Origin of the sequence: Pseudomonas sp. B35(2017), from assembly GCF_002113645.1 — a bacterium.
In the GTDB taxonomy this organism is placed as follows: domain Bacteria; phylum Pseudomonadota; class Gammaproteobacteria; order Pseudomonadales; family Pseudomonadaceae; genus Aquipseudomonas; species Aquipseudomonas ekonensis.
Window position 1 is genome coordinate 1 of the sequence record NZ_NEIZ01000014.1, and the last position, 114,997, is coordinate 114,997.

Sequence of the window (114,997 nt, forward strand, 5' to 3'; positions counted from 1 at the left end):
ACCCGAAACCGACCCCACGTCCCCCTACGAATCCCCCGACTCGCGCAAGCTCAACGAAGCCGCCGAGCGCGCCCTCGACCATTACCTCAACCCGATGTTCGTCCCTGAACCCGCGCTCAAGATCAGCAAGCTCTACGCCATCGCCCCCGCCGCCGACAACGAGGAACTGCTGGCCGACGCCTGCGAGACCCTGACTTCGGCCAAGGTCATGGCCAACAACTTTGCGGGGCTGCTGGACGGCCAGCACCGGCACACGGCGCAGGGCATCGCGCAACTGATCATGCTCGGCGAACTGGCGGTGAACCGGGTGCTGGACAGCCTGGAGCTGAAGGCCGACGCGGCCCTTTGACCAGACGCAAAAACCTGTGGGAGCCAGCCTGCTGGCGATAGCAGTGGGTCAGTCGAATGTGATGCCGGCTGACACGCCGCCATCGCCAGCAGGCTGGCTCCTACAGGGCTGTGTGCGCAACACAGATGCGGTGGGCCAAGAGAGCACGTCCATTCAATTTTTCTTCATCCCGGCGGTTCATCATCCAGCCCAATGATTGATCAAGGGCTGTGCCATGAACGCTTCGCAACGGGATGAACAGGCGCAAAGCCTCGGCTTGCTGTTCCTGCGGACGGCCGGCGGGCTGTTCCTGCTGTGGGTGCACGGCTTGCCCAAGCTGCTGCACTTCAGCGAGCAGCTGCAGCTGATCGAAGACCCGTTCCGGCTCGGCCCCCACCTCACGCTGCTGCTGGCGATCTTCGCCGAAGTCGTCTGTCCGCTGCTGATCGTCGCCGGTGTCCTGGCGCGATTGGCCTGCTTGCCTATTCTGTTTGTGCTGCTGGTGGCGCTGCTGCTGGTGCACCCGCAATGGAGTGTGGCCGAGGGGCAGTTCGGCTGGCTGCTGCTGATCCTCTTTTCCACGGTGCTGATCGCCGGTCCCGGGCGGCTGGCGTTCGGTGCCCGTTTGTCCGGAGTGCTCCGTTATGCCTGAAACCCAATCCGCCAAGAAACCGGGCACCGATGAAGTGGTGACCCTGATCATCAAGCATCGGGTCAAGGCCGGTTTCGAACAGCCCTATGAGGCTTGGCTGCGCAACATCGTCAGCGTGGCGGGCCGCGAGGAAGGCCACCTGGGCGTGGACGTGATGCGCAGCCGCCAAGGGGGGCTTGCGCTGTTCACCTGCGTGCTGCGCTATTGCTCCACCGAAGCGATGCAGCGCTGGCTCGATTCGCCCCAGCGCCAGGCGCTGGTGGAGGAGGCCGCGCCGATGCTGGCCGACGGCGACCAGACCGAGGTCAACCCGGTCAACGAGTTCTGGTTCGCGCCGCTGGCCGACGCCGCTTCGCCGCCGCCGCGCTGGAAGCAGGCGGTGGTGACGCTGTTGGTGATTCTGCCGCACACCTTGCTGGTGCCGCTGATCTGGGGGCCGTTGCTCAAGCTCAACGCCTTTCTCTCCAACTACGTGGTGGCGACCTTCCTGATCACCCTGACCATCGTGCTGTCGGTGGTGTACGTGTGCATGCCCCGCGCCACGCGCCTGTTCGCGCCGTGGCTGGAAGCCGGCCGGGCTCACGGGCACCACGAATCCAACGCCAACCCGCCGCGCTGAGGCGGGCGGGTTCCGATCCGTTTCACTTATGTCGAAGGAACTGCGATGAACGCCGATCTGATTCTGTTCAATGGCCAATTTCATACCGTAGACCGGGAAAACCCACGGGCCAGCGCCGTGGCGATCAAGGACGGGCGCTTCGTCGCCGTCGGCACCGATGCCCAAGCCATGGCGCACAAAGGCGCGGGCACCCAAGTGGTGGACCTGAAGGGCCGCTGCGTGATTCCCGGCCTCAACGACTCGCACCTGCACCTGATCCGCGGCGGCCTGAACTACAACCTCGAACTGCGCTGGGAAGGCGTGCCGTCCCTGGCCGATGCGCTGCGCATGCTCAAGGAGCAGGCCGACCGCACGCCGACGCCGCAATGGGTGCGGGTGGTGGGCGGCTGGAACGAATTCCAGTTCGCCGAAAAGCGCATGCCGACCCTCGAAGAACTCAACCAGGCCGCCCCGGACACCCCGGTGTTCGTGCTGCACCTGTACGACCGTGCGCTGCTCAACCGCGCCGCGTTGCGTGTGGCCGGCTACACCCGTGACACGCCGAACCCGCCGGGCGGCGAGATCGTGCGCGACGCCAACGGCAACCCGACCGGCATGCTGGTGGCGCGGCCCAACGCGATGATCCTGTACTCGACCCTGGCCAAGGGGCCGAAGCTGCCGCTGGAGTACCAGGTCAACTCGACCCGTCAGTTCATGCGCGAGCTCAACCGCCTGGGCCTGACCAGCGCCATCGACGCCGGCGGCGGCTTCCAGAACTACCCCGACGACTATCAGGTGATCGAGCAACTGGCCAAGGACGGTCAACTGACCGTGCGCATCGCCTACAACCTGTTCACCCAGAAGCCGAAGGAAGAGCTCACCGACTTCAAGAACTGGACCGGCAGCGTCAAGCTGCACCAGGGCGATGACTTTTTGCGGCACAACGGCGCCGGCGAGATGCTGGTGTTCTCGGCGGCGGACTTCGAAGACTTCCTCGAACCGCGCCCGAACCTGCCGCAGACCATGGAGCAGGAACTGGAGCCGGTGGTGCGCCACCTGGTCGAGCAGCGCTGGCCGTTCCGGCTGCACGCCACCTACAACGAATCCATCAGCCGCATGCTGGACGTGTTCGAGAAGGTCAACCGCGACATCCCGTTCAACGGTCTGCCGTGGTTCTTCGACCATGCCGAAACTATCACCCCGCAGAACATCGAGCGGGTGAGGGCGCTGGGCGGCGGCATCGCGATCCAGGACCGCATGGCGTTCCAGGGCGAATACTTCGTCGACCGCTACGGCAAGCAGGCCGCCGAATCCACGCCGCCGATCAAGCGCATGCTGGCCGAAGGCGTTCCGGTGGGCGCCGGCACCGACGCGACGCGGGTGTCGAGCTACAACCCGTGGACCTCGCTGTACTGGATGGTCAGCGGCCGCACCGTCGGCGGGCTGGCGCTGTACGAAGAGGGCTTGCCCCGCGAGACCGCGCTGGAACTGTTCACCCACGGCAGCGCCTGGTTCTCCTCCGAGCAAGGCAAGAAGGGCCGGATCAAGGTCGGGCAACTGGCGGATCTGGCGGCCTTGAGCGCGGACTTCTTCAGCGTCGAGGAAGAGGCCATCAAGTGGATCGAATCGGTGCTGACCGTGGTCGGCGGCAAGATCGTCTACGGCGCCGGCGATTTCGACACGCTCGGTCCTGCCGGCCTGCCGGTGCTGCCGGACTGGTCGCCGGTGGCGAAGGTCCCCGGCCACTGGCGCCCGAACGCGCCGTTGCAGGCGCAGGTGCACCAGTGCAGCGGCCCGTGCGCCGTGCACACCCACAGCCATGAGAAGGCGCGGATGTCCAACGTGCCGGTCAGCGACTTCGCCGGCTTCTGGGGCGCGTTCGGCTGTTCCTGCTTCGCGTTCTGACCCTGACAACCCGGCGTCGGCCCGCAGGACCGGCGCTGCCCGCAACAACCATCCACCGAGGAGTTTCACATGAGCAACGTTCCCTACAAACGCCTGAACAAAGACGATGCCGTTGTGCTGCTGGTTGACCACCAGACCGGCCTGATCTCGCTGGTGCAGGATTTCTCGCCCAACGAGTTCAAGAACAACGTGCTGGCCCTGGGCGACATCGCCAAGTTCTTCAAGCTGCCGACCATCCTCACCACCAGCTTCGACAGCGGCCCGAACGGCCCGATCGTGCCGGAGCTCAAGGCGCAGTTCCCGGACGCGCCGTTCATCGCCCGTCCTGGCCAGATCAACGCCTGGGACAACGAAGACTTCGTCAAGGCGATCAAGGCCACCGGCCGCAAGCAACTGATCATCGCCGGCGTGGTGACCGACGTGTGCGTGGCGTTCCCGACCCTGTCGGCCATCGCTGAAGGCTTCGAAGTGTTCGTGGTGACCGACGCTTCCGGCACCTTCAACGAAACCGTGCAACAGGCCGCCTGGGCACGCATGTCGGCCGCCGGCGCGCACCTGCTGAACTGGTTCGCCGTGGCCTGCGAGCTGCAGGGCGACTGGCGCAACGACATGGAAGGCCTGGCCAACCTGCTGTCCGAGCGTCTGCCGAACTACCGCAACCTGATCAACAGCTACACCAAGTTCACCTCGAAGTAAGCGGCAACGAAAATGCCCGCCATTGGCGGGCATTTTTTTGCGTGATGAAAGGCTGTCAGTTCAGGTGGGTCTTGAGTTCCGCCGCAGCCTGGCGCACCGCCGCCTTGACTTCCGGGACCTGGCTCAGCGGGTTGAGCAGGCCGAAGTCGTGGATCATCCCGTTGTAGCGCACCGACGTCACCGGCACGCCGGCTGCATCCAGGTGACGGGCGTAGCCTTCGCCTTCGTCGCGCAGCACGTCGAATTCGGCGGTCTGCACCAGCGCGGCGGGCAGGCCCTTGAGCTGGTCGGCGCTGGCGTTGAGCGGCGAGGCATGGATCTGCGCACGCTCGGCCGGATTGGTGGTGTAGTTGTCCCAGAACCACTGCATCATGCCCTTGGTCAGGAAGTGGCCTTCGGCGAACTGGCGGTACGAGCCGTTATCGAACCCGGCATCGGTCACCGGCCACATCAGCAGTTGGAAGCGCAGGGCCGGGGTGTTCTGTTCCTTGGCCTTCAAAGCGACCACCGCCGCCATGTTGCCGCCGACGCTGTTGCCGGCCACCGCCAGGCGCTTGCCGTCCACGCCGATCTCCCGGCCGTGCTCGGCCACCCATTTCGTGGCGGCGTAGGCCTGGTTGATCGCGGTCGGGTAGTGGGCTTCCGGCGACGGCGTGTAGTCGACGTACACCGCGACGGCACCGGAGCCGACCACCAGGTCGCGGATCAGGCGCTGGTGGGTCGGGAAGTCGCCCAGCACCCAACCGCCGCCGTGGAAGAACATGAACACCGGCAAATCGCCTTTGGCCTGGGCCGGGCGCACCACCTTCAGGTTGATCGTCTGGCCGTCGGCCTTGATTGCCTTGTCGCTGACTTCAACGCCGGACAGGTCGACCTTCACCGACGCCTGGGCGCCGGTCAGCACCGCGCGGGCGTCTTTGGGGCTCAGTTGCTCCAGCGGCTTGCCGCCGCCGGCGGCGAGGGCGTCGAGGAACGCCTGGGTGTTGTGCTCGACACCGGGGCTGCCGGCGGCGAACGCGTTGCCGATGGACAGGGCGAGGAGGGAGGCGGTGAGGGTGTGCTTGAGGCTCATGGTCAATTCCTTTTTCAATCGTTGGCGTTTTCTGTTGTGGGATCGGGCTGCTGCGGCGCTGGGGTTCGACCTCAGCAACACCGTGGACACAGATTATTGAAGTGCCAGGAAGTGAAAAAGCGGCTATAAAGCGTTTGACTGTCCACCATGGAGTGACAATGAACCCCTTTGAAGACATGCGTATCTTTTGCCAGGTCATGGACTCCGGCAGCTTCACGGCGGCGGCCGATCAGTTGGGCCTGTCCAAGCAGTTCGTCAGCCGCCGGCTGATGCAGCTGGAGGAGCGCCTGGGCGTGCGCCTGCTCAACCGCTCGACCCGGCGCCTGGACGTCACGCCGCTGGGGCAAAGCTACTACGAATCGGCGCTGCGCCTGCTTGGCGAAGTGGAACAGGTCGAGCAAGGCATCGCCGGGCAGACCGCCGAACCGCGCGGCACCCTTCGCCTCAGCGCGCCGCTGTCGTTTGCCGTGGCGCATCTGGGGTGCCTGCTGCCGCAGTTCCTGCAGCGCTACCGGGAGGTCACGGTGGAGGTGGACCTGAGCGACCGACCGGTGGACCTGCTGGGCGAGGGCTACGACCTGGCGCTGCGCATCGGCGTGCTGGAGGACTCCACCCTGATCGCCCGGCGCATCGCGGCCATCGAGCGGGTGTACTGCGCCAGTCCCGCGTACCTGGCCGAACGCGGCACGCCGCTCAAGCCTGAAGACCTGCATGGCCACGATTGCCTTCCGTACGGCCATGGCCGTTCGGTGCAGTGGCGGTTCAACGCGGGGCCGGGCAAGCCGCTGCTGGTGAATGTGGCGGGGCGGATGCGGGTCAACAACGGTGAATTGCTGCGGGACGCGGCGGTGGCGGGGATGGGGATCACGTATCTGCCGACGTTCATCGTGGGCTCGGCGCTGAAGGACGGGCGGCTGGTGCCGGTGCTGGACGAGTTCCGGCCCGAGCCGCTGACGCTGTCGGCGGTGTACCCGCAGCACCGCCAGACATCGCGGCCGGTGCAGGCGCTGATCGAGTTCCTGCGCGAGCGGCTGGATCCGGCGCATTGCGTGCTGTGAGCGAGCGGTGATGCTGGATGGGCCGGCCTCATCGCTGGCAAGCCAGCTCCCACAGTGTTTGGGTTCAACCTCGTATTTGAGAGCGACTCGTAACCTGTGGGAGCTGGCTTGCCAGCGATGGCGGCGGGTCAGGCACCGGTGATGTTGGATGGGCTGGCCTCATCGCTTGCAGGCAAGCTCCCACAGGTTTTTGTGGTGGCTGCAGATTCTGCATGCACCCCACGCACTCTGTGGGAGCGGGCTTGCCCGCGATGGCGATGGTCAAGCCGGCTCAGTTGGCGCGTTTGTCGTCGCCGGGTTCGCCGCCGACGTGGACGCCACGGTCATCGCCGGGCTCTCCGGCAGCATGCAGGCCATGGTCATCGCCCACTTCACCGGCACGATGCACACCATGGTCATCGCCGACTTCGCCAGCGCGGTGCATGCCATGGTCATCACCGACTTCGCCGGCGCGGTGCACGCCGTGATCGTCGCCGGGTTCGGCGTGGGTGCCGCTGCGGCCGGAGGAGGCGGAGTCGCCCGAGTGGCCGGAGCCATGGTCGCTGCCGCTGTGGCCACTGTTGCCGCCACTGCCGCTGCCGCCATGACTGCCGCCGTTGCCGCTGCCGCCGCTTCCGCCATGGCCGCCACCGTTTCCGCCGCCATTGCCGCCACCGCCATTGCCGCCGTTTCCACCGCCACCGCCACCGCCACCATTGCCCCCGGCATAAACCGAACCAATCGGCGAGAGGTCGGCGGGCAGCAAAGCCGTGGCGCCAAACGCGAAAGCACAGACTGCTGCAACAACCAGGGTTTTCTTCATGATCGATACGCCTCCAGGGGCGGGGGTTGAGATCCCGGTCTGACTGCACTAAAGCCTCTTTGTTCGGGGCTTTCCGACGAAGTGAACTCGCTCAGGTGCCCACTTCGCTACTGCTTACACAGTGTTGACTTGAAAGGGGACGGCTCCATTCTCAGAAAATAGAGCCGTCCCCTTTTTACCCATTACTTTTTTTGGACTGTTCCGCCCGATAGCGTCCTGACTGTCCTTTTACTCCCACGCCCTTTGCTGCGAACATTTTTGCACTGACCCAGCCCTGGATAAGAAAAAGATGGATCTTGCTGTCGAGTTTCCCGAGTTCTTCCTGACCAATTGCACGCTGCGGCGGATTTATCGCAATGACGTCGAGGCGATTTTTGCCGGGCTTTCCAACCCCCAGGTAGTTGCCCACTACGGCGTGTCTTACGACAACCTCGAAGCGACGGACGAGCAGATGCGCTGGTATGACGCGCTGCTGGAAGAGCACCGGGGCATTTGGTGGGGCATTACCTTGCCGGGGCGTAACGAACTGGTGGGCGCCTGCGGTTTCAATGATTGGTCACACTCCGATCGCAGCCTGGAAATCGGCTATTGGCTGATGCCGGAACACTGGGGACGGGGGCTGATGCGAGACTGTCTGTCCACCATCCTCCGCTTTGCTCTGAGTCGCCTCGGCGTACACCGCATCCACGCAGATGTTGAGCCGGAGAACCTCGCCAGCACACGTTTGCTGGAGCGGCTCGGCTTCGTGTTGGAGGGAACCCTGCGGGATGTGGAATACAAGAACGGGCGCTTCCTCAGCCTGCACCAGTACAGCCTGCTGGCCACTGACCCGGCGGGGCGAGCTTTGCTGGAGGACGACACACCGACCCTTCGCCCCTCCCGGGGCGCTGATGCGCGGGCGCTCAGTGCTTTGGCTCAGCGCAGCAAGGCCCATTGGGGATACCCCGAAGCCTGGATGAAGGCATGGGAGGCCGCGCTGACGTTCCACCCCGGGCAAATGACCGGCCACTACGCGGTGCTGGTCGCAGTGGATGGCCGGCTACTGGGCTTTTATGGGCTTGAGAACGGCGAGGACGGCTGGCAGTTGGAACATTGCTGGGTCGACCCGCAGTCTATGGGAGGTGGTCACGGACGGCGCCTGGTGGGGCATGCTCTGGCTGTAGTGCGAGGGCTGGGTGTGAGCACTCTGGCGGTAGAGTCGGATCCGTCGGCTCGGGGCTTCTACGAGCTGCTCGGTGCACGGTATGTGCGCGATGTGCCACGTCCAGTATGTGGCGAGCCCCGGTATCTGCCGATCCTTAAGTGGGAGTTCAGTGACTAGACCTCATTGAAGAGTAACGGGTGCAGGTCGATGGGTTGCTGGCAGGCCACTCGCCGTTTGCTGCACCTTATCAAACACAACCATCGTCTCAACCTCTCTCACCGCCGCGCAGACAACTGCTGCGGCGCCAAAAACGCATCATGGAAATAATTGCGAAACGCATGCATCGCCGGGCTGAACGCCTGTTCGCGGTGCCACGCCAAGCCGACGCTCATCGGGGTGACTTTGTCGGTGATGGTCAGGGTTTCGATGCGTTTGCCTTCCAGCGACCAGGGGCGGTGCACCAGATCCGACAGGATCGCCACGCCGCTGCCGTTGGCGACCATGCTGCGCACGGCTTCCACTGAGCTGGTGCGGACGCGCACGTTGGGTTGTTGGCGGGCATTTTCCCAGTAGCGCATGGCGCTTTGTTCGGCCTCGTCGACGGTCAGCAGAATGAAGGGTTCTTTCGCCACATCGGCCAGGCTGACCGCCGAGCGTTCGCACAGGGGATGGTGGCTGGGCAACCATAACCGGCGTTCGGAATTGAAGAGTGTCTCCGAGACGATGTCCGGGTGGGTGAGGTTGGCGGTGAGCACCACGGCCATGTCAAAGCGGCCTTCGAGCAGGCCTTGTTCGATGGCTTGACGCTCCTGTTCGTGGACTTCGATGGTGACGTCGGGATGCCAGTGTTCCAGCCGTTGCAGATGGTGCGGCAGGAAGTAGCCGAACACCGTGTAGCTCGCTGCCAGGCGCAACACGCCACTGGCGCGGATGTCCGGCAGCGGGCTGTTCAAGGCGTCGTCGACGCTGCGCAGAATCACGTAGGCCCGGTTCAGAAAGTGCCGCCCGGCGTCGGTCAGGCTCATGCCTTGCGCCGAGCGCTGGAACAGCAACGTGCCGAGTAGGCCTTCCAGTTCCTTGATCGCCGTGGTCACCGCCGACTGGGAAATGTTCAGGTGAATCGCCGCCTGAGAGATCTGCCCGATCTCGGCGGTGGCGACGAAATAGCGCACTTGGCGCAAGGTCAGGGACATGGGCACTCCGGTCGACGAGGTCGCAGTTTCAGGCTATCTGTTTTTCAGAAGATGACCTATCTGTTAATAGATCTTCCCAAGGGGTGATCGAGAATCTACTTTGACCTGCATGAAGTCACAAGCGTCAGGAGTAAGCGTCATGCAAGCAGTAGATTTCAACTCGGACATGGGTGAAGGCTTTGGCCCATGGACCATCGGCGACGGTGTCGACAACGAACTGATGGGCTTTATCAGCTCGGCCAACATCGCCACCGGTTTTCATGCCGGCGACCCGGGCACCATGCGCCGCACCGTCGAACAGGCCAAGCGCCTGGGCGTGGCCATCGGCGCGCATCCGGGGTTTCGCGATCTGGTCGGTTTCGGCCGTCGGCACATCAACGCACCGGCTCAGGAACTGGTCGACGACATGCTCTACCAGTTGGGCGCCCTGCGTGAACTGGCTCGGGTTCAAGGCGTGGCGCTGCAACACATCAAACCCCACGGCGCGCTCTACATGCACCTGGCGCGGGACGAGGAGGCGGCGCGTCTGCTGGTGGAAAACCTGCAGCGCCTGGAGCCGGACTTGCTGCTGTATTGCATGCCGGATTCGGTGATCTGGCGGGTCGCCACAGAACTCGGCCAACCGGTGATCCGCGAGTTCTACGCCGACCGCGAATACGACCTCAGCGGCTCCATCGTCTTCACCCGCAACGTGCGTGCCTACGACCCGGAGCACGTCGCCGCGCGCGTGTTGCGCGCCTGTCAGCAAGGCGTGGTGCGCACGGTGGAGGGTGAAGACCTGGCCATCGAATTCGATTCCATCTGCCTGCACAGCGACACCCCGGGTGCCCTGGCGCTGGTCGAGGCCACGCGCAAGGCGCTCGACAACGCCGGGATCGAGGTGCGCGCACCACGCTGATCGCCCGCGAAAACACCTGGCACACAGACGCCAGCGTTGCCCCATCCATGGATTTTTTGCCTGCCTTTCTACAACTATTCCAAAAGGAACAGACATGGCCGAACACACTGTAATCACCCCGTTGCCCGGGACCTTCTATCGCAAAGCCACGCCGGAATCGGCGAACTACGTCGAGCCGGGCGCGCAGGTCAGCGCCGACACGGTGATCGGCCTGATCGAGGTCATGAAGCAGTTTTCCGAACTGACCGCCGGGACGGCCGGTCGCCTCAGCGCATTTCTGGTGGAAGACGGCGATCCGGTGGAACCGGGTCAAGTCATCGCAACGCTCGACGACGAGTGAGGGCGTGATCATGACCCAAGGTATTCATAAATTGTTGATCGCCAACCGTGGCGAAATTGCGGTGCGGATTATTCGCGCCGCCAGGGAGCTGGGGATTCCCACTGTGGCCGCGTGCAGTGAAGCGGACGTCGATTCCCTCGCCGCGCGCATGGCCGATGAGGTACACGTCCTCGGCCCGGCGCGCGCCGATAAAAGCTATCTGAATGTCGAAGCCTTGCTCGGTGCTTTGAAAGCCACAGGCGCCAACGCGGTACACCCCGGTTACGGCTTTCTCTCGGAGAACGCCGATTTTGCCGAAGCAGTGGTGGCGGCCGGGGCGATTTTTGTCGGGCCGAGCGCCGAAACGATCCGACGTATGGGCGATAAAGCCGAAGCCCGGCGCACCGCGCAAGCGGCGGGGGTGCCGGTGGTGCCGGGCTCACCGGGTGAGCTGTTTGACGTCGAATCGGCACTCAAGGCTGCCGAAACCGTTGGCTTCCCGCTGCTGATCAAAGCCTCGGCCGGTGGCGGCGGGCGGGGCATTCGCCTGGCGGAAAACGCTGCGCAGCTTGCCGAAGAGTTTCCCCGTTCCCAGCGCGAAGCCCAGGCTGCGTTCGGCAACGGCGCGGTGTACCTTGAGCGGTTTATCGGTCAGGCCCGGCACATTGAAGTGCAGGTGTTGGGCGACGGTCAGCACGCGGTGCATTTGTTCGAGCGTGAGTGCTCACTGCAACGTCGCCGGCAGAAAATTTTCGAGGAAGCGCCGTCGCCAGTGCTCAGCCAACAGCAACGCGAGATCCTCTGCGCGAGCGCCGTGCGCCTGACCGAGTCCTTGGCCTACAAGGGCGCCGGCACTCTGGAATACCTGTATGACGATGCGACCGGCGAGTTCTTCTTTATCGAGATGAATACGCGGATTCAGGTCGAGCACCCGGTCAGCGAGTTGATCACCGGCATCGATCTGGTCCAGGCCATGTTGCGCATTGCTGGCGGCGAACCGCTGGGTTTCAAGCAGAGTGACATTCAACTCAACGGCGCCGCGCTGCAAATGCGCTTGAACGCCGAAGATCCGCAGCGCGACTTCTTCCCGAGTCCCGGTCTGGTCGAGGAACTGATCTGGCCGCAGGGCGAAGGCATTCGTGTCGACACTCACCTGTATCAATACTACCGCGTGCCGCCTTACTATGACTCGTTGCTGGCCAAGTTGATCGTGCACGGTGCTGACCGCGCCGAAGCATTGCGTCGGGCGAGGGCAGCGGTGGAACAGACCACACTGTCCGGCATGGCCAACACCCTGACGCTGCACAGCGAATTGCTCGAGCAAGCGTGGCTGCACAGCGCCGATTTCCACACCGGCACCCTGGAAACCTGGCTGGCGGCGCGCCGCCGTGGAGGTCAAGCATGAGCACGCCAATCCGCTACAGCTTCGGTGCCGATGAGCATCTGTTTGCCGAAGTCAGCGACAGCATGTCCCTCGACGCGTTCTTCAAGGGGCTGGCCGTCACCCGCGCGGTGGAGCGTCTGGCGCTGGATGGCGTGCTTGATGTGTGCCTGGCCAACGCGTCGTTCCAGATCCGTTTCGACCCGGACCGCATCGCTCCGCACACCTTGCTGGAAGCGGTGAAAGGCGCCGAAGCCGAGGCCGTTTCCGAGCGTACGCTGCAGACACGGATCATCGAGGTTCCGGTGCTGTACAACGACCCCTGGACCCACGAAACCCTGATGCGTTTCCGCGACCGGCATCAGGACCCCAGCGCCACCGACCTTGAGTACGCCGCACGGATCAACGGTCTGGCGGACGTCGAGGCGTTCATCGCCGCCCACAGCGGCGCACCGTGGTTCGTCTCGATGGTCGGCTTCGTGGCCGGGCTGCCGTTCATGTTCCAGATGGTGGAGCGCGAGCGCCAGTTGCAGGTGCCGAAGTACCTGCGGCCACGCACCGACACACCGAAGCTGACCCTCGGCCATGGCGGATGCTTCGGCTGCATCTACTCGGTGCGCGGTGCCGGTGGTTATCAGATGTTCGGCGTCACGCCGGCACCGATCTACGACCCGCATCAGACCCTCGCGTACTTGAAGGAACACATGGTGTTTTTCCGCCCGGGGGACATCGTTCAGTTCAAGCCGATCGACCGTGACGCCTACGACCGCGCGGTCGCTGAAGTGGACGCCGGGCGCTTCGATCTGCGGATTCGTCCGGTGGAGTTTTCCCTGGACGCGTTCCTCGCCGACCCGATCGGCTATCCCAAGTCGTTGCAGGAGGTGCTGGCATGATCAAGGTACTCAAACCCGGCCTGGCGACTTCGGTGCAGGATCAGGGGCGCGAAGGCTATTACCACCTGGGCATCCCGCCTTCGGGGGCGCTCGATCAATACGCCTTGAGCGCGGCCAACCAACTGGTCGGCAACCCCGCGAGCCTGGCTGCGCTGGAGTGCACGTTGCTCGGGCCTGAGTTGGAGTTTCAGCAGGACGCGCTGGTGGCGGTCTGCGGTGCGCACATGACGGCGCGTGTCGACGGTGTGGAAATGCACCATGACACGGCGTTCGAGGTGAAGGCCGGGCAGGTGCTGCGTTTCGATTTTCCGAAGGCCGGCGCCCGGGCTTATCTGGCGGTGGCGGGCGGCATCGATGTGCCGGTGGTGCTCGGCAGTCGTTCGACCTATGCGTTGGGTGGGCTGGGTGGCTTTGCGGGACGCCGACTGGTCGCCGGCGACGAATTGCCGATCGGCACCGCCAGCGGCAAGGGCCGAGCCGGGGCCAGCCTGCCCATGGCGCTGCGCCAATCGCTGGGCGGCGAAATCACCCTGCGCGTCGTGCCGGGGCTGTATTACGAGCGCCTGAGTGACGCCGCGGCGAAGAGCTTTTTCGCCGAGCCATGGACGGTGGGCTCGGAGGCCGACCGCATCGGCTATCGCTTCAAGGGCGGCAGTGCGCTGAGCTTCCAGCCCCGCGAACAGCCGTTCGGCGCCGGCTCCGATCCGTCGAACATCGTCGACAGTTGCTACCCGATCGGTTCTATCCAGGTGCCGGCCGGGCTTGAGCCGATTGTCCTGCACCGCGACGCGGTGTCCGGTGGCGGCTACGCGATGATCGGCACGGTGATCAGCGCCGACCTCGACTTGATCGGCCAGATGCAACCCAACCAGAAGGCCCGCTTTGTCGCGGTGACCCTCGAAGAGGCGCTGGAAGCGCGACGTTCCTATAAGAAAAAACTCAGCTGCCTGAGCAAGCTGTTCCCTTCCTGATTCTGCCCGCCGCATCGCGCGGGCCCTGCCAAACGGTGAGCCAACGCCGCACTCTGGTGCGGTGACGGCTGCCCGCGCTTCAACCTTTGACTGGTTCTGGAGTTCACGCATATGGCCGCTTTATCGCAATCGAGTCAAACCGGGCAAGACCCGGCCCATCATCCCGTGCCGGCCGAAGCGCGCATGGGGCGACTGTCGCTGACCATGGCCTGGTGGGCGGTGTGCAGCGCGATGTTCTACATCGTCGTCGGCGCGTCGCTGGCGCTGTCGTTCGGTGCGCGCAATGCGCTGATCGGCATGGTGCTGTCGGTGATCAGCTACGGCTTGGTCAACAGTGTGCTCAGCCGTTTCGCGATCCGCAGCGGCTTGTCGGTGGCCTTGTTCTCGCGGCTGTTGTTCGGCAGCACCGGCGCCAGCCTGGCGACGCTGATCTTCTTTTCCACGGCGATCTACTACGCGGTGTTCGAAGGCTCGGTGATCGCCGTGGCGCTCAATCACCTGTATCCGCAACTGATCTATCCGCTGGCGGCCCTGGCCGTGGTGCTCTACAGCGTGCCGATGATCCTCGGCAGCGTGCAGCACTGGCTCGACAAGCTTAACGGCGTCTTGCTGCCCGTGTATCTCGGCGGTCTGCTGGTGGCGGTGGGGCTGTCGGTCAGCCGTTATGGCTACCAGCCGCAATGGCTGGATTTCGGCCCGGCTACCCCCGACGCGTTCGGCTGGTGGCACTGCTTCGTCGCCTACATGGGCGTCTGGATCCTGATGCTGTTCACCTTCGACTACGCGCGTTTCGGCCAACCTGAAGACGCCGACTACCACGGCCGCTGGAACTTCGGCATGCCGTTCTACGTGGTGACGTTCTTGCTCAACGGCGCGGCGGGGATCTACCTGGTCAGCAGCATTCCCCATGACGGCGCGCTGAACGAAGTCTCGGTGGTGATGGCGATCCTGCAGTTGATGGGCCTGTGGGGGCTGCTGTTCGTCTGGGCCACGCAAACCCGCATCAACACCGCCAACTACTACCTGGCCACGTTGAACATGCAGGCGTTCTTCGGCCGTTTCGGCGTGCGCGGTTCGTACCTGATGTGGGCGTTGGTGGTCGGGGTGGTCGTCTACGGGCTGATGCTGGCGGACGTGTTCGCCTACCTTCTCAAGGCGTTGGCCTATCAGGGGATTTTCGTGGTGGCTTGGGTCGGTGTGGCACTGGCGCAGATTCTCTGCGGACGCAATGATGCGGCGGCGCTGGAGCGAGTGGCGGCATTCAATCCGGTCGGGTTGAGCGCCTGGTTCGGCGCGACGGCGCTGGGGCTGGCGTTGATGTTTGCCGGTGGTGGACTGAGCAGTTTTTCCGCGCCGGCGACGGTGGTGGTGGCGTTTGCTCTGCAGGTGGGGTTGGCCCGGCGAGGCCGATTGCGGCTAGGGCTGGCGGAGTAGTGTTTTGCAGTCAGTTATCGCTTAACCGCGTGTTCCACAAACGAGAAGACGCAAGTCACTGGGCGCTGGCGCGACTTCACTTCACCGAGGGCAAAGGTGTCCAGTGGAAGTTTTTGTCCCGGTAGATTCTCTGGCATCCGGGGGAACGTAAGGGCGCCGGGTCACTCACAGATAATGTTGGTTTGCGATCGATAAAGGCAGAAGAAATGGCGCAACTGATTGATCTACTGCAATGGCCGGCCATGTTGCTCACCGTCGCAGCGGCCTGGTGCACCGGCTCGCGTCAGTCAGGATATCGGCGAATGGGCTTTTGCTTCTTCATCGGCAGCAATGTGTTGTGGGTGGTATGGGGCTGGCAGGTCGACGCATGGGCTTTGATCGTGCTGCAGTTCTGTCTATGCGCCATGAATCTGCGAGGCTGGAAAAAAAATACCCCAGGGAAGAACCCTGCCTGAGCCGGTTCAGCTCAGGCAGGCGCCGTGTCCGATGAACTACGGCGTGGGGTCGCCACCGGTGACGCCGAAGGTTTCACCTGTGATGTAGCTGGACTCCTGTGAGGCCAGCAATACGTACAAAGGTGCGCACTCGGCGGGTTGTCCTGGGCGTTTCATCGGTGTGTGTTCACCGAAATGCGGGATCTTTTCCGGAGGCTGGCCACCGCTCGGTTGCAGAACGGTCCAGATGGGCCCGGGCGCAACGGCGTTGACGCGTACGCCCTGATCGATCACTTGTTCGGACAGCGCTTTGGTGAAGGCAACGATAGCGGCCTTGATCGTCGCATAATCGAGCAGGGTCGCCGACGGATCGTAGGACTGGATCGAGGCGGTATTGATGATGGTTGCGCCCGCAGGCAAAAGAGGCAATGCCGCTTGGCACAGCCAGAACAACGCGTAGACATTGGTCTTGAACGTTGCGTCGAACTGTTCGGTACTGATTTCGTTGATGTTTTTTCTAGCGACTTGCTTGCCGGCAATATTGACCAGGATATCCAGACCGCCGAGCTGTTCGTGCGCTTGGCGAACCAGGGAGCGACAGAATGCTTCCTCCGTGATGTCGCCAGGCAGGGCAATGGCCTTGCGCCCCTCGGCTTCGATCAGGCCGACTGCCTGTCGAGCATCCGGTTCTTCGACCGGTAGATAATTGAGGGCGATATCTGCACCTTCCCGGGCAAAGGCAATCGCCACCGCACGGCCGATGCCGGAGTCGGCCCCCGTGATCAGGGCCTTGCGGCCTTTCAGCCGGCCAAAGCCTACATAGCTTTTTTCGCCATGATCCGGCTCTGGACGCATGTCGCTGTCCAGCCCTGGGGCCTCTTGGGTCTGGGCCGCAAACCCCGGTCGCGGATATTGAGTTTGTGGATGCTGCATCTCGTATTGGTTCATGGGTCACTCCAAAAAGAACAGGAAGAATTCCCGCTACGTGAACGTTGGAAGGGGTGCCCCAAAGAAAGGTTTATTTTCATTGTTTTTTGATGCGACGAACGGGCGCACAGTTGACGGATGAATCGCGAAAGGCCCCGCGTTTGCGGCGCAACAGCGATAAAACTGACGGCTTGGACGGTCAAAATGTGAAGCAAGACGATGTATTCAAAATCTTTCTGTCCTGCGGGCCCCATGACTTTTACAATCCTGCCAATTGAGTGAGCACGTCGCCCAAACGCAAAGGAATACAAGATGAAGTCGACTCCGAAACGCCCCAGCTCCCTGCCGCAACGGGAAGGCGTTACACCTAGTCATTTGTCGTTCCCGGTCGTTGGAATCGGCGCTTCGGCGGGCGCCCTCAATGCATTGAAAATCTTCTTCGAACAGATGCCTGCCGACAGCGGTGGGTAGCCACGTGGCGATTGACCTGTTTTTCCGTGATCTGGCTGATGCGCACAAGGAACATGCCTTCTGCATCGTGCTGTCCGGGTCCGGCAGCGACGGTGCCGTCGGACTGTCGCGGATCAAGGAACAGGGTGGCGTGACCCTTGTGCAGACACCGTCGGACGCCGAGTTCGACGGCATGCCGCTGGCGGCCATCGCGACATCGATGGTGGACGTCGTGCTGCCCGTCGCCGAGATACCCCAGAAGATCCTCGAACTGTGGCGCAACTCGCAAACCATAACGCTGCCCGCACCGCATGACATGCCGACAGACACCCCCCGGAAAAGAGCAGGCGGTCGCCGAGCAAACGCTGCAGGATATCCTGCTGTTGCTGCGCAACCGCACGGGGCATGACTTCAAGCACTATAAGCGCGCCACAGTGCTGCGGCGCATCGAGCGGCGCCTGCAAGTGACCGCGCAACCGGATCTGCCGACGTATTTCAGTTAACGCCTCAACTACCCGCAGCTGGCGGACGACGCGACCTCGGTGTTCGAGTCGCTGAACATGATGGAGCGAGAGGTCAGCAGCATCGATCACCGTTGGTACATCGCGCGCCTGTTGCCTTACCGGTCCAGCGAAAACCACATCGACGGCACGGTGCTCACGTTCATCGATATCACCAAGCACCGAGAGGCCGAAGAAGACCTGCGGCTGGGCCAGGAACGCATGAGGCTGGTGGCCGAGAGCACGCACGACTTCGCGATCATCATTCTCGATGAGCAGGGCCTGATCACTGACTGGAACACCGGTGCCGAGCTGATTTTCGGTTACAAGAGCACTGAGGTCATCGGCGTCTATTACGACCTGCTGTTTTCGTCGGAAGACCGCAAAGCCGGGGTTCCCGAGAATGAATTGCGTCAGGCCCGCGAGCACGGGCGATCCTACGCGGCTGGAGCAGATCATCTGGAATCTGGTGCACAATGCGCTGAAGTTCACCTCGCAGAACGCCCGTATCCAGATCATCCTGGGTGTCAACGACGGCCACGCGCGGCTGCAGATCATCGACAACGGCATCGGGCTCGCGCCGACGGACATCGAACATGTCTTCGACCTGTTCAAGCAGGCCAAGCCGAGAACGGGCACCCATCAGCGCGATGGCTTGTGCATCGGCCTTTCGCTGGTTCGCCAACTCGTGCAGGCCCATGAAGGCTCGGTCAGCGTCAAATCGGCGGGGCTGGGCCACGGTTGCGCGTTCACCGTCTTGATTCCGCTGTCGGACCAGACGATGGATGTCGATCAGAATGAACCCAAGGCCGAGCAGAAAGGGCGGCTCAAGGGGCTCAAAGTGCTGCTGGTGGACGACTCCCCGGAAGTCGTCGATGTCATGCGCATGTTGCTTGAGATGGAGGATGCGCGGGTCAACTCTTTCAGCGAACCCTTGCTGGCCCTGCGCAACGCCACGGATGAGCACTATGACGTCATTTTGTCCGACATCGGCATGCCGGTCATGGATGGGCATGAGTTGATCCAGGCGTTGCGTCAGACCAAATTGCACAAGTTCACCCCCGCGATCGCTTTGACCGGGTACGGCGTTGCGGCGCAAGTGCAGAAAGCCAAGACAGCGGGTTTCGATCGGCATTTGAGCAAGCCGGTGCAATATGAAGCGTTGGTGGAAGCCATCGAGGAACTGTGCAGCAGCATGTTGAAATGAGTGTGGCTGGCGTGTCTCTTCAGCGGCAAGGCTTGCGGGGGACGAGCGCCGATGCGCCCCTTGTCTCCTGGAGCAAGTGATCCACCACTTGCGCCAGCGCGAGCGGCGTCGGCAGCCTGTCGCTCAGCGCCTGTCGGAAGACCTTCCGTTGGCGGTCCGCACTCGTGCCGGCGGCGACCATCTCGCGCGCCTGATCGAAGAGGTCAGGCATCTGCAGGCGCTCAGCGGTCGCGCCCATGACGTGTTCGGCCTGTTCCAGCCACTGCCCGATGGAAACAGTCCGCTCGTGGCCTTCGACGAGAAACGCGCCCAGCAGGCCCGAGCGTTTTGCTCTCCAGCGGTTTTCCTCAAGCAGGATCCGTGAGGTCGGTGTGTACGAAGTGCCTGGTCGTTCCTGCTCCAGGGCGTGGGCGACCAGCAAACGATAGAGAGAGGCGAGTGTGAGGGCGTCGGCCAGGCAGGGGCACGCGTCGGTCATGCGCAACTCCAGCGTGGGGTACCTGGCGCACGGGCGTATCGCCCACCAGCACTCGCTGGGCCGTTCGATGACGCCTGTGCGCGAGAGCAAGGCGATGTGGGCATCGTAATCGTCCTGCCCGGCAAACAGCGGCGGGATGCCCATGCGCGGCCATTCATCGCACAGCGTCTGGCGGAAACTCATGTAGCCGCTGTCCGCGCCGTCCCAGAACGGTGACGAACAGCTCAAGGCCAGCAGCAGCGGCGTCCAAGGCAAGACTTCATTCATGACGCGTATCCGGTCGACGTGACCAGGCACCTCGACATGCACATGCAGCCCCGATAAAACACTACGTCGCGCAACATGGGCGTATCGGCGGAAGATCTGCCGGAAGTGTTCTTCATCGGTCGCCGTTTGCCCGCGCCAATCGGCGAGCGGGTGACTGCCGGCGCTGATGGCGCCCAATCCATACGGCAACAGGCTGCTGATCAAGGTCTCGCGGGCGCCGGCAAGGTAATCCGTCGCCTGGCCCAACGTATTGAACGTCGGCGAGGCGACCTCGATTTGTCCCTGGAACATCTCGAACGCGAAGTGTTCGCCGAGCGCGTCCCGGCATGCCTGGACTGCCTCACGGCATGGCTGGCCCACCATGGCGCGGGACGCGAGGTCAGTGATGAAATACTCCTCTTCGATGCCGAATCGCGGGCCTTCGCTCATGACCATGCTCCTCGCGGTACGCCAATCGGGTGCCTAGCGGTAATCGTCACCGGCGATCGCACGCAGGTACGCCTGATCGGCTTCGATGCGCAGGTCTCGCCATTCTTCCCAGCTCACGATTTGCCGACGGTGCATCTCATCGCACTGGCGCAACAACTCATCGTGGTAGTCATTCGGGCAGTCCATGCGCAATGCCTGGTTGTCCAGTGCGCGGTGCCAGCGGTCGAGTGCCTGAAGCTTCATCTCTTGTGTGGCGGTCAGCTGGTGGTTGAAGGCGTGCATGGCGAAGCTCTTCCACGGGGCGTTTCAACGTTGAGCACCGGCCTCGCCATGGGGTTCAGTGAATCCGACAAAGGGCTGCCGACCGTTCAGCCTTTGCTGTGTTCCGGTGAAGAAGGGCCTTTGGTGACACCTCGGGGGCCGGAGATGCCCCAGATGACCGCCCCCAAGATCGGCAGCAGCACAAGCGCCGACCACCAGACCTTGCTCAGCGTATGGCCGTCGCTTCTGAACACGCTATTGATGATCCACAGATCGAGCAGAAGGACGATCACTGCGCCGCCGATCAGAAAGTATGTGGTTTCCATGATGCACCTCCATCGGTTGTAGAGGTTTTGGGTGAGACGGCGAACGAAGGTTCAGCCGCAATGACTGCCGGACGCGATCGTTCGGTGTGCCGTTGCCGCTCATGCAAATAAAAGGAATTTTCCCTGTCGCATTTTCTCTTTTGTTTAAGACGTTCGATCTGCAGCCTTCCCAGGGGAAACAGCTCCATGACATCGATAGAGTGCCTGAGCACCGTGCCTGCCGCGCTTCACGAGAGGCCGAACCGTCCGAACCATGAGATCTACGCAAGACTGCTCACGGACGACCCCGAGGCGGGCGCCATCGCCCAAGCCTTTTTGCAGCCGCATTTGGCGGCGGCCGGCGACATGGCCGATGAGTTGCCGGCCGATCCCGAGCAACTCCTTCACTGGTCGCAGGCCCGCTGCGCCGCCGTCGCGGCGCAGTACGCGAGTTATCTGGCGTCCCGGCAGGCCGGAGAAGGGCGCCGCTACTTTCGGAACACCGCCCATGCCTTGTACTTTCTGCAGCATGTCGGGCCGACCAAGGCCGTTGATGGCGCCTGGTTGGCGGGGGTGCTGCACCATTGGCAAGACGTCCGTTTCGATCACTTGCAAGCGATCTATCTTGAGGAACTGGGCGAGGGCGTGCCCAGGCAGAACCATGTGCTGATCTATCGCCAGCTGTTGGCTGAGCACGGTTGTGACGACCTGTCCGACCTTGGCGACGAATACTATCTGCAAGGTGCGATACAGCTGGCGTTGGGGCATGGCTGCGACGCGTTGTTGCCTGAGGTCATCGGTTACAACCTGGGTTACGAGCAATTGCCGCTGCATCTGTTGATCAGCGCTTATGAGCTGCGCGAGCTCGGTATCGACCCGCATTACTTTCGCCTGCATGTGACCATCGACAACGCCAGCACCGGGCACGCCCGCCGCGCCGTGAAGGCTCTGCAGGACTTGCTGCCGGCGGGGGAGCAGCGGGCCGCCTTCTATCGGCGCATGAAATCGGGCTATCGGCTGAACGACCTCGGGCCCGGTTCCACGGCGGTGATCCAGGCATTCGACTTGAAGCGCGAGGCCCTGGCGATGCTGGAGCGCAAAGCCGTGTTCGGGCGACACATGCATTCCGATTACTGTCGGATCGAAAACCGCACCATCAACCAATGGCTGGCGACGCCGGGCCAGATGGAAGCCTTTCTCGATGCGTTGATCCGCAAAGGTTGGATCAAGCGCGGCGAGGATCCGACCCAAAGCCGCTTCTGGCGACTCATCGACGGCAGCCCGGCGGTGATGTTCGGCGTGTTCAGCGTCTACGAAAAACAGCTGTTGCATGATTGGATCGCCGACGGCTGGCAGGACGGCAACCCGCGCGCCGGAGGGGCGCGCAACCCTACCGGTGAGGACATCGGCCAGGTCAGCGACAGCGAGACCCTTACCCTGCACAAGACCCTGCAAGCGCAATCGCCGCTTGAACAGATGAACACGTTGATCCCCTGGCTGGCGCCGCAACGTCACTGGCGCCCGGCAGGGCTATTCGCCACCCGCCGATTCATGCAGCTGCGCAAAGCCTTGCGCTGAACATTCAGGAGGTTCCATGACCGCGCAACAGCGGATCGATCGCGAATTGCTTGAGCTGGGCATGCACCTGCGCCAAAGCGGTTACCGGTTCATCACACCGACGCCCTTGACCCACGAGCGGGTCATGCAACGGGCGCAAAGGCCCTTGGCGAAGGATCAGCGCGACGTCTTCGGCTGGTCGATGCCCTTCGACAAAGGGTTGTTTGCGGCCGACCGGTTTCAAGCGCTGGAGCGCGCAGGCATTTTCGAACAGCAAGGCTCGCTATGGCGCAGCACCGTGCGCTGGTCGTCGTTGAATGACCTGCTGTTCGTGCATTCGGCCTATCCGACCCGCCAGACCGATGCCGTGTTTTTCGGTCCGGATACTTATCGGTTTGCCCGGGCCATCGAGGCGCACCTGCAACGGCGGACGGCACCGGTGACGCGCGCGGTGGACATCGGCTGCGGCGCCGGCGTCGGCGCGGTATTGATCGCCCGGGCGCGGCCGCAGGCCCAGGTGGTCGCGGTGGACATCAATCCGCGCGCGTTGCGCTTGACCGCCGTCAATGCCGGGCTGGCCGGCACCGACAACATTGCGATTTACCATAGCGACCTGCTGGCCAGTGTCGAAGGTCGGTTTGACCTGATAGTCGCCAACCCCCCTTACATGAACGACCCGCAGCAACGTGCGTACCGTCACGGCGGCGGAGCCCTGGGAGAGGCGCTGTCGGTGCGTATCGTGCGTGAGGCGCTAGCGCGCCTGAGCGCGGGCGGCACGCTGCTGCTGTACACCGGCGTGGCCATGGTGCGCGGTGCGGATCCTTTTCTGGACCGGATCGAAGCGTTGTTCGACAGTGGTTTCAGCTGGGCCTATGAAGAGCTGGATCCGGACGTCTTCGGTGAAGAGCTGCTCGAGCCCGGCTATGGGCAGGTCGAGCGCATTGCCGTGACGCTGCTCACGGTCACCCGCAACTAATCGAAACTTCGCCGGCCGCGGGGCTGTCGAGACCTTTACACCTCCCGGGTTCGCCTGCACTGCAGGCGTGCCGGGGAAGCCATGCGCAAAGGGGACAGCGAGGGTGAACATGACAGTCACAGTGGGCGATTACCTGGTCGAGCGGCTCAGCCAATGGGGCGTGACACGAATTTTCGGTTATCCGGGGGACGGCATCAACGGGGTCTTCGGCGCGTTGAGCCGTGCGCGGGGCAAGATCGAATTCGTGCAGGCCCGACATGAAGAAATGGCCGCGTTCATGGCCTCGGCCCATGCCAAATTCACCGGAGAACTGGGCGTATGCATCGGCACCTCCGGCCCCGGCGCTTCGCACTTGATCACCGGCCTGTACGACGCCCGGCTCGATCACATGCCGGTGCTGGCGATTGTCGGGCAGCAAGCGCGTACGGCGCTGGGCAGCCACTATCAGCAAGAGCTGGATCTGGTGTCGATGTTCAAGGACGTCGCCGGTGCTTTTGTGCAGCAGGCCTCGGCACCTGCCCAAGTGCGGCATCTGCTGGATCGCGCGGTACGCACGGCGATCGGCGAGCGGCGCGTGGCCGCACTGATCCTGCCGAACGATTTGCAGGACATCGAATACAAGGCGCCGGCGCGGGCGCACGGCACAGCGCATTCCGGGGTCGGCTACTGCAAGCCGAGAATATTGCCCTACGACGCGGATCTGCAGAACGCGGCCCAGGTGCTGAACGCGGGCGAGAAGGTCGCGATGCTGGTGGGCGCCGGAGCGCTGGGGGCAAGCGATGAAGTGTTCGCGGTTGCCGAAAGGCTCGGCGCCGGTGTGGCCAAGGCTCTGCTGGGCAAAGCCGTGTTGCCGGACGAGTTGCCGTGGGTCACCGGCAGCATCGGCTTGCTGGGCACCGAGCCGAGCTACCGGTTGATGATGGAATGCGACACCTTGCTGATGGTCGGCTCGGGGTTTCCGTATGCCGAGTTCCTGCCGAAGGAGGGGCAGGCGCGCGGGGTGCAGATCGACGTGCAGCCCGACATGCTCGGCCTGCGCTATCCGATGGAGGTCAATCTGGTGGGCGACGCTGGCGAGACGCTCGCCGCGCTTGCGCCGTTGCTCGAACACAAAACCCAGCGCAAATGGCGCAAGAAGATCGAGGGCTGGCGCGCCGCTTGGGAGAAAACGCTCGAGAAGCGCGCCATGGCCAAGGCCGATCCGGTCAATCCGCAGCGGGTGGTGTACGAGTTGTCCCCGCGCCTGCCCGAGCAAGCCATTGTCACCAGCGATTCCGGCTCCTGCGCCAACTGGTTCGCCCGCGACCTGAAAATCCGCAGAGGCATGAAGTGTTCGCTTTCCGGCGGCCTGGCCTCCATGGGCGCGGCCGTGCCCTATGCGATCGCGGCAAAGTTCGCCTTCCCGCAACGCCCGGTGATTGCCCTGGTGGGCGACGGTGCGATGCAGATGAACAACATGGCCGAGCTGATCACGGTCGCCAAGTACTGGCGGCAATGGGAAAGCCCGCAATGGATCTGCGCCGTGTTCAACAACGAGGACTTGAACCAGGTCACTTGGGAGCAACGGGTGATGGAAGGCGATCCGAAGTTCGAGGCTTCGCAGGACATTCCCGATGTGCCGTATCACCTGTTTGCGATTTCCATCGGCCTCAAAGGCATTTTCGTCGATCGCGAAGAGGACGTGGCGGCAGCCTGGGAGCAGGCGTTGGCGTCGGACGTGCCGGTGCTGATCGAGTTCAAGACCGATCCGGACGTGCCGCCGCTGCCGCCGCACATCAAGTTGGAGCAGGCGAAGAAATTTGCCGCCACCTTGCTCAAGGGGGATGCCGACGAAGCCGGCGTCATCGTGCAAACGGCCAAGCAGGTACTGGGCGCGGTATTGCCCGGCAAAGCCAGATAGCGAGGTCGACCTCGGCCCATGGACACCCTCGGTTCCGCTCTCATGGCCGCGCGAATCCAGTTCGCGGTCACCATCGGTTTCCATATCGTGCTGGCGGCCTTCACCATTGGCCTGGCGAACTGGTTGATGGTGCTGGAGGCGTTGTGGCTCAAGAGCGGGCGCGAGACCTATCTGGACATCTACCGCTACTGGCTCAAGGTGTTTGCCTTGACCGTGGCGGTCGGCACTGCCTCCGGCCTGATTCTGGAGTATCAGTTCGGTCTCAACTGGTCGCGGCTGTCGGTCAAGGCCGGCGATGTTCTCGGGCCGTTGATGTTCTACGAAGTCCTCGCGGCGTTTTTTCTCGAGGCCGGCTTCCTCGGCATCATGCTGTTCGGCTTGAAGAAGGTCGGCCCGCGTCTGCATTTTTTCGCCACGTGCGCGGTGGCGGCGGGGTCGTTGATCAGTGCGTTCTGGATTCTCTCGGCCAACTCGTGGATGCACACCCCGGCGGGTTTTTCCCATGGCCCGGACGGTCGGTTCATTGCCCAGGACTGGTGGGCGATCATCTTCAATCCTTCGTTTCCCTATCGCCTGACGCACATGACGCTGGCCGCCTGCTTGGGCACCGCGACGCTGGTGGCGGGGTGCAGCGCCTGGCAGTTGCTCAAGGCCGCCGGCAACCCGCGGGTGCGCGTGCAGTTATCCATGGCGATGTGGGTGTTGACGGTGCTGACGCCGGTGCAAATCGTCGTCGGCGACTTGCATGGCCAGCACAGTCTGCAGGTGCAGCCGCAGAAAGTGGCGGCGATCGAAGGTTCATGGACGCGTCCCGCCGAGGGCGCCGGCGAGCCGCTGCGGCTCTTCGCCTGGCCCGACATGAGTGAACGACGCAATCGCTGGGAGCTGGCGATCCCGCGCATCGGTTCGCTGTACCTGACGCATGACCTGAGCGGAACCATCGCTGCGCTCGACGAGTTCGCGCCACAGGACATTCCGCCGGTGGCGCCGGTGTTCTTTGCGTTTCGGCTGATGGTCGGCCTCGGGCTGTTGATGCTCGGGCAGGGGCTGGCCAGTCTGCTGCTGCGCCGGAATAAGCGCTTGTACCGTTCTCGCCGCTGGCTAGGGGCTTGCGTGCTGATGGCGCCGGCAGGTTTCCTGGCCATGCTCAGCGGCTGGACGGTGACCGAAGTGGGGCGTCAGCCGTTCACCGTGTATGGGCTGCTGCGCACCGCCGACAGCCTGTCATCGGTGTCGCGGGCGCAAGTGGTCGGGTCGACCTGGCTGATCCTCGGGTTTTATCTGGTGGTGTTCGCGATCGGGCTTTGGGTGTTGCTGCGCCTGTTGCGTGATCCCCCGGACCGCGGCGAGCCCGGGCCGCAGCCGACGCTGCCCGACGAAACCGGGCACTCCTGAGGACGTGTGGCCATGGACACTGACGTGATGACACTGTTGTGCGCGGCGGCTCTGGCCTTTTCGATCTTGAACTACGTGCTGCTCGATGGCACCGACCTGGGCGTCGGCGTGCTGCTGGGGTTGACCCGCCGAAGCGACCACCGACGGACGATGGCCGTCAGCATCCTGCCGATCTGGGACGCCAATGAAACCTGGCTGGTGCTCGGTGGCGGCGGGTTGCTGGCGCTGTTTCCGCTGGCCTACGCGATCCTGCTGCCGGCTCTGTATCTGCCGTTCATCCTGATGTTCCTGGCCTTGATCCTGCGCGCGGTGGCCCTGGAGTTCCGGGATCATGCGCCGAGCGAGCGGCTCAAGCGCGCGGTGGACGGCGTGCTGCTGGTCGGGTCGCTGTCGGCGAGCGTGGGGCAGGGCGTGGTGCTCGGCGCGCTGGTGCAGGGCGTGCCGCATCAGGGCGGGCAGTACAGCGGCAATGGCTGGGAATGGCTCGGGCCGTTTCCGTTGTTTTGCGGCCTGGTGCTGGCGTGCGGCTATACGTGGCTGGGGGCGTGCTGGCTGTACTGGCGCACTGTCGATGAACTGCAGCAGCGTTGCGCGCATCAAGCGCGCGTGCTGGCGCTGGTGACGGTCGGGCTGTTGGGGGGACTGGTGGCCTGGACGACCACGTTGCACGGGCAGTATGCCCAGCGTCTCGAATCGCCGCTGATCGCGCTGCCGGCGGCGTCGGTGCTCGCCGGTCTGCTGGTGGGCTTCGCCGCGGGCTTTCGCAGCCGGTTTCAAGGCATGCCGTTGTTCGCGGCGCTGGGTGTCTTTGTCCTCGCGTTCGGATTGATGCTCGTCGCGCTGTACCCGCTGATCATCCCGCCCGGGTTGACCCTGCAAGCGGCCACGTCGAGCACCGGGAGTCAGGCGTTCATGCTGGTGGGGTTCGCCGTGCTGGTGCCGGTCACCCTGATCTACAACACCTATGGTTTCCGGGTTTTCAGCGGAAAAATCCATGGGGCCTCGCCACGTTGAGCACGTTCGTCGAGTCGTTGACTTCACGCTCAACGTGAAAAATTGTACGTAAGGATTTTATATGTACAGCTTTTTCCAGTGCCTTTTAGCTTTCCGGCAAACTTTCTGAATTTTTCCACACGAGCCCTCTCACTTGTTATGAGCGCAGGGAGAACCTCAGGAGCCAGGCAAGGGGCTCAGTAACCCTGCACGCGCCTTATGGCGGCCGAACACCGCCCTGACGTAGAAAAGGGAGGCAAGCGATGAGCGAGGAAATCCTGCGGCCGAGCACCAGCCATGCGTGGGACGATGAGATTGCGCGCAACACCGAAATGTTTCGCGACGCGGATCTTCTGGAGGAGCAAGCCTACCGGATCATCGACGCCGGAATGGATGAGCCGCAAGTGTGGAGCCGCTTCTCCGAAGCCAAGGCCAGGGCCGATGCCAAGCGCACGGAAGCTTACCGGGACTGGATGCGCATCAAGCGGGCGATGATGAACAAACCGGATCACCGCTGACGCCAGGGGGGCGCTGGCGGGGTGCTGTCCCGGACCGCCAGCGTGAGGCGATCATCGGACGGTGCAGGTCAGCGATGAAGGTCTCGCGAACCCACTGGCTTGCGCTCCGCTGATCCGGAATGCGCAGTGCCGAGTGAACTCGCTGGGGCTGAGTCCTTCGGAATCTGAAGAGGCACTTCTTCAATTCCAACGCCAGAGGATTCCACCATGCGAGCAATGACGTACCACGGCGCTCATGACGTCAGAGTCGAAACCGTACCGGATCCGATCATCGAGGCACCGGATGACATCATCCTTCGGGTGACGGCCACTGCGATCTGCGGTTCGGATCTGCACCTGTACCGGGGCAAGATCCCGACCGTCGAACACGGCGATATCTTTGGGCATGAGTTCATGGGCATCGTGGAGGACACCGGCCCCGCCGTCACCGCCGTGCAGCGTGGGGATCGGGTGGTGATCCCGTTCGTGATTGCCTGCGGCGACTGTTTTTTCTGCCGGCAAACGCTCTACGCAGCGTGCGAGACGACCAACACCGGTGCAGGTGCGGCCATGAACAAAAAACGGATTCCGCCGCCGGCAGCGTTGTTCGGTTACAGCCGGATGTACGGTGGCATTCCCGGCGGGCAGGCGGAGCTGGTGCGGGTGCCGAAGGCCAACACCGGACCGTTCAAGGTGCCGGGAACCCTGACGGACGAGAAGGTCCTGTTCCTGTCCGACATACTTCCGACCGCGTGGCAGGCCGTGATCAATGCGGATCTGGGGCAGGGGGCGAGCGTTGCGATCCACGGGGCAGGACCGGTGGGATTGCTCAGCGCGGCCTGCGCACGGATGCTGGGCGTCGAACGCATTTTCATGGTCGATCACCATCAGTACCGACTGGACTACGCGCGACGCACCTACGGCGTTATCCCGATCAACTTCGATGACGACGATGACCCGGCGGATACGATCATCAGCCAGACGCCCGGCAACCGGGGTGTGGACGCCGCAATCGATGCAGTGGGGTTCGAGGCCAAGGGCAGCGCCACCGAAACCATGCTGGCCACGCTCAAGCTCGAAGGCAGCAGCGGCAAGGCGCTGCGGCAGTGCATCGCGGCGGTGCGTCGGGGCGGCGTGGTCAGCGTGCCGGGCGTGTATGCCGGGTTTATCCATGGTTTCCTGTTCGGCGACGCCTTCGACAAGGGCCTGACCTTCAAGATGGGCCAGACCCACGTGCAGCGCTATCTCCCCGAGTTGCTGGGGCATATCGAAACGGGCCGGCTGCAGCCGGACGCGATCATCAGCCACCGGCTCTCCCTCGAGCAGGCGGCGGAGGGCTACAGGATTTTCGACAAGAAACAGGAAGACTGCCGCAAAGTCATCCTGACGCCGGGCGCCGGCGATGTGCCGCCGGCCGTCTGATCAAGCAGACCCGTGGCGAAAACCCTCGCCACGGGACAACTCAGCGGGAGAAGGTCATGAAAACAATCTGTGTCTGGGTAGGTCTTTGCTCGGTTTTGCTCTTGCAGGGCTGTTTTGAAGGTTCGAACGATGCGCCGAACAAGGACGGCGACAAAAGCAAGGCTTCCTTGCAGATCCAGAAGGACAAGGCCGCCGAACAGGATCGGTGATTGATTTCGCGGATACGCGGGCGCAACTCAAGCGTACCTGCGAAGGTCAACCGGACAGCACTCTCTTCGGGAAACCGCCATGTCGATTGCCAAAGACACTGTCGATTATCTGCGTACGCATTCGCTGATCCTGACCACCGCCGAGTCCTGTACGGCCGGCATGATCGTGATGGTGTTGTCCGAAGTGCAGGGCAGCGGCGACCTCATCGAATGCGGTTACGTCGTGTACTCGCCCCAGGCCAAGCGACGCCTGCTGCATGTCCGCGCGGCAACCATCTCCCGGTTCAATCTGACCAGCGTCGAGGTCGCCCGCGAAATGGCCGTGGGGGCCTTGCGCGACAGCACGGCGAATGTGGCGGTGGCGACCACCGGCATTTTGGGGCCGGACGACGTCGACGGCATTCCCGCCGGTACGGTGTGTTTCGCCTGGGCCTTTCAGGCGGCGGACAGACAATGGGTCTTCAGCCGCGAGATGCACTTCTCGGGCAGCCGTTGCGAGGTGCAGGCCGCGGCCACGGAGTTCGCGCTGATGGGGGTGCGGCGATTTCACCGCTGTATGGCGCAAGACGACGAGGGGGCTGCTCATGAGTGACGACGGCGACCATCCGGATCTGCGTAGCCGGCAGGCGCCGATCCGTGAGGACATGGCCTATCAACTGAAGGTTTGGCGCTTCGAGCGCTGCGGCTGGTATGTCCTGGTGCTGTTGGTGCTGCTGGGCCTGGCGGGACTGTTTTCCCGAGGGATGATCAGCTCCCGGGAGGTGCGCTCGGCGGACGGCAATGTCCGGGTGGGGTACGAGATGTTCCATCGCAACGGCTCGACCAACTCGATGAAGATCAGCATGGCGGCGGCGCCGGAAGCAACCGTAGAGCTGGAGCTGACCGGTGACCTGCTCGAGGGGTTCAGCATCGAGACCCTGCAGCCGGAACCGGTACGCAGCCGCAGTTCGGCCAACGGTCTGCACCTTTGGTTGCAGGCGGATACGCAAGGGGAGCTCAGCCTTTACCTGACCCTGCGCGGTGACGGTCTGGGCTTGTTCCGCAGCCATATCACTACGCCGGGTTCCGACGGTGTGACGCTCGTCCAATTCATTTTTCCATAGGTGCCCCATGGACTCGGTCTTGCGTGCGGCGGCGATGTATGTGGCCCTGATGGTGCTGTTCAAGATTGCCGGCAGGCGTTCGCTGGCGGAGCTGACGACATTCGATTTCGTGTTGCTGATGATCATTGGTGAGGCCACTCAGCAGGCCTTGCTGGGGGACGATTTCTCTCTGACCAATGCGATGCTGGTGATCGTGACGCTGATCGCCATCGATGTGGGCTTTTCCCTGCTGAAACAGCGCTCGGCTCGGGTGTCACGGCTGATTGACGGCGAACCGACGATCATCGTCGAGCACGGCAAACTGTTGCACCGCCGCCTGCGGCACGCGCGGCTGGTGGAAGCGGACGTCATGGAAGCGGCCCGTTCCAGTCAGGGCATCGAGAGGATCGAACAGATCAAGTTTGCGATCATCGAGCGTAACGGCAAGATCTCCGTCATTCCTCAAGAGGCCGGCACGACATGAGCACGTTTTCCTTCGCCCGTTCATCTGTTCGGCCGCACTCGGCAAGCCTCGCGGCTTCGAACCTGTACGGCCCGGATTATCCGGGGCTTCATGGGTGAGGTGGTTATGTCTACCGATTCGAGTTTCGAAGACCAAGCGCAAGGTTCTGTTCCCTCCAAACCTGAACCCGGTACGGAGGAGCCGACACTGGATCCTGAGGATCCCGACAAGTACGACCCGTTGAAGAATCCACCGGATGATCGTCCGCAGGACTGGCGGGATCCGGCTGAAAGGGTCACGCCGGAAGCGGATGAGCCGACGCCGCTTTCGGATGACAGACGATAAGCGAAACCCGGCCTCTGGCCGGGTTCTTGTGTGCGCCATTCGTCCATTGCGCTGCACTTGCGGCGCCCCGTGGCTTCTCACCTCTATGCACGGAATTCCCGCGCCGCAGCCGGAGAGGCATGATGGACATTGACGAGAACGCACCAGGCAATCAATCGCAGCAGGCCGTTACCCGCACAACGGACAACGAGACCGGGCACGATCCGGGACGGAGTGAACCGCAACCGCCGTTGCCGCCGGATGACGAAGCTCCGGTCGACGAAGACATGGCCGACGTCGATGCCGCAAACGCGGTAGCGACAGATCATCCCGAACCGGGAAGCACGGGCGCTCTCGGCGGCGCCGGCAAGCCTCACCGGAACCCCGAGCGCAGCGGCGACGTAGAGACACCCCGCGGCATGCCTGCCAGCGATCCTGAATCGGGTGCCTGAAGCCCAGGGGGAGGAGGGAACACCCTGCCGATCACCGATGAAAGGGGTGATCGGCATTTCAAGCCAATTGCACTGAGCCGTTCGCCTTTCACAACAAGGCCCTCGTCTATGCTTGACGGGTGTCAGAGATCCCGCAGTCGCCATTTCAGAACAAATAGGAATAAATGACTCGACCGAGTTTGCCTTCCACGCCATCCTCGTTGCGGTCAACAGCTTCCCCATAGGTCAGCTTGATCGAGGCGTTCCTGGAGAGCGTAAGACCGGCCGTCACCCCCAGTGATAAGGATCGCTGCGCATTGTCGTCATTCTCTCCGTCCGTGCGGGTTTCGCCGCCACGCCAGAACAGCATGTCCGCCGACATCCAGAATGGGCTGGCGAAGTTGTGGGTGATGTGAGCCTCACCACCGTACAACGGTGCTTGGGACTTGCGCCTGGCACCGTAGGGCGAATGATTGTCGCTGTAGAAAATCACGGCCGGAAGCAGTTCGAAGGTGGTCAGCGATGGATCCAGCCAGGAGTTGCCCAGCGCATAGGACATGGGTGCCCCCAACTGCCAAGCGTAGCGGTGGGTGCCCAAGTTGACGGCTTTGTTCGAGTCGTACTCACCGGTGGGCAAGAATACTTTGCCGAGAATGCCGAGGGAAAATCCCGGGCGATACTTCACGTACTCCTCGACGGACAATGCCGGCGACCCGATCAAGCCGAACGCCACCCCCAGTTGCGCATCGCCAAGACCCGAGCTGGACGTCGAAAGCGATTGCCTTGGCAACTCCACCGTCGCCTCGACCTCTCCGAACGGCAGCACACCGAAAACAGCGGTGGCATGCCCTGCAAGATCCACGACCTCGGTGTACTGCAGAACGCCGACATTGACATCGACTTCGCTGCCGCGGATGACCGACCCAGGCGCAGCCGACTGGTTACCGCGGGTGGCAATGCCGTGAACGGTCAGCATCTTCGTGCCGACAGGCGCCAATTGATAGGCACGAGCGCCGTCATCGGCGGCTTGTCCTTCACATGACATGCCCAGCAACAGGGAAAAAAAGACGCAATGTTTGTTTGGGTACAGAGACATGGAATGGTCCGGGCGACGGTTGTGCATCACTGGGCAGGTTGCGCTTCAGGAAACTTCCATTGCCCATCGAGGACTTCAGGGCGAGGCCGATACAGGCGCACGACGTAGTTCCAGCCGGCGGTGACGGGCAAGCAATTGGGCGTCGTGGCCTGGCATGCGCCGAACTGAATGGTGTAGGCGCCGTCCCTGTCGGGCTTGGCGGTGAGGTTGTTGAGCGAGTACGCGCCCAGCGCATTTTTTTCGAAGTAGCCATTGCGGTCGTAGACGCTCAATGACCAGAAACCGTCCACGGGGACATTCTTGACCGTCAGCTTGTAGGGCGTGCGGCCGTCATTGTGCTCCGGGAACACGCTGACGTATTTGGCCGCGTAATCCGGGTTGCCTCCCCAGCCCGCGGCCGTGCCCATCAGATGCGCGATCGGGTTGACCTCCTCGCGGGTGCCGAACATGTGCGGTCCGCCGCCGAACGAGGACAATGTCTCCAGGGTCTGGCGGACTTTTGTCTGTGAAGCCGCATCCCAGGCCACGGTTTCGTATCGGCCTTTGTTGGCCTGTTCGACACCAATGGCGTCTTGTAAGCGCTGAGCGGCCTTGACGTCGTCCGGCTGCCCTGCGTTGACCAGCGTGCGCACGACGATAAATACGTATCGGGTGCCAACCTTGTCCCGGTCATAGGTATGACGCCCTGGGGTATAGGTCACCTCGGTGGTGTAGTGATCCTGGGAAATCACCTGCAGTGACATGAAGCGCTTTGCGGCCTCGGGCAAGGTGATGCTGACGGGCCCTGCGTCCAGATCGAAAACCCCTGAGGTGTACAGGGTGTCGCGGTTCATCCTCACCACGGTCTGCTTTTCGATTGCGGTCGGTTGGCGTTCATGTATCAGGGCACCGAACCCGCCTTTCTCGACGGTTCTCTTAAAGTACAGATCGGTTTCTGCACGGATGAAGTTGAACGCGTCGACTCGCACGGCAGGACTGTCGTCCGCCGATACGGCCAGTGAACACAAGCAGAGCGCCATGCAGGTGAGGGCGCGGGGGGAAACAGGTTTGCGCATGGATCTTTCCTTGAGAGCGGAGGGGCGTTCTTATCGGATTGCGATGGTCGCAATTGCTCGATCCGGAGCATCGGCGCTGCCGGTGCCTGACCACCAATCCTCAACTGACAAAAAATGTACCGCCCGCAGGATTGCCTCCATCCGAGGTTCAATCCGTCGTACGGACAAAAAGTGCCGGCCTTGCCGGGAGGCAACGCCGGTCGTCTCCAGAGGGCAGAGCGATCAGCCGAGCCTGATCAGCGTCGGACCGTCCCAGCGCAGCTCCTTCATCAAGCCGCGTGGCTCGTAGGCCCTCACCATCAACCAGAAAAGATCGCCCTTCTTGACCGGCAACCAGTTGGCGCGCTTGTCCGCGCCCGGATCCTCGGCCTGGACATAAATATCCAGGCTGCCGTCGCTGCCGTATTTCAAACCGGCTGTGCGATCTCCGATGGCATAGCGGTGGATCGGGTTATCGATGACCGTGTATTTGGCGGTATAGGCGTGCAGCGACCAAAAGGCTTCGGCATCGGGTATCTGGTCGGCGGAAAAATGCAACGTGTAACGCACATCACCGTTGAGCAGGGCGCCGGAGCCATCCTTCTGCAAGACGTGGTAAGGGTTTTCGGTCACGGGCAACGCCACTGTACCGGCCAAAGCCACTGAAGCCCGATACAGGTAGTCGTTGTCATGGAAGTAGCCCAGGGTCCGTTTGGGCAGCGTCCAGCCGTTGGCGGTATGCATTCCGGCCAGCGCCCGCGATGCCTGAATCACCGTCTGGCGTCCATCCTGCTCGGCGCGCTTGAGGCCTCTCTGGACTTCGGGGGAGAGGTGCTCGAAACCATGCTGCCCCTGGGCCAATGCAAGGCTGGCAAAACAGTTGACGAGGGTGGCGTCTTCCATGGGTGGTGGGCATTCCTGCCACATGTCCTGCAGGATCTTGAAATCGGCCAGCGGGTCTTCCGTCGGCAATGGCGGGCGAGGTAGCTCGGCTTCGACCCCGGGAACGGAGTCCGTGCCGGCCAGAAAGTCTGACAGCGGCGCGACGACGAAGCGCTGTTGAAAGTCGATGACCTTCAGACGGTCTTGTTCGTTCGCAAAGAAGATGCGCATGACATTGAACGTTTGCGGGATCTTCGCACGGACAACCAGATCGATATCGACAGGCAGCATGCCGTTCCAGTCAGGGCCGACCACCGCTACACGTCCGCCCTGGGGCAGGCTGCGCCGGCTCGGAAGACCGAAGGTCGACCCGAACAGATCGCAGAACTGAACGCTCCAGTAGCGATCGTCCATGCGGGGAATGGTGACGATGTAAGGCTGCGCACGCAGGTCCAGCCATAGACTGGAATACAACGTATCCGTTTGCGGCGCACCGGCGATGTCCGGTGTCACGGGCACATTGCGGTGCAGCCATTGCCCCCAGGTCTGGCGAACCCGCATCATCGGGTCGCCATCCATCATGCGCGAATAACGCAGGCGTGCGAAATAGATCAACGGATAGCCATAGACATAGGCTTGCATGCCCAGTTTGTAGGCTGCCTCTTCGTCCAGTGCCGCCGGGCTGGTCCAGAGCGGTCCGGCCGCGAGACCGGTCGACAGGCCGGTGGCCCCCAACACAGCCAGTGCCTTGAGCATGTCGCGTCTGCAGTACATCCCCGTGTGGGTGTCGGTCCAGTCATTCAGGCCCCAATGGCCTTCGGCTCGATTCGTGTTGTCCTGGGGGGCGCTGGCTGATTTATGCTTCATTTCTTTGATTCACCTGTTATTTTTGTTCTCGCATGAGGGGGATCCCCTGAGGCCGCGCAACGACGTGGCCCTGAAGAAACTTGCAGGCAACCGGTGAGCAGAGATGAATCCTTGGCTGACAAATAATTACCCCAATCACCGCGACCGCCTTTCGCTTTCGCCTTCGACGGTCATGGCGGGGATTCGCTTGTTGGAGTCGCGGGGAACATCGATGCAGGCGCTGCAGCAGCGCTGGAATTTCCCGTTGTCGGCATTGCGCCAACCGTATCTGCGGCTGCCGGCGTTTCTTTCGCGACACTTCTGGGAGTGCGCGCGAGCGTTGGACGATGACCCTGCCATTGGCGTGGCCGCCGCAAGGCCTGCGGATCTGGGCCAGTTGCTCGGCTTGAATTATCTGATGCAGCTGGCGCCTACACGCTTGGAGGCCCTGCACATGATGCAGCGCTTCTGGCCGCTGGTGGCCAGTCACCTCCAACTTCACTTCGATCAGCAACCCGGCACGCTGCGCTTCGAGTTGCAGGCCCCTGCAAAACTGCGACCGGCGGTGGAGGAGGTCGACTACTGGTGCGCCAGGCAGATCCATCATTTGCGCAGCTGGATATGCGCGCCGAACCCGATCATTGAGATCCACCTGCGGCGTCCGCCCCCCGTCGACGCCGGCCCTTGGCAGCGCCTGGCCGACAGACCGGTGTATTTCGCCGCACCACGCGATGAAATGGTGCTGGACGTCGAGGCGCTGCAGTTCGAACGACCGGCAGGCCCGCTCAGCGTGCGCAAGGCCCTGGAAGAGTCCATGGATGACTACGCCTGCCAGACCGCCAAAGGCAGCTTGCTGGAAATGGCCAGCAGTGCCGTACTGCAGGAGCTGCGCACAGGCATCAATCTGGAAGACATGGCCGAACGGCTGCACATGACCGCTCGCACCCTGCACAGGGCATTGCTGCGCGATGGCTGGAGTTTCAGCGAGCTGATCGATATCCATCGACGCTACCTGGCCCATGACCTCTTGCTGGACAGCCCTCTGTCAATCGCCGAAGTCGCCGATCAACTGGGATACAGTGAAGTCAGCAGTTTCACCCGTGCGATTCGCCGCTGGTATGGCACCACACCCAGCGAGCTGCGTGACGGAAAGGGCGGGCAGGGTTAATTTTTTGTCGGTTGGCGCCTCACATGAATGCGCTCGCCGGTGCCAATCTTGGTGCTCGAGTATGGCAGTGAGTGTGTGATCGAGCGTCGCTGAGCAGCACCCTGTCATTGACCTTGAACACCACTCTTATTGAGCGTCCCGTCGATCAGGCGGGACGCTTTTTTTTCGACCGCCAAGCCCGTGCCCATGAGTTCCAGCCCTTCAGCCGATGTATCCCATACCACGCTGGCGACGGTGGCTCGCTGCATTGCCAGAGGACTGGAAGCCGAGTACGGCATCGACGCCAGCGCCGTGTTGCAGAGTGCCGGTTTCGCATCCGGCGCGCTGTCGACCGATGAGCAACGCATCCCTCTGCCCGATTTCAGCCAGCTGTGGGCGCTGTGCGTCAAACTCACTGCAGAGGAACAGTTCGGCCTGCGTATCGCCCGGCACATCGCGCCGGCGGATTTGTATGGCATCGATCTGGCGCTCTATGCGAGCGCAACGCTGGGTGAGGCGGTCCAGCGCTTCGCCCAGCTCCTGGTGCTGCTCACCACCGCCACCGAAGGCAGGGTGCAGCGCGATTGCAACGGTGACTGGGTGCTCAGTTATCACCTCAAAAGCGGTGGCGAACCCTCGGCGCCCGCCAGGGATTTTTTCATCTATGCGCAAATCCACCTGTTCGAGCGGCAGTGCCAAATGACGGCAAGGCGCTTCTTGCGTCGGATTGAACTGACCCGTGCGCACCCCGTCGACCCGACGCCATGGCAGGCCTTGGGCGTACCGATCCATTTTGGTCGCGGCCATGCTTCGATGGTTTTTCACGCCGACATCTGGGACAGGCCGATACTGGGGACGAACGCGAAATTGCTGGCGCAAGTCGAGCAGCCGATCCTGCGCCAACTTGCGCGACTGGGGGCACCTCTGCCGTTGAGTGCATTGCGCACTCGCTTGATTGATCGACTGGACCGGCCCTTGAGCCTGGAACAGTTCGCCGCCGATCTGGGTATCTCTCCACAGAGCCTGGAACAGTCGCTGGGACAACAGCACGTCACGTTCAGCCAGCTACTGGATCAAACACGCGAAGCGCAAACGCTGCATCTGCTGGCCATGCCGGGGTTGAGCCTGGCGCAGATTGCTTCGCGGGTCGGCTACAGCAAGGTAAGCAGCCTGATCAGGGCTTTTCGGCGCTGGAAAGCAATGACCCCTTTGGCTTACCGCAAGGCGCTGTTCAAACACTGACTTTTCGAACGGCCCGGGGCCGGCGCAGGCCCGGGCAGCTCACAGGACGCAGGCGGTCACTGATGCGCCCGTTGCCCAGCGACCAGATCCAGGCGCGGCTTGAGTGGGTCGGTCCCGACGACAGGGCCCTCATTAGTGAAATGCATCAGTCGATCGATCGCCGGATCGTGCCGGGGCCATTGCAGCCTGCCTGCACCATTGGGGTCGCCGCTTTTGCCGAATGCCGTCCAGTAGGCACTGGCAAGACGGCCCATGGCCTTGTCGTCGGCAGTGACGCCCTTGCCGACCAACGCAGCCGGCAAGTCAAAGGTGTAAGGAATCTCCAGGGCATGCAACGTACCCTTTTGTTTGCCGCGCAGGACTTCGGCGACATAGCCGAAGCGATACAACCAGACCGGTTGCCCTGACCTGGCCACTTCGTCCGCCAAGTGCCTGGCGGGTTCAATCAGCGTCTCGTCGGCCAGGACATCGCTCTTCAGTTCCTCCAGCGCTTGTTCACCGCTCGGGTCGTACAGCCGCCTGGCTTCATCGGAAGCCTCACCGAAACGCGCGAACAGTTCGTCCTTGCTCTTGGCATCGCCGATCCCCAGGTCTCGACTGTTGGCGCCGACCAGTACAGGCATCTTGGCCTGATGCCCCGCAGCCAGTGCTTGTTCCGGCGACTCGATGATCATGCGTCCATCGAGGATGGCGCCAGCGACGCCGCTGACGGGGACACCACGGGAAAGCCCGGCCATCACTTCAGACGCCGAGGTGCCTTGCACCAGTTTTTCTGCGGGCAGTTTGCGCAGCGCCGCCAGCGCTTGCGCACCGTCGCCGTGGATGCCTTGCGAGCGGGCGTAGTCCAGCGCGCGCTGCCTGGCCTGTTCAAGTGAGGTCAACGGCAGGGCCGTCATGCGGGCGGTCGGAATGCCGGGCGATTGCAGAATGGCGCGCTGAAACAGCCCGTTGGACAAAGGGGAGGTGAGATGCACCAGAACCGAACCACCCCCGGCCGACTCGCCGAAAAGCGTCACTTGCCCGGGGTCGCCGCCGAATGCGGCAATGTTGCGCTGCACCCATTGAAGCGCTGCCTGCTGATCGAGGAAGCCATAGTTGCCGTGCACTTCATCCGGCGCGTCCTTTTCTTGAGCGGGGTGCGCAAAGAACCCCAGGCGTCCCATGCGGTAATTCATGCTGACGACAATAACGCCCTGCGCGGCCAAGGCATCCGCCGGGTAGAGGGATGTCGCGCCATGAACCAGTACGCCGCCGTAGATCCATACCATCACCGGCAGTGGTTGGGTGCTGGCGGCGGCCGGTCGCCAGATGTTCAGGGTCAGGCAATCTTCCGACATGGCCACCTTGTCGACTTGCATGCACTCTGGACCGAAAGCGTCTGCGCTTCTCACGCCGTCCCACGCCTTGGGCGGTTGCGGCGCCCGCCAGCGCAATTCACCGATGGGGGGCGTGGCATAGGGAATGCCCTTGAAGCTGAGTACCTCTTGTTTGGCGACACCTTGCAGCAACCCGGTATCGACGCGCACCTGTTCAGGAAACGGTGGCTTGCCGGTTGCCGCCGTTGCCAGCAGGGGCAGCCAACTGCCCAGCAGCACCGGTGCGACCCAGAATGGAACTTTCATTTCCCTGTCTCCCTTGATTCAACCCGTTACTCAACTGCAGGTAGCGCAGTCGGCATCACGCATGCCTGGACGATAACGATCGAAATTCTGTAGGGCCTCAGACGCATACGCATGTCTTCAACTGACAAAAAGAATACTGAGAGCCGAATCGGCTGCCGTTAACCGATCTGTTTTCGGTAACTGAGCGGGGTGATACCTTTCCACCGTCGAAACGCCCGGATCAAGCTGCTTTTGGAGCTGAAACCCACACGACTGGCGACCTGGTCCAGCGTCAGGTCGGGCAAGGCCAGAAGGTTGAGCGTCTGCGTCTCTCGGGTTTGATCAAGCAGTTTTGCAAAGGTGGTCTTTTGCTGGGCCAGGGAAAGGTTCACGCATTCGAAGGGCAGCGTCAGCGCGTCGGCCAGATGTTGCGGGCTGACTTCCTGCCCGAGTATTTCGGCCAGGCCTGCCCGCAATGCGCTGAGCGGTACAGGTGCACCAAGCCGGGCAAGGTGCTGCAGAATCGGCTGTTCAACTCGAACCAGCCAGTGCGCGTTGGCACCTGGCAGGGCTTTATCCCATGCCTCACGCTTGAAGACCAACGTTGAGCAAGATTGCCCGAACAGCACCTCAACGCCCAACTTCAGCCAGGGTGTCGGGTCGGCCGGCCGGGAGCGGGGGAGTTCCAGTCTGCGCAGAAAGTCCGGGGCCTTTGAGGAGCATTGGCGTTCAAACATCTTCACGTTGTGATAGTTGAAACAATCCCGTGCTGCATCGGCCGGCACTCGCACACCGGTGAGGCGGGTTTCCATCCGCCAGTCCCCCCTGTCGTCCTGCGACAGGTGTAGTCGGGTGACAGTGGTGATCAATGGAAGGAAGAGCACGAAACGTCGCACGGCGTCGCCGAGCGTGGCGCTGGTATAGAGCGCCAGATCAATGCCGTACAGATCGGAGGGGGCAAGGCGCCTGGCAATCCGAATGCCGACGTTCGGGTCGCCGCTGAGTTCGGTTGCGCGCAGCCACAAGGGTGTGATGTCGGTCAGATCCATGCGCAGTTCGTTATCCTGCAGGATGGCCGGGTCGAGTCCCAGATCGATCAGTACGGGCAACGGATCGATGCCGTAGTCCGTCTCCAGGGTTTTGGTAATGGCGCGTGCGACCGACGCCAGGGTGGTTCTGGCACCTGGAGTCGGGGGTGGCGGGGTGGTCTCCATCACTGCGTCTACTGCCAGGGGAAAAAGGATCTCCAGCATGACGCGCCGCGCCTGTACGCGCAATCGGCAGGGGCTGCGGCCCGATTTCGGGCCGGCACCGGCTGCATGCACGGATCAGCCCCACAGCAATGTCCCGGTATGCCGAGAGCGCCATCCCACTCCGGGGAAACTATTTGTCAGCCAATGACTCATGCCTGCGCGTTGTTTGCTCGCATGGTTACAGCGGGGCATTCGCTTTTTGCGTTATTAGGACTATCGCCAGCACCTGCAAGTGACTGGCGGACGCTTGAGTGCCTCATCGCCAATAAAAAAATAACAGGTGAGTCAACACATGAAGCAAGTCTCAATCACCCGCAGAGCCCGCCGTCAAACATCGCTTCCTTATCCGCACCTGCTTGCATTGGGCGTTGCCATCGGCAGCCAGTCTGTCAATGCAACAACCTGGCAGGTCAACGATGATTGGGGGCTGACCACTAACACCACACTCAGTCTGGGCACCAGTTGGGCGCTGAAAAATGCCGACAAGTTCCAGATGACGGCCGCGGATGCCGCCACTATCGGGAAAACCGGCACCGGCGTTAACTACAACGCCGATAACGGCAAGCTCAACTTCAGCAAGGGCGACACCCTCTCGACGGTGTTCAAAGGGTTGACCGACTTCGATCTGAACGATGGTTCGCAGGGCGCCTTCGTTCGATTCAAATACTGGTATGACCATGCCCTGGAGACAGGCAACGGTGACTACGAGAAATTCAATGATTCCGGCTGGCAGGACCTCGCCCGATTCAAAGGATTCGAAGTACTGGATGCTTATGTCTGGAAGGACTTCAACATTGCCGACCATTCGTTGAACGTCAAAGTCGGCAATCAAGTGCTGAGTTGGGGCGAGGCATTGTTCATTCAGAACGGTGTCAACGCGATCAACCCCCTCGACGTCTCGGCCTTCAACCGGCCGGGGGTGGAGCTCAAGGAAGGGCAGTTGCCCGTCGAGATGATCAGCTTCAACTTTGACTTGAGCGACTCGGTCAGCCTGGAAGGGTTCTGGCAGTACAACTTCCGTCCTTCGGTATTCGATGGTTGCGGCACCTTTTTCAGTATTGCCGACAACCTGCAGGAAGGCTGCCAGAACAACTACATGATCGCCGGCGGCACCGGCACCACGGCCCAATCCCTGCAGGACTTCAATCCCGCAGCGGGTGCCGCCAACGCGCAGCGTGAACGCTATCTGCGACGCACGTCCACGGACTACCCCAGTGATACCGGCCAGTACGGCCTTGCCATGCACTACACCATCGAGTCGTTGCATGATGCCGATCTGGGGCTGTACTACATCAACTACCACAGCAGGACTCCACAGCTTCAGGGCGTCATTGCCCGCCAGGCGCCGGCGGGGGCCAACGTCAACATCAATACCGGCGACTACTCAAACGTCTACCCCGAGGACATCCGTCTCTTCGGCGCCAGCCTGAGCGGCATCATCGGCACCACTGCCACCTTCGGTGAACTGAGCTATCGGCCCAACATGCCGCTGGCCTACAACGGCGCGGATTTCGTCGGACTGCTGGCGGGTTCGAACACCACGCCGATCCTGCCGTTGACGCCTGCGCAACTGGCGGCGGCCCGAGGTTCCGAAGTCGACGGTTATGCGCGCAAACCGCTTTGGCAGTTCAGCCTTGGCGCGGTCGACACCCTTTCCAACGTCATGGGGGCCAACCGCCTTTCACTGGCGGGAGAGGTGGGGTTCAACTGGATCGATGACATGGATGGGGAGCGTTTCGGTCGCGCCGGCGGCTACGGACGTACCTTGCCCACCACCGGTGTCGCCACTTCCTGCGTCGGTGCCGGCGCTGGCGGTCTGAACGCCGCGCAAGTCGCGCAGATGAATGCCGACTACTGCAACACCGATGGCATCTATACCAACTTCTCTTGGGGGTATCGCCTGCGCGCAGGTCTTTCCTATGAGGAGTTTCTGCCGGCAACGGTCATCACCCCCGCCATCAACTGGCGACATGACGTCGAGGGCTATGGCCCCAATTTCCAGGAAGGTCAACAAGCCGTGGGTCTGACATTGACCTTCGACTACCGCAACGATTACTCGCTGGAATTTGCCTACAACGAATTCCTTGGAAACAACAAATTCTCCACCATCGATGACCGCGATTTCGCCTCGGTGAATCTCAAGGTGAGCTTCTAATGAAAAACATCACACAGAAATTGCCGCTCGTTCTGGCCTTGATGGCCGCCTGCGCCATTGTCCAAGCCAAACAGAACGACCCTGGGTTGATCGGTGCGAAACTGACACCCATGGGGTCGGAGAAAGCAGGGAATAGCGATGGCAGCATTCCGGCCTGGACGGGGGGCATCGCCGCCAACGCGGCTCCCGTCAGCGCGAACGGCGACTATGCCGATCCGTTCGCTGCGGAGAAACCGCTCTATACCGTGACCAAGGATAATGTCGGTCAATACAAGAGTGTCCTGACGCCGGGCCAGGTGGCCATGTTCACGCGGTTCCCCGACTATCGCATGCCGGTGTATCCGACCCATCGTACCGCCACGATTCCCAAGACCGATCAGGATGAAGCGAAGGCTAACCTGGGTAAGGTCGAGTTGGCCGACAGCGGGTACGGCCTGAAAAACTACAATTTCGGGATTCCCTTTGCAGAGCCCACTGAACCTTTGGAAGTGCTCTGGAACCATTTGACCCGTTATCGCGGTGGCTCTTTCGTTCGAGAGATCGCGTCGGCCACCGTTCAGGACCAAGGACAATCCACCGTTGTGACCTACAACCAGGTGGCTGCATTCCGCGACCGGATCAAGGATCTCGATCCCCAAGATAACCTGCTCTATTTCTATCGCGCGCAGACCTTGACGCCTTCGCGCTACGCAGGCGAAGTGACCCTGATTCACGAACCGATGAACCAGGTCACAGAGGCGCGTTCGGCCTGGCAGTACCTGCCGGGGCAACGCCGCGTACGCCGCGCGCCCACCGTCTCCTATGACAGCAGCGCGCGCTACAGCTTTGGCCAGATCACCAGCGACGGGACCGACGGCTTCAACGGAGCACCGGACCGGTACGACTGGAAGCTGATCGGAAAGCAGGAGTTGCTGGTGGGGTACAACGCCTACAAGTTGAACAGCAAATCCCTGAAGTACGCTGATCTGCTCAAGCCCGGGCATCTGAGTGCGGATCCGCTGCGTTATGAGAAACACCGCGTATGGGTCATCGAGGCAACACTCAAACCCGATGCGCGCCATGTCTACGGCAAACGCCGCTTCTACATCGACGAAGACTCGTGGCAGATCCTGGCTTCGGACATGTATGACACCCGCGGCGAGTTGTGGCGCCTGTTCGAAGCGCACTACGCGATGTTGTACGACGTACAGGTCCCGACCACTGTTGCCGAAACCACTTACGACCTGATTTCGGGGCGCTACGGGGTTTCCCAGATGACCAACGAGGTCAATCAGAAGGTCGCCTACGGTGCGCCGATGGTCAAAGCCGATTTCACGCCTGCGGAAATCCGGCGCCTGGGTAAATGAGTCGGCGCGAGCCCACCTGAGTGGGTTCGCCCATCTGTTGCTGGCATAGGGCGCGCGGGGCCGGTTTCCATGGATCAATTCCCGGAACTCCGAACCCGTGCTTCGATGCACGGCACCCACGACTTCGTGATCAAAGCCATGCAAGACGGTGCTGGGCCTATGTGCTCAGGGCGCTGTCGACATTCTGAAATGGAGTCTTATGCAATGAGAGCGATGTTACTCAATGGACTATTGTGGGCGGCAACTGTAGGCCTGACGGGTTGCGCAGGTTCGCAAGTGGAGCCTGGCCAATACTCGGGATTTCTGCGGGATTACAGTCATCTGCAACCTGGCGATAGCGCGTCGGGCAAGCCCGTGATGCGCTGGGTCGATGCCCAGGCAGACTTTTCGACCTACACCCGGATCTACATTGAACCCAGCCAGCTTTATCCCGCGCCCATAACCACCGCTGTCATTTCCGGCCAGACACTGCAATCGATCACTCAGTATTTCGATGAAGCCCTCAAGCGCGAGTTCGGCAAAAAACTGAAGTTGGCCAACGCTCCGGGGCCCGACACCATCGTTATGCGTCCGGCCATCACCGCCGTGTCAACACATAACGAAGGCCTGAAGCCTTATGAGTTCCTGCCGCTGTGGTTTCTCGCCGCCACCGTGAACACCGCCGCCGGGGGGCGTGATCAGACAGTGGAAATCGCTACTGAGGCTGAGTTTCTCGACGGGAACAGCCACAGACTGCTGGCACAGGTGGTACGCAAAAGTACCGCGCACGAACTCGAGAATGACAAGCAGCGGCTAACCGTCAATGACGTCAAGTCAGCCATCGATGGGTGGGCCGGCGACATGCGTCAGGGTTACGAAAAGCTCAGGAGCGCAAGCCGCTAAGCGCGTTTGCGCTCGGATGGTCATTCGCCGTCCGCATTTTCTTATGAGCAATCCAATGAAAGAACGGGAGCCCTTGATCAGGCGAACTCCCTCTGCCCATCAAGCACAAGAGGATGTTTCTGTGCCATTTCGTTTTTATTTGAGCTCGCTCGCCATCGCTTTGAGCACTTGCTCTGTGCAGGCCGCAGACCCAGATGTCACTCAACAGATCAATGCGCTGGTCTCCCAGGACGAGCCGCATCTGATCGAAGTGTTCAAACACCTGCACCAGAATCCGGAACTCGCTTTTCAGGAGAAAGAAACCTCGGCGTTGGTGGCCAATGAGTTCAAGGCACGAGGTTTTGAAGTCAAGAGCGGCATCGGCAAGACCGGTGTGGTGGGCATTTTTCGCAATGGGCCAGGGCCTGTGGTGATGTATCGGGCCGACATGGATGCACTGCCTGTGAAAGAGACAACGGGGCTGCCTTACCAAAGCACCAAAAGCGCAAATTGGCTTGGGGATCCCAACCAGCCGGTGATGCACGCCTGTGGTCATGATGCCCATACCACCTGGCTGTTGGAGGTGGCGAAAGTCATGACCCAGCTCAAGGATCATTGGTCCGGAACCCTCGTGCTGGTGGCTGAACCTGCCGAGGAGATCATCGAAGGGGCCAACGCCATGGTGCAGAACGGCCTCTACGACTTCGCCCCCAAACCCGATGTCCTGCTGGCGGCCCATGTGTTCCCGGTTTATCCCGCTGGCAGTGTCGCCGTCCGTGAGGGCAAGCGACTGGCGGGCACCGATCAGCTCGACGTTGTGTTGCCTGGGGTGGGCGGGCATGGTTCGGCGCCGCACACGGCAAAAGATCCCGTCGTAATGGGTGCCATGGCGGTGATGGGGTATCAGACCATCGTCAGTCGCATGGTCAATCAGGCCGAGCCGGCTGTGTTGACGGTGGGCGCCTTTCAGGCGGGAACCAGCAACAACATCATTCCCGACAGCGCTTCACTCAAGCTCAATTTGCGTTGGTACGACGAGCGTGTCCGCGAGCGGATGATCACGGGTATCAAGTCGGTCAACACCGGTGTGTTGGACATGAACGATATGCCCGCCGAACGCAAGCCTGTGTACACCATGAAGGGGCACTCCACGCCGTTGGTCAACGACGCGGGGGCGACCGTCACTGCCCGTGCCGCCTTGGTGCGCCAACTGGGTGCCGACAAGGTATTGAACGGCTTGCCGCCTGCAATGGGGTCGGAAGACTTTCACATGCTCGCCACACCTTTTCCCGACACCAAAATCATGTTTGTCGAGGTGGGGGGCGGGCTCCCCGATGCTTATACCAACCTGATCGAGAAAGGACTGGCGCCGGCCATGAACCACAGCCCGAAGTTCGTCGTCGAGCTACCGGCGATTGCAGCGGGTGCGCGGGCCATGAGCGCGACACTGTTGGCGTTTTTCGCCAAACCGCAATAGCCGCACGTTGTGTTGCCCGACTCTGGCTCTTTATCTGGTGAGGATCGCCAGGTTGGAGTCGGGTAAGTCTTCTACGCCATCTCAAATGCCTTTAGAGCATTTCGCAATGCAGTTGAGCGCAGGTCAGGCGCTCAGGGCTGCCGGGGACTCAACCCTCTGTGCAGCTATCGCCATTGCGGGCATGTAAATCCAGATTCAGGAATATAGAAATGAAATTAGCCAACACATCGAGAGCGATCCAATACGTGCTGGTTGCGATAGTGGCGACATTTTCAGGCCTGCTTTACACCTTCGTGACGCTCAAACAAGCCGCCCATGATGCACGCGAGGTCAGCGAGAGGCGTTATCAGTCCTACTTGCTGGCGGATGAACTTCGCCAAAGCTCCGACGATTTGACCCGCCTGGGGCGGACTTATGTAGTGACGGCCAACCCGGAGTACGAGCGCGAGTACCTGCAGATTCTCGATATTCGTAACGGGAAGGCTCCGCGTCCTGAAGCCTATCACCGCATTTACTGGGATTTCGTCGCGGCGGGCAATGCGCAGCCTCGCCCTGATGGCGAGGCGGTGGCCCTGGAAACCCTGATGAAGCGGGATGGTTTCACGGATGATGAGTTCGCCAAACTCAAGGAAGCGCAGGCCAATTCAGACAAGCTTGTTCAACTCGAAGTCCAGGCGATGAATGCGGTCAAGGGCAAGTTCGTGGATGCCCAAGGCAACTACACCGTCAACGGCGAGCCTGATCTCGCGCTCGCTCGTACCTTGGTGCACAGCCCGCAATATCATGCCTTCAAGGCACAGATCATGAAGCCGGTCGATGAATTCTTCGGCCTGATGGAAGGGCGCACATCGCGGGCGGTATCACAGGCAAACGACGCGCTGAATTTTGCGCAGAATCTGTTTGTGGCGGTTTTGCTCATGTTGATCGGTGAGATCGGCCTGATGATTTACTTGGGGCGAAAACAAATCATCGAGCAGTTGGGCGGCGCCCCGGCCGAACTGGACCGTGTGTTGACGGAAATTGCGAGCGGCAATCTGGCCGTGACGATTCACGATGCCCCGGAAAGGAGCGCCCTAGGCAGCGTGCGGGTGATGACCCGTACGTTGAGGACTCTGATCGGCGCCATTACCCAGACGAGTGAACAGTTGCGCGGTGCTGTGGCGCAAGTTGCCCAGGTGGTGGAAGAGACCGCTGCACGGGCGTCTCAACAACGGGAAATGACTGACCTGGTGGCCACTGCCGTGCATGAGATGGGGCTTACCGTTCAGGAGATCGCCCGCAATGCCAGTGGTGCGGCAGAGGCGTCGCAAGTGGCGCAAGCAGAAGCTCATCAAGCCAGCGGCATCGTCGGTGAGTCCACCGCGCACATCGAAAAAATGGCCGAGGAAATCGGAACAGCCGGTCACTCCGTCGGTGAGCTGGCCGAACACGTGTCGTCTATCGATCAAGTGCTGGCGGTGATTCGCGGCATTTCGCAACAGACCAACCTGCTGGCGCTGAACGCCGCCATCGAGGCGGCACGGGCCGGCGAGTCGGGGCGCGGATTTGCCGTCGTAGCCGACGAGGTCCGAACCCTGGCCGGCCGCACCCAGAACTCCACGGATGAAATCCAGCAAATGATCCAGGGCCTCAAGCAAGGGGCGGAAACAGCCGTCAGTTCCATGCGCGCTGGCCAGGCGGCAACGCAGACCGGCGTCGATGCCAGCCAGCGGACCAATCAATCGTTGGAGGCAATCGCGTCGCAGATCGAACGGATCAGCGACATGAACAGCCAGGTGGCGACCGCGACAGAGGAACAGTCCTCGGTTACCGAGGAAATCAATCGCAACGTTCAAGGCATTGCCGACCTGGCTCATTTCACCTCCAGTGAAACCCATCGCTGCCAGCAGGATTGCCAGACGTTGCGTCAGGTGTGTGATGAATTGACGGCGCAGGTCGGCAACTTCCGCCTGTAGGGGGCACATTCGATGTCTCAGCAGAAAGACGATGCCCCGAGTGGCCGACACAACGATGCTCCGATAGTCCTGGACCTGTCGCTGTTCGACGCCATCACTGATGCGTCGCCCAATACGGTTCTGGTCATCGATGAGCGCGGCATCATCCAGGCGGCAAGCCACTCGGTGCTGCATAACTTCAATTTCGCCCAAGTGGAGTTACTTGGGCAAAATCTCTCGGTCTTGCTGCCCGAAGCCTACAACCAGCGCCAGCCGACCTATCTTGAAAGTTTTCGCAATGCCAGCAGGCGCAGGGTCGTCGGCGGCGGGCGCGAGGTGCTGGGGCAGCGCAAAGACGGTTCCTATTTCCCCATGCAGTTCAACGTCAATGAATTCCAGCTGGGGGGACAACGCGCCTTCGTCGGCGTCTGCTACGACATCAGCGAACGCCATCGATTGACCAAGCGAATCACCCAATTGGCCACTTACGATGACCTGACCGGGTGCATCAATCGCCATCAGTTTGTGGAAATGCTGGAAAAAGCCTTGGGCAATTGCCAGCAGACCAACGGTCGATTGGGTTTGCTCTTCATTGATTTGGACGGATTCAAGAACATCAACGACAGCTACGGCCACGGAGTGGGTGATCGCCTGCTCAAACAGGTCGCCGAACGTTTGCGCCTGGCTTTGAGGGGCGGCGATATTTTGGGGCGAGTCGGTGGTGACGAGTTCGTGGCGTTCCTGTTGCTGAACGATGGCGACAAGGCCGAGCAGATCGCAGACCGCTTGATCAAAAGTCTCCAGCAGTTGTTCGACATCGATGGTGTGCCGCTGTTGGTCTCGGCCAGCATCGGGATCAGTCTGTTTCCCGAGCATGGCCGATCGGCGGACAAACTGATCAACGCGGCGGATATCGCGATGTACCGGGGCAAGTCCGACGGGGGCGGCGAAGTACGTATTTTCAGCCATGAGATGCGTGAGGAAAACGAGCGCAACTATCGACTGGTCTCTTGTTTGCGCGAAGCGCTTGAGCTTGGGCAATTCGAACTGCACTACCAATTGCAGTTCGATACGCGAACCTTCCTGCCTTCAGGCCTGGAGGCGCTTATTCGCTGGCACCATGGCGATACACTGTTTGCACCCGGCCAGTTCATAGCCATCGCGCAGAAATATCGCCTGATGCCCGCCATTACCCGTTGGGTCATTCGTCAGGCGTGTGTCGATAACGCCTGGCTGATCAAGTCGGGCATTCTGGATGTGCCGGTAGCGGTGAATGTTTGTGTGGATTCGTTCGTCGACGAGCAGTTCGTAGAGGTGATACAGCAAATGATCAAGGAGACCGGACTGCCACCCGAGAGACTGGTCCTGGAAATCACCGAAGACGTGGCCATGACGGGCGCGGAGCAGGCCATGCGCAATTCGCTGGCGTTTCGCCGCTCGGGCATTCGCCTGGCGATGGACGACTTTGGCACGGGGTATTCATCCCTTGGCCGCTTGCGTAGCCTTCAGTTCCACAAGTTGAAAATCGATCGATCCTTCGTGGCGATGCTGCCTGGCAGTACCGCCGATCAGGAGATCGTGCGCGCCATTCTCAGCATTGCCCGTGCATTGGGCATGCAGGCAATTGCCGAAGGTATCGAAACCCGCGAGCAACTGGCGTTCCTGCAGGCCGAAGGATGTCACGAAGGGCAGGGGTACTGGTTCGCCAGACCCATGCCGTTGGAGGCACTCATTACTTGGGTCGAAGGGCGGATTCAGTAACAGGAGGGTATTTCAGGGGAACCGTAGGCAAGCCGTTTGCGGGGACGTAGCGCTCAAACCGGGCTCTGGTGCTGGACAGCTGTGTGGGATGGGCCACTGAGTGGCCCTTCGTGAAATGGCTGAAAAGATGCGAAAACGATCCAGGGGGAAAGAATAGGATTCCTGAATGCCAGAAACGACAAAGCCCTGAATAATCAGGGCTTTGTCGTATAGAAGATGGCGGAGGCGATGGGATTCGAACTCATGGACCTGTTACAGTCGACGGTTTTCAAGACCGTTGCCTTAAACCACTCGGCCACACCTCCGTTTGCATTGCGGGCGCCATAATACCTGAATGAAACACACTGTCAAACTCTGTACATGGCTTGTTGCAGAGCGTCTGTTATCATCTTTGCGACTGAACGTTTCAAACCAACAGGAGTGTCGCCATGCGCGAACAGGATTACGCAGTTCACAACGGCGTGCAGGCCGAGCAGCTAGAAGTTAGCCGCGTCCTGCGCAACACCTACGGCCTTCTGGCGCTCACCCTCGCATTCAGTGGCGTGATGGCGTTCGTGGCCCAGCAGATGCGCGTCGGCTACCCGAACATCTTCGTGGTGCTGATCGGTTTCTACGGGTTGTTCTTCCTCACCAACAAGCTTCGCGATTCGGCCTGGGGCCTGGTGTCGGCGTTTGCCCTGACCGGTTTCATGGGCTTCCTGCTCGGCCCGATCCTCAACCGTTACCTGGGCATGCAGGGCGGCGCCGAAGTGGTCAGCTCCGCGTTCGCGATGACGGCCCTGGTGTTCGGCGGCCTGTCGGCCTACGTGCTGATCACCCGCAAGGACATGAGCTTCCTGGGCGGCTTCATCACCGCCGGTTTCTTCGTGCTGCTGGGTGCGACGCTGGCCAGCTTCTTCTTCCAGATCAGCGGCCTGCAACTGGCGATCAGCGCAGGTTTCGTGCTGTTCTCGTCGGTCTGCATCCTGTTCCAGACCAGTGCGATCATCCACGGTGGCGAGCGCAACTACATCATGGCCACCATCAGCCTGTATGTATCGATCTACAACCTGTTCGTCAGCCTGCTGCAACTGTTCGGCATTCTGGGCCGCGACGACTGATCGGTTATCGCGCAACCCTAAAAAAACCCGCTTCGGCGGGTTTTTTGTTGCCTGTGAAAACGCGCAGGCGTTATCAGTTGATGACGATGCTGCCGTCGGTGTGCTGCCGGTAGACCGTGTAAGGCAACAGCAGGGTGTCCAGCACCCCGGACGCCGCCGCATCGATCACTACGCCGAGCGGCGCGTTGCTGTGGTTGAAGGCATCGACGCCGTCTCCCAGTTGGGCGTTCAACTGGCAGAAATCGAATGCCACGCCGCTGTAGATCCGCGGTACGGCCCCGCAATAGGTTTTCTTGTCCTTGAGGTAGTCCACGGACGTCTGGTCGGAACGCGCCACGGTCTGCACCGTTCCGCAGCCGGTGAGCGTCAACGCCGCCAGCGCCATTGCCAAGACCTTCATGCCGCATTCCTTCGCCTGAAAAACATCAATCTACGCTGATCCCGTCGGTAAAGCACTCAGTTCATCGGCGGCAATCGACGTTTCACTGGGGTTTTCTTGACGATGGCGGTATTGGTTTCCGCCAGGGTGTTGAGCCGGTCGAGCAGGGTGTCCAGCTGCTCCATCGAGCGTACGTGCAGGCGGGCGATGAAGCAGTCCTCGCCGGTGACCTTGTCGCACTCGGTGAATTCGGGGATCGACAGGATCTGCCGCTCCACTTCCTGCAACTGCCCCGGCAGCGGCCGCACCCGGACGATGGCCTGCAACTGGTAGCCGAAGCACTTCGGGTCGATCTCCACGGTGTAGCCCTTGAGCACGCCGCGCTCTTCCAGCCGTTTCAGCCGCTCGGCGACGCTGGGGGAGGAGAGGCCGCTGATCTGCGCCAGGGCCTTGAGCGAGCGGCGCGAGTCCTCCATCAAGGCGCCGATGAGGATCTGGTCGATGTCGTCGGTCATGGTGCGGTTCCTGATTAGGCGGTGGAGGGCATCCACCCTCGATAAAAAAGGCGGATCTTGAGTTTAGCCTTCTTTTTGCGCTGGAGAGATGTCGGCGTGGCTTGGCATACTTTGGCCACAACACAGGAGATTTGAAATGGACAAGACCCTGCGCCGCGGCTCACTCGAAATGACCGCCGCCATGCTGATTTCCGGGACGATCGGCTGGTTCGTGCTGGTGTCCGGGCAACCGGTGCTGGACGTGGTGTTCTGGCGCTGCGTGTTCGGCGCCGGCACCTTGCTGCTGATCTGCGCCGCGTTCGGCTTTCTGCGGCCGGGCATCCTGACCCGCACCACCTTCCTGCTGGCGGTGCTCAGCGGACTGGCGATCGTCGGCAACTGGGTGCTGCTGTTCGCTTCCTACTCGCGGGCCTCGATCGCCATCGGCACGGCGGTGTACAACGTCCAGCCGTTCATGCTGGTGGGGCTGGCGGCGCTGTTCCTGGGCGAGAAGATCACGCTGCAGAAGCTGCTCTGGCTGGCGGTCTCGTTCATGGGCATGTTGGCCATCGTCAGTGCCCACGGCGGGCAGGGCGAAAGCGGCAACGACTATCTGACGGGCATCGCCCTGGCGCTGGGCGCGGCGTTTCTCTATGCCATCGCCGCGTTGATCATCAAGCGCCTCACCGGCACGCCGCCGCACCTGATCGCGTTGATCCAGGTCTGCACCGGCGTGTTGGCGCTGGCGCCGTTCGCGCACTTCTCCGCGCTGCCCCAGACGCCGAACGCGTGGGCCAGCCTGGTGACGCTCGGCGTCGTCCACACCGGGCTGATGTATGTGCTGCTGTACGGCGCGATCCAGAAACTGCCGACCGCGCTGACCGGCGCCCTGTCGTTCATCTACCCGATTGCGGCGATCTTCGTCGATTGGGTTGCCTTCGGCCATCGCCTGGAGACTCTGCAATGGCTGGGCGTGGCGGCGATTCTGCTGGCCGCCGCCGGCATGCAGCAGGGCTGGGGCCTGAAGTCGCGGCGCCTGGCCGCGCAGTAGTCCTCAAAGGTTCCAGCGCGGGGCGGATGTCGCCAGGCGCTGGCGCATGTCGCCGATGTTGGCCGCCAGTTGCCGGGTCAGCAGCCGGTAGCCGTCCAGCGCGCTGTAGACCGGTGCGTCGAGGCTCGCGTCCGGCAGCGCCATCGGCCGTCCCAGACGCTGGACGGCGCCGGACTTCAGCGCCCGGGCCATGCCGACCAACTGCACGCGGACATGCCGGTGTTCGGCCTTCAGCGCCGCTTGCAGATGGGCCATGGCATGCGGGTCGTTGGCGTCCGGCCGGGTGTTGCCGAGGATCTCCAGGGTGCTGATGCACAGGCGCAGGTTGCGCTGGATCGCATCCAGTTCGGTCATCGACACGTTCACTTCCTTGGACACCGACGGCATCAGCGAGCGCAGCTGCACCATCGCCGCGTTCAAGCGGTTCATCAGCTTCAGGTGTTCGTCGGCGTTGACCGGCTGGCCGCCGATGATACGTCCGTAGACCGTCGCGCAGTCGCGCAAGGCATCGGCCAGGTTGTAGCGCCACGAATACACCGCGTACAGCGGCAAGGCGAAGGAAAAGGCCAGGGCCAGGGCGATGCCGATCAGGATGTCGACCCCGCGCCACAGGCCGTCGGTGATGGGGTTGTCGCCATGGCCGGCGACGATGAAGACGGTGATGGCCGAGAGCAGGGCGGTGTAGCCGCCCTTGCCGATGGCGTGATAGGAGAAGAAGCCGCAGACCACGGCCATGGCGAAGTAGGTCAGCCACGGCAGGCCGAGCCAGGCCTGCTGCGCCACCAGCGCCAGGCCCACGCCGGCGCCGATCAGGGTGCCGGTGGCGCGTTCGGCGGCTTTCTTGCCGATGTTGCCGTGATGCTGCAGGCCGCCGATCACCACCAGCATGGTCACCGATGCCCACTCGCCGTGGGGCAGGTTGATGCCGGTGGTCAGCGCGATGGTCGCCAGCAGCCCCAGCGCCACCCGCACGGCGTGGATCAGCCGGGCATGCCGGTAGCGCCGGTAAGGGTCCAGCAGCGGCCGCAGGATCCGCCGCAGCAGCGGCGGCCAGCGGTGGGGGCTGAAGGTGCTCAGCGGCGTTCGCTCCTCAGAAGATGTAGTCGGTGGCGATGAAGTTCGAGTCCCGCCCGCGGATGATCTCGCTGATCAGATCCTTATTGTTGTCCTGGAACTTGGTCGCCACCAGGGTGCGGATCGAAAACACCCGCAATGCGTCGTGCACCGACAGCGTGCCTTCGGCGGAGTTTTTCCGGCCGTTGAACGGGTAGGTGTCCGGGCCGCGCTGGCACTGGGCGTTGAGGTTGATGCGGCCGACCTGGTTGGCGAAGGTGTCCACGAGCCGGCCGATCGCCACCGGGTTGGTGCCGAAGAGGCTCAACTGCTGGCCGAAGTCCGATTCCAGCACATAGTCGATCACCGTATCGAGGTGGCGGTACGGCACGATCGGCACCACCGGGCCGAACTGCTCTTCCTGATAGACGCGCATCTGCGGCGTCACCGGGTACAGCACCGCCGGGTAGAAGAACGACGCGCGGGCCTCGCCGCCGTTGGGGTTGACCACCGCCGCACCCTTGCTCACCGCGTCGGCCACCAGGCCGTGCAGGTAATCGACCTTGCCCGACTCCGGCACCGGCGTCAGCGCCACGCCGCTGTCCCACGGCATGCCGGGTTTGAGGCTGGCCAGTTTGGCGTTGAATTTCTCGATGAAGCGATCGACCACGTCTTCATGGACGAAGAGGATTTTCAGCGCCGTGCAGCGCTGGCCGTTGAACGACAGGGAGCCGGTGACCGCTTCGCTGACCGCGTTGTCCAGGTCCACCTCCGGCAGGACGATGCCGGGGTTCTTCGCGTCCAGGCCCAGGGCCGCGCGCAGGCGGTGCGGCTTGGGGTGCAGCTTCTTCAGGTCGCTGGCGGCCTTGTTGGTGCCGATGAAGGCGAAGATGTCGATCTTGCCGCTGGCCATCAGGGCACTGACGGTCTCGCGGCCGCTGCCGTAGATCACGTTGATCACGCCGGTCGGGAAGCTGTCGCGGAACGCCTCCAGCAGCGGACGGATCAGCAGCACGCCGAGCTTGGCAGGCTTGAACACCACGGTGTTGCCCATGATCAGCGCCGGGATCAGCGTGGTGAAGGTCTCGTTCAGCGGGTAGTTGTAGGGGCCCATGCACAACGCGACGCCCAGCGGCACGCGGCGGATCTGACCGAGGGTGTCCTGTTCCAGCTCGAAGCGGCTGGAGCGGCGGTCGAGCTCCTTCAGGGCGTTGATGGTGTCGACGATGTAGTCGCAGGTACGGTCGAATTCCTTTTCCGAATCCTTGAGGTTCTTGCCGATCTCCCACATCAGCAGCTTCACCACCGCGTCGCGCTGCTGGCGCATGCGGCCCAGGAACGCCTCGACGTGCTGGATGCGCTCGGCCACCCGCATGGTCGGCCACAGGCCCTGGCCCCGGTCATAGGCACGCACGGCGGCGTCGAGGGCGGTGAGGGCGGTGTCGGCGTCCAGCAGCGGCGTGCTGCCGAGGATCACCTGTTCGTCGCCGTTGTCGCCGTGTAGGTACACCGGGCTGCGCACGGTGGCGAGAGGGCCGTCCCAGCGGCGCAGCTCGCCGTCGACCAGGTACTCGCGCTGCTCGGTCTGGCCGTCGAGGCGGTATTTATCCGGGATGTCGCTGACAGATGGGAACAGGTTGCCAAGGATGTTTGCTGAGGTCATGTCACTACCCTGTAGATGATGTCGGCGTACGGATTGGAAAAGGCTTCAGTGGTTATACGCCTGAACGGCCCCGGAGTTAAACCCGTGCGGGTCAGGCAAAGGCGCGAAACAGAGCCGGTTGCTCGCGATGGCGGTGTGTCAGGGACTTGGCGGCTGGCTGACCTGACGCCATCGCGGGCAAGCCCGCTCCCACAAGGTTCTCTGTCGTTCACAAGTGTTGTATGCGCCGCATAGCCTGTGGGAGCGGGCTCGCCCACGATAGCGTCGGTCAGGGCGCTGCAAGGCAAATGCCGTTCGCGCAACAGCGCCATGGCCCCGGATGCCCCCTCGCTGGCCCGCAATGCCCTCAACCCCCGCGCGGCGCTGGCTTAAGGTTGACCCTGCCTTGACCACAACAACAAAGGTGCCGCCGCCATGGGCGCGGTGCCAAACGCGAGGATTGCCATGGGGGCCGCCCGATTCCTGCTTCCGCTGCTGCTGGCCGTTGCCGTGGGGGGCTGCGGCGATGACGCCAAGGCGCCTGCCGCCGCCGGCATCGCCAGCACCGCCACGCCCGCCGACCCGGCACTGGCGCAGATCTACGCCAACAGCTGCCAGCTCTGCCACGCCAACCCCGCCGCCAACGCGCCGCTGACCGGCGACCGCAAGGCCTGGGAGCCGCGCATCCGGCAGGGCGGCGACACGCTGCTCGACCACGCCATCAACGGCTACAACGGCATGCCGCCGATGGGCCAGTGCGTAGAGTGCTCGGAAGAGCAATTCCTGCAACTGATCGGCTTCATGGCCGACCAACCGATCCCACAGTAAGGGTGCCCGCATGACGATGGATCTGACACGGCGTCAGTTGTTGCAACGGGCGAGCATCGTCGGCGCGTTCAGCGCGCTGGCGGCGAACCCGGCATTGGGCCAGTTGATGCGCGCGCCACGGCTGATTCCCTGGCGCAACTGGTCCGGCGGGCAGAGCTGCCTGCCGGCGGCGCGGCTGGCGCCCAAGAACCTGGACGAGTTGAGCCAGGCCATCCGCCAGGCGCCGGGCAAGATCCGGCCGGTGGGCTCGGCGCATTCCTTCAGCGCGCTGGTGCCCACCGACGGCACGCTGCTGTCGCTGAGCTACTTCAACGGCCTGCTCGGCCACGACCCGAACACCCTGCAGGCCGAGTTCGCCGCCGGCACGCCGATGTCGCGCATGGGCCAGCCGCTCAAGGACATCGGCCAGGCCCTGCACAACATGGCCGACATCGACTACCAGACCCTGGCCGGGGCGATTTCGACCTCGACCCACGGCACCGGCAAAACCTTCCAGTCCTATTCCGCCCATGTCTGCGGGCTGCAACTGGTGGGCGCCGACGGCCAGGTGCTGGACTGCGACAGCCAGCGCCACCCCGAGGTGTTCAACGCGGCCCGCGTCTCACTCGGCGCCCTCGGCGTGGCCACGAAGATCCGTCTGCAGAACCGTCCGGCCTACCGCCTGCGCGAGCGCCAGTGGATCGCCAAGACCGAAGAGCTGCTGGAGGACATCGACAAGAACACCTCGGAAAACCAGCACTGGGAAATGCTCGTGGTCACCCATTCCGACTACGCCTTGTCCATCGCCCTCAACGAAACCAGCGACCCGGCCACGCCGCCGATCAGCCCCGAAGAGGAGGGCGGCAACGAGTTCGTGACCCTGATCGAGAAGCTCGACAAGTACGGCAGCGATTTCCCCGAGCTGCGCAGCTCGCTGCTCAACAGCCTGCGCCACCTGGCCAGTTTCGATGACCGGGTGGGCGACTCGTTCGACATCTACGCCAACGTGCGCACCGTGCGCTTCAACGAGATGGAGTACTCGATCCCGGCGGAACACGGGCCGGCCTGCCTGCGCGAGATCCTCAAGCTGATCCGCGACAAGGACCTGCGCACCTGGTTTCCCATCGAGTACCGCTACGTCAAGGCCGACGACATCCCGCTGAGCATGTTCGAGGGCCGCGACAGCTGTTCGATCTCGGTGCATCAGCATTACCAGATGGATCACCATAACTTCTTCGCCGCCGTCGAACCGATCTTCTGGAAGTACAACGGCCGGCCGCACTGGGGCAAGTTGCACACGCTCAACGCCCGCACGCTGCAGCCGCTGTACCCGCGCTGGCGCGAGTTCATCGAAGTGCGCCAGGCGTTGGATCCGCAGGGCAAGTTCCTCAATGCCCATCTGTCGTCGATTCTGGGGGTGAGCTGATGGCTGTCGACCGACGCAATTTCCTGTTGGGCACCTTGGGTGTCGGCGTGCTGCTGGCCGGCGTGGGTGCGTGGTTGCGGCCCGGTGACCGCGGCGGGCCCTACAGCGACTATTTCCGCGAGCTGAACCGCGAACTCAAGGCCCGCGGGCCGATGCGCCCGGTGATGCTGATCGACCTGGACCGGCTGGACCACAACATCGACGTGGTGGTGCGTTCGGTCAAACGGGCGGGCAAGCACCTGCGGCTGGTGGAGAAATCCCTGCCGTCGCCGGGGCTGCTGAGCTACATCGCCCAGCGTGCAGGCACCCAGCGGCTGATGTCGTTCCACCAGCCGTTCCTCAACCATGACGCGGTGACGTTCCCGCAGTCCGACATCCTGCTGGGCAAGCCGTTGCCGGTGCGTTCCGCCGAGCTGTTCTACCAGACCCACCAAGGCCCGTTCGATCCGTCGAAGCAACTGCAATGGCTGCTCGACGGCCCCGAACGTCTGCAGCAGTACCTGGCGCTGGCCAAAGGGCTGGGCACGCGGATGCAGGTCAACATCGAGCTGGATGTGGGCCTGCACCGGGGCGGGGTCGGCGACCTGGAAACGCTGGGGCAGATGCTCACGCTGATCGCCGCCAACCCGCAGCATCTGACGTTCGCCGGGTTCATGGGCTACGACCCGTTCGTGGGCATGGGCGTGCCGGGGATCCTCGGCTCGCCGCAGGAACTGTTCGCCAAGGTGATGGCGATCTATCAGCGCTGCGTGGATTTCACCCGCCAGCGCTTCCCGGCCCTGTGGCACGACGGCCTGTGCCTGAACACCGCCGGCAGCCCGAGCTACCGCATGCACGAAAACGAAACCCTGAGCACCGAGGTGTCGGTGGGCACGGCGATGCTCAAACCGACCCACTACGACCTGCCGTCGCTGGTCGAGCACGAACCCGCCGCCTACATCGCCACGCCTGTGCTGAAAAGCACCGGCGCGGTGAACATCCCGGCGCTGGACGACAAGTCGAAGCTGTTCTCCTGGTGGGACACCAACCAGCGCCAGACTTTCTTCATCTACGGCGGCAACTGGATGGCCGAGTTCGAATCGCCGCCGGGGCTGCAAAGCAACGGCGTCTACGGGCGCAGTTCCAATCAGGAGATGGTCAACGGCTCCAGCGCCGTGGGGTTGAACGTGGAGGACCAGGTCTTCCTGCGCCCGACCCAGACCGAGGCGGTGCTGCTGCAGTTCGGCGATCTGCTGGCGGTGCGCGGCGGCAAGATCGTCGACACCTGGCCGGTGTACGGCTGACATCCTTTCACCATTCCCCCTGGCAGGCGCGAGCCTGCTCGCGAAAGCGTCCTGCCGTCCGCTGGCAAGACGCTTTCGGGGCGGGCGCCACGCCCTTGCTTCCGTCCTGCGGTGCCTTGGCCGGCGCCATCGCCAGCAGGCTGGCGCCCACATTTGATGGGTGCACGTCTCTTCGGTAATGAAGCTTTTGTGACAAAAGTTCGGTAGCACATCGCCAGTCCGGTCATGCCTATGTAACGCGCTTGAGGGGCCCTTCGGGGCGGTCATCGCAAGCCGAGGCGGGACGCCGGGAGTGAGGCAATGGGGACTATGGAACGCTACTCGAAAGTGGGCATGCAGGAACTCGATCAACGCCTGTCGAAGATCGTCGAGGCCGCGCGCAAGAAGCCGGTGTCGGTGTACCGCTACGGTGCGCCGTGGGTCTGGATCGTGTCGCAGGACGACTGGCAGGGCGCCTTGAAGGAGGTCTCCAGCTACATTCCGCCGGGCCATTCGCTGGTGTTGCTGCGTCCGCAGATCGATGACCTGCTCGACGAGCACCGCGACCTCCTGCATGAACTCAATGCCGAGCCCGGCAGGGTCATTCCCGCGCAGACCGTCATGCACATCCTGCTCCTGCAACTGCTGTATTCGGTGCCCAGCGAGCAGCAGTTGTTCGAGCAGCTCAACTACAACCTGCTGTTTCGCTGGTTCGTGGGGCTTGGCCTGAACCAGAAGGTCTGGAGCTTCAACACCCTCGGCCGTGACACCGCCACGCTGCTCAACAACCCGCGTGCGGTGCAGCTCATCCAGAAAATCATCGGCGAAGTGTTCTGCGGCGCGCTGCTGCAGATGCCCGAGTTCTCGTTGAACTTCGCCCTGCTGCACACGTGGCTGGGCAAGCACGCCGGGACGCCTGCCGCCAGCAATTGACCGACGCAGCACACAAGGCGCTTTCGCGCCGTAGACCATCGCGAATTCAGGGGAATGGTGTGGAACGGATTTTCAAGTCACGGCTGGCGCTGTGGGGCTGGCTGCTGGTGACGGCCGGCGCGCAGCCTGCGATCGCCGAAGAGGGCGCCGCGCCGCAGCGCCTGGTGGACGTCAACGAATACTTCGTGCGCGGCAACACCGTGCTCGACGCGCGGGCCATCGAAGAGGCGGTGTATCCGTTCCTCGGCCCGCAAAAGGCCCTGAGCGACATCGAAGGCGCGCGGGACGCGTTGCAGAAGGCCTATCAGGACCGCGGCTACCAATCGGTGTTCGTCGAATTGCCGGAGCAGGCGGTGGCCGACGGCATCGTCTACCTGCAGGTCAGCGAGACCAAGGTCGGCCGGGTGCGGGTGGTCGGCGCCAAGCATTACTCGCTGCTGGACATCCGCGACAACGTCCCGGCGCTCAAGGAAGGCGAGGTGCCGGACTTCGCCAAGGTGCAGGGCGAACTGGCGCAACTGAACAAGACGCCGGGCCGCCAGGTCATGCCGCTGGTGCGCGAAGGCCAGCGCCCCGGCACGATGGACGTGGACCTGCAGGTCGAAGACCAGAACCCGTGGACCGCCAGCGTCGGCCTGAACAACGACTACAGCGCCGACACCGAAAAGCTCCGGGCTGTCACCAGTCTGGGTTACAACAACCTTTGGCAGCTCGGTCACAGCCTCAGCCTGACATACTTCACCGCACCCCAGGACACCGACAACGCCAAAGTCTGGTCGGCGTCGTACACCGCGCCGCTGAGCGACCGCTGGAGCGTGCAGTTCTCCGGCTACCAGTCCGACAGCAACGTCGCCACCCTCGGCGGCAGCAACGTGCTGGGCAAGGGCCATTCCTACGGGGTGTCGGCGATCTACACGCTGCCGTCCAGCGGCAGTTGGTCGAACTCGCTGTCGGCGGGCATCGACTTCAAGGACTTCGACGAACGTCTGACCCTGGCCGGCGACAGCGACAAGGTGCCGCTCAAGTACGCGCCGTTCACCTTCGCCTACAACGGCTACCGCTACACCGAAAAGAGCCAGCTGGGCCTTGGCCTGAGCCTGGTGGCGGCCACCCGCAGCATTCTCGGCTACGGCAGCTCCGACGAAGAGTTCGACTACAAACGCTACCGCGCCAAGCCGAGCTTCGCGGTGGTCAAGGGCGACACGAATTTCACCTGGACCTTCGACAACGACTGGCAGAGCGCAAGCAAGGCCGCGTTCCAGCTCGCGTCCGGGCCGCTGGTCTCCAACGAACAGTTCTCCGCCGGCGGCGCGACCTCGGTGCGCGGCTACCTGGCGGCCGAACGCACCGCCGACGACGGCTTCCTGCTCAGCCAGGAGCTGCGCACCCCGTCGCTGGCCAAGTTCGTCGGCGGCTGGATGCAGGACTGGCGCTTCTACGCCTTCGCCGAAGGCGCGCAACTGTACCTGCGCGACGAGCTGCCGGACCAGGACGCCGACTACGCACTGGCCAGCGTCGGCCTCGGCACCCGCGCCAGCCTGAGCAAATGGCTGTCCGGCAGCCTCGACTGGGGCTACCCGCTACTCGAAGGGCCGAACACCTCGAAACAGGAATCGCGCCTGCATTTCAACCTTCAGGCCACTTTCTAACAGGAGCACTTTCCATGCAGCGCCTTTTCCTATCGTTGTTGATCTGCCTGGGCTTCGTGCTCCCGGCCACGGCCCAGGCCTGGTGGCAGGACGACTGGCACTACCGCAAGCAGATCACCGTGGACACCACGCCCCAGGGCGCAGGCATTCCGCAGGCCCTGGGCCGTACCGCGCTGCTGGTGCGCCTGCACACCGGCAACTTCACCTTCGACGGCGTGAAGGAGGACGGCTCGGACCTGCGCTTCGTGGCCGCCGACGACAAGACTGTGCTCAACCACCAGATCGAAAGCTTCGATGCGCTGATGGGCATGGCGTTGGTCTGGGTCGATGTGCCGAACGTCGAAGGCGGCCAGCGCCAGGACATCTGGATGTACTACGGCAACCCGAAGGCCCCGGCCACCGGCAACGGCCAGCTGACGTTCGATCCGAACTACACCGCGCTCTATCACTTCGACGGCGCCACCGGCACGCCGGCCAAGGACACCACCGCCTACGGCAACACCGCCCAGAGCGCCACCGGCGCAAGCATCGACGGCGTGGTGGGGCGCGCCTTGCAGTTCAGCGGCCAGCCGCTGCTGTTGCCGGCCAGCCCGTCGCTGCAGCACAGCGCCGGCAGCGCGTTCACTTTCAGTGCCTGGCTGCGGCTGGATCAGGCCAACGGCGAGCAGTTGATCCTGGCCCGCCGCGAGGGCGCCGCCAGCCTGCTGGTGGGGGTCAATCAGGGTGTGCCGTTCGTGGAGATCGACGGCCAGCGCGCCGTCGCCGGCCAGGCGCTGAGCCCTGGCCAATGGCAACATCTGGCGGTGACCGCCGAGGGCGGCAAGACCGCGCTGTACGTCAACGGCCGCGAGAACGTCGCGCTGGCGCAAGCGATGCCGGCGTTCAACTCGGCCATGGCCATCGGCGCCGACCTTGCCGCCGGCCCGTACTTGCCGTTCGCGGGCGCCATCGACGAGCTGCGCCTGTCCAAGGTCGCGCGCCCGGCGGCGTTGCTGCTGGCCGACGCCACCGCCCAGGGCGCCGAGTCGAAACTGGTCGCCTACGGTGTCGATGAAGAACAGTCCGGCTTCGGCTTCGGCAGCCTGGGCTTTTTGCTCAACGCGGTGCCGGCGGACGCCTGGGTGATCATCGCGGTGCTGGTGCTGATGATGTTCCAGTCGTGGATCATCATGATCCGCAAGAACCGCACCCTGGGCCGCGTCACTGCCGCCAACGAAGATTTCCGCGTGCAGTTCGCCAAGGTCGGCACGCGCCTGGAGATGTTCGCCGACGACACTCAGCTCGCCCAGCGCCTGCAGCATTCGCCGCTGTGGCGCCTGTACCTGGTGGCCGTGAAAGAGATCCGCACCCGCCGCGAGCAGGGCGCCGACACCTCGTCGGTGTCGGCGGCCACCATCGAGGCCATCCGTTGCTCCATGGACGGCGTGCGCACCCGTGAGAACCAGGCCCTGAGCGCCAAGCTCTCGACCCTGTCCAACGCCATCGCCGGCGGCCCGTACATCGGCCTGCTCGGCACCGTGCTGGGGATCATGGTGGTGTTCCTCGGCACGGCCATGGCCGGTGACGTCAACATCAACGCCATCGCGCCGGGCATGGCCGCCGCGCTGCTCGCCACCGCCATGGGCCTGTTCGTCGCGATCCCGGCGCTGTTCGGCTACAACCGGCTGATCACCCGCAACAAGGAAGTCAGCGCCGACATGCGCGTGTTCGTCGACGAGTTCATCACCCGTCTGGCGGAGATGCACGGCGAAGGCCAGTCCAGTGAGGCGGCGCAGGTGCGCGGCCATCACGTCAACCACTCCGTACCGGCCTGAGGAGCACTGACATGGCGTCCGTAAATGCCTCCCACGACGATGACGAAGACGCAGCGGTGGACAGCATCAACATCACCCCGCTGGTGGACGTGCTGATGGTGGTGCTGGTGATGTTCATCCTCACCGCCACCGCCCAGGTGTCCGGGATCCAGATCAACCTGCCCAAGGCCAGCGCGGCGGTGTCGCTGTCCGAGGCCAAGACCAAGGCGATTTCGGTCAACGACGGCGGCCAGGTGTTCCTCGACGCCTACCCGGTGACCCTGGTGGAGCTGGAGGAGCGCCTGCGCATCGAGAAGGCGCAGAACCCGGACTTCCCGGTGATCGTGCGCGGCGACGCCACGGTGCAATACCAGAAAGTCATCGAGGTGCTGGACCTGTTGCGCCGGCTCGAACTGTCCCAGGTCGGTCTCGTCACCGGCAAACCGAGCCAGGGCTGAGCCATGACCGCACACAACCCGATCGAGCCGTTGCCGGTGAAGAAGGCCTCGCCGCTGCGCTACGTGAAGTGGGGCGCGGGGCTGATCGTCGGCGCGCTCGCGGCATATTTGCTGTGGCAGTGGGCCAACGACATGAGCGGCATCCGCCGCGAAGCGCCGAAGGTGCCGACCATCATTCCGTTGCCGCCACCGCCGCCACCGCCCCCGGAAAAGCCGCCGGAGCCGGAGCAGCCGGTGGAGGAAAAAGTCGTCGAGCCGGAGCCGACCCCCGAGCCGCAAGAGGTCAAGCCCGAGGAGGAAGCGCCGCCGTCACCGGCGGACGACCTGGCCAACCCGATGCAGATCGACGGCGACGCCCAGGCCGGCAGCGACGCCTTCAACATCGGCGCGGGCAAGGGCGGCGGCATGGCCGGGGCCGGCGGCGGGCGCCTGGGCAACGGCACGTACAGCCAGTTCCTGGCGTTCACCTTCCAGAAGCTGCTGCGCGAGAACCCCGACCTGCGCAACCTGGCGTTTTCGCTGCAAGCCGATGTGTGGCTCAGCGGCGCCGGCGAAATCACCCGGGTGGAATTGACGAAGTCCAGCGGCAAACCGGACATCGACGCCCAGGTGCTGGCGGCGCTGCGTGCCGCGCCGGCCCTGAGCGAACGGCCGCCGGCCTCCATCACATTGCCTGTGCGCCTGTCCCTGCAGGGACGGCGTCCGGGCTGACCGAATTACTCAAGATTTGCCAAAAGGAGTTGTGTGCAGATGATTTCCCACGTGAACCGGTTGTCCCTGGCGGTCGGCATGGTCGTCGCGACCCTGGTCGGTCAGGCCGCGGCAGCGCCCGCGCCCGCGCCTTCGGAGAACGCCACGATCAACCTGATCCGCTTGCTGGTCGAGCAGGGCATCCTCAAGCAGGACAAGGCCGACGCGCTGATCGCCCAGGCCCAGAACGAGGCCGCCCAGGCGAAGCAGGCCGCCGCCTCGGTCGCCGTGGCGGCAGGCCCGGTCGCCGCGCCGGGGGACGTGCGCGTGCAGTACGTGCCGGCCGCGGTGCGCGACCAGATCCGCGATCAGGTCAAGGCCGAGGTCATGGCCACCGCCAAGCAAGAGAACTGGGCCCAGCCCAACACCTTTCCGGAGTGGGTCGCGCGCATCAGTTTCGACGGCGACATCCGCCTGCGCGACGAGTCGCGCTACTACTCGGGCAGCAACAGCAACGAGATCGTCGACTTCGCCAAGCTCAACAACAACGGCCCGTACGACGTGAACCCCAACAGCAGCACCAACCTGCCGCCGTTGCTCAACACCCGCGAGGACCGCGAGAACCTGTTCCGCCTGCGCGCCCGGTTGGGCATGAAGGCCGAGATCGCGCCGCAGTGGACCGCCGGCGTACGCATCGGCACCGGTTCGGACAACAACCCGGTGTCCACCACCCAGAACCTGGGCGGCGGCTTCGCCAAGAAAGACATCTGGCTCGACCAGGGCTACCTGACCTGGAAACCGTCGGATGAGCTGACCCTGACCGGCGGACGTTTCGCCAACCCGTTCATGTCCACCGACATGCTGTATTCCAACGACCTGAACTTCGATGGCATAGCGGCGATCTTCGACCGCAAGCTCAGCCGCGACTGGGGCGTGTTCGGCACCGTCGGCGCGTTCCCGGTGGACTACACCAACGACACCACCACCAGCAACGGCTTCGACAAGGAAGAAAGCGACAACAAGTGGCTGTACGGCGCGCAGATCGGCGCCAAGTGGGCGATCAACAGCGATAACCGGCTCAAGGGCGCGTTGGCGTACTACCGCTTCGACGACATCGAAGGCCAACGCTCCAGCCCTTGCCGGCCCTGGGCCGGGGAGCCGGGCTGCGACAGCGACGGCACCCGCGCCGCGTTCATGCAGAAGGGCAACAGCGTGTTCCTGCTGCGCGACATCACGCCCAACCCGCTCAACCCGGCGGGCACGCCGCAGCCGCAGTTCGTCGGCCTGGCGTCGGAGTTCAACCTGCTGGACCTGAACCTGGTCTGGGACGCGGATCTGCCGCAGGACTTCAAGCTGCGCGGCCAAGGCAACTACATCCACAACCTGGGCTACGACGAAGGCGACATGCGCAAGCGTTCGGCCGGGCAGATCGTCAACAACCTGGGCAGCGACGGCCAGATCAAGAGCGGCGCCAACGCCTGGATGGTGCAGTTCACCCTCGGCAACGCGCTGGACCTGAAGAAGCAAGGCGACTGGAACCTGTTCGCCGGCTACAAGTACATCCAGCCGGACGCCTTGCCGGACGGCTTCAACGATTCCTCGTTCCACCTGGGCGGCACCAACGCCAAGGGCTACATCCTGGGCGGCAACTACGGGCTGGCCAAGAACGTCTACGCCACCGGCCGCTGGATGAGCACCGAGGCGGTGTACGGCGCGCCGTTCGACATCGATGTCATGCAGCTTGAGATCAACACGCGCTTCTGAGGCGCCGGGAGAGGGTAATGGACACGCGTTTTCTGTGGCTCGGTCTGGGCCTGTTGGTCGCCACCGGCGCGAGCGCCGAAGGCATGGAGGAGCGCCTGCGCACCCAACTGCGCAGCACCGCCCAGCAATTGCAGGCCCTGCAGAGCCAGCAGGCCCAGGCCAGCGCCGCGCAGTTGGCGGCGCAGAACGAGGCCAAGGCGGCGCAGGCGCAGATCAAGCAATTGACCGCCGAACTGGCCAAGGCCAAGGGCGTCGCCGAGCAGTTGGCCGGCCAGCAGCAGAGCCTGCACAGCCAGGCTCAGGCTCAGGTGGCCGCCAGCAACGAGCAGGTCGGCAAGTTCAAGAAGGCCTATGACGAGCTGCTGGCCATGGCCCGTGCCAAAGAGGCGGAACGGTCTAAGCTTCAGGCGCAATTGGCCGAACGTGACACACAAGTGCAGCAATGTTCGGTCAAGAATCAGCAGATGTACGGCGTCGCCAAGGAGATCCTCACCGCCTACGAAAACATCGATGTGGCCCAGGTGATGAAGATCCGTCAGCCCTTCGCGGGCAGCGCCCGGGTCAAGTTCGACGAACTGGCCCAGGGCTTCGGCGACGAGCTCTACAAGACCCATTTCGATGCGCCGAAAACGGCGCTCGCCCAGTGATTTGACAAGGAAGCGACCATGACTCAATTGATCAGCCACGTGACCCCGGCCTCGTTGACCGAAGTGCTGCAAGCCGCCGGTTACCGGGTCAACCGGACCGAACAGAACGGCATCGTCCAGTTGCTCAGCGCAAGCCAAGGCATCGGCTACGCGGTGCGTTTCGGCAACCCGGCGCCGGAGGCCGGCGGTTTCGTGGACTTCACCTTTAGTTGCGCGCTGCGGGTGCAGGGCGAGCTGCCGGCCGGGGTGGCCGAGCAGTGGAACGCCTCGCGCCGCTTCGCAAGGCTGTCGTTGCAGGGTGAGTTCCTGGTGATGGAAATGGACGTGGTGGTGGCGGCGGGCGTCAGCGCGGCGCACCTGCGCGGCAACCTGGAACTGTGGGACCGCCTGCTTCAGGAATTCATCGTGTACCTGCGTGATTTCAGCCAGCAGGCTGCCGCGCCGGCGGTGAACGCCGAAGCGGCCGCGCAAGAGGAAGCCGTGCTGTGAAAAAGCCTGCCATGGTGATGGGCGCCGCGACGGTGGCGCTGCTGGTGGTGGCCGTGGCGTTGGCGGTGCGGCCGGGCAGCGACCCGGTCGCCGCTCAGCAGCCGGCGCCGTCGATGCAGGCCGAGGCGGGGCCGGCGCTGGCCCGCCTGGGCAATCAGCAGGTGTCGCCGCAGGAGGTGCAGGCGCTGTTGGCCAGCCTGCCGCCGGCGTCCCGCGAACAGCTGCAAGGCAACCGCGAGGCGCTGGAGCGCTGGATCCGTTCGCGGCTGGCCGAAAAGGCCGTGCTGGAGCAGGCGGACGCTCAGGGTTGGGCGCAGCGTCCCGACGTCGCCCGGCAGACCCGCGCGGCCACCGAGCAGATCGTCTTCCGCGACTACTTGCGGTCGGTCAGCGAGGTGCCGGCGGACTACCCGAGCGCCGCCGAACTGCAGCAGGCCTACGAGGCCGGCAAGGCCGACTGGGTGACCCCGGCGCTGTACCGGGTCAGCCAGATTTTCCTCGGCGTGGGCGATCCGCAGAATCTCGACGCCGTGCGCAAGCAGGCGGCGGAGCTGAGCAAGAAGGCCCAGGCCGCGCCGGGGGAGTTCGCCGCATTGGCCGGCCAGTATTCCCAGGACCGCACCACGGCCGAGCGGGGCGGCGACAGCGGCCTGCAACCGTTGCAGCAACTGGTGCCGGAGGTGCGTGGCGCGGTGGCGCGGCTGAAGGTCGGCGCGGTGTCGGAGCCGGTGCAGAGCGCGGCGGGCTTTCACGTGATCAAACTCACCGAGCTGCAGCCGGCCCGCACCGCGACCCTGGACGAGCTGCGTGACCAACTGACCCAGGCGTTGCGTGCCCGGCGCCAGGAGCAGATCGCCCAGGCGTACCTGGACGGCATGCTCAACACCGCGACGCTGAGCATCGACGGGGCTGAACTCAACAAGGTGCTGGAGGGAAAACGGTAATTCGGATCCACCGCTGAACCTTGTGGGCACTGGCTTGTCGGCGATGGCTGCGTGTCAGTCACCAGACAAGTTGGATCGGCCGACCGCATCGCTGGCAAGCCAGCGCCCACGAAGGACGAGTGCACAGGCAAACAACAAAGATCGACAGGGAGTCATCGATGTCATTCACCGAACCCGCAGGACGACAGGGCAGCCCCGAATACCGCTGGCCGCAGGACAAGGAGGAACCCTGGCAGGCCCGGGCCGCCGCCCTCGACGGCGACGTGGCGCAATACTTCCTGGTAAGCGCCCGCTGCGGTTGCTTCATGCAGGCGGCCCGCAGCCTCAACGTGCGTTCGACCTTGCTGCGCAAGCAACTGGCGCAGTTGGAGCAGCAACTGCAATGCGCGCTGTTCAGCTTCCAGGGCAGCGCCCTGAGCCTGACCCGCGAAGGCCAGCAGTTGCAGGCGCGGCTGATCGCCCTGGCCCACGAACGCAAACTGCCGGTGGTCGAGCAGCCGCTGGTGCGCCTGGCCGTGGCCGAGTCGATCCTGCACGACATCCTGGGCCGCGACCTGATCGCGCTTTTGCGACGCAACGCCAGCGTGCGCCTGGAGATCATTTCGGTGGACAGCGAACTGGCGCTGCGGGCAGTGAGCGCCGACGTGGTGCTGTGGCTGGCCCCCGGCGACAGTCCCCATCCCGGCCCGACCTTCGCCACCGACGATCCGCAACGCCTGGCGACCCTGGACTACCTGCCGCATATCGCCAAGCGCTATTCGCGGGTGACGGCGCGCCCGGACACCCTCGACGACCTGGCCGACTTCATGCTGGTGCAGTGGCGTCACGACCGTCAGATCGACGGTTTTCGCCCCTGGAACAACCTGGTCGAACAACGCCTGGCCGGGGTGGTGCAGATGCAGTCCTATGAGCTGATGCTGGAGATGATCCGTTGCAGCGCCTGCATCGGTCTGCTGCCGATGTACATGGGCCGCTTCGACCGGGGCCTGGTGGCGTTGCCGGGGCTGTTCGACGAGCCGATGCGGTTGCAGGCGTGGCTGGCGGTGAATGCCGAGTCGCAGGCATCGGCCGAGGTGCAGGCGTTGGCCGGACTGATCCGCCACACGTTCAGCGAGCGGCAGGAATGGTTCGAATAGCCTGACGCTGGATCACATGATGGGTGGCGGATTAGAGTGAACCGCCATGCAACCGATCCAGGAGGGATCCGCCATGCCTGACGACAACGTCGCCATCCACCTCGAACGCTTCAACGAATCCCACGTCGAGGGTGTCACCGCGCTCTACAACGATCCGGCCGTGGGTCGGCAGGTGCTGCAGATGCCGTTTCAGTCCAGCGAGGTCTGGCGCCAGCGGCTGCTGGCGGACAACGAACGGGCGGTGAAGCTGGTGGCGCTGCATCAGGGTGCGGTGATCGGCAACCTGGGGCTTGAAGCGTACTCGCGGATGCGCCGCAGCCATGCCGCCAGTTTCGGCATGGCCGTCGCCTTGGCGTGGCAGGGCAAGGGCGTCGGTTCCCGGCTGCTGGCGGCGGCGCTGGACGTCGCCGACAACTGGATGAACCTGCACCGGGTCGAGCTCACCGTGTACGCCGACAACGACGCCGCCATCGGCCTGTACCGCAAGTTCGGCTTCGAGACCGAGGGGCTGTTGCGTGACTACGCCGTGCGCGACGGGCAATGGGTCGACACCCTGAGCATGGCCCGCCTGCGCCCGCGCCCCAAGGCGTGACTCAGTCGTCCAGGGCGAACGCCACCGCCGCCTGCGCATGCAGCGCGGTGGTGTCGAGCAGGGGCAGGGCGCTGTGCTCGGGCTTGATCAGCAGGCCGATTTCCGTGCAGCCGAGGATGATCGCCTGGGCGCCCCGGGCGGTCAGGGATTCGATCACCCGCTGATAGGTCTGCCGTGACGTTTCGCTGATCACGCCGACGCAAAGCTCTTCGTAGATGATCCGGTGCACCGCACGGCGTTCGGCCTCGTCCGGCACCAGCACGTTCAGGCCCTGGGCGTGCAGCCGCTGCTTGAGGAAGTCCTGCTCCATGGTGAACGCCGTGCCGAGCAGGCCGACGGTGTTGGCGCCGATCTCCAGGGCCGCATGGGCGGCGGGTTCGGCAATGTGCAGGAACGGAATGCCGACGGCGGCCTGGATCGGCTCGGCCACCTTGTGCATGGTGTTGGTGCACAGCACCACGCATTCGGCGCCGCCGGCCTCCAGCCGGCGCGCGGCATCCACCAGGATCGCCGCCGCGTCGTCCCAGCGCCCGGCGTGCTGGGCCTGCTCGACCGGACCGAAATCCACGCTGTGCATCAGCAGTTGCGCAGACCGCAGCGGCCCGAGCCGGTCACGGACCTGCTGGTTGATGAGGCGATAGTATTCGGCGCTGGATTCCCAGCTCATGCCGCCGATCAGGCCGATGGTGCGCATTGGATGTCCTCAGGCTGTGGCCTGCGCGGATGCGCCAGGCCTGAGGGGAGTTTCCGGCGGTTCGGCGGCGGATGCCAGCGCAAATCAACTGTAGCGCCCATTCAGTTGCAAAGTGTTGCGCAGCGTCATCCGCCCCGAAGCGGTTTCCCGCCGCACGCCGGGCTTACGGTGTCACAGCTTGATCGGCCGGATCGTAGGAAAACGATGAATCGACGCCTGGCGTGGAGGGCGGCGTCAGCCGGATGATCGGCACGAGGATCTTCGGGTCGGTCGAGTTGTAGAAGTCCCTTTGGTTGTACTGGGCCTCGGCCAGTCCGGCATCGCTTCCGCCGTAGATGTAGAAGAACGCCATGAGCGGGAACTTGTTCGGCGGGAAGCTCTGGGCGCACGACTTGGCAGGGTCTGCCGACAGCGGGTCGCACCAGGTCTTGATCAGGATTTCATTGTGTTCGTTGACCCCGGACACGTTGGCGAGCGCTCTGGCCCGGATGGACTGATAGAACGCCGGGCCCGCGAGTTGGTTGCGGTCATCCGATATGTCGAAGCCGCACTGGCGCTGGTTCCGGTTGCCGCCGGCGATCGACCACACGTCATACCACTGCTCCGCCGTGGTCACGCCGGCGTTGTGGCAGAGCTGGCTCTGTTGGGGATAGTCGGGGTGGGCCACGCAGACCTCCGTCGCCGAGCGGGTCCAGGTCCAGGCGTCGTAAGGGTAGGAGCACAGGTAATCCAGGTCATACTTGTCGGCCGGTGCTTCGAAAATCGGATAGACGATGAATCCGTTGCCGTGCCCCCAGGCCAGGCGTCCGAAATTGGCATCGGCCCGCAGATAGGAAAACGAGACGCCACCGTTCTTCACCGAGTTGGGGCTCGGATCCCAGACCTTGTACTGATTGTTGGGATCCTTGACCGTCACCCGCAGCGTCACCCCCGAGCAGAGGAACGCCGGCTGCGAGTCGGAGTTGAAGCAGTTGGGGAATTTCCGGCCGTAGAGCGTCTTCAACTGCGTGACGATGGCCGGGCCGTCGAGCACCTGGGTGCCGCTGGCGCTGACGTTGACGGTCGCCGGCGGCTGCGTCGCGACTTGCGAGCAACCGGCCAGCAGGACGAACAAGAAGATTCCGATGGCTTTGCGCATGACGTGCTCCTTCGCCCGGTCGGGCACTTTGGTGTTTCGTGTGGCGCGTCCCTAGATCGTCACCCGCAGATACCAGGAAAAGATGATCGGCTCGCTGGTGCCGGTACGGTGCAGGGTGTAGTTGAACAGGCCGGTCTTGCCCCGGTTGTTGCTGATCCAGGCGGGGGGGACGGCGACGTCGGTGTACTGCGGCTGGGTGATGCCGAACTCGTCGCTGTGGTGGCGGATGGTGCCCACCGTCAGAGAGATGCGCACCTTGTGGCTCCCTTCCAGAGGAGGGTAGTAGGCGCGCAGGTTTGTCTTGTTGGCGTTGAGAGTCGGTTCACCCAGCAGGTGCTTTTGCGCGGTGACGTTGATGTCTAGGTTTCTCGACGGTATGTCTGGCTGGGTGCCCGGCAACCGCACGGTATACGAGATTTTCGCGCTGTTGGCGATGCAGTCGACCACTTCCTCGCGGGGCACACGGAAGGTCAGGGTCTGGCCTGCGGTGGTGACGGTCTGGATTTCGCTGCCGAAGGTCGAGTTGCGCCCCACCCAGTACACTTTCACGGTCTGGCCCGGCGCCGATCCGGTGTAGTTCACCTCGACCGTGGCGTACTGGGCCTCGTAGAAGTCGCGCACGAAGTTCAGCACGGTTCCGTTGGCGTCCTTGGCCTCCAGCACTTTCGGCGGTCTGAGGTCCAGTGCCGGCGTGCGGATGTGCACGTCGATCTCGGTGGTCGCGGACCAGATCGCCAACGGGCCTGAGGTGTTGCCGATCTGGTCGGTGACGCGGTACTTGAGCTGGAACCTGGGGTTGTCCTGCCAGAACGCCTCGGTGAACAGGGTGATCACCACGCTGCCGGCCGCCGCTTGGGCGGCCGTCACGGTGTGGGTGGTTTCACGGCCGTCGGCGCTCAAGGTGATGACATCGCGTTCGCGCAGGTGGATGTAGCGCAGGGTGACGGCCACGCCTTGCGCCGCGCGCGCGGCATCCACGCCGTTGGCGATGACATCCGCCGGCAGGGTCATGAGCAGGTTCGGGTTGTCGCCCGTGCCCGTGACTTCGCCGCCGGGGCGCGGGGTGTGGAAGAGCGCCACCAGCGGTTGCGAGGTTTCGGGGTCGGGTTGGCTGATGCGGGTGACCCGCAGGCTCAGGCGGTTGATCCCGTCGCGCAGGAGGGCGGCCGGCAGGTTCAGGTCGAAGCGCAGGTTTTCTTCACCCGGCTGAATGGTCTTGCTGACGGCGGCGGTGGCCGATTCATTGAGCAGCAGTTCGGCGAAGTCGCGCGGTGCCATGTTCAGCCACGGATCGCACGACACACGGAGTATGCCGTTACTGATGAGCGACAGCGCAATGCCGCCGTCGGGGGCCTCAGGATGAACCACCGGAACCGTCAGGCCGGGAATGGCGGGCCGGTCGATGACCAACGGCTGATTGTTGTTGTCTGGCGTGTTCATGGTCGCGCTCCTGTCGTGCCGATATCGCGTTGACGAGTCAGCGATATCAAACACCCGCAGGCGCGGCCGGGCACCTGTCAGATCTGACAGGTGCCCTCTCAAAGTACGCAGAAAAGACCACCGTCGGTCGTTTTCCGGATCTGTGCAGAAACGGTGGGAGCCCCCCATCGCCGGCACCGGCTTCATCGCGGGCAGGCCCGCTCCCGCAGGGTCACATGTCCATGTTGACCCAGCCCGGCTTGGCCTCCTCCGGCGCCACGGCCTTCACTGTCTTGCCGGTGGCCAGCTCCACCCGCCGCGCCACTTCCGGGTCGTCGGCGAACGGCGTGAGGCTGGCGTCGTCGAGGCTTTGGGCGGTTTCGTGGCGCAGGCAGTACTCCACCGACAGCCACAGAAACAGCACCCCCAGCCCATTCAGGAACATCTCGAACATGGCCGCCTCCTTGCCTAGGCGATCTGCGCGTCGCGATGGGCCAACGCCACGTCCGCCACCCGCACGGTGCGCCACACGTTGTAGGCCATCAGCAGCATGCCGCTGAGGAAGAACACCCCGCCGGCGAAGCGCACGATGAAGCCCGGATGGCTGGCCTGCAGCGCTTCGACGAAGGAGTACGTCAGCGTGCCGTCTTCGTTGATCGCGCGCCACATCAGGCCCTGGGTGATGCCGTTGACCCACATCGAGGCGATGTAGAGCACGGTGCCGATGGTCGCCAGCCAGAAGTGCAGGTTGATCAGCGGCGTGCTGTGCATGCGTTCGCGGCCGAACACTTTGGGCACCATGTGGTAGGTGGCGCCGAAAGTGATCATCGCCACCCAGCCCAGCGCCCCGGCGTGCACGTGGCCGATGGTCCAGTCGGTGTAGTGGGAGAGGGCGTTGACGGTCTTGATCGCCATCATCGGGCCTTCGAAGGTGGACATGCCGTAGAACGCCAGCGACAGCACCAGGAACCGCAGGATCGGGTCGGTGCGCAACTGATGCCAGGCGCCGGACAGCGTCATCATGCCGTTGATCATGCCGCCCCAGCTCGGCGCCAGCAGGATCAGCGACATCGCCATGCCCAGCGACTGCGCCCAGTCGGGCAGGGCGGTGTAGTGCAGGTGGTGGGGACCTGCCCAGATGTACAGGGTGATCAGCGCCCAGAAGTGCACGATCGACAACCGGTACGAATACACCGGCCGGTTCACTTGCTTGGGCACGAAGTAGTACATCATCCCCAGGAACCCGGTGGTCAGGAAGAAGCCCACCGCGTTGTGGCCGTACCACCACTGCACCATGGCGTCGGTGGCGCCGGAGTACACCGGGTAGGACTTGAACCAGTCCACCGGGATCGACAGGTGGTTGACCACGTGCAGCATCGCGATCACCAGGATGAACGCGCCGAAGAACCAGTTGCCGACGTAGATGTGCTTGGTCTTGCGCCGCACCACGGTGGTGAAGAACACCACGCCGTAGGCCACCCAGACCACCGCCATCCAGACCGCGCCGGAGAATTCGATCTCGGCGTATTCCTTGGTGGTGGTGTAGCCCATCGGCAGGGTGATGAACATGATCACGATCACCGCCTGCCAGCCCCAGAAGGTGAACGCCGCGAGCCGATCCGAATACAGCCGCACCTGGCAGGTGCGCTGCACCGCGTAGTAGCTGGCGGCGAACTGGGCGCTGCCGGCGAAGCCGAAGATCACCAGGCTCGTGTGCAGGGGCCGCAGGCGGCCGAAGGTGGTCCACGGCAGGTCGAGGTTCATGTCGGGCCAAACCAGTTGCGAGGCGATCCATACCCCCATCGCCATGCCGACCACACCCCAGAAAACGGTTGCGATGACAAATTGGCGGACGACCTTGTAGTTGTAGGCCTGTCCGGTTGCTGCTGTGCTCATGGTCGATTCATCCACGGTTGCAAAGGCTTGCCGAACCACCCGGCCCGGCATGGGCTGCACTGTAGGAACCCTGCCGAAAACAAAACAGGCTCAGGAATCTTTCATTTGTGCGGATCAGATTTAATGGCTGCCTGCGGCCATCTGCCGCGCTCTGATACGGTTTTTATGGTTTCAGGTGAATCTGTAACGGCCTGCGCCGCATCGGCATAGTTCAGCAAAAGCAATAACTGTGGGAGCGGGTTGGGTCGCGAATGCGGTGTGTTAACTGACACACCGCATTCGCGACCCAACCCGCTCCCACAGAAAACCCTGATGAGGTAGCCGATGTATCAGTACGACGATTACGACCGGGCGCTGGTGTTCGAGCGCGTGGCGCAGTTCCGTGACCAGGTCGCCCGGTTCCTGGCCGGCGAGTTGAGCGAAGAGGAGTTCCTGCCGCTGCGCCTGCAGAACGGCCTGTATATGCAAAAGCACGCGTACATGCTGCGGGTGGCGATCCCCTACGGCACCCTGAGCGCCGGGCAGATGCGCACCCTGGCCGGCATCGCCAGCGACTACGACCGGGGCTACGGCCACTTCACCACCCGGCAGAACATGCAGTTCAACTGGATCAGGCTGGAGGAGGTGCCGGACATCCTCGAACGCCTGGCGCAGGTGAACATGCATGCGATCCAGACCTCCGGCAACTGCGTGCGCAACATCACCACCGAAGCCTTCGCCGGGGTGGCAGCGGACGAACTGATCGACCCGCGTCCGCTGGCCGAGATCCTGCGGCAGTGGTCGACGATCAACCCGGAGTTCCTGTTCCTGCCGCGCAAGTTCAAGATCGCCATCTGCTCGGCCAGGCAGGACCGCGCGGCGATCATGATGCACGACATCGGCCTGTACCTTTACCCCGGCCGGGACGGCCAGATGCTGCTGCGGGTGATCGTCGGCGGCGGGTTGGGGCGCACGCCGATCCTGGGCCTGCAGATCCGCGACGGCTTGCCGTGGCAGCACCTGCTGTCCTACGTCGAGGCGGTGCTGCGGGTCTACAACCGCCACGGCCGGCGCGACAACAAGTACAAGGCGCGGATCAAGATCCTGGTCAAGGCGCTGGGCATCGAGGCATTCGCCAAAGAGGTTGAAGCCGAATGGCAGCACCTCAAGGACGGCCCGGCGCAACTGACCGACGCCGAGTACCAGAGGGTCGCCAGTGCCTTCGTGCCGCCGGCCTACCGGTCGCTTGCCGGCACCGACCTGGACTTCGGCACGCACCTGGCCGAGAGCCCTGCGTTCGCCCGTTGGGTCGCGCGCAACGTGCAGCCGCACAAGGTGCCGGGCTACGTCAGCGTGGTGCTGTCGACCAAACCGGGCGCGGCTGCCGCGCCGGGTGACGTCACCGGCCAGCAGATGCTCGCGGTGGCCGACTGGTCCGAGCGCTTCGGCTTCGGCGAGATCCGCATCGCCCACGAGCAGAACGTCGTCTTGCCGGACGTGCCCAAATCCGAGCTTCACGCCCTGTGGCTCGAAGCGCAGGAGCGAGGGCTGGGCAGCGCCAACGTCGGCTTGCTCACCGACATCATCGCCTGCCCCGGCGGCGACTTCTGCGCGCTGGCCAACGCCAAGTCGATCCCGGTGGCCCAGGCGATCCAGGCGCGCTTCGAGGACCTCGACTACCTGCACGACCTGGGCGACATCAGCCTGAACATCTCCGGCTGCATGAACGCCTGCGGCCACCACCACATCGGCAACATCGGGATCCTGGGCGTCGACAAGAACGGCAGCGAGTGGTACCAGATCACCCTCGGCGGCGCCCAGGGCAAGCACAGCACGTTGGGCAAGGTCATTGGGCCTGCGTTCAGCGCCGCCGAAGTGCCGCAGGTGATCGAGCGGATCATCGCCACCTTCGTGCGCTACCGCGAAAGCGAGGAACTGTTCATCGATACGCTGGCGAGGATCGGCCTGGAGCCGTTCAAGGAACGGGTCTACCCCAAGGCGCTGGAGGCGACGGCATGAACAATCTGCTGCGGCTGGAAGAGGGCGGGGCGCGGATCGTGGCGGACGACCCGTGGACGCTCGTGCGTGAGCCGGCAGGCACGCGGCCGGCGGGGCTGCTGATTCTGCCGCTGGCCCACTGGCTGGAGTCGCCTTCCACCCACGCGGTGTGGCTGGGCCCGGACGACGAGGTCGAAAGCCTCGTCCCGTGGCTGGCCTCGCTGCCGCTGATCGCCCTCGACTTCCCGAGCTTTCGCGACGGCCGCGCCTACAGCCAGGCCTACCTGCTGCGCAGCCGCTTCGGCTGGGCCGGTGAACTGCGGGCCATCGGCGACGTGCTGCGCGACCAGCTCAGCCACATGCGCCAGTGCGGCTTCGACAGCTTCGCCGTGCGCGAGGACAAGTGCGCCGAAGACGCGCTCAAGGGCCTGGCCGGGATGAGCGTGCAGTACGGCCGCTCGGTGATCGAACCGCGGCCGCTGTTCCGCCGGCGGTAGCCACAGCAACCCCTGCACAGGGGAAACCCCTAGAACCGCCTTCAATCGGGGATTTTTCCTTGGGTCGGTGATGGCCTTTTGGTAGAGTCCTTGGCGCCAGCGGGTTTTCGGCTGGACGACGGAACGAAGAAGGGAGTCTGTTTGTGGCTGCGGGCAAAAAAATCCTCGGCCTCACTGCGTTGCTTTTGATGCTGACGCTGTGGGCCAGTTACTTTTATGTGTTCAACGAAAACCGCGACGGCCAACTGGGCGGCGCCGGCGACAGCCGGGCCTGGTGCGGCACGCCGCCGTCCGGCGAAGCGGCGTTGCTGGGCAAGGACCAGTTGACCCTGCGCATCACCAACAACCTGCGCGGCGAGTTCATGCTCAGCGGTTCGGTGGTGGTGTCCGAACGCACCTTCAACCGCTACGACCTGGGCCGCAACGAACTGCGCCTGCGTCTGGAGCCGCTGCAGTGGTCCTACGGCGTGACGCCGATCTTCCTCGAACAGGTGAAGGTGCAGCCCCTGAGCCGCAACCTGTCGGCGACCGACAAGAGCGCCTTCGCCGAGCTTGAGCCGCGCCCCATCGGGGTTCAGGGCCAGGTCGCCGCGTTTCCCTTCGACACTTACCGCTACGGCTACAAGCCGGTGCTGTATTACCTCAAGGGCAACGAGCGCATCGACCTGCGCTTCAAGAACATCACCACGCAGATGGAGATGTCCAACACCTTCACGCCGATCCAGAAGTACAACCGCGTCGAGTACATCAACGAGAAGAACTCGATGATCCGCGACGAAGACTACAAGGCCTACGGCCCCCACGAATGCGCCTTCAGCGTCGAGCGCAAGGGTGCGTTCAAGGTGGTGGTGCTGTTGCTCCTGCTGATCCTGTGCCTGCCGCTGATGCACGTGTTCTACCGCGACGAGCCGGGGATCGACTTCCTCGCCACGCTGGTGGGCATCGCCGTGGTGCGCACGGTGCTGGTGGGGCCGGTGAAAGATTTCGAGCTGTACAACATCGACTTCCTGTTCGGCGCGGCGATCCTGCTGGTGGGGTCGGTGTCGCTGATCAAGGCGATGAAGGCCCACAGCCGGCGGGAGATGGCGTTGCGGAGCGGGGCGACGTCGTCCTGGTGATCGGGGCCGGGGCCTGCCGTGGTTGTGCAGGCCTTGGTTCTGCCCCGCAGCGTCCTCACCGGCGCCATCGCCAGCAGGCTGGCTCCCACAGGTTCAGGGAGCCAGCGGCTAATGCAGGGCTTGCCCGCAATCATTTCAGGGCCGGGTCACCGGGGTTCAGCTGCTTCCAGCCCTGCATGACGGCCTGGGCCTTGGGCTCCTGTCCGCTGTCGAGGTAATACTGGATCAGCGACAGCCGCGCATTGCGGTTCGCCGGCTGCGCCTTGAGCACCTGTTCCAGCTGTGCGCACGCCTCGTCCACCTTGCCGCTCTCATGCAGCGCCACGCCCAGCACATAACCGTACTGGGCGTTCTGCGGCTCCAGCCTGGCGGCTTCGCGCAGCGCCGGCATCGCCTCGCCGGGCTTGCCGGCGCGGATCAGCGCCAGCCCTTGGGCGTGCTGCAGCAAGGCGCTGTCGGGATGCGCCTTGAGGCTGGCGGCGAGCTGCGTTTGTGCCTCCTGCCGTCGGCCGTTGGCCTCCAGCCACTGCACCAGCGTCACTTGCGCCGGATGGAAGTCCGGATCGCGCTTGAGCGCCGCGCGCAGCAATCCTTCGACCTCCGCGCTGCGGCCGCTGGCCTGGTACAGCAGGGCCAGGTTGAGATTGGCTTCGGCCCGTTCGGCGAGGTGCTTCTGTACGTCTTCGTATTCGCCGATCGCCGCGTCCCACCGGGCCTGCGCGGTGCCCAGGCCGCCGCGCGCGCTGCCGAGCAGTTCCCTGGCGGTGGCGATGCGCACGGCCTTCACCGGGTCGGCCAAAAGCGCTGTCAGCAGCGGTGCGCGCTCCGCCGGCGGCACGAATGCGCTGACCGCCCGCACGGCGCTTTCGCGCACTTGAGGGGCGGGGTGCTTGAGGTCCTGCGTCGCCAGTTTCAAAGCCTGTTCGCTCGGGTACAGCGGCAGTTCCGCCAGGAGGGTCGCGCGTTGGATCGCCGGCAGGTTGCTGCGCTGCAACTGTGCCTGCAACGCCTGGGCGGCGCCCGGCAAGCCGTTGCGGACCTGGTGCAGGCTCTCGTCGTAGCGCGGCGCCTGCGGGCCGTTTGAGGCGTTCCACTGCCTGAACTGTGCCGTGACCTTGTCGCCGTCCTTGCCCTGGTGACAGTTCAGGCAGGCATCCGGTGTGCCGAGGCGGGCGGCCCGCTCGGGGTTCGGCAGGCTGAAGCTGTGGTCATGGCGAAAGTCGTTGCCCATGTAGAACTTGCCCGGCATGTGGCAATCCACGCATTGCGAACCGGGCTGGCCCATGGCGTGGCGGGTGTGTTCGACGGCGTCGTAGCGCTTGGCCTGCAGCCCCTTGCCGTCCACGCCTTGAACCGGCGTCGTGCCCGCCGGGTTGTGGCATTGCAGGCACACGCCGTTGCCGGGGGCCTTGAGTGCGCCGCTGTGAGGGTTGTGGCAGTCGCTGCAGCGCACGCCCTTGTCGAACATTTTGCTCTGGGCGAACGAGCCGTGCTCGAACACCTCGTCCTTGATCTTGCCGTCCAGGGCATAGAGCTCGCGGGTGAGCACGCTGGGCAGATAATCGTCCATCAACCGTTTGCCCACGGTGTAGCCGTCGCCCAGCGGTGCGCGGCGGGCGTGGCAACGGGCGCAGGTCTCGATCTCGACGGTGGCGTCGCGGTTCTTCAGGTCCACGGCGAAGCCGGCGTGGATCAGGTCGCCTTTCTGCGCCGTCCATTGCAGGTGGTTCGACGCCGGGCCGTGGCAGGCCTGGCAACCGACGCCCAGGCTGTTCCATTGGCTGGCGAAGGTGTCGGACGCGGCATCGAAGTTGCGCCTGTAGCCGGTGGTGTGGCATTCGACGCACATGAAGTTGGCGTTCTGCGCTGGTTTGCTCCAGTGCAGCGGGTTCTTGAAGTCCACGCCCTGGCCCGGATAGAGGTGGAACCAGCGCCGCTGCTCGGTATCCCAGGCCACGCCGAGGGCCTGCAGGCGGCCGTCGCCGACGTCGATCAGGTACTGCTGCAGCGGCGCGATGCCGAAGGTGTAGGCGACCTTGAAATCGGCGTTCTTGCCGTCGGCCCCCGGCGTATTGACCCAGAAGGCATCGCCCTTGCGCAGGAAGCGGGTGGTCTCGTGCTCGCCCCGGAAACCGGCGTCGTTGAAGTCGCCCAGCACCGTCTCGGCGGTCGCCGACTGCATTGCCAATTGATGGTGGGAGCCTTGCCAGTCCTTGGCCTCGGCGCTGTGGCAACCCTGGCACTGGCGCTCGTCCACGAACGTGGCCGGTCCGGCGGGTGCCGGTTTGACGGTCGAGGCGACGGGCACAGGCCGACCCGGCGACGGGGCGGGGGTGAACAGATACCAACCGATGGCCGCCACGGTCATCAGCAGCAGGCCGATGGCGGCAGGAAACAGACGATATGAAATCAGGTTCGGTGAGGCATCAGGCTGCTGCGGCGCGGCTTTGTCTTTGGGCTTGGGCATTGCGGCTTCCGTGATCCGTGTGCAGGGGCCGTCTGGCGCGCGTTCAAGCTTGATGGAGCTTTGTCGCAGGCCGGGCTTCTGTCAAATGCCGGAGCCGAACCCGAGCGAATGTTGCCGCATGCAAGAGCAAACCGTGCGGTTTTAGCTATACCTGTAACTCCCCTCAAGCAATATTTCCGGCCTTCTGACAGGAGTTACAGACATGAAGCTTGCATTGATGATGAGCACCGTGTGCGTCGCTGCGCTTGCCGTGACGGGGTGTTCCAGCAAAGTCGTCGAGCCGGATCAGTACTCCGGCTTCCTCAAGGACTACAGCCAGCTGAAGGAGGCCAAGTCGCCTTCCGGCGCCACGGTGATGCGCTGGGTCGATCCGAAGCTGGACATCAACAAGTTCAGCAGCGTCTACGTCGAACCGACCCAGCTGTACCCCAAGCCGCAGCCGACGGCGAAGATTCCGCAGCAGACCCTCAACGGCATCACCGGCTATTACGATCAGGCGCTCAAGCGTGAGATCGGCAAGTCGTTGCCGCTGGCCAACGGCCCGGGCCCTGGCGTGATCGTGGTGCGGGCGGCGATCACCGCCGTGAGCAGCAAGACCGAAGGCCTCAAGCCCTATGAAGTGATCCCGATCGCCCTGGTGGCCGCTGCGGTCAGCACCGCCAGCGGCATCCGCGACCAGGAAACCACCCTGGCCACCGAGGCGGTGTTCCTCGACGGCGGCAACAACAAGGTGGTCGCCCAGGTGGTGCGCAAAGGCACCGGCAAGCCGCTGGAGAACGACGCCCAGGTGATGAAGGCCGACGACGTGAAAGCCGTGATCGACGGCTGGGCGGCGGACATGCACCAGTCCTACCTCAAGCTCAAGGCCAAATGACGGAACGGGCCTTCATGCGCGGCGGCTCGTTGCGCCGCGCTGTGGCCTGACGCTCGGTCTGGCTCCCGGAAGATCGCAGGAGCCAGCCTGCCGACGCCGCACGCGCGGCCTCACTGCCCGGTGAACCAGCGGAAGTAAGGGTTCCCGCCATCGCCCTGCATGACCTCTCGGATATCCCGGCCCCACGCCTCGCGGTCGCCGTCGTAGGCGTGCAGGCTCGCCCGGTAGAACTGCATCAGGCGCTGGCGGTGCGCTTGCAGGCGGGTGTCGAATCCGGCGTCGGCGTTCACCAGCGGCGGCTCGACGTGCAGATCCAGCAGCGCCGGCAGCACCCGGCTGATCTCCTTGGCGCGCACCCAGGGTGCGTATTCGATCCGGGGGCGGTCATCGGTCACCGCCGGCGCGTCGGCGGCAAAGCGTTCGAGCCCGGCGCGGTCGGTGACCCAGGTCGCCAGCAACGCCGGCGCCGAGCCGATGCCCACCTCCTGCAACGCGCTGCGCACGCTGTCCTGTTCGAGGCGCCGGGTGATGGTCGCCGCGTCCAGGGCGATCGGTTCGAGGGAACCCACCAAGAGCATTTCATGGAACTCGCTGGTCCATAGCGTGGCGTGGGGAAACACGTCGAGGAAGCTGCGCACCAGGGAACGGGTGTCGTCGATGTTCTGGGTCGGCAACGGCAGCCATTGGGCGACCAGGCCTTTGCGTTCGAGGCGACTGGCGGCCAGTCGGTAGAAGTCCCGGGAATACAGGTTCACCACTCCGGCGGCGGAGGGCGGCGGCGGTTCGAGGGTGACCAGGTCATAGGTCTGCGGGCTGCGCAGCAGTTCCTGGCGGCCGTCGCGCAGGCGCACTTCGACGCCGGGATCGGCGGCGGCATTGAAGTTGCCCTTGAACAACGGCGCCGCCTTGAGCACCGACGGCAGCAGTTCCGCGACGACCCGGTGCTCAAGCCCCGGATAGCGCAGCAGCGCGCCGGCGGTGATGCCCGTGCCGAAGCCGATCACCAGCGCCGAGCGCGGTTCGCCGTTGTGGATCAGCAACGGCAGCAACGCCTGGATCCGCATATAGCGCAGCGACGGCATGGCATCGCCGGTGTTGGACACGCCTTGAATGTACAGGCGCCGGAACGCGTTCTGGCCTTGGCCCTGGGTGACCACGGCCACCGTGCCGCCCCGGCCTTCCTCATAGAACGCCAGCGTGCCGTTGCGCGCACCGGGCAGCAGCGCCGCGAGCCTGTCGGCGGGGATCAGCAGGGCCAGCGCGACGGACACCAGCCCCAGTGCGGCCACGGCCTGGCGCCGGCCTTTCTTGACGTGGTGCCCCTTGCGCACCGCCAGCCAGCCCACAGCGGCCGCCACCACGGCCAGCAGCCCCAGCGTGCGGATCAGCCCCAGCCACGGGATCAGCGCAAAACCGCAGAGCATCGCCCCGACGATCCCGCCCAGTGTGTTGAACGCCACCACCGCGCCGACGTCCCGGCCGACGTGGCCGGGGCCGACGCTCAGGCGCAGCGCCAATGGAAACGCCGCCCCCAGCAACAGGGTCGGCACGAGCACGATGCTCACCGCGGCCACCGCAAAGCGTGCGCTCATGCCGGCCAGTTCGCTGGCGCCCAGGGTCAGCAGCCAGACTTCGGCCTGGCCTTGCGCGATCACCAGCCAGCGGCCCAGCACGGCGAACTCCAGTAGCGCCAGCAGCCCGGCGCCGGTGATTAGCAGACCGAATGCGCCCCACGGATCGCGGATGCGCTCCACCCGGCGGGCGAGCAGAGCGCTGCCCAGGAACAGGCCGCTCAGGTAGGTGGCCAGGACCACGGCGAAGGCATAGGTGCGGGTGCTCATGAACGGCACGATCGACTGCGACCAGACCACCTCATACCCCAGCGCCACGCCGCCGGCGACGCCATACAGCCACAGGGCGGTGCGATCCGGGACGACCTTGCTTGCATGGGATTTGGCCGGCGCTTCGTCCGGCACCGGGCAGCGGCGTTGCCATCCGAGTGCGCCGGCGGCGGCCAGCAGGTTGAGCATCGCCGCCGCCCACGCGCTGCCGCGCACACCGAGGGCGGCGATCAGCACGAACGCGGCGAGCAGGGTGCCGACAATCGCGCCCAGGGTGTTGGCCGCATACAACTGGCCACCGGCCTTGCCCGGATCCGCCGCCAGCGCCCGCACCAGCACCGGCAGGGTGCCGCCCATCAGCACCGCCGGCAGGCCGACCAGGGCGAACGGCAACAGCCAGGCCGCCAGGCCAATGTGCTGCTGCAGCCAGGCGAAGGCCGGGGCGCTCAGGCTAAGCGCGAAGGTGGCGGCGACGCCGGTCACGGCCACCAGCACTTCGAGCCCGGCGTACAGCGGCACGGGGGCGGGCAGGCGGTCCGCCCAGCGTCCGAAGGCCCATCCGCCCAGCGCCAGGCCGGCGAAGAAGGCGCTGATGCCGAGGGTGATGGCGAAGACCTCGATGCCGACCACCAGGGACAGCTGCTTGATCCACAGCACCTGGTACACCAGGGCGGCGGCGCCGGAGAGGCACAGCAGCAAGGCCGGGATCGACAGCGCGGGGGCGCGGGCGACGGCGAGGGTCGGGGTCTTGCTGGCGGTGCGTGTGGGCATGCGCGGGCCTTGATCGGGTTTGGAAGTCTCGGTGACTGCGCGGGCCTCATCGCGGGCAAGCCCGCTCCCACAGGGTTCTGCGGTGAACACAGAGGCTGCATTCACCCGAAACCTCTGTGGGAGCCAGCCTGCTGGCGAAGGGCGCCGACGCGGTCTCCCATGAATGGGGGCCGCCCGCCGCAACGGGCGGGCGGCAGTCCGGCGTTGTTACTTGGCGGCCTTCATTTTCTCGGCGATTTTCTTGTCCACCTCCTCACGAATCTGGTCGATGCTGAAGCTCGCCGGGCGTTGGCTCGGCGGGTACTCGACGAAGGTCTGCAGGAACGCGGCGGAACGGCGGATGGCGTCGAACAGCAGGTAGTCGTTCTTCGCCAGCCAGTCGTAGTACTGGTCCGACACGACGTCGGCGCGTTCGTACGGATCCATGCGCAGGTTGAAGATCTTCGGCACGCGCAGGCAGGTGAACGGTTCGCTCCAGACCTTGAACCCGCCGGGGGCGCGCTGTTCGCAGAACACGATCTTCCAGTTGTCGTAGCGCATGCTCACCAGTTCGCCGTCGTCGTTGAAGTAGTAGAACTCGGTGCGGGCGCTCTTGTCGGTCTTGCCGGTCAGGTAGTCGAGCTGGTTGAAACCGTCCAGGTGCACCTTGAAGTTCTTCCCGCCGACGTCGGCGCCTTTAAGCAAGCGTTCCTTGATGTCGGTGTCGCCGACGGCGGCCAGCAGGGTGGGGAACCAGTCCAGGCCGGAGACCATCTGCGTCGACACTTCGCCGGCCTTGACCTTGCCCGGCCAGCGGATCATCGCCGGCACCCGGTAGGCGCCTTCCCAGTTGGAGTTCTTCTCGTTGCGGAACGGGGTGGTCGCCGCGTCCGGCCACGACCATTGGTTGGGCCCGTTGTCGGTGGTGTAGACCACGATCGTGTTATCGGCGATCTTCAGGTCGTCCAGGGTCTTGAGCAGCTTGCCCACGTCGCCGTCATGTTCGAGCATGCCGTCGGCGTACTCGTTGCCGGGCATGCCGCTTTGCCCCTGCATGGACTCGCGCACATGGGTGAACGCGTGCATGCGGGTGGTGTTCATCCAGACGAAGAACGGCTTGTCCGCCTTGGCCTGCTTCTCGATGAACGCCTGGGCGGCGGCGGTGGTTTCGTCGTCGATGGTTTCCATGCGTTTCTTGTTCAGCGCGCCGGTGTCTTCGATCTTGCCGTCGGCGAAGCTGTGGATCACGCCACGGGGGGACGCGGCCTTGACGAAATCGGCGTCATCCTTCGGCCAGTAGGGGCGCTCAGGCTCCTCCTCGGCGTTGAGGTGATAGAGGTTGCCGAAGAACTCGTCGAAGCCGTGGTTGGTGGGCAGGTACTCGTCCTTGTCGCCCAGGTGGTTCTTGCCGAACTGGCCGGTGGCGTAGCCGTGGGCCTTGAGGGCCTGGGCGATGGTCACGTCCCTGGCCTGCAGGCCGACCGGCACGCCCGGCATGCCGACCTTGGACAGGCCGGTGCGCAGGGCCGACTGGCCGGTGATGAAGGTCGAGCGGCCGGCGGTGCAGCTGTTCTCCGCGTAGTAGTCGGTGAACAGCATGCCTTCCTTGGCGATGCGGTCGATGTTCGGCGTCTTGTAGCCGACCACGCCCATCGAGTAGGCACTGATGTTGGTCTGGCCGATGTCGTCGCCGAAGATCACCAGGATGTTGGGTTTGTCCGCCGCTGCGGCGGTTGCCGACAGCGCCATCACCGATGTCGCCACCAGGGCGAGCCTCGGTATCCACTTGCGTATGCGAGTCATGTGACTTGCTCCTTTTGCGCGGGGGTGGGTGGTGCGACAAGCGTTTGTTGCGGTCTTGCGTGGCTCACTGCGTTTGCTCGGGCACGGGCGGATCGAACGGGTAGATCCGGCGCCAGTCGGCGGCCATGTCCACCACGATCCAGCCACGGGAATTCGCTTCGTCGAGGGCCTTGTCCAGCCGGCCGATGTCGGACTTCCGGTCGTAGGCCCATTCGCGCTTGGCGTCGGTGTGGTGCACCAGGCCCATGAGGCGCTTGCCGGGGCTGGCGGCGGTCCACTGCAGCATCTGCAGGTCGCCGTCGGAGTTGCCGAACGCGAGGATGGGCCGGCGGCCGATGACGGCGTCGATGCTCACCGGCTTGCCCGGCCCGTCGTCGTTGTGCGCAAGCTTGGGCGTGCGCAGGATCGAGGCCCGGCCGTCCTTGTATTCGAACGCGGTCACGAACGTAGTGCCGATGACCTGCTCCGGCGGGACGCCGTACACCGTTTCGGCGAAGGCGCGCATGAAGGCGGTTTCGCCGCCGGACACGATGTAGGTCTTGAAGTCCTGGCTGCGCAGGTAGTCGAGCATCTCCAGCATCGGCTGGAAGATCATCTCGGTGTAGGGCTTGCCGGTCCTGGGGTGGCGGGCCTGGCTCAGCCAGGTTCTGGCGTTGTCGTCGAAGGCCTCGGCGGTCATGCCGGTGTGGGTGGCGGCGAAGATCTTCAGCAGGCCGTCCATGCCCGCTGCGGCCAGCGCCTGGTGGTCGTTCTCCAGCACGGCCTTGAACGGTTGGGTGGTCTTCCATTGCGGGTGCTGCGCGGCGGTGCGCTTGACCTCGTCGAAGGCGAACAGCAGCTCGAAATACGCCGGCTGCTCGCTCCACAGCGTGCCGTCGTTGTCGAACACGGCGATGCGTTCGGCGGGTTTGACGAAGTCCTTGCTGGACCGGTCCGTCACCGCTTGCACGAACTCGATGATGCTGCGCTTGGCCGGCCCTTCGTTCCACGAGGGCAAGGGTTCGCTGGCGGGTGCCGACAACGGGAGCAGCAGAGCGAAGATCAGGGCCAGGCCGAATCGCTGGCGGTGCAGCACCGGGGCATTCATGGGAAATCCTTCTCGTGAACGGGGTTGAGCGGGCGCAGGGCCGGCGCCGATCCGGCCCCCTGTCGGTCAGCCTGACTATGCAGGGTAGCCAAGGATCGGCGCAGTCGGTCCAGCGCCGGATCTACGGCAGGTTCGCGGCCGTAGCAGCCGCGCAGCACCGCTTGCAGGCCGGGGCTGGCGCTGGCCAGTTTCAGTCCGCCACGGCAGCGGCGCAGCCACAGGTACAGCGCGCTCAACTGCGCCGGCCGGTGTTCGAGCTGCGGTCTGATCTGTTGCCAGGCGCAGTCGGCCGATTGCCGCCAGGCGAGTTGCCGTGCCTGCCGGCGAGCCTGCCAGCCACGGTAAGCGCGCAGCAGCGCAGGGCGGGCGAGCGCGCCCAGGCCGATCAACGCACCGAGCGCCGCCAGCCAGCCGAGCCAGCGTGTGGAGACAGACAAACGACCTTCGCCCAGCCGCCGCAGATCCTCGGCGATGGAGAACACGGGTCGATAGGCGCTGTTGGCGCCGGCCTCGAAAGTCACCGCCGGAACCTGCGCCGTGCGCATCTGCCGGGTGCCGCTGTCCCACCACTTCACCACTACGGCGGGCAGGGTGTGCGTGCCGGCCGTGTCGATGCGGTAGCTGACGGCATCGATCCGTTGCCCGCCCAGCCGATGGCCGCGGCCGTCGTCGAGGTCGCTGACCTGTGGGGGCTGCGGGTACCGGCTCAGCCCGGCGACTTCGCCCAGTTCAGGCGGCGGCAGGGTCATGGCCAGGGTGTCGTCGGCCTGCAGGGTCAACCGCCGGGTGAGGCTGTCGCCGATCTTGAGCGGGGTGTCTGGTTTGTCGACGGATTGGCTCAGGCGCAGGGCCGAGGCCACCAGCGGCGTTTCCCCCGGAAGGAAGCCCGGCGGGGTTGCCGCTTCGAAATGCAGCGGCTGGCTTTGGCCGCTCAGTTCGGCCGTGGCCTGGCCGGGTGTGGCGCGCACGGTCAAGGCCGGGATGTCGAAGCCGCCTGCGGCGGTCGGGGTGATCAGGTAGGTGAACCGCATGCCGGTGAACGCCTGGCCGTCGAGGGTCTGGTTCAGGTGGTCGGCCTGGCCGTCCGGCGGCAGCACCCGGGCGCCGTCGAGCTTGAGCTCGGGCAGGGTCGGGGCGCCGGTGAACCAGGTGTCGGTGAGCACGTCCAGTTGCAGCGCCACCTGCCCGCCGACCAAGGCACCGTCGGCGGGCAGGAGGCGGGCCCGGATTTTGAGTTGCGGGTCGGCGAGGGCATTGAGGCAGAACAGCGCGAGCGCGAGCAGGGTGCAGAACCTGGCGGTGGATGGGTGGGCCTCATCGCGGGCCAGCCCGCTCCCACAGGTGGGCGCATTGCGAAGGTCGGACGCCGGTGGTGTCTTCACGGGCGCCATCGCCAGCAGGCTGGCTCCCACAGGGTTCATGGCAAGGTTCATGGCCGGGCCTGCGCTTGATCCTGCAGGCTGAACTTCTGCCTGAGGAACTTTGCCGGGGAGGTGGTGAGGTTCTGCAGCCACAGCGCATCGGACGTCGCCTGTTGCGTGGCGAACGGTTTGCTCTGGCCCTTGCCCGGGGTCTTGTCGAACTTCACCTCGTCGGGTGGAGTCTGCGGCGTGTTCTGGTCGGCGCTTTCTGTGTCCTTCTGCAAGGCGATGGCCAGGGCCAGGTTGGCGCTGGCTTCGGGGAACTGGGGTTGCCGTCTCAGGGCCTGGGTGTAGGCGGCGATCGCCTGGTCGAACTTGAAGCGGTGTACATGGATGTTGCCCAGGTAGAAATACGCTTCAGGCGTGTCCAGCCGCGCGAAGGTCGCCAGGGCCAGATCGTAGTCGGCTGCGTGGTAGGCGGCGATGCCTTTCCAGTACGGATCGGTGAACAGCGCGGCGGCCTGCGGATAGTGCTGGTGCTCGAAGGCCCAGCGTCCCTGCTGGTCGCGGGTGAAGAAGGCATCGGTCAAGCCGTTGGCCTGCGCCGGAGCCGAGGGCCAGCCGACCGCGGCCGTCAGCAGCACGGCGGGCATCCAGTTCACGCTCCAGCCCTTGCGCACATTGACCAGCGCAAGCAGCAGCAACGGCCAGCACAGCCAGTAGCCGGCGTCCTTCCAGCGTAGGTCGCGCTGTTCGGCGCTGGCGCTGCGAAAATGCTGGCGGGCGTGCAGTTCGATCCAGTCCAGGTCGTCATCGTCCGGCCTCAGGCTGCCCAGCGGCCCGTCGACCGCCGAGGCCAACTGTTCGAGCGCCGCCTGCTCGAACCGGCCCAGCGCCGGGCGCCCGGCGGCATCGGCACGGGGCTGGCCGTCGGTGTTGCGGATGATTCCGCCGTCCTCGTTGCCGACCGCCAGCACCAGCACTTGCAGGTCGCTGCCCTGCAGCGCTTTGCCGAGGCTGTCGAACTGCGCGCGGTCGGCGCCGTCGGTGATGAGCAAGAGGCTGCCGGGAGATTTCTCGGCGTCGAGCAGGCGTTTGGCCTGGCCGATCACCGCGAGGACGTCTTTGCCCGGTTTGTCGATCAGGCCGGTGCCCAGGGCCTGGATAAACGTGTCGAGCAAGGCCGGATCGTCCGTGGGCGGCAACACCAGATGGGCGCTGCCGGCATAGGCGATCAGGGCGGTACGGGCCCCGGTGCGGCGCTGGATCAGGTCGTGCAGCTTGTGCTTGGTCGCCTCCAGGCGGGTGGGCGGTACGTCGCTGGCGTCCATCGACGGGGACAGGTCCACCGCCACGATCAGCGGCGCGCGGTTCTCCAGAAAGTCGGGCCGGTCCTGTTCCCACGTCGGGCCGGCCGCCGCCACACCGCCGAGCACCGACAGGGCGCACAGCAGGTGCACCGGCCGCCAGCGTTGGCGGTCGCTCGGGGTCACCAGCAGATGCGTCAGCAGGTGTTCGGCGATGTCGCCGCGCAGGCGCCGCTGCAGATCCCGGCCGCGTCGCCAGAGCCACGGCGACAGCGCCCCGGCCGCCGCCAGCGCCAGCCACCAGGGCCGCAGGAAATGGAAGTCGCCCAGGCTCAATTCCATCTCAAGCCTCCTGCCGCTGGTGCAGCAGCGCCAACCGTGGCCGCAGCGCCGCACCGAGGTGATACACCGCCAGCAGCGCGAGCGCCGCACCCAGCGGCCACTGGAACAGCGCCCGTTTCGGCCGGTGGCTGAGGGTCTTCACCTGATGCGGGGTGAGGCGGTCCAGGGTGTCGTAGACCTCATCCAGGGCTGCGCGGTCCTCGGCGCGGAAGAACCGGCCGCCGGTGGTCTTGGCGATCTGTTCCAGGCTGCGCAGATTGACCTTGGCTTCCCCGGACGCGTCCGGATCGCCGATGCCGATGGTATGGATCACTACACCTTTGTCCGCCGCCATCTCGGCGGCATGGTCCGGGGTGATGGCGCTGCTGGTGTCGTTGCCGTCGGTGAGCAGGATCAGCACTTTCTCCTGTTCGTGGGCCTGCTCCAGCAGTTTCAGGCTCAGGCCGATGGCGTCGCCGATGGCGGTGTTGGGGCCGGCCATGCCGATGCCGGTGTCGTCCAGCAGCAGCGACAGGCTGCCGTGGTCGAGGGTCAGCGGGGCCTGGGGGTAGGCGCCGCTGCCGAACACGATCAGGCCCAGGCGATCGTCCTTGCGCTTGTCGATGAAGCCGCGCACCACGTCTTTGACCGCCGCCAGGCGATTGGTCTTGCGGTCTTCGGGATCGGTGAAGTCTTCGGTTTCCATCGACTGCGAGAGGTCGATGGCCAGCATCAGGTCGCGCACCGGCTGACGGCGTTCGAGGGGGTTTTCCACGTAGACCGGGCGGGCGGCGGCGAGCAGGAGCAACCCCCACACCACGACATTGAGGGCCAGTTGTGCGCGGTTGCGGCGGCTGCCGGCGGTGTCGGGCCTCTGGCCCACGGCGCGGCTCAGGGCGCCGAAGAAGGGCACGCGCACCGCGCTGCGGGCTTCGCGGTAGGGCGGCAGCCAGCGGTAGGCCAGCCACGGCAGCGGCAGCGCCAGCAATAGCCAAGGGTAGTCAAGCTGCCACATGATGACGCTCCACCCAGGTCTGGCAGAGGTCGAACAGCGTTTGCCGCTGCGCCTCGGGGAGGGCTTGCAGCACCGTGTCCGGGGCGTAGGCGAGCTGGCCGAGGCGGTGGCTGAAGTCCGGGGGGAGCGGACTGGCGCAATGCTGCTCCAGAAAACGCTGCCATTCACGGTCGCCCAGCGCCGCAGGCCCCTGTGGGAGCGGGCTTGCCCGCGAAGGCGTCCGCTCAGACAACACCGATGCCGAATGTACCGTCCTCTTCCCGGGCAAGCCCGCTCCCGCAAGGTGGGTTTTGCGGGCGGGAACGGGCATGGAGAGGGCGACGCGCTTGAGCAGCTCCGGCAGTTCGCGCAAGGCGCGCAGGTCGTCGCTGCGGCTGCGCAGTTGCGCCAGGCGCAGCAGCGCTTCGCGACGGTAGCGGTTGCGCTGCCACTGCCGGTAACGGCGAAAGCCGATCAGGGCCGTAGCCGCCAGCAGCAGCGCCAACAACGTCCACCAGCCCCAGGTCTGCGGCGCATAGCTGACCGGCGCGGGCAGGCCCAGCTCCTTGAGCTGGGCGATGTCCGGCACGTTCGGATTCATGGCCGCGGGCCGGCGGATTTGCCGAGTTCGCTGCGCAACTGCACAGACGCCTCTTCGGCGGTGCTGAACATCATCAGCGGCACCTGGCTGCGCCGCAGCAGGTCGGCGACATCCTTGAGCCGGCCGCTGAAGAAATCCTCCAGCGGCTGGTGAACGTGGCGTTGCCCGACGGCCAGCTCCACCTGCAAGCGGCCTTGGGTCACCCGCAACCGGCCCCGATCCGGCAGCTTCAGGGCCATCGGGTCGTAGACCTGCAAGGCGATCACGTCGTTGTGCGTCGCCAATCTCCGCAGCTGTTGCAGGGTGCGGTCGCCGGCCCCGGCGAAGTCGCTGACGATGCAGATCAAATGGTCGTGGCCGGCCAGCGCCAGGCAGCGCAGCAAAGCCTTGTCCAACTGATCCTCGTCCTCGGCGTCCGGATTGCCGGCATTGAGGGCGTTGTTCTGCTCGACCATGCGGCTGCACAGCGCTTGCACCCGCTGGCGGCTGCGCAACGGTGCGACGGTTTCGATTGAGCGGTCGTTGAACACCAGCCCGCCGACCCGGTCGCCGGCGTGAAACACCATCCACGCCGCCAGCGCGCCGAGTTCGGCGGCGAGGGCGGACTTGAAGCTGCGGCGGGAGCCGAAGAACATCGACATGCGCTGATCGACCACGATCAGCGCCGGCCGGTCGCGCTCCTCGGTGAAGGTGCGCACCACCGGTCTGCCGGTGCGCAAGGAGGCGCGCCAGTCCAGGTGGCGCAGGTCGTCGCCGGGTTGGTAGCGGCGCAACTCGTCGAAGTTCAGGCCGCGCCCGCGCAGGCGCGAGGCATGGCTGCCGGACAGGATGCTGCTGCGCGGCTGGCGGGCCGGAAAGCTCAGGCCACGGGCCTGGAACTCCAGCGCCATCAGTTGCGCCAGCGACACGTAGACCCGTCCGTCGCTGCTGTCCATAGGTCACCTCAGGCGGGAATCGCCACGCGGTCGAGGATCCGGTCGAGCACCTGATCGGCGCTGACGCCGTCGGCCACCGCGTCGTAGCTCAACTGCAGACGGTGGCGCAGCACCGGGTGCAGCACGGCGCGCACATTGTCCGGCGACACGAAGTCCTGGCCCTGCAGCCAGGCGTCGGCCCGGGCGCAACGGTCCAGGCCGATGCCGCCCCGGGGGCTGGCGCCGATGGCGATCCAGCGGCCCAGGTCTTCGTCGTAGTCGGCGGGATGGCGGGTGGCGTTGATCAGGTCGATCAGGTAACGGTCGATCGCCGGGGAGACGTGCACCGCGCTGACTTCCCGGCGGGCGGCGAAGATCACCTCCTGGGCCAGGTTGAAACCGTTGGCCGGGGAGGCGTTCGCGACCTGGGCGGACTCCTCGGCGCGCAGCAGGCGCAGCACCTGGCTTTCGTCCTCGGCGCTGGGGTAGTCCAGCAGCACCTTCATCAGGAACCGGTCCATCTGCGCTTCCGGCAGCGGGTAGGTGCCTTCCTGTTCGATGGGGTTCTGGGTGGCCACCACGATGAACAGATCCGGCAGCGCATGGCTGTTGCCGGCCACGGTGATCTGCCGTTCCTCCATGGCTTCGAGCAGGGCGGCCTGCACCTTGGCCGGGGCGCGGTTGATCTCGTCGGCGAGGATCAGGTTGCCGAACAGCGGCCCCGGCTGGAAGCGGATCTCGTTACGGCCCTCGACCTGGTGCAGCACTTCGGCGCCGGTGATGTCCGAGGGCAACAGATCCGGGGTGAACTGAATGCGGCTCATCTTCGCGTCCAGGTGCCGGGACAGCGCCTTGACCGTGCGGGTCTTGGCCAGCCCCGGCAGGCTTTCCAGCAGCAGATGACCGTTGGCGAGCAGGCCGAGCAGGATCTGGCGGATCACCCGGTCCTGGCCGAGCACCGCTTCGGCCATATTCGCTTGCAGCGCGTTGAGGTCAGTCAGTGCAGTCATGAGGCGTTTCCTTAACTCAGGACATCGTACAAAAACCGGCACCGCCCGGCGGAACTAGAAAAACGCCAGCGTCAGGTTGACCGCGACGCCGTTGCCCTCCGGACGGTTCTTGGTGTCAAACTCCGGCACCCAGCGGGCGTTGACGCTGGCCTGGGCGTCGGCGAACTTGCCGCTCCAGCCGACCACGGGGCCGGCGCCCACGGAGCGCCCGCGAAAGCCGTTGAGCGTGTCGGCGGTGTCGCCCTTGTCGTCGCTGATCTGCTGCACGTAACCGGCTGCCAGCCCGGCGTTCCAGCCGTTGCCCAAGCCGCGTGTCCACATCGCATCGAGGGTGAAGAGGGTGCCGTTGCGGTAGTCGGTGGAGTCGTTGCGGGTGTAGAACTCCAGCCCGCTGGAGACGGTGAACTCGCCGCCCTTGCCGTCCAGGTGGGTGAAGGCCACGGTGGGCATGAAGGTGTAGGTGTTCTGCCCGGCGTTGGCGAGCCGGTCTTTGTCGTAGGCCCCGGTGGGCACGTAGACCGGCAGGGAAAAGGCGATGTGGTTGAGTTCGTCGAAGTGATAGCCGGCGGCGATCGGCGTCACCAGCGCATCGGCGAACTGGGTGGCGGCATCGCCCGTGCCGAGGGTGCGTCCGCGCGGGCCGGTGACGCTGGCGGTGACGTCGGTGTACTGCACCGGCACGCCGATGGCCGAGGCATAGTTCCAGCGGCCCTGGCCGGTGTCCCAGACGTGGGTGAGGTTGGCCAGGGTGTAGGAGACTTTCATGTCGATCCCGGCACTGACCGCGCCGGAGATCGGCGCGCCGCGGCTGCCCTTGATGTCGCCGTCGTACCAGATGCTGGTCAGCGACATGACCCAGCCGGGCGCGGGCGGCACCACCCCGGCGTTGGAGAACACCTGCTGGCCGGTGATGGGGCGGCCGACGCCGCCCTCGACCGACCAGGCCATCGCCGGGCAGAACATGCACAGCGCCAGCAGCGGGCGCACGACGCAGGGTTTGGCCATGGACGGCTCCGCTCAGGGGTGTGGAAGGGTCGTGGAGGGAGCGGTGCGTTCAGCGGTGGCGACGTGCGGAGCGGCCTGGGAACCGGCGGTGAAGTCACGGGCGCCGACGCCGCAACTGACGAACGTGAGCATCAGGCCGTAGCCGGCGAGCCTGAGGGCCAGCCCAGGCCGGCCGCACGCAGCGGCCGCTGGCGAAGGCGTCGACAGCAAGGCGAAGATTTCCAATGTCTTCGACATAGTTCCCGATTCCCTGGTGGCGTACTGGAAGGCACGGAATTCCTGGGTGCAGCGATGTGAACCTTTTCCATTCACGCCGGTGGATAGTGTCTGTTGACGCTAGCAGCAAATGAGGGGTTATCCAGTCGCAGGGATTAATTCTTTGGGAGGGGAGACGTCGGGCAAGGGCAGGGGACGGCGCCCCCGCCCTGAAGGGTTCAGTGCTTTTTCGCCTGTTCGCGGATGCGCTCTTCCTGCTCGCGCAGTTCGGGGGTGAACTCGGTGCCGAAGTCCTCGGCGCTGAACACCTGGCGGATCTCGATTTCGGCGTCGGTACCCGGCATCGGGTTGGGGCAGCGCTTGACCCATTCGATGGCTTCGTCCCGGGATTTCACCTCCCAGATCCAGTAGCCGGCGATCAGTTCCTTGGTTTCGGCGAAGGGGCCGTCGATCACCGTGCGCTTCTCGCCGGAGAAACGCACCCGAGCACCCTTGCTGCTGGGGTGCAGGCCGTCGGCCGAGACCAGGATCCCGGCCTTGGCCAACTCCTCGTTGTAGTTGCCCATGGCGGTGAGCAGCTCTTCGCTGGGCATGACGCCGGCTTCGGAGTCCTGGCTGGCTTTGACGATGATCATGAATCGCATGGTGTGAATCTCCGCTGGGGGTGGGATATTTGCCACTTAGTCGAACGCCGGGGGCCGGAATCGACAGCGTCGCTAAATAAAAGATGCCCGCCTGCGTTTTGACAAATGCCGGCCCACCCAAGGAACCCTCCGCCATGCCCGTTCTGGAACTCACCACCCTGATTCCCGGCCGTACGCCGTCGCAGGTGCTGGACTTCTGCCTGGAAGGCGTCAATTTCCCGAAGATCTTTTCCGAACGCATCGCGCCGTTGGGCGACATCGACCTGAACGACCTGCGGATCGAGGCCGGGCGGCAGTTTCGCTTTCGCCACTGGATGTTCAACCTCATCCCGTCGGACTGGACGGTGACCATCCGCGAGGCCGGGGACAGCCATTTCGTCGATGAAATGCTCAAGGGGCCGTTGCGCGCCTTCCGCCACGAACACCGGGTGGCGCCGGGCGAGGGCGGTACGCTGTACACCGACCGGGTGACCTACTCGGCCATCGGCGGCGCCTTCAGCGAACGCCTGCTGGTGAACGGCTACATGCGGCGGATCTTCGAGGCGCGGCACCGCAACATGCTGCGGTTGCTCGCATAGCCCTGTAGGCGCGAGCCTGCTCGCGATGGAGCCGGATCGGTCACTGCGACGGTGGCGGTCGGACATCGCGAGCAGGCTCGCTCCTACAGATGAATGGGGGCAGTTGTATCCAGTTTTGTGTGCCGAAACATGACAATTTCAGTCCGGGCATAGGTCGCCGGCGCATTTCGTGGTTAACTTCGGCCTCTTGCATGCTGTCCAACAAAACATTCAATACGTTCAGAAGGATTCCGTTCATGGCTCAAGTCACCCTCAAAGGCAACCCGGTTCAAGTCGACGGCCAGTTGCCGCAAGCCGGTTCCCAGGCGCCCGCCTTTTCTCTGGTAGGCGAAGGGCTGGCCGACGTTTCCCTGTCGAACTTCGCCGGCAAGCGCAAAGTGCTGAACATCTTCCCGAGCGTCGACACCCCGACCTGCGCCACCTCGGTACGCAAGTTCAACGCCCAGGCCAACGACATCGCCAACACCGTGGTGCTGTGCATCTCGGCTGACCTGCCATTTGCCCAGGCTCGCTTCTGCGGCGCTGAAGGTCTGACCAATGTGAAGAACCTGTCGACCCTGCGCGGTGCCGAGTTCATCCAGAACTACGGCGTTGCCATCGCTGACGGCCCGCTCAAAGGCCTGACCGCCCGCGCCGTCGTGGTGCTGGACGAGAACGACAAGGTGCTGCACAGTGAACTGGTCGGCGAAATCGCCGATGAGCCAAACTACGAAGCGGCCCTGGCTGTCCTGAAGTAACCCACGCTTCGAACACCGCTTTTACAATTGTTAACGGCCTGGCCCTGTCCAGGCCGTTTTCATTTGTGTATCAGTCTCTTGGCTCACACCTTGAAACGTAAGTTGAAGGTAAATTGCCGGTAAAGCCGCTTTGCTTAATCCCCACCAGTGCTTATCGTTCAGCCTCCCGTAACAGAAGCCCACGCGCCCTATGGTCAATCACTCCATGCAATCGTCCCCCCGTCATTCCCGTCGCTGGCTGCTCAGCCTGCTTGTGTTGGTGGCCGTCGCCGGCCTGTGCTGGAAATTCTGGCCCGCCGGCACCGCCCACAAGGAGGGCGGCGAGAAGGCCCAGGCCGGCCACACCGGCCGTTCGGGGATGATGCGTCCGGGGTTCGGCGGCGGCTCGGGGCCGGTGCCGGTGCGTGTCGCGCCGGTGGTCAAGGGGGATTTCCCGCTGTACTACAAGGCGCTCGGCACGGTGACCGCGCTCAACACCATCAACGTGCGCAGCCGGGTCGGCGGCGAGGTGGTGAAGATCTGGTTCGAAGAGGGGCAGATGGTCAAGGCCGGCGACTTGCTGGCTGAAATCGACCCGCGCCCGTACCAGAACGCCTTGCTCCAGGCCGAGGGCACCCTGCTGCAGAACCAGGCGCAGCTGAAGAACGCCCAGGTCGATGTCGAGCGCTACCGCGGCCTGTACAAGGAAGACAGCATCGCCAAGCAGACCCTGGACACCGCCGAGGCGCTGGTCGGCCAGTACCTGGGCACGGTCAAGACCAATCAGGCGGCGGTCAACGACGCCAAGCTCAATCTCGAATTCACCAAGATCCGCGCGCCGATCGCCGGTCGCGTCGGCCTGCGTCAGCTCGACGTCGGCAACCTGGTGGCGGCCAACGACACCACGGCCCTGGCGGTGATCACCCAGACCCAACCGATCAGCGTCGCCTTCACCTTGCCGGAAAACAGCCTCGACACCGTGCTCGCCCGCTACCGCAGCGGCGCCAAGCTGCCGGCCGAGGCCTGGGACCGCGGCGACACCCGCCTGCAGGCCACCGGCGTGCTGCAGAGCCTGGACAACCAGATCGACGTGGCCACCGGCACCCTCAAGTTCAAGGCGCGCTACGACAACCGTGACCAGTCGCTGTTCCCCAACCAGTTCGTCAACGTCCACCTGCTGGCCGACACCCTCAAGGGCGTGCTGCTGGCCCCGTCGGCGGCGATCCAGTTCGGCACCAACGGCACCTTCGTCTATGCCATGGACGGGGACAAGAAGGTCACTCTGCGTCAGTTGAAGATCGGCGCCAGCGACGGCGACAACACCGTGGTCACCGAAGGCCTGGCGCCCGGCGACCGCGTCGTGCTGGAAGGCACCGACCGCCTGAAGGAAGGCAGCGAGGTGGAAGTGGTCAACGAAAGCCAGGACGTGCCGGCCACCCCGACCGGGCACCTGCAGGGCAAGTCCGCGTCCGGCGCCCCTGAAGCGCCCGCCGGCGACAAGGCCAAGAAGGGCGCATGAACATCTCACGGCTGTTCATCCTTCGCCCGGTCGCCACCACCCTCAGCATGCTGGCCATCGTTCTGGCCGGCCTGATCGCTTACCGCTTGCTGCCGGTGTCGGCCCTGCCTCAGGTCGACTATCCGACCATCCGGGTCATGACCCTGTACCCCGGCGCCAGCCCCGACGTGATGACCAGCGCCGTGACCGCACCGCTGGAGCGCCAGTTCGGGCAGATGCCCGGCCTGACGCAGATGGCTTCCACCAGTTCCGGCGGCGCCTCGGTGCTGACCCTGCGCTTCAGCCTCGACATCAACATGGACGTCGCCGAACAGCAGGTGCAGGCCGCGATCAACGCCGCCACCAACCTGTTGCCGAGCGACCTGCCGGCGCCGCCGGTGTACAACAAGGTCAACCCGGCGGACACCCCGGTGCTGACCCTGGCCATCACCTCCAAGACCATGCTGCTGCCCAAGCTCAACGACCTGGTCGACACGCGCATGGCGCAGAAGATCGCCCAGATCAGCGGCGTCGGCATGGTCAGCATCGCCGGCGGCCAGCGCCAGGCGGTGCGGATCAAGGTCAACCCCGAGGCACTCGCGGCCAACAGCCTGAACCTGTCGGACGTGCGCACCCTGATCGGCGCGTCCAACGTCAACCAGCCCAAGGGCAACTTCGACGGCCCGACCCGGGTGTCGATGCTCGACGCCAACGACCAGCTCAAGTCCCCCGAGGACTACGCCAACCTGATCCTGGCCTACAAGAACGGCGCGCCGCTGCGGCTCAAGGACGTCGCGCAGATCGTCGACGGCGCCGAAAACGAACGGCTGGCCGCCTGGGCCAACCAGAACCAGGCTGTGCTGCTCAACATCCAGCGCCAGCCCGGCGCCAACGTGATCGAGGTGGTCGACCGGATCAAGGCGCTGCTGCCGAGCATCACCGACAACCTGCCGGCGGGCCTTGAGGTCACGGTGCTCACCGACCGCACCCAGACCATCCGCGCCTCGGTCACCGACGTGCAGCACGAACTGCTGATCGCCATCGCCCTGGTGGTGATGGTGACGTTCCTGTTCCTGCGCCGGGCCAGCGCCACGGTGATCCCGTCGGTGGCGGTGCCGCTGTCGCTGATCGGCACCTTCGGCGTGATGTACCTGGCCGGGTTCTCGGTGAACAACCTGACCCTGATGGCCCTGACCATCGCCACCGGTTTCGTGGTGGACGACGCGATCGTGATGCTGGAGAACATCGCCCGGTTCATCGAGGAAGGCGACAGCCCGATGCAGGCCGCGCTCAAGGGCGCCAAGCAGATCGGCTTCACCTTGATCTCCCTGACCCTGTCGCTGATCGCCGTGCTGATTCCGCTGCTGTTCATGGCCGATGTGGTCGGCCGGCTGTTCCGCGAGTTCGCCATCACCCTGGCCGTGGCCATCCTGATTTCCCTCGTGGTGTCGCTGACCCTGACGCCGATGATGTGCGCCCGCCTGCTCAAGCGCGAGCCGGAGGCCCACGAGCAGGGCCGCTTCTACCGGGCCAGCGGCGAATTCATCGACTGGATGATCGCCGTCTACGGCCGGATGCTGCAGTGGGTGCTCCGGCACCAGCCGTTGACGCTGCTGGTGGCTGTCGGCACCTTGGCGCTGACCGTGTTCCTGTACATGGCGGTGCCCAAGGGGTTCTTCCCGGTGCAGGACACCGGGGTGATCCAGGGCATTTCCGAGGCGCCGCAGTCGATTTCCTTCGCCGCCATGGGCGAGCGCCAGCAGGCGCTGGCCAAGGTGATCCTCGACGACCCGGCGGTGGAAAGCCTGTCGTCCTACATCGGCGTGGACGGCGACAACGCCACGCTCAACAGCGGCCGCCTGCTGATCAACCTCAAGCCGCACCGCGAACGTGACCTGAGCGCCGCCGACGTGATCGCCCGGCTGCAGCCCCAGGTGGACAAACTGGTGGGCATCCGCCTGTTCATGCAGCCGGTGCAGGACCTGACCATCGAAGACCGGGTCAGCCGCACGCAGTACCAGTTCAGCATGTCCTCGCCGGACGCCGACCTGCTGAGCCTGTGGAGCAAGCGCCTGGTCGATGCCCTGGCCCAGCGCCCGGAGCTGACCGACGTCGCCAGCGACCTGCAGGACAAGGGCCTGCAGGTGTACCTGGTGATCGACCGCGACGCGGCCTCGCGCCTGGGCGTGTCGGTGTCGAACATCACCGACGCGCTGTACGACGCCTTCGGCCAGCGGCAGATCTCCACCATCTACACCCAGGCCAGCCAGTACCGCGTGGTGCTCCAGGCCCAGGCCGGGGAGAAGATCGGCCCGCAGGCGCTGGACCAGATCCACGTCAAGACCACCGACGGGGCCCAGGTGCGCCTGTCGAGCCTGGCCCGTGTCGAGGAACGCCAGGCGCAACTGGCGATCACCCACATCGGCCAGTTCCCGGCGGTGATGATGTCGTTCAACCTGGCGCCGGGCGTGGCGCTGGGGCAGGCGGTCGACATCATCGAGCAGGTGCAGAAGGACATCGGCATGCCGCTGGGCGTGCAGACCCGCTTCCAGGGCGCGGCCGAGGCGTTCCAGGCCTCGTTGTCGAGCACCTTGCTGCTGATCCTGGCGGCCGTGGTGACCATGTACATCGTGCTGGGCGTGCTGTACGAGAGCTACATCCACCCGGTCACGATCCTCTCGACCCTGCCGTCGGCGGCGGTCGGCGCCTTGCTGGCGCTGCTGCTCAGCGGCAACGACCTGGGCATGATCGCGATCATCGGCATCATCCTCCTGATCGGCATCGTCAAGAAGAACGCGATCATGATGATCGACTTCGCCCTCGACGCCGAACGCCATCAGGGCATGGCGCCCGAGCAGGCGATCTACCAGGCGGCGCTGCTGCGCTTCCGGCCGATCCTGATGACCACCCTGGCCGCGCTGTTCGGTGCGGTGCCGCTGATGCTGGCCACCGGCTCCGGCGCCGAGCTGCGCCAACCGCTGGGCCTGGTGATGGTCGGCGGCCTGCTGGCCAGCCAAGTGCTGACGTTGTTCACCACACCGGTGATCTACCTGTACTTCGACCGGTTGGGGCGTCGCTTCGGCAAGTCCGCAACCGAAGAAGAGGTGGCGGTGTGAGCCTGTCCAACCGCAAACCCAGTGGGAGCGGGCTTGCCCGCGAAGGGGCCGTGAGGTTCGGCACCGGCGCCGGGAGCGCAGGCCGATGAACCTGTCCGGCCCATTCATCAAGCGCCCCGTGGCGACCATGCTGCTGAGCCTGGCGATCATGCTGCTGGGCGGCGTGAGCTTCGGCCTGCTGCCGGTGTCGCCGCTGCCGCAGATGGACTTCCCGGTGATCGTGGTGCAGGCCAGCCTGCCCGGCGCCAGCCCCGAGGTCATGGCCTCGACGGTGGCCACGCCGCTGGAGCGCTCGTTCGGCGCCATCGCCGGCGTCAACACCATGAGCAGCCGCTCCAGCCAGGGCTCGACCCGGGTCATCCTGCAGTTCGACCTCGACCGCGACATCAACGGCGCGGCGCGGGAAGTGCAGGCGGCGATCAACGCCTCGCGCAACCTGCTGCCCAGCGGGATGCGCAGCATGCCGACCTACAAGAAGGTCAACCCGTCCCAGGCGCCGATCATGGTGCTGTCGCTGACCTCCGACGTGCTGGAGAAGGGTCAGCTCTACGACCTGGCCTCGACCATCCTGTCCCAGAGCCTGTCCCAGGTGCAGGGCGTGGGCGAGGTGCAGATCGGCGGCAGTTCCCTGCCGGCGGTGCGCGTCGAGCTCGAGCCCCAGGCCCTGAACCAGTACGGCGTGTCCCTGGACGACGTGCGCAAGACCATCGACGGGGCCAACGTGCGCCGGCCCAAGGGCTCGGTCGAAGACGGCCAGCGCCTGTGGCAGATCCAGGCCAACGATCAGTTGGAGAAGGCCAAGGACTACGAGTCGCTGATCATCCACTACGCCGACGGCGCGGCCCTGCGCCTCAAGGACGTGGCCAAGGTCAGCGACGGCGTCGAGGACCGCTACAACAGCGGGTTCTTCAACGATGACGCGGCGGTGCTGCTGGTGATCAACCGCCAGGCCGGGGCCAACATCATCGAGACGGTCAACGAGATCAAGGCCCAACTGCCGGCGTTGCAGGCGGTGCTGCCGGCCAGCGTCAAACTCAACCTGGCGATGGACCGCTCGCCGGTGATCAAGGCGACCCTGCACGAGGCCGAGATGACCCTGCTGATCGCCGTGGCGCTGGTGATCCTGGTGGTGTTCCTGTTCCTGGGCAATTTCCGCGCCTCGCTGATCCCGACCCTGGCGGTCCCGGTGTCGCTGGTGGGCACCTTCGCGGTGATGTACCTGTACGGCTTCTCGCTGAACAACCTGTCGCTGATGGCGCTGATCCTCGCCACCGGGCTGGTGGTGGACGATGCCATCGTGGTGCTGGAGAACATTTCCCGGCACATCGACGAAGGCATCAAGCCGATGCGGGCGGCGTACCTGGGGGCCAAGGAAGTCGGCTTCACCCTGCTGTCGATGAACGTGTCGCTGGTCGCGGTGTTCCTGTCGATCCTGTTCATGGGCGGGATCATCGAAAGCCTGTTCCGTGAGTTCTCCATCACGTTGGCGGCGGCCATCGTCGTTTCCCTGGTGGTGTCCCTGACCCTGACGCCGATGCTCTGCGCCCGCTGGCTCAAGCCCCATGTGCCGGGGCAGGAGAACCGCCTGCAGCGCTGGAGCCGGCGCACCAACGACTGGATGGTCGGCAAGTACGCCACCAGCCTCGACTGGGTGCTGCGCCACCGGCGCCTGACGCTGTTGAGCCTGATCGTCACCGTCGGCGTCAACGTCGCGCTGTACGTGGTGGTGCCCAAGACCTTCATGCCGCAGCAGGACACCGGCCAACTGATCGGTTTCGTGCGCGGCGACGACGGCCTGTCGTTCAGCGTGATGCAGCCCAAGATGGAGATCTTCCGTCGGGCGGTGCTCAAGGACGAGGCGGTGGAGAGCGTCGCCGGCTTCATCGGCGGCAGCAACGGCACCAACAACGCGTTCATGCTCGTGCGCCTGAAGCCGATCAAGGAACGCAACCTGTCGGCGCAGAAGGTCATCGAGCGCCTGCGCAAGGAAATGCCCAAGGTGGCCGGTGCGCAACTGATGCTGATGGCCGACCAGGACCTGCAGTTCGGCGGCGGCCGCGAACAGACCACCTCGCAGTATTCCTACATCCTGCAGAGCGGCGATCTGGGTGCGTTGCGCGAGTGGTATCCGAAAGTGGTCACGGCGCTGCGGGCCTTGCCGGAACTGACCGCCATCGACGCCCGCGAGGGCCGCGGGGCGCAGCAGGTGACGCTGATCGTCGACCGCGACCAGGCCAAGCGCCTGGGCATCGACATGGACATGGTCACCGCCGTGCTCAACAACGCCTACAGCCAGCGGCAGATCTCCACCATCTACGACAGCCTCAACCAGTACCGGGTGGTGATGGAAGTCAATCCGAAGTACGCCCAGGATCCGGTGACGCTCAACCAGGTGCAGGTCATCACCGCCGACGGCGCACGGGTGCCGCTGTCGACCATCGCCCACTACGAAAGCAGCCTGGAAGACGATCGGGTCAGTCATGAAGGCCAGTTCGCCTCCGAAAGCATTTCCTTCGACATGGCCGAAGGCGTGACGGTGGAGCAGGGCACCGCCGCCATCGAGCGGGCCATCGCCAAGGTCGGCCTGCCGGAAGACGTGATCGTGAAGGTGGCCGGCACTGCCGACGCCTTTGCCGCCACCCAGAAGAGCCAGCCGTTCATGATCCTCGGTGCGCTGCTGGCGGTGTACCTGGTGCTGGGCGTGCTGTACGAAAGCTACATCCACCCGCTGACCATCCTGTCCACGCTGCCGTCGGCCGGGGTCGGCGCGTTGCTGTCGATCTACGCGCTGGGCGGCGAGTTCAGCCTGATTTCGCTGCTCGGGCTGTTCCTGCTGATCGGCGTGGTGAAGAAGAACGCGATCCTGATGATCGACCTGGCGCTGCAACTGGAGCGCCATGACGGCCTGTCGCCGCTGGAATCGATCCGCAGCGCCTGCCTGCAACGCCTGCGGCCGATCCTGATGACCACGCTGGCGGCGATCCTCGGCGCCTTGCCGCTGCTGCTCAGCCGGGCCGAAGGCGCCGAAATGCGCCAGCCGCTGGGCCTGACGATCATCGGCGGGCTGGTCTTCAGCCAGGTGCTGACCCTTTACACCACCCCGGTGGTCTACCTCTATCTCGACAAGCTGCGCCACCGCTTCAATAAATGGCGTGGCGTGCGCACCGATGCCGCTCTGGAAACTCCGCTATGACTGACCGTTCGCTTATCCAACTGGCCACCGTCCGCGGCTCGCGTCTGCTGAGCCTGTCGCTGTGCGTGGCGATGCTCAGCGCCTGCGCCGTCGGCCCGGACTACCAGCGCCCGCAGACCGCCGAGATCGCCCAGTACAAGGAAGCCGAGGGCTGGCGCCAGGCCAGCCCCAGCGACTCGCTGGCCCGCGGCGCCTGGTGGGAGCTGTACGGCGACCGCCAGCTCAACGAACTGATCGAGAAGCTCAACAGCGCCAACCAGACCGTCGCCCAGTCCGAAGCCCAGTACCGCCAGGCCCAGGCCCTGGTGCGTGACGCGCGCGGCGCGTTCTACCCGAGCATCGACCTCAGCGCCGGCAAGACCCGCTCCAGCCAAGGCACCGGGAGCAGCAGTTCAAGCCTGAGCAGTTCCTCCAGCGGCATCCGCGATACCTACAACACCCAATTGGGCGTGAGCTGGGAGGCCGACATCTGGGGCAAGCTGCGCCGTGGGCTGGAGGCCGACGAGGCCAGCGCCCAAGCCAGCTTTGCGGACCTTGCGGCGATGCGCCTGAGCCAGCAGTCGGAACTGGTGCAGAACTACCTGCAACTGCGGGTGATCGATCAGCAGAAGCGTTTGCTGGAGTCGACCGTGGCGGCCTACGAGCGCTCGCTCAAGATGACCATGAACCAGTACAACGCCGGCGTCTCCGGGCGTGACGCGGTGGCCCAGGCCCAGACGCAGCTGAAGACCACCCAGGCCGATCTGGTGGATCTGGTCTGGCAGCGGGCGCAGTTCGAGAACGCCATCGCGGTGCTGACCGGCCAGCCGCCGGCGCAGTTCAAGCTGGCCGAGACCCAGGACATCCCGAAACTGCCGCAGATTCCGTTGAGCCTGCCGTCGCAACTGCTGGAGCGGCGCCCGGACATCGCCTCGGCCGAACGCTCGGTGATGGCCGCCAACGCCAACATCGGCGTGGCGAAGGCCGCCTATTACCCGGACCTGACCCTGAGCCTGAGCGGCGGCTACAGCAGCAGTACGTCCAGGGACCTGATCAGCCTGCCGAACCGCTTCTGGTCGGTGGGCCCCAAGCTCAACCTGCCGCTCTTCGACGGCGGCCGCCGCTCGGCGGAGGTCGACCGCACTGAGGCCGTATACGACCAGACTGTGGCCAAGTACCGGCAGACGGTGCTGGACGCCTTCCGCGAGGTGGAGAACTACCTGGTGCAGCTCAAGGTGTACGAGAACGAGGCGGGCGTGCGCCAGGAAGCCCTCGACGCGGCGCGGGACTCCCTGCGCCTGACCGAGAACCAGTACAAGGCCGGCCTCATCGCCTACATCGACGTGGTGGTGGTCCAGGCCACCGCGCTGAGCAACGAGCGCAGCGTGCTGAACGTGCTGCAGAGCCGCCTGATCGCCAGCGTGCAACTGATCGCGGCGCTCGGGGGCGGTTGGGACGGTCAATTGGAGATGAGCGACAGCCGCTGAGGGCGCTTGTGGATCGCCAAGGCGTTCACAGACTTTCGGGGGCTGCTGCGGGAGCAAACTGCCTCGCCGCGGTCAGCCCCCAAACGTCGTTCCAGAGCCGTTCACACTCATCAAACAAGCGTTTCATCGGCTTGATGGCCAATTGATTACTTAGTCAGTGCGTTCTTCCGCGCAATCAGTACAATCGGCGCATTTGCCCCGACCCTAATGGACTGACCGCGGCGGGGTGGCCACGAGAATCGTCATGCTCATCGGTAGCTATTCCTTCACCCTGGTTTTCATTTCGCTGTGTGTCGCGATCCTGGCGTCCTACACCGCCCTCGACCTCACAGGGCGCATCGCCACCGCCAAGGGGCGGGCCGTGCATCTGTGGACCGCAGGCGGTGCGTTCGCCATGGGCATCGGCGTCTGGTCGATGCATTTCATCGGCATGCTCGCCTTCAAGCTGCCGATCAGCCTGGGCTACGACATTGCGATCACGGCGCTGTCGCTGCTGATCGCGGTGCTGTCCAGCGGCTTTGCCCTGTGGCTGGTCAGCCAGCCGAAGCTTCCGGCCTGGCAGTTGGGCGTCGGCGCCTTGGTCATGGGCGCCGGCATCAGCGCCATGCACTACACCGGCATGGCGGCCATGCGCATGACGCCGGGGATCGACTACGACCCGACGCTGTTCGGCGCCTCCCTGATGATCGCCGTCGGCGCCTCGGCGGCGGCGCTGTGGATCGCCTTCCGCCTGCGCCAGCATTCGCCCTACGTGCGGCTGTTCCGCGCCGGGGCGGCGATCATCATGGGCATCGCGATCGTCGGCATGCACTACACCGGCATGGCGGCGGCGCGGTTTCCCGAAGGCAGCTTCTGCGGCGCCGCGCTCGACGGCCTGAACGGCAACGGCCTGGACAACCTGGTGCTGATCACCACCCTGGCGGTGCTGGCCATCGCCTTGCTGACCTCGATCCTCGACGCCCGCCTTGAGGCGCGCACCGCCGACCTGGCCCATTCCCTGACCGTGGCCAACCGCGAACTCACCCAACTGGCCCTGCACGACACCCTGACCGGCCTGCCCAACCGCATGCTGCTGGACGACCGGATCAATCAGGCCATGAAAAAAGTGCAGGAGCAGGGCGCCTGCTTCGCCCTGATGTTCATTGACCTGGACGGCTTCAAGCCGGTCAACGACGCCTTCGGCCACCACATGGGCGACCAGTTGCTGCGCGAAGTGGCCGCGCGTCTGCGCCAGGACCTGCGCAGCATGGACACCCTGGCGCGCATCGGCGGCGACGAATTCGTCCTGCTGGTGCGCCTGAACGAGCCCGACGATGCCCTGGGCCTGGCGGCCCGTCAGGTGGGGCTGATCGCGCAGTCGTTCCGGGTGGCCGACCACGAGCTGCAGATTTCCGCCAGCGTCGGCATCGCCCTGTACCCAGGCAACGGCCAGAGCGCCCAGGAACTGCTGATGAACGCCGACGCGGCGATGTATCACGCCAAGGGCGGCGGCAAGAACGGCTACAGCTTTTTTGACGCCTCGATGAACAGCAACGCCCGCAAGCAATTGCAGCTGTTGCAGGATCTGCGCGCGGCCCTGGAGCACCACCAGTTCAGCCTGCATTACCAGCCCAAGTTCGACGCCGCCGACGGCCGCCCGGTCGGCGCCGAGGCGCTGTTGCGTTGGCAGCACCCCACCGACGGCATGCTGATGCCGGACAAGTTCATCGACCTGGCCGAGAAGACCGGTCTGATCATTCCCATCGGCGAGTGGGTGCTCAACGAAGCCTGCCGGCAGATGCGCGAATGGTATGTGCTGGGCTACACCGACTGGCGGATCGCGGTGAACCTCTCGGCGCTGCAGTTCTGCCACTCGGGCCTGGTGCAGAGCGTGGCCAAGGCTCTGGCCACCCATCATCTGCCGGCCAACAGCCTGACCCTGGAAATCACCGAGACCACGGCCATGAACGATGCCGACGCCAGCATGACGGTGCTGCAGGAGCTTTCGGACATGGGCGTCGACCTGTCCATCGACGACTTCGGCACCGGCTATTCGAGCCTGATGTACCTCAAGCGCCTGCCGGCCAACGAGCTGAAGATCGATCGCGGTTTCGTGCGTGACCTGGAGCACGACAGCGATGACGCCGCCATCGTCTCGGCGATCGTCGCGCTGGGGCAGGCGCTGGGGCTGCGGATCGTCGCCGAAGGGGTCGAGACCGGTGTGCAGCAGGACTTCCTCACCCAACTGGGTTGCGATTCGCTGCAGGGCTACCTGCTGGGGCACCCGATGCCGGCGGAGCACTTCCTGCAAGGCGTGCACCAGCGCAGCGAGCGTCAAGCGACGGGCTGACCCGGCGCGAGCAAGCGCCCTCGCCACGGCGATCGCCCGTGGGGCAATGTGCAGCCATGCAAAACCCGCCGATGACGGTTATTCTTGCCTCGACTGTCACGTGTGCATCGGGGGATAGCCAGCATGGATAAAGTCATTGTGATCACCGGCGGGGGGCGCGGGATCGGAGCCGCCACGGCGCTGTTGGCCGCCGCGCAGGGCTACCGGATCTGCATCAACTACCAGGCCGACGAGCAGGCTGCCCACCAGGTGCTCGACCAGGTGCGGGCCATGGGGGCGCAGGCCATCGCGGTGCGGGCCGATGTCAGCATCGAGGACGAAGTGGTCGCCCTGTTCCACCGGGTCGACACGGAGCTGGGCCGGGTCACGGCGCTGGTGAACAATGCCGGCACGGTCGGCCACAAGTCGCGGGTCGACGAAATGTCCGAGTTCCGCATCCTCAAGATCATGAAAACCAACGTGCTGGCGCCGATACTCTGCGCCAAGCACGCGATCCTGCGCATGTCGCCCAAGCACGGCGGGCAGGGCGGCAGCATCGTCAACGTCTCGTCGGTGGCCGCCCGCCTGGGCTCGCCCAACGAATACGTCGACTACGCGGCCTCCAAGGGCGCGCTGGACACCTTCACCATCGGTCTGTCCAAGGAAGTGGCGGGCGAGGGCATCCGGGTCAACGCGGTGCGGCCGGGCTACATCTACACCGATTTTCATGCCCTGAGCGGCGATCCGGACCGGGTCAGCAAGTTGGAGTCGGCGATTCCGATGGCGCGGGGCGGGCGGCCGGACGAGGTGGCGGAGGCGATTGTCTGGCTGCTGTCGGACAAGGCGTCCTATGCCACCGGTACCTTTGTCGATTTGGGCGGCGGGCGCTAGGTTCATCGACGCTTGACCGGCGGCCTTGCTGGCGCCATCGCCAGCAGGCTGGCCCCCACAGGGCGCAATGGCGGGCAGGTAGTCCGTGGCCTGCACCGAACAGGGTGGGAGCCAGCCTGCTGGCGAAGAGGCCGGCAACGGCAGCCCGTGCGGCCGGTCGTGCAGATTCTCGATCAGCCGTGAAAGGTGTAGCGGTCCTTCCCGGTGTGCTTGGATTCGTACAGCGCTTCGTCGGCCTTGATCAGCGCCTGGTTCAGGGTGTCGCCGTCCTCCACCCGGGTGACGCCGATGCTGATGGTCACCGGGTGCCGGGTCGGCCGTTCGCGCACGGTGCGGCACAGTTCGCCGGCCAGCGCCTCGACGTCTGCGTGGCGCACCCCGGCCAGGTAGATCGCGAACTCCTCGCCGCCCAGGCGCGCATATTCATACGGCGCCATGACCGACTTGATGTCCGCCGCGATTCCCTTGAGCACTTCGTCGCCGATGTCGTGGCCGTACACGTCGTTCACTTTCTTGAAGTTGTCGATGTCGATCATCGCCAGGAAGTGGTCCTGTTCGCGGGGGACGGCCATCAGGCGTTTTTCGGCGCGGGCCATGAACGAACGGCGGTTGGGGATTTCCGTGAGGGTGTCGTTGTAGGCCTGGTCCAGCAGCAGCCGGGACATGATGTAGTTGTACAGCTTGGCCTCGCGCAGCTTGAGGAAGGTGTACATGGTCAGTCCGCAGAGGAACACGCTGTAGCACGCCGTCAGCACGCCCCGCAGCTCGAACAGCCCGATGTCGGTGAACAGGAAGGGATTGAGCACCAGCCAGATCGTCGCCTGCGCGGCATAGAACGACCAGCGGCTGATCGGCAGCACCGACGTGCTGTAGAGGATGCTGGAGGCGCCGAGCACCAGCCACGCCGGCTGGAAGCTGGACGGCAGACCGTCGATCAGCAGGCGCACGCCGAGGGTCATGGTCAGCACGAACAGCAGGTTGAGCACGTCGAAGTGCCGGGCCCGGCGGGTGAACAGCAGGATCACCGTCAGCACCGCAAACACCGCCAGGAACGCCATCGAGCGCCAGGTGAAGCCCTGGCCGCCGAGAAAGCTCACGATCAGGTCGAAGATGACCCACACGCTGATGCTGGCGACGAAGATCAGCAGGCAGAACGAGCGCAGGCGCTCGAACTCATGCTGGATGAACTCGGCCCACAGCTCGGCGGGCGCGGTTCGCTTCAGGACTTCATCTTCAATGGTTTTGTACATCGCGCTCCTGATGTTCGCGCTGGTTGTCGAGGATCACCCGGCCCCACGGCCGATACCGCAGGGAAAACACTGCGTCCGGGTGACAGCCGGCGGCGCTGGCGTCCGGCGCGGCGGGGTCGGCGCGGAACGGCTGGCCTTCGGCGCTGGTCTGGCGGAACGCCTCGCGCACGATGCCCACGGAGCAGGGCAGGGCCTGGGCGTAACCGTTGCGCACCAGCGGCGGCAAGCGTGCGGTGCCGGCGCCGTCCTGCCACCACACCTGAATGCCCGCCGCGCTCATCTCGCCCAACCATTGGCCGTTGACCGCCGGCGCCAGCTTGCCGGCGCTGAACGCGCTGACATGCAGCGGCGCATCCAGCTGGCCGGCGAAGTCCTTGAGCTGGCGTTGCAGGGTCGCCCGCCGGTCCGCCGCCAGGAAGTGCAGGTCGTCCAGCTCCAGCGGCAGATACCAGCCGGCGACCGGCAGTTGCCAGTCCTGGCGCAACGTCCGTTGCTGGGACAGCGAGCGTCCCAGCTGCGCTTGCCAGTAGGTGCCGAGGCCGGCGCTGTCCAGCTCGTCGATGCGCCGGTAGTAGGCCGGATCCATCGCCAGCCCGAGCACCAGTTCCAGGCCCTGGCGCTGCGCCAGCCGGAGGCTTCGGGCCAGCCAGCCGTCGGCGCCGCCGAAGTCCGAATCGCCATAGCTCGTCCACTGCACGATCAGCGTGCGGGTGCCCTGGCGGGCGGTGTCCTGCCAGATCTTTTGCCATTGCGCCTGGGTCAGCCGCGCATCGACGTTAAGCGGCTGATAGAACACCCGGGCGTCGGCCTGAGCCACTGTCGCGCCCAGCACCAGGCAGAAAAACACTAACCATCGCGCCATCAGAAATTCCACTCCACACCCAGCAGCACACCGTTGCCGCCTTCATACAGATTGCCGCCCAGCGATTGCTGGTATTCGGTGCGCACCGTCAGTTTCGAGCGGTAGGCGTTGTAGCGGTCATCGTCGTACCACCATTGCCAGCGCAAGCCGACGCCGGTGCGCAGGTCCTGGCGCCAGTCGTTGCCGGGATCCTGGCTGGCGAACTCAAGGAAGCCGTACGGCATGAGGGTCTGGGCGCCGTTGAACGGCAGTTTCCAGGCATGGCCCTGCTGGAAGCGCGACAGCCACTGGTGGTCGCCGGCCTTGGTCCACCACGCGGCGTCCAAGTAGAGGAAACGTTCGTCCCAGTCGCTCTCGTCGACGCGCCAGTCGTTGCGGTACCGGCCCTGATCGAGGAACGACGCCGTGGCGCGCAGCAGGTAGTCGGTGCTGGTGTGGCCGTCCTGACGGTGGTCGCCGATCTGGTCCAGCAGCTTTTCCGGCACCAGCATCTGGCCCAGGTTCAGGCTGTGGCTGTCATCGTCGTCGAACTGGCTCTGTTTGTAGATCTCGCCGTAGAAGTTGATGTTCTGCGTGCCCCACGGCTTGTAGCGCAGGCCGACGCCGGCGGCGAGGGATTCGGCGTAGCGCGAGCGGCCCTGGCCGCCGAGCAGCACCCGGCCATACACCGACAGCGTGCTGCCGGCGCGGCTCGGCTCTTCGCCCAACGCATGGTCCCACATCGCCAGTTGCACGTTCTGCGAGTCGGCGCGGCGGTTCGTGCCTTTGCTGTCGTCGGGGCGCACGAAGTCGTTGGTCGACACCCCGGCCGGCGACCAGGTGCTGGCCAGCGTCCGGCTGTCGCGGCGCGACAGGGTTTCGTGGGCGCGGCGCTGGCGGTAGCGTCGGGCTTCCATGCTGCCGTCCTCGTCGTCGGCGGCCACCGGGTTCTGCTCCAGGTCGATCACCCGGCGCAGTTCCCGGCGGGCCGACGCACTGTCCTCGGCCTCGTCGTAGCGCCAGGCGAGGGTCTCGCCGAGGCGATAGTCCTCGGGAAAATCGCGGGTGGCCTGTTGCAGGTACGGGATGGCGGCGGCGCGCTCTTCGCGGGTTTGGGCACCGGCCAGACGCATGCCGTAGTCGGCGCGGTAGCGCGGATTGGTCGGGTCGCGGCGCACGGCTTCGGCCAGCCAGGCGGTGCTTTGCGGCAGGTCGCCGGCCTTCTGCGCCGTGACCGAGGCGGCGTAGAAGTGCCCGGCGTCCGGTTGCTGCCGCAAGGCCTGGCGCTGGCGCTCCAGGGCCTGGGTACGGTCGCTCCGAGCGTCGGCGATCGCCGCGCCGAGGGCCCATTCGTTGGCGCCGCGTGTGGTGCTTTGTTGCCAATAGTGTTCGGCGGTCTGGCTGTCGCCCACGTTGAGCGCGCTGCGGCTGGCGGTGAGGCGGGCGTTGTCGCTCAGTTCAGAGGCCGGCAGGCTGCGCCACAGGGCCAGGGCCCCGGCGGAATCTCCGGCTGCCTCCAGCGCATAGGCCAACGGCAGGCGGCTGCCGCGGTCGCCGAGCTTCTCGGCCTGCCGGTAATACACGACGGCTTCCCCCGGTCGGTCCGGCATCGCGCAACGGCCGAGGGCCCGGAAGTCGCCGGCGGCCAGCGGCTGGCTGCCGATGGCTTGCCGCACGACGTCGCACTGGCCGCTTTCCGCCAGTTGCGCCAGCAGTTGGCCCCGGGTGGCAGCGTCGACGCGGCCCAGCAGCGATGCCATGCGCCGTCGCTGGGCCGGCGTCGTGCTGGGCGACGAAGCGTAGAGCCCGGCCAGCCGCTGCAACGCCGTGGAGGACAAGCGGCCGCCATGTCGGTCATACGCGTCTTCCAGCAGCGTCTGCGCGCGCTCGCGCTGCCCGGCGTTCAAGGCGATGTAGCTGGCCTGATCCAGCGAAGCGAGGTTGCCGGTCTGCCGGTAATGGCGTTCCCACAGCCCGGCGGCTTCCTGGCTGCGACCCTGTTTTTGCAACAGCTCGGCCCGGCGCTTGATCACCTCGGCGGTCTGCGGCTGCGCGGCGAGCCAGGCCATGACCTTGTCGCTTTGGCCCTCGGCCTGCCAGACATCGAGCAGTTGCGCCTGCCGGCGGCTGTCCCAGGGCTGGGGCAGGCGGGTGGACTGCAACAGGTCGGTGGCTTGCAGGCGCTGGGCGAGCACCAGCCAGGCCTGCGGATCGTCCGTGGGGTTGCAGCGGCGCAATTGGGCGCTGGCGGCCTCCGGGTCATGGCGGGACAGCCACTCGACGGTCTCCAGGCACGGGCGCTGCAAGTCGTTGCTCAGGCGCTGGACACTGGCGCTGTCGCCGGTCTGCCGGGCCAGTTCCCACAGGCGCTGGCGCTGGGCCGGGTCGGCCAGGTCGCTGGCCGGCAACGA

At 64.5% G+C, this 114,997-nt stretch carries 101 protein-coding genes, 1 tRNA gene and 2 pseudogenes (1 of these 104 cut by a window edge); 66 read left to right on the forward strand and 38 right to left on the reverse strand.

All coding sequences use genetic code 11. The annotated features are described in order from the left end of the window. The 5 genes from CAG41_RS20460 to ycaC form a co-directional block, all read left to right on the forward strand. On the forward strand, window positions 1–349 hold a 349-nt coding region (locus CAG41_RS20460), incomplete at its 5' end, for a DUF6124 family protein (protein WP_085707404.1). A 214-nt stretch (window positions 350–563) separates the two neighbouring features. Beyond that, window positions 564–980: a DoxX family protein gene (locus CAG41_RS20465; protein WP_085695453.1), complete on the forward strand. Its 417-nt coding sequence runs from the start codon at window positions 564–566 to the stop codon at window positions 978–980. Beyond that, window positions 973–1,599 carry an antibiotic biosynthesis monooxygenase gene (locus tag CAG41_RS20470; protein WP_085633792.1) on the forward strand — a complete coding sequence of 209 codons (627 nt, stop codon included), beginning with the start codon at window positions 973–975 and terminating at the stop codon, window positions 1,597–1,599. Before CAG41_RS20465 ends, CAG41_RS20470 begins: the two co-directional genes overlap by 8 nt. 45 nt (window positions 1,600–1,644) lie before the next feature. Beyond that, a complete protein-coding gene (locus tag CAG41_RS20475) occupies window positions 1,645–3,483 on the forward strand; it encodes an amidohydrolase (protein WP_085707405.1) in 1,839 nt (612 codons plus the stop codon). A gap of 69 nt (window positions 3,484–3,552) precedes the next feature. Further along, the gene (gene ycaC, locus CAG41_RS20480) at window positions 3,553–4,179 is read left to right on the forward strand and encodes an isochorismate family cysteine hydrolase YcaC (protein WP_085586847.1); all 627 of its coding nucleotides are present in this window, start codon (window positions 3,553–3,555) and stop codon (window positions 4,177–4,179) included. Window positions 4,180–4,234: 55 nt separating this feature from the next. On the opposite strand, the gene CAG41_RS20485 is transcribed toward ycaC, so the two are convergent. Beyond that, the gene (locus tag CAG41_RS20485) at window positions 4,235–5,251 is read right to left on the reverse strand and encodes an alpha/beta hydrolase (RefSeq protein ID WP_085657019.1); all 1,017 of its coding nucleotides are present in this window, start codon (window positions 5,249–5,251) and stop codon (window positions 4,235–4,237) included. Between the two features lie 158 nt (window positions 5,252–5,409). Between CAG41_RS20485 and CAG41_RS20490 the strand changes: the two genes are divergently transcribed. Next, entirely contained in the window at window positions 5,410–6,309 is a 900-nt protein-coding gene (locus CAG41_RS20490) for a LysR family transcriptional regulator (protein WP_085707406.1), read from the forward strand. 271 nt (window positions 6,310–6,580) lie between these two features. On the opposite strand, the gene CAG41_RS28885 is transcribed toward CAG41_RS20490, so the two are convergent. Beyond that, window positions 6,581–7,111 (reverse strand): hypothetical protein, encoded by a 531-nt coding sequence (locus CAG41_RS28885; protein ID WP_139834990.1) that lies wholly within the window; start codon window positions 7,109–7,111, stop codon window positions 6,581–6,583. 289 nt (window positions 7,112–7,400) lie between these two features. Here CAG41_RS28885 and CAG41_RS20505 point away from each other — a divergent pair, with 289 nt between their 5' ends. After that, entirely contained in the window at window positions 7,401–8,432 is a 1,032-nt protein-coding gene (locus CAG41_RS20505) for a GNAT family N-acetyltransferase (RefSeq protein WP_085582334.1), read from the forward strand. A gap of 98 nt (window positions 8,433–8,530) precedes the next feature. On the opposite strand, the gene CAG41_RS20510 is transcribed toward CAG41_RS20505, so the two are convergent. Then, a complete protein-coding gene (locus CAG41_RS20510; protein ID WP_085582336.1) occupies window positions 8,531–9,448 on the reverse strand; it encodes a LysR family transcriptional regulator in 918 nt (305 codons plus the stop codon). A gap of 139 nt (window positions 9,449–9,587) precedes the next feature. On the opposite strand from CAG41_RS20510, the gene CAG41_RS20515 reads away from it, so the two are divergent. From CAG41_RS20515 to CAG41_RS20545, 7 genes are all read left to right on the forward strand, one after another. Then, complete coding sequence (locus CAG41_RS20515) at window positions 9,588–10,346, forward strand: 5-oxoprolinase subunit PxpA (RefSeq protein WP_085582338.1); 759 nt, start codon at window positions 9,588–9,590, stop codon at window positions 10,344–10,346. Window positions 10,347–10,440: 94 nt separating this feature from the next. Continuing rightward, the gene (locus CAG41_RS20520) at window positions 10,441–10,686 is read left to right on the forward strand and encodes an acetyl-CoA carboxylase (protein WP_085582340.1); all 246 of its coding nucleotides are present in this window, start codon (window positions 10,441–10,443) and stop codon (window positions 10,684–10,686) included. Window positions 10,687–10,696: 10 nt separating this feature from the next. After that, window positions 10,697–12,070 carry an acetyl-CoA carboxylase biotin carboxylase subunit gene (locus CAG41_RS20525; RefSeq protein ID WP_085582342.1) on the forward strand — a complete coding sequence of 458 codons (1,374 nt, stop codon included), beginning with the start codon at window positions 10,697–10,699 and terminating at the stop codon, window positions 12,068–12,070. After that, a complete protein-coding gene (locus CAG41_RS20530; RefSeq protein ID WP_085582344.1) occupies window positions 12,067–12,939 on the forward strand; it encodes an allophanate hydrolase subunit 1 in 873 nt (290 codons plus the stop codon). Before CAG41_RS20525 ends, CAG41_RS20530 begins: the two co-directional genes overlap by 4 nt. After that, window positions 12,936–13,910, forward strand: a complete 975-nt coding sequence (locus tag CAG41_RS20535) for a biotin-dependent carboxyltransferase family protein (protein WP_085582346.1) — start codon at window positions 12,936–12,938, stop codon at window positions 13,908–13,910. Before CAG41_RS20530 ends, CAG41_RS20535 begins: the two co-directional genes overlap by 4 nt. A 111-nt stretch (window positions 13,911–14,021) precedes the next feature. Beyond that, window positions 14,022–15,344, forward strand: a complete 1,323-nt coding sequence (locus CAG41_RS20540; RefSeq protein WP_085694178.1) for a cytosine permease — start codon at window positions 14,022–14,024, stop codon at window positions 15,342–15,344. Between the two features lie 206 nt (window positions 15,345–15,550). After that, complete coding sequence (locus CAG41_RS20545) at window positions 15,551–15,799, forward strand: hypothetical protein (protein WP_085582350.1); 249 nt, start codon at window positions 15,551–15,553, stop codon at window positions 15,797–15,799. A gap of 36 nt (window positions 15,800–15,835) precedes the next feature. On the opposite strand, the gene CAG41_RS20550 is transcribed toward CAG41_RS20545, so the two are convergent. Beyond that, on the reverse strand, window positions 15,836–16,726 hold the full coding sequence (locus CAG41_RS20550) for an SDR family oxidoreductase (RefSeq protein WP_085707408.1): 891 nt from the start codon (window positions 16,724–16,726) through the stop codon (window positions 15,836–15,838). 454 nt (window positions 16,727–17,180) lie between these two features. Here CAG41_RS20550 and CAG41_RS29205 point away from each other — a divergent pair, with 454 nt between their 5' ends. The 3 genes and pseudogenes from CAG41_RS29205 to CAG41_RS28890 form a co-directional block, all read left to right on the forward strand. Beyond that, window positions 17,181–17,564, forward strand: coding sequence for a chemotaxis protein CheB (locus CAG41_RS29205; protein ID WP_371917484.1), 384 nt, complete (start codon window positions 17,181–17,183; stop codon window positions 17,562–17,564). Beyond that, complete coding sequence (locus tag CAG41_RS29210; protein ID WP_371856118.1) at window positions 17,539–17,658, forward strand: hypothetical protein; 120 nt, start codon at window positions 17,539–17,541, stop codon at window positions 17,656–17,658. Before CAG41_RS29205 ends, CAG41_RS29210 begins: the two co-directional genes overlap by 26 nt. After that, window positions 17,659–18,862, forward strand: a pseudogene (locus CAG41_RS28890) (ATP-binding protein); the annotation flags it as partial. A gap of 19 nt (window positions 18,863–18,881) precedes the next feature. Here the strand turns inward: CAG41_RS28890 and CAG41_RS20570 are convergent. The 3 genes from CAG41_RS20570 to CAG41_RS20580 all read right to left on the reverse strand — a co-directional run bounded on the left by CAG41_RS20570 (window position 18,882) and on the right by CAG41_RS20580 (window position 20,623). Then, on the reverse strand, window positions 18,882–20,036 hold the full coding sequence (locus CAG41_RS20570) for a carboxylate-amine ligase (protein WP_085582358.1): 1,155 nt from the start codon (window positions 20,034–20,036) through the stop codon (window positions 18,882–18,884). A gap of 33 nt (window positions 20,037–20,069) precedes the next feature. Beyond that, complete coding sequence (locus tag CAG41_RS20575) at window positions 20,070–20,318, reverse strand: hypothetical protein (protein ID WP_085582360.1); 249 nt, start codon at window positions 20,316–20,318, stop codon at window positions 20,070–20,072. Between the two features lie 86 nt (window positions 20,319–20,404). Next, complete coding sequence (locus CAG41_RS20580) at window positions 20,405–20,623, reverse strand: hypothetical protein (protein ID WP_085582362.1); 219 nt, start codon at window positions 20,621–20,623, stop codon at window positions 20,405–20,407. 186 nt (window positions 20,624–20,809) lie between these two features. On the opposite strand from CAG41_RS20580, the gene CAG41_RS20585 reads away from it, so the two are divergent. From CAG41_RS20585 to CAG41_RS28895, 13 genes and pseudogenes are all read left to right on the forward strand, one after another. Beyond that, window positions 20,810–22,180: an iron-containing redox enzyme family protein gene (locus tag CAG41_RS20585; RefSeq protein WP_085582364.1), complete on the forward strand. Its 1,371-nt coding sequence runs from the start codon at window positions 20,810–20,812 to the stop codon at window positions 22,178–22,180. 16 nt (window positions 22,181–22,196) lie between these two features. Further along, window positions 22,197–23,135, forward strand: a complete 939-nt coding sequence (locus CAG41_RS20590; RefSeq protein ID WP_085582366.1) for a class I SAM-dependent methyltransferase — start codon at window positions 22,197–22,199, stop codon at window positions 23,133–23,135. A gap of 109 nt (window positions 23,136–23,244) precedes the next feature. Beyond that, window positions 23,245–25,035 (forward strand): thiamine pyrophosphate-requiring protein, encoded by a 1,791-nt coding sequence (locus CAG41_RS20595; RefSeq protein WP_085707410.1) that lies wholly within the window; start codon window positions 23,245–23,247, stop codon window positions 25,033–25,035. A gap of 42 nt (window positions 25,036–25,077) precedes the next feature. Continuing rightward, the gene (locus tag CAG41_RS20600; protein ID WP_256575733.1) at window positions 25,078–26,430 is read left to right on the forward strand and encodes a cytochrome ubiquinol oxidase subunit I; all 1,353 of its coding nucleotides are present in this window, start codon (window positions 25,078–25,080) and stop codon (window positions 26,428–26,430) included. Between the two features lie 12 nt (window positions 26,431–26,442). Then, on the forward strand, window positions 26,443–27,444 hold the full coding sequence (gene cydB, locus CAG41_RS20605; RefSeq protein WP_085656519.1) for a cytochrome d ubiquinol oxidase subunit II: 1,002 nt from the start codon (window positions 26,443–26,445) through the stop codon (window positions 27,442–27,444). 242 nt (window positions 27,445–27,686) lie between these two features. Continuing rightward, complete coding sequence (locus CAG41_RS20610; RefSeq protein ID WP_085582374.1) at window positions 27,687–27,941, forward strand: hypothetical protein; 255 nt, start codon at window positions 27,687–27,689, stop codon at window positions 27,939–27,941. 207 nt (window positions 27,942–28,148) lie between these two features. Continuing rightward, the gene (locus tag CAG41_RS20615; protein WP_085582376.1) at window positions 28,149–29,342 is read left to right on the forward strand and encodes a zinc-dependent alcohol dehydrogenase; all 1,194 of its coding nucleotides are present in this window, start codon (window positions 28,149–28,151) and stop codon (window positions 29,340–29,342) included. Window positions 29,343–29,398: 56 nt separating this feature from the next. Continuing rightward, window positions 29,399–29,551 carry a hypothetical protein gene (locus tag CAG41_RS28665; protein WP_170930031.1) on the forward strand — a complete coding sequence of 51 codons (153 nt, stop codon included), beginning with the start codon at window positions 29,399–29,401 and terminating at the stop codon, window positions 29,549–29,551. A 79-nt stretch (window positions 29,552–29,630) separates the two neighbouring features. Beyond that, on the forward strand, window positions 29,631–30,143 hold the full coding sequence (locus CAG41_RS20620; protein WP_085582378.1) for a CinA family protein: 513 nt from the start codon (window positions 29,631–29,633) through the stop codon (window positions 30,141–30,143). Next, window positions 30,136–30,654, forward strand: a complete 519-nt coding sequence (locus CAG41_RS20625) for a hypothetical protein (protein WP_085582380.1) — start codon at window positions 30,136–30,138, stop codon at window positions 30,652–30,654. The genes CAG41_RS20620 and CAG41_RS20625 overlap by 8 nt, the downstream gene beginning before the upstream one ends. Before the next feature lie 7 nt (window positions 30,655–30,661). Further along, complete coding sequence (locus CAG41_RS20630; protein ID WP_085656517.1) at window positions 30,662–31,117, forward strand: DUF421 domain-containing protein; 456 nt, start codon at window positions 30,662–30,664, stop codon at window positions 31,115–31,117. A gap of 105 nt (window positions 31,118–31,222) precedes the next feature. Next, window positions 31,223–31,441, forward strand: coding sequence for a hypothetical protein (locus CAG41_RS20635; protein ID WP_085582582.1), 219 nt, complete (start codon window positions 31,223–31,225; stop codon window positions 31,439–31,441). 122 nt (window positions 31,442–31,563) lie between these two features. Next, window positions 31,564–31,755, forward strand: a pseudogene (locus CAG41_RS28895) (hypothetical protein); the annotation flags it as partial. Window positions 31,756–32,017: 262 nt separating this feature from the next. Here CAG41_RS28895 and CAG41_RS20645 read toward each other — a convergent pair. From CAG41_RS20645 to CAG41_RS20655, 3 genes are all read right to left on the reverse strand, one after another. Next, window positions 32,018–32,947, reverse strand: a complete 930-nt coding sequence (locus tag CAG41_RS20645) for a transporter (protein ID WP_170930030.1) — start codon at window positions 32,945–32,947, stop codon at window positions 32,018–32,020. Window positions 32,948–32,973: 26 nt separating this feature from the next. Continuing rightward, a complete protein-coding gene (locus CAG41_RS20650) occupies window positions 32,974–34,002 on the reverse strand; it encodes a DUF1254 domain-containing protein (protein WP_085707411.1) in 1,029 nt (342 codons plus the stop codon). Window positions 34,003–34,224: 222 nt separating this feature from the next. After that, window positions 34,225–35,730: a DUF1254 domain-containing protein gene (locus CAG41_RS20655; protein WP_085707412.1), complete on the reverse strand. Its 1,506-nt coding sequence runs from the start codon at window positions 35,728–35,730 to the stop codon at window positions 34,225–34,227. A gap of 103 nt (window positions 35,731–35,833) precedes the next feature. On the opposite strand from CAG41_RS20655, the gene CAG41_RS20660 reads away from it, so the two are divergent. After that, the gene (locus tag CAG41_RS20660) at window positions 35,834–36,877 is read left to right on the forward strand and encodes an AraC family transcriptional regulator (RefSeq protein WP_170930296.1); all 1,044 of its coding nucleotides are present in this window, start codon (window positions 35,834–35,836) and stop codon (window positions 36,875–36,877) included. A gap of 186 nt (window positions 36,878–37,063) precedes the next feature. Further along, entirely contained in the window at window positions 37,064–38,098 is a 1,035-nt protein-coding gene (locus CAG41_RS20665; RefSeq protein ID WP_085656516.1) for an AraC family transcriptional regulator, read from the forward strand. Between the two features lie 56 nt (window positions 38,099–38,154). Here the strand turns inward: CAG41_RS20665 and CAG41_RS20670 are convergent, their stop codons facing one another. Continuing rightward, window positions 38,155–39,720: a carboxylesterase/lipase family protein gene (locus CAG41_RS20670; protein WP_085707413.1), complete on the reverse strand. Its 1,566-nt coding sequence runs from the start codon at window positions 39,718–39,720 to the stop codon at window positions 38,155–38,157. Between the two features lie 158 nt (window positions 39,721–39,878). Next, entirely contained in the window at window positions 39,879–40,952 is a 1,074-nt protein-coding gene (locus CAG41_RS20675) for an AraC family transcriptional regulator (RefSeq protein ID WP_170930029.1), read from the reverse strand. Window positions 40,953–41,244: 292 nt separating this feature from the next. Here CAG41_RS20675 and CAG41_RS20680 point away from each other — a divergent pair, with 292 nt between their 5' ends. From CAG41_RS20680 to CAG41_RS20705, 6 genes are all read left to right on the forward strand, one after another. Then, window positions 41,245–43,107 carry a DUF1302 domain-containing protein gene (locus CAG41_RS20680; protein ID WP_085707414.1) on the forward strand — a complete coding sequence of 621 codons (1,863 nt, stop codon included), beginning with the start codon at window positions 41,245–41,247 and terminating at the stop codon, window positions 43,105–43,107. Further along, window positions 43,107–44,453, forward strand: a complete 1,347-nt coding sequence (locus CAG41_RS20685; protein WP_085582398.1) for a DUF1329 domain-containing protein — start codon at window positions 43,107–43,109, stop codon at window positions 44,451–44,453. Before CAG41_RS20680 ends, CAG41_RS20685 begins: the two co-directional genes overlap by 1 nt. A gap of 204 nt (window positions 44,454–44,657) precedes the next feature. Beyond that, on the forward strand, window positions 44,658–45,335 hold the full coding sequence (locus CAG41_RS20690) for a DUF3313 domain-containing protein (RefSeq protein ID WP_085707415.1): 678 nt from the start codon (window positions 44,658–44,660) through the stop codon (window positions 45,333–45,335). A 121-nt stretch (window positions 45,336–45,456) separates the two neighbouring features. Continuing rightward, window positions 45,457–46,791, forward strand: coding sequence for an amidohydrolase (locus tag CAG41_RS20695; RefSeq protein ID WP_218192174.1), 1,335 nt, complete (start codon window positions 45,457–45,459; stop codon window positions 46,789–46,791). Window positions 46,792–48,041: 1,250 nt separating this feature from the next. Further along, window positions 48,042–48,746: a methyl-accepting chemotaxis protein gene (locus tag CAG41_RS29215; protein WP_371856662.1), complete on the forward strand. Its 705-nt coding sequence runs from the start codon at window positions 48,042–48,044 to the stop codon at window positions 48,744–48,746. A 12-nt stretch (window positions 48,747–48,758) separates the two neighbouring features. Further along, window positions 48,759–50,486: a bifunctional diguanylate cyclase/phosphodiesterase gene (locus CAG41_RS20705; protein ID WP_085582404.1), complete on the forward strand. Its 1,728-nt coding sequence runs from the start codon at window positions 48,759–48,761 to the stop codon at window positions 50,484–50,486. Between the two features lie 217 nt (window positions 50,487–50,703). Here the strand turns inward: CAG41_RS20705 and CAG41_RS20710 are convergent. Beyond that, window positions 50,704–50,791, reverse strand: a tRNA-Ser gene (locus tag CAG41_RS20710). A 123-nt stretch (window positions 50,792–50,914) separates the two neighbouring features. On the opposite strand from CAG41_RS20710, the gene CAG41_RS20715 reads away from it, so the two are divergent. Beyond that, complete coding sequence (locus tag CAG41_RS20715; protein WP_085582406.1) at window positions 50,915–51,586, forward strand: Bax inhibitor-1/YccA family protein; 672 nt, start codon at window positions 50,915–50,917, stop codon at window positions 51,584–51,586. Window positions 51,587–51,659: 73 nt separating this feature from the next. Here CAG41_RS20715 and CAG41_RS20720 read toward each other — a convergent pair whose 3' ends face one another. Both CAG41_RS20720 and CAG41_RS20725 read right to left on the reverse strand, forming a co-directional pair. Then, the gene (locus tag CAG41_RS20720) at window positions 51,660–51,986 is read right to left on the reverse strand and encodes a YceK/YidQ family lipoprotein (RefSeq protein ID WP_085632802.1); all 327 of its coding nucleotides are present in this window, start codon (window positions 51,984–51,986) and stop codon (window positions 51,660–51,662) included. A gap of 56 nt (window positions 51,987–52,042) precedes the next feature. Then, a complete protein-coding gene (locus CAG41_RS20725) occupies window positions 52,043–52,480 on the reverse strand; it encodes an Lrp/AsnC family transcriptional regulator (protein ID WP_085582410.1) in 438 nt (145 codons plus the stop codon). A 136-nt stretch (window positions 52,481–52,616) separates the two neighbouring features. Between CAG41_RS20725 and CAG41_RS20730 the strand changes: the two genes are divergently transcribed. Further along, a complete protein-coding gene (locus tag CAG41_RS20730) occupies window positions 52,617–53,510 on the forward strand; it encodes a DMT family transporter (RefSeq protein WP_085582412.1) in 894 nt (297 codons plus the stop codon). A gap of 3 nt (window positions 53,511–53,513) precedes the next feature. Here the strand turns inward: CAG41_RS20730 and CAG41_RS20735 are convergent, their stop codons facing one another. Both CAG41_RS20735 and CAG41_RS20740 read right to left on the reverse strand, forming a co-directional pair. After that, window positions 53,514–54,554: an FUSC family protein gene (locus tag CAG41_RS20735; protein WP_170930297.1), complete on the reverse strand. Its 1,041-nt coding sequence runs from the start codon at window positions 54,552–54,554 to the stop codon at window positions 53,514–53,516. Window positions 54,555–54,600: 46 nt separating this feature from the next. Then, entirely contained in the window at window positions 54,601–56,226 is a 1,626-nt protein-coding gene (locus CAG41_RS20740; RefSeq protein WP_085640097.1) for an NADP-dependent glyceraldehyde-3-phosphate dehydrogenase, read from the reverse strand. Between the two features lie 444 nt (window positions 56,227–56,670). Between CAG41_RS20740 and CAG41_RS20745 the strand changes: the two genes are divergently transcribed. From CAG41_RS20745 to CAG41_RS20810, 14 genes are all read left to right on the forward strand, one after another. Further along, on the forward strand, window positions 56,671–57,033 hold the full coding sequence (locus CAG41_RS20745; protein WP_085582418.1) for a cytochrome c5 family protein: 363 nt from the start codon (window positions 56,671–56,673) through the stop codon (window positions 57,031–57,033). Window positions 57,034–57,109: 76 nt separating this feature from the next. Continuing rightward, a complete protein-coding gene (locus CAG41_RS20750) occupies window positions 57,110–58,438 on the forward strand; it encodes a D-arabinono-1,4-lactone oxidase (RefSeq protein WP_170930298.1) in 1,329 nt (442 codons plus the stop codon). A 74-nt stretch (window positions 58,439–58,512) separates the two neighbouring features. Further along, entirely contained in the window at window positions 58,513–59,721 is a 1,209-nt protein-coding gene (locus tag CAG41_RS20755) for a DSD1 family PLP-dependent enzyme (RefSeq protein WP_170930299.1), read from the forward strand. Window positions 59,722–60,030: 309 nt separating this feature from the next. Then, window positions 60,031–60,633: a transposase gene (locus CAG41_RS29220; protein ID WP_371856120.1), complete on the forward strand. Its 603-nt coding sequence runs from the start codon at window positions 60,031–60,033 to the stop codon at window positions 60,631–60,633. Between the two features lie 59 nt (window positions 60,634–60,692). Beyond that, window positions 60,693–62,282 carry a ShlB/FhaC/HecB family hemolysin secretion/activation protein gene (locus tag CAG41_RS20765; RefSeq protein ID WP_085707419.1) on the forward strand — a complete coding sequence of 530 codons (1,590 nt, stop codon included), beginning with the start codon at window positions 60,693–60,695 and terminating at the stop codon, window positions 62,280–62,282. Window positions 62,283–62,296: 14 nt separating this feature from the next. Continuing rightward, window positions 62,297–64,096: a DUF2341 domain-containing protein gene (locus CAG41_RS20770; RefSeq protein ID WP_085707420.1), complete on the forward strand. Its 1,800-nt coding sequence runs from the start codon at window positions 62,297–62,299 to the stop codon at window positions 64,094–64,096. Window positions 64,097–64,107: 11 nt separating this feature from the next. Further along, window positions 64,108–64,533, forward strand: coding sequence for a biopolymer transporter ExbD (locus CAG41_RS20775; protein WP_085640080.1), 426 nt, complete (start codon window positions 64,108–64,110; stop codon window positions 64,531–64,533). 3 nt (window positions 64,534–64,536) lie between these two features. Then, window positions 64,537–65,244: a TonB C-terminal domain-containing protein gene (locus CAG41_RS20780; RefSeq protein WP_085582430.1), complete on the forward strand. Its 708-nt coding sequence runs from the start codon at window positions 64,537–64,539 to the stop codon at window positions 65,242–65,244. 39 nt (window positions 65,245–65,283) lie between these two features. Further along, the gene (locus tag CAG41_RS20785) at window positions 65,284–66,987 is read left to right on the forward strand and encodes a putative porin (RefSeq protein WP_085656506.1); all 1,704 of its coding nucleotides are present in this window, start codon (window positions 65,284–65,286) and stop codon (window positions 66,985–66,987) included. Between the two features lie 17 nt (window positions 66,988–67,004). Further along, window positions 67,005–67,634, forward strand: coding sequence for a DNA repair protein (locus CAG41_RS20790; RefSeq protein ID WP_085582434.1), 630 nt, complete (start codon window positions 67,005–67,007; stop codon window positions 67,632–67,634). A gap of 18 nt (window positions 67,635–67,652) precedes the next feature. After that, complete coding sequence (locus CAG41_RS20795; protein WP_085582436.1) at window positions 67,653–68,123, forward strand: YbjN domain-containing protein; 471 nt, start codon at window positions 67,653–67,655, stop codon at window positions 68,121–68,123. Continuing rightward, a complete protein-coding gene (locus CAG41_RS20800) occupies window positions 68,120–69,067 on the forward strand; it encodes a peptidylprolyl isomerase (protein ID WP_085632781.1) in 948 nt (315 codons plus the stop codon). Before CAG41_RS20795 ends, CAG41_RS20800 begins: the two co-directional genes overlap by 4 nt. A 158-nt stretch (window positions 69,068–69,225) precedes the next feature. After that, window positions 69,226–70,203: a LysR family transcriptional regulator gene (locus tag CAG41_RS20805; protein ID WP_085632779.1), complete on the forward strand. Its 978-nt coding sequence runs from the start codon at window positions 69,226–69,228 to the stop codon at window positions 70,201–70,203. Window positions 70,204–70,276: 73 nt separating this feature from the next. Further along, a complete protein-coding gene (locus CAG41_RS20810; RefSeq protein ID WP_085632777.1) occupies window positions 70,277–70,795 on the forward strand; it encodes a GNAT family N-acetyltransferase in 519 nt (172 codons plus the stop codon). A gap of 1 nt (window position 70,796) precedes the next feature. Here the strand turns inward: CAG41_RS20810 and CAG41_RS20815 are convergent, their stop codons facing one another. From CAG41_RS20815 to ccoN, 5 genes are all read right to left on the reverse strand, one after another. Continuing rightward, entirely contained in the window at window positions 70,797–71,489 is a 693-nt protein-coding gene (locus CAG41_RS20815; RefSeq protein ID WP_085582444.1) for an aspartate/glutamate racemase family protein, read from the reverse strand. Window positions 71,490–71,652: 163 nt separating this feature from the next. After that, the gene (locus tag CAG41_RS20820) at window positions 71,653–72,627 is read right to left on the reverse strand and encodes a halovibrin HvnC (protein WP_085582446.1); all 975 of its coding nucleotides are present in this window, start codon (window positions 72,625–72,627) and stop codon (window positions 71,653–71,655) included. 51 nt (window positions 72,628–72,678) lie between these two features. Next, window positions 72,679–74,067 carry a hypothetical protein gene (locus CAG41_RS20825; protein ID WP_085582448.1) on the reverse strand — a complete coding sequence of 463 codons (1,389 nt, stop codon included), beginning with the start codon at window positions 74,065–74,067 and terminating at the stop codon, window positions 72,679–72,681. 211 nt (window positions 74,068–74,278) lie between these two features. Beyond that, window positions 74,279–74,500 (reverse strand): CcoQ/FixQ family Cbb3-type cytochrome c oxidase assembly chaperone, encoded by a 222-nt coding sequence (locus CAG41_RS20830; protein ID WP_085582450.1) that lies wholly within the window; start codon window positions 74,498–74,500, stop codon window positions 74,279–74,281. Window positions 74,501–74,514: 14 nt separating this feature from the next. Continuing rightward, window positions 74,515–75,942, reverse strand: a complete 1,428-nt coding sequence (ccoN, locus tag CAG41_RS20835; protein ID WP_085707421.1) for a cytochrome-c oxidase, cbb3-type subunit I — start codon at window positions 75,940–75,942, stop codon at window positions 74,515–74,517. A gap of 324 nt (window positions 75,943–76,266) precedes the next feature. On the opposite strand from ccoN, the gene CAG41_RS20845 reads away from it, so the two are divergent. From CAG41_RS20845 to CAG41_RS20855, 3 genes are all read left to right on the forward strand, one after another. Continuing rightward, on the forward strand, window positions 76,267–77,940 hold the full coding sequence (locus CAG41_RS20845) for a nitrite/sulfite reductase (RefSeq protein WP_085632771.1): 1,674 nt from the start codon (window positions 76,267–76,269) through the stop codon (window positions 77,938–77,940). Then, window positions 77,937–78,416: a DUF934 domain-containing protein gene (locus CAG41_RS20850; RefSeq protein WP_085582456.1), complete on the forward strand. Its 480-nt coding sequence runs from the start codon at window positions 77,937–77,939 to the stop codon at window positions 78,414–78,416. The genes CAG41_RS20845 and CAG41_RS20850 overlap by 4 nt, the downstream gene beginning before the upstream one ends. 143 nt (window positions 78,417–78,559) lie before the next feature. After that, the gene (locus CAG41_RS20855; protein WP_085582458.1) at window positions 78,560–79,534 is read left to right on the forward strand and encodes a hypothetical protein; all 975 of its coding nucleotides are present in this window, start codon (window positions 78,560–78,562) and stop codon (window positions 79,532–79,534) included. A 130-nt stretch (window positions 79,535–79,664) separates the two neighbouring features. On the opposite strand, the gene CAG41_RS20860 is transcribed toward CAG41_RS20855, so the two are convergent. Then, window positions 79,665–82,001: a tetratricopeptide repeat protein gene (locus CAG41_RS20860; RefSeq protein WP_085707422.1), complete on the reverse strand. Its 2,337-nt coding sequence runs from the start codon at window positions 81,999–82,001 to the stop codon at window positions 79,665–79,667. Between the two features lie 202 nt (window positions 82,002–82,203). Here CAG41_RS20860 and CAG41_RS20865 point away from each other — a divergent pair, with 202 nt between their 5' ends. Continuing rightward, window positions 82,204–82,875 (forward strand): DUF3313 domain-containing protein, encoded by a 672-nt coding sequence (locus tag CAG41_RS20865; protein WP_085632765.1) that lies wholly within the window; start codon window positions 82,204–82,206, stop codon window positions 82,873–82,875. A 110-nt stretch (window positions 82,876–82,985) separates the two neighbouring features. Here the strand turns inward: CAG41_RS20865 and CAG41_RS20870 are convergent, their stop codons facing one another. The 12 genes from CAG41_RS20870 to CAG41_RS20925 form a co-directional block, all read right to left on the reverse strand. Further along, entirely contained in the window at window positions 82,986–85,487 is a 2,502-nt protein-coding gene (locus CAG41_RS20870; protein ID WP_085707423.1) for a fused MFS/spermidine synthase, read from the reverse strand. Between the two features lie 207 nt (window positions 85,488–85,694). Then, the gene (locus CAG41_RS20875) at window positions 85,695–87,269 is read right to left on the reverse strand and encodes an arylsulfatase (RefSeq protein ID WP_085632761.1); all 1,575 of its coding nucleotides are present in this window, start codon (window positions 87,267–87,269) and stop codon (window positions 85,695–85,697) included. 64 nt (window positions 87,270–87,333) lie between these two features. Continuing rightward, a complete protein-coding gene (locus CAG41_RS20880) occupies window positions 87,334–88,356 on the reverse strand; it encodes an HAD family phosphatase (RefSeq protein ID WP_085640053.1) in 1,023 nt (340 codons plus the stop codon). Further along, the gene (locus CAG41_RS20885; RefSeq protein WP_085707424.1) at window positions 88,353–89,777 is read right to left on the reverse strand and encodes a BatD family protein; all 1,425 of its coding nucleotides are present in this window, start codon (window positions 89,775–89,777) and stop codon (window positions 88,353–88,355) included. The genes CAG41_RS20880 and CAG41_RS20885 overlap by 4 nt, the downstream gene beginning before the upstream one ends. An 8-nt stretch (window positions 89,778–89,785) precedes the next feature. Beyond that, window positions 89,786–91,366 (reverse strand): VWA domain-containing protein, encoded by a 1,581-nt coding sequence (locus CAG41_RS20890; RefSeq protein ID WP_085707425.1) that lies wholly within the window; start codon window positions 91,364–91,366, stop codon window positions 89,786–89,788. Between the two features lies 1 nt (window position 91,367). Next, a complete protein-coding gene (locus CAG41_RS20895; protein ID WP_085707426.1) occupies window positions 91,368–92,360 on the reverse strand; it encodes a VWA domain-containing protein in 993 nt (330 codons plus the stop codon). Beyond that, the gene (locus CAG41_RS20900) at window positions 92,347–92,940 is read right to left on the reverse strand and encodes a DUF4381 domain-containing protein (RefSeq protein ID WP_085707427.1); all 594 of its coding nucleotides are present in this window, start codon (window positions 92,938–92,940) and stop codon (window positions 92,347–92,349) included. The genes CAG41_RS20895 and CAG41_RS20900 overlap by 14 nt, the downstream gene beginning before the upstream one ends. Continuing rightward, a complete protein-coding gene (locus CAG41_RS20905; RefSeq protein ID WP_085707428.1) occupies window positions 92,937–93,875 on the reverse strand; it encodes a DUF58 domain-containing protein in 939 nt (312 codons plus the stop codon). Before CAG41_RS20905 ends, CAG41_RS20900 begins: the two co-directional genes overlap by 4 nt. Before the next feature lie 8 nt (window positions 93,876–93,883). Next, a complete protein-coding gene (locus CAG41_RS20910; protein ID WP_085632749.1) occupies window positions 93,884–94,864 on the reverse strand; it encodes a MoxR family ATPase in 981 nt (326 codons plus the stop codon). Window positions 94,865–94,918: 54 nt separating this feature from the next. Then, on the reverse strand, window positions 94,919–95,869 hold the full coding sequence (locus CAG41_RS20915) for a transporter (protein ID WP_085707429.1): 951 nt from the start codon (window positions 95,867–95,869) through the stop codon (window positions 94,919–94,921). A gap of 12 nt (window positions 95,870–95,881) precedes the next feature. Next, a complete protein-coding gene (locus tag CAG41_RS20920) occupies window positions 95,882–96,106 on the reverse strand; it encodes a hypothetical protein (protein WP_085707430.1) in 225 nt (74 codons plus the stop codon). 197 nt (window positions 96,107–96,303) lie between these two features. Further along, window positions 96,304–96,729 (reverse strand): YciI family protein, encoded by a 426-nt coding sequence (locus CAG41_RS20925; RefSeq protein WP_085707431.1) that lies wholly within the window; start codon window positions 96,727–96,729, stop codon window positions 96,304–96,306. Window positions 96,730–96,863: 134 nt separating this feature from the next. On the opposite strand from CAG41_RS20925, the gene CAG41_RS20930 reads away from it, so the two are divergent. The 8 genes from CAG41_RS20930 to CAG41_RS20965 all read left to right on the forward strand — a co-directional run bounded on the left by CAG41_RS20930 (window position 96,864) and on the right by CAG41_RS20965 (window position 110,495). After that, window positions 96,864–97,307: a polyketide cyclase gene (locus CAG41_RS20930; RefSeq protein ID WP_085656497.1), complete on the forward strand. Its 444-nt coding sequence runs from the start codon at window positions 96,864–96,866 to the stop codon at window positions 97,305–97,307. A gap of 236 nt (window positions 97,308–97,543) precedes the next feature. Further along, window positions 97,544–98,044, forward strand: a complete 501-nt coding sequence (gene tpx / locus CAG41_RS20935) for a thiol peroxidase (protein ID WP_085707432.1) — start codon at window positions 97,544–97,546, stop codon at window positions 98,042–98,044. A gap of 190 nt (window positions 98,045–98,234) precedes the next feature. Next, window positions 98,235–99,542 carry an MdtA/MuxA family multidrug efflux RND transporter periplasmic adaptor subunit gene (locus CAG41_RS20940; RefSeq protein ID WP_085694129.1) on the forward strand — a complete coding sequence of 436 codons (1,308 nt, stop codon included), beginning with the start codon at window positions 98,235–98,237 and terminating at the stop codon, window positions 99,540–99,542. Further along, a complete protein-coding gene (locus CAG41_RS20945) occupies window positions 99,539–102,637 on the forward strand; it encodes an MdtB/MuxB family multidrug efflux RND transporter permease subunit (protein ID WP_085582494.1) in 3,099 nt (1,032 codons plus the stop codon). The genes CAG41_RS20940 and CAG41_RS20945 overlap by 4 nt, the downstream gene beginning before the upstream one ends. An 85-nt stretch (window positions 102,638–102,722) precedes the next feature. After that, window positions 102,723–105,830, forward strand: coding sequence for an efflux RND transporter permease subunit (locus CAG41_RS20950; RefSeq protein ID WP_085582496.1), 3,108 nt, complete (start codon window positions 102,723–102,725; stop codon window positions 105,828–105,830). Then, window positions 105,827–107,296 (forward strand): efflux transporter outer membrane subunit, encoded by a 1,470-nt coding sequence (locus CAG41_RS20955; RefSeq protein WP_085632741.1) that lies wholly within the window; start codon window positions 105,827–105,829, stop codon window positions 107,294–107,296. Before CAG41_RS20950 ends, CAG41_RS20955 begins: the two co-directional genes overlap by 4 nt. 244 nt (window positions 107,297–107,540) lie before the next feature. After that, complete coding sequence (locus CAG41_RS20960) at window positions 107,541–109,625, forward strand: bifunctional diguanylate cyclase/phosphodiesterase (protein WP_085582500.1); 2,085 nt, start codon at window positions 107,541–107,543, stop codon at window positions 109,623–109,625. Window positions 109,626–109,748: 123 nt separating this feature from the next. Further along, window positions 109,749–110,495, forward strand: coding sequence for an SDR family oxidoreductase (locus CAG41_RS20965; protein ID WP_085582502.1), 747 nt, complete (start codon window positions 109,749–109,751; stop codon window positions 110,493–110,495). Window positions 110,496–110,668: 173 nt separating this feature from the next. On the opposite strand, the gene CAG41_RS20970 is transcribed toward CAG41_RS20965, so the two are convergent. The 3 genes in view from CAG41_RS20970 to CAG41_RS20980 are tightly spaced (each overlapping or abutting the next) and all read right to left on the reverse strand, a layout consistent with a single transcriptional unit that may run on beyond the window. After that, window positions 110,669–111,745, reverse strand: coding sequence for a diguanylate cyclase (locus CAG41_RS20970; protein WP_085707433.1), 1,077 nt, complete (start codon window positions 111,743–111,745; stop codon window positions 110,669–110,671). After that, the gene (locus tag CAG41_RS20975) at window positions 111,729–112,607 is read right to left on the reverse strand and encodes a DUF4434 family protein (RefSeq protein ID WP_085707434.1); all 879 of its coding nucleotides are present in this window, start codon (window positions 112,605–112,607) and stop codon (window positions 111,729–111,731) included. The genes CAG41_RS20970 and CAG41_RS20975 overlap by 17 nt, the downstream gene beginning before the upstream one ends. After that, on the reverse strand, window positions 112,607–114,997 hold the 3' portion of the coding sequence (locus CAG41_RS20980) for a phage receptor (RefSeq protein ID WP_085694118.1). Its footprint extends 768 nt past the window's final position; 2,391 of the gene's 3,159 nt are visible here — the last part of the coding sequence; its start codon lies off the right edge, out of view; the stop codon is at window positions 112,607–112,609. The genes CAG41_RS20975 and CAG41_RS20980 overlap by 1 nt, the downstream gene beginning before the upstream one ends.

Coding starts and splice junctions, on each gene's coding strand:
- CAG41_RS20465 (WP_085695453.1), top strand. CDS start 564: ATGAACGCTTCGCAACGGGATGAACAGGCGCAAAGCCTCGGCTTGCTG.
- CAG41_RS20470 (WP_085633792.1), top strand. CDS start 973: ATGCCTGAAACCCAATCCGCCAAGAAACCGGGCACCGATGAAGTGGTG.
- CAG41_RS20475 (WP_085707405.1), top strand. CDS start 1,645: ATGAACGCCGATCTGATTCTGTTCAATGGCCAATTTCATACCGTAGAC.
- ycaC (WP_085586847.1), top strand. CDS start 3,553: ATGAGCAACGTTCCCTACAAACGCCTGAACAAAGACGATGCCGTTGTG.
- CAG41_RS20485 (WP_085657019.1), bottom strand. CDS start 5,251: ATGAGCCTCAAGCACACCCTCACCGCCTCCCTCCTCGCCCTGTCCATC.
- CAG41_RS20490 (WP_085707406.1), top strand. CDS start 5,410: ATGAACCCCTTTGAAGACATGCGTATCTTTTGCCAGGTCATGGACTCC.
- CAG41_RS28885 (WP_139834990.1), bottom strand. CDS start 7,111: ATGAAGAAAACCCTGGTTGTTGCAGCAGTCTGTGCTTTCGCGTTTGGC.
- CAG41_RS20505 (WP_085582334.1), top strand. CDS start 7,401: ATGGATCTTGCTGTCGAGTTTCCCGAGTTCTTCCTGACCAATTGCACG.
- CAG41_RS20510 (WP_085582336.1), bottom strand. CDS start 9,448: ATGTCCCTGACCTTGCGCCAAGTGCGCTATTTCGTCGCCACCGCCGAG.
- CAG41_RS20515 (WP_085582338.1), top strand. CDS start 9,588: ATGCAAGCAGTAGATTTCAACTCGGACATGGGTGAAGGCTTTGGCCCA.
- CAG41_RS20520 (WP_085582340.1), top strand. CDS start 10,441: ATGGCCGAACACACTGTAATCACCCCGTTGCCCGGGACCTTCTATCGC.
- CAG41_RS20525 (WP_085582342.1), top strand. CDS start 10,697: ATGACCCAAGGTATTCATAAATTGTTGATCGCCAACCGTGGCGAAATT.
- CAG41_RS20530 (WP_085582344.1), top strand. CDS start 12,067: ATGAGCACGCCAATCCGCTACAGCTTCGGTGCCGATGAGCATCTGTTT.
- CAG41_RS20535 (WP_085582346.1), top strand. CDS start 12,936: ATGATCAAGGTACTCAAACCCGGCCTGGCGACTTCGGTGCAGGATCAG.
- CAG41_RS20540 (WP_085694178.1), top strand. CDS start 14,022: ATGGCCGCTTTATCGCAATCGAGTCAAACCGGGCAAGACCCGGCCCAT.
- CAG41_RS20545 (WP_085582350.1), top strand. CDS start 15,551: ATGGCGCAACTGATTGATCTACTGCAATGGCCGGCCATGTTGCTCACC.
- CAG41_RS20550 (WP_085707408.1), bottom strand. CDS start 16,726: ATGAACCAATACGAGATGCAGCATCCACAAACTCAATATCCGCGACCG.
- CAG41_RS20570 (WP_085582358.1), bottom strand. CDS start 20,036: ATGAGCGAAGGCCCGCGATTCGGCATCGAAGAGGAGTATTTCATCACT.
- CAG41_RS20575 (WP_085582360.1), bottom strand. CDS start 20,318: ATGCACGCCTTCAACCACCAGCTGACCGCCACACAAGAGATGAAGCTT.
- CAG41_RS20580 (WP_085582362.1), bottom strand. CDS start 20,623: ATGGAAACCACATACTTTCTGATCGGCGGCGCAGTGATCGTCCTTCTG.
- CAG41_RS20585 (WP_085582364.1), top strand. CDS start 20,810: ATGACATCGATAGAGTGCCTGAGCACCGTGCCTGCCGCGCTTCACGAG.
- CAG41_RS20590 (WP_085582366.1), top strand. CDS start 22,197: ATGACCGCGCAACAGCGGATCGATCGCGAATTGCTTGAGCTGGGCATG.
- CAG41_RS20595 (WP_085707410.1), top strand. CDS start 23,245: ATGACAGTCACAGTGGGCGATTACCTGGTCGAGCGGCTCAGCCAATGG.
- CAG41_RS20600 (WP_256575733.1), top strand. CDS start 25,078: ATGGCCGCGCGAATCCAGTTCGCGGTCACCATCGGTTTCCATATCGTG.
- cydB (WP_085656519.1), top strand. CDS start 26,443: ATGGACACTGACGTGATGACACTGTTGTGCGCGGCGGCTCTGGCCTTT.
- CAG41_RS20610 (WP_085582374.1), top strand. CDS start 27,687: ATGAGCGAGGAAATCCTGCGGCCGAGCACCAGCCATGCGTGGGACGAT.
- CAG41_RS20615 (WP_085582376.1), top strand. CDS start 28,149: ATGCGAGCAATGACGTACCACGGCGCTCATGACGTCAGAGTCGAAACC.
- CAG41_RS28665 (WP_170930031.1), top strand. CDS start 29,399: ATGAAAACAATCTGTGTCTGGGTAGGTCTTTGCTCGGTTTTGCTCTTG.
- CAG41_RS20620 (WP_085582378.1), top strand. CDS start 29,631: ATGTCGATTGCCAAAGACACTGTCGATTATCTGCGTACGCATTCGCTG.
- CAG41_RS20625 (WP_085582380.1), top strand. CDS start 30,136: ATGAGTGACGACGGCGACCATCCGGATCTGCGTAGCCGGCAGGCGCCG.
- CAG41_RS20630 (WP_085656517.1), top strand. CDS start 30,662: ATGGACTCGGTCTTGCGTGCGGCGGCGATGTATGTGGCCCTGATGGTG.
- CAG41_RS20635 (WP_085582582.1), top strand. CDS start 31,223: ATGTCTACCGATTCGAGTTTCGAAGACCAAGCGCAAGGTTCTGTTCCC.
- CAG41_RS20645 (WP_170930030.1), bottom strand. CDS start 32,947: ATGTCTCTGTACCCAAACAAACATTGCGTCTTTTTTTCCCTGTTGCTG.
- CAG41_RS20650 (WP_085707411.1), bottom strand. CDS start 34,002: ATGCGCAAACCTGTTTCCCCCCGCGCCCTCACCTGCATGGCGCTCTGC.
- CAG41_RS20655 (WP_085707412.1), bottom strand. CDS start 35,730: ATGAAGCATAAATCAGCCAGCGCCCCCCAGGACAACACGAATCGAGCC.
- CAG41_RS20660 (WP_170930296.1), top strand. CDS start 35,834: ATGAATCCTTGGCTGACAAATAATTACCCCAATCACCGCGACCGCCTT.
- CAG41_RS20665 (WP_085656516.1), top strand. CDS start 37,064: ATGAGTTCCAGCCCTTCAGCCGATGTATCCCATACCACGCTGGCGACG.
- CAG41_RS20670 (WP_085707413.1), bottom strand. CDS start 39,720: ATGAAAGTTCCATTCTGGGTCGCACCGGTGCTGCTGGGCAGTTGGCTG.
- CAG41_RS20675 (WP_170930029.1), bottom strand. CDS start 40,952: ATGCTGGAGATCCTTTTTCCCCTGGCAGTAGACGCAGTGATGGAGACC.
- CAG41_RS20680 (WP_085707414.1), top strand. CDS start 41,245: ATGAAGCAAGTCTCAATCACCCGCAGAGCCCGCCGTCAAACATCGCTT.
- CAG41_RS20685 (WP_085582398.1), top strand. CDS start 43,107: ATGAAAAACATCACACAGAAATTGCCGCTCGTTCTGGCCTTGATGGCC.
- CAG41_RS20690 (WP_085707415.1), top strand. CDS start 44,658: ATGAGAGCGATGTTACTCAATGGACTATTGTGGGCGGCAACTGTAGGC.
- CAG41_RS29215 (WP_371856662.1), top strand. CDS start 48,042: ATGGGGCTTACCGTTCAGGAGATCGCCCGCAATGCCAGTGGTGCGGCA.
- CAG41_RS20705 (WP_085582404.1), top strand. CDS start 48,759: ATGTCTCAGCAGAAAGACGATGCCCCGAGTGGCCGACACAACGATGCT.
- CAG41_RS20715 (WP_085582406.1), top strand. CDS start 50,915: ATGCGCGAACAGGATTACGCAGTTCACAACGGCGTGCAGGCCGAGCAG.
- CAG41_RS20720 (WP_085632802.1), bottom strand. CDS start 51,986: ATGAAGGTCTTGGCAATGGCGCTGGCGGCGTTGACGCTCACCGGCTGC.
- CAG41_RS20725 (WP_085582410.1), bottom strand. CDS start 52,480: ATGACCGACGACATCGACCAGATCCTCATCGGCGCCTTGATGGAGGAC.
- CAG41_RS20730 (WP_085582412.1), top strand. CDS start 52,617: ATGGACAAGACCCTGCGCCGCGGCTCACTCGAAATGACCGCCGCCATG.
- CAG41_RS20740 (WP_085640097.1), bottom strand. CDS start 56,226: ATGACCTCAGCAAACATCCTTGGCAACCTGTTCCCATCTGTCAGCGAC.
- CAG41_RS20745 (WP_085582418.1), top strand. CDS start 56,671: ATGGGGGCCGCCCGATTCCTGCTTCCGCTGCTGCTGGCCGTTGCCGTG.
- CAG41_RS29220 (WP_371856120.1), top strand. CDS start 60,031: ATGGAACGCTACTCGAAAGTGGGCATGCAGGAACTCGATCAACGCCTG.
- CAG41_RS20770 (WP_085707420.1), top strand. CDS start 62,297: ATGCAGCGCCTTTTCCTATCGTTGTTGATCTGCCTGGGCTTCGTGCTC.
- CAG41_RS20775 (WP_085640080.1), top strand. CDS start 64,108: ATGGCGTCCGTAAATGCCTCCCACGACGATGACGAAGACGCAGCGGTG.
- CAG41_RS20780 (WP_085582430.1), top strand. CDS start 64,537: ATGACCGCACACAACCCGATCGAGCCGTTGCCGGTGAAGAAGGCCTCG.
- CAG41_RS20785 (WP_085656506.1), top strand. CDS start 65,284: ATGATTTCCCACGTGAACCGGTTGTCCCTGGCGGTCGGCATGGTCGTC.
- CAG41_RS20790 (WP_085582434.1), top strand. CDS start 67,005: ATGGACACGCGTTTTCTGTGGCTCGGTCTGGGCCTGTTGGTCGCCACC.
- CAG41_RS20795 (WP_085582436.1), top strand. CDS start 67,653: ATGACTCAATTGATCAGCCACGTGACCCCGGCCTCGTTGACCGAAGTG.
- CAG41_RS20805 (WP_085632779.1), top strand. CDS start 69,226: ATGTCATTCACCGAACCCGCAGGACGACAGGGCAGCCCCGAATACCGC.
- CAG41_RS20810 (WP_085632777.1), top strand. CDS start 70,277: ATGCCTGACGACAACGTCGCCATCCACCTCGAACGCTTCAACGAATCC.
- CAG41_RS20815 (WP_085582444.1), bottom strand. CDS start 71,489: ATGCGCACCATCGGCCTGATCGGCGGCATGAGCTGGGAATCCAGCGCC.
- CAG41_RS20820 (WP_085582446.1), bottom strand. CDS start 72,627: ATGCGCAAAGCCATCGGAATCTTCTTGTTCGTCCTGCTGGCCGGTTGC.
- CAG41_RS20825 (WP_085582448.1), bottom strand. CDS start 74,067: ATGAACACGCCAGACAACAACAATCAGCCGTTGGTCATCGACCGGCCC.
- CAG41_RS20830 (WP_085582450.1), bottom strand. CDS start 74,500: ATGTTCGAGATGTTCCTGAATGGGCTGGGGGTGCTGTTTCTGTGGCTG.
- ccoN (WP_085707421.1), bottom strand. CDS start 75,942: ATGAGCACAGCAGCAACCGGACAGGCCTACAACTACAAGGTCGTCCGC.
- CAG41_RS20845 (WP_085632771.1), top strand. CDS start 76,267: ATGTATCAGTACGACGATTACGACCGGGCGCTGGTGTTCGAGCGCGTG.
- CAG41_RS20850 (WP_085582456.1), top strand. CDS start 77,937: ATGAACAATCTGCTGCGGCTGGAAGAGGGCGGGGCGCGGATCGTGGCG.
- CAG41_RS20860 (WP_085707422.1), bottom strand. CDS start 82,001: ATGCCCAAGCCCAAAGACAAAGCCGCGCCGCAGCAGCCTGATGCCTCA.
- CAG41_RS20865 (WP_085632765.1), top strand. CDS start 82,204: ATGAAGCTTGCATTGATGATGAGCACCGTGTGCGTCGCTGCGCTTGCC.
- CAG41_RS20870 (WP_085707423.1), bottom strand. CDS start 85,487: ATGCCCACACGCACCGCCAGCAAGACCCCGACCCTCGCCGTCGCCCGC.
- CAG41_RS20875 (WP_085632761.1), bottom strand. CDS start 87,269: ATGACTCGCATACGCAAGTGGATACCGAGGCTCGCCCTGGTGGCGACA.
- CAG41_RS20880 (WP_085640053.1), bottom strand. CDS start 88,356: ATGAATGCCCCGGTGCTGCACCGCCAGCGATTCGGCCTGGCCCTGATC.
- CAG41_RS20885 (WP_085707424.1), bottom strand. CDS start 89,777: ATGAACCCTGTGGGAGCCAGCCTGCTGGCGATGGCGCCCGTGAAGACA.
- CAG41_RS20890 (WP_085707425.1), bottom strand. CDS start 91,366: ATGGAATTGAGCCTGGGCGACTTCCATTTCCTGCGGCCCTGGTGGCTG.
- CAG41_RS20895 (WP_085707426.1), bottom strand. CDS start 92,360: ATGTGGCAGCTTGACTACCCTTGGCTATTGCTGGCGCTGCCGCTGCCG.
- CAG41_RS20900 (WP_085707427.1), bottom strand. CDS start 92,940: ATGAATCCGAACGTGCCGGACATCGCCCAGCTCAAGGAGCTGGGCCTG.
- CAG41_RS20905 (WP_085707428.1), bottom strand. CDS start 93,875: ATGGACAGCAGCGACGGACGGGTCTACGTGTCGCTGGCGCAACTGATG.
- CAG41_RS20910 (WP_085632749.1), bottom strand. CDS start 94,864: ATGACTGCACTGACTGACCTCAACGCGCTGCAAGCGAATATGGCCGAA.
- CAG41_RS20915 (WP_085707429.1), bottom strand. CDS start 95,869: ATGGCCAAACCCTGCGTCGTGCGCCCGCTGCTGGCGCTGTGCATGTTC.
- CAG41_RS20920 (WP_085707430.1), bottom strand. CDS start 96,106: ATGTCGAAGACATTGGAAATCTTCGCCTTGCTGTCGACGCCTTCGCCA.
- CAG41_RS20925 (WP_085707431.1), bottom strand. CDS start 96,729: ATGCGATTCATGATCATCGTCAAAGCCAGCCAGGACTCCGAAGCCGGC.
- CAG41_RS20930 (WP_085656497.1), top strand. CDS start 96,864: ATGCCCGTTCTGGAACTCACCACCCTGATTCCCGGCCGTACGCCGTCG.
- tpx (WP_085707432.1), top strand. CDS start 97,544: ATGGCTCAAGTCACCCTCAAAGGCAACCCGGTTCAAGTCGACGGCCAG.
- CAG41_RS20940 (WP_085694129.1), top strand. CDS start 98,235: ATGGTCAATCACTCCATGCAATCGTCCCCCCGTCATTCCCGTCGCTGG.
- CAG41_RS20945 (WP_085582494.1), top strand. CDS start 99,539: ATGAACATCTCACGGCTGTTCATCCTTCGCCCGGTCGCCACCACCCTC.
- CAG41_RS20950 (WP_085582496.1), top strand. CDS start 102,723: ATGAACCTGTCCGGCCCATTCATCAAGCGCCCCGTGGCGACCATGCTG.
- CAG41_RS20955 (WP_085632741.1), top strand. CDS start 105,827: ATGACTGACCGTTCGCTTATCCAACTGGCCACCGTCCGCGGCTCGCGT.
- CAG41_RS20960 (WP_085582500.1), top strand. CDS start 107,541: ATGCTCATCGGTAGCTATTCCTTCACCCTGGTTTTCATTTCGCTGTGT.
- CAG41_RS20965 (WP_085582502.1), top strand. CDS start 109,749: ATGGATAAAGTCATTGTGATCACCGGCGGGGGGCGCGGGATCGGAGCC.
- CAG41_RS20970 (WP_085707433.1), bottom strand. CDS start 111,745: ATGTACAAAACCATTGAAGATGAAGTCCTGAAGCGAACCGCGCCCGCC.
- CAG41_RS20975 (WP_085707434.1), bottom strand. CDS start 112,607: ATGGCGCGATGGTTAGTGTTTTTCTGCCTGGTGCTGGGCGCGACAGTG.